Raw genomic sequence first — 114,278 nt, 5'->3', positions numbered from 1 at the left:
TCGCCCCGAAAAGCCCGTCTACCTGACTCCCAACTTCCCGTCCCGGAGCCTGCTGGGCAAGGAGACCCAGGGCTCAAGCGAGCGTGAAGTCCGCCGCATGATTCACTCCGGCACCATCTCCAGCTCCTACGGGTTGGAAGACCTGGTCATGGCCGCGCGACTCGCTGAGGACAAAGGCCTCGACGTCGAGATCCACGTGGTGGAGCGCTACCTGAACTCTGCCGACGAGCAGTGGTTCAAGGACGTATTGCACAAGCACGGACATCCCGCTCCCATCCGTTTGGTTGCACCGGTGAAGGCTTCGGAGATGGGTCGTCTCCTGGCGCGTTACGGTGCGGGTTTCTCACTCATCCGGCACGTGGGCCAGAATCCGCGCGCCGTCCCCACCAAGTTGTATGAGTACGCCCTCTACGGCCTCCACATCATCGGCAGTGACCTGCCGGCCCAGGCCGAGTTTCTCCGCACCCAGCCGGGAGTCCTCGGCCGTTCGTACGCTGCCGGCGACAGCAGCTCACTCCTGGCCGCGATCGAGGACTACCTCGACCACGGCGTCGACAACGACGTCCGGGACCGCGCCTCGGCCCTGACGTTCAACACCCTTTCCTGGGAAGCGACGTGCGAGCCGTCATTCCGTGAGCTGGCGGAGCTGTGGTACGGCGATCGCTGACGTCGACGGCCGACGGGGGGCGGTCGGGATGAGGGCGGGGTTCTTCTCGCTGCTCGGCGTGGTGACGTCGGGAGGATTCAGGTTCCTCGTCAACCTAGTCATCGGAAGGGTGGCGGGGCCCGCGGTCCTTGCGCAGACAGCTTCCATCCTCTCCTTGGCCCAGATCTCCACGCTGCTGGGGCCCAGCAGCCTTGGGGCGGCGATGACGCGCAACATCAGCGTCGCGAGGACGACGGGCCCTCCGGGCGAGGCGGACCGGATCCGCGCTCATGTCTGGCGCATGCTCTGGGTCAGGGCGCTCTGGATCGCTCCGCTCGCCTTGGGTGCGTACGCGGTGGTCTACCGCCCCTCGGTGACGGCCGTCGCCGTCCTGCTCCCGGTCCTGGTGTCCCTGGGCGTCTACCAGGTGGCCAAGGCGGAGTTGCTCGGCGACTTCGCCTTCAGGAAGGTGGCGGTGATCGAGGTCGCCGGGGTTGTGGTCGGTGTCGCAAGTCTGGTCGCCCTGGTTGTCTCGGGCGTTCGTGACGCCCGGCTGCTGCTTCCCGTGGTGGTGAGCGGCGTGATCTTCGTCGTCGCTCGTGGACGTGTGCGGAGACCAGAGGCCCGGCTGCCGGTGGAGAAGCAGCGCGAACTGCGCGAGTTCGTACGGCTGGGGATCGTCGGCACGCTCGTGAGCGCCGGTTTCATGCACGTTTCCGTGCTTCTCGCGGTGCACGTCGGTGGAGAGGTGGGCGGAGGCATGTATGTGGCCGCCTTCACCTTGGCCACCCCCCTGGCCATGTTCACCACGGCAATGGGGAGTGTGGTGCTGCCCCACCTGTCGGCTCTGGCCACTCGCCATGGTGAGCGCTTGTTGCGTGCCCTGCCCATGTCGCAGCTGATGGCATGGTCGGTGGGTTCCCTCCTCGGTCTGGTGATGTTGTTCTCCGACGAGGTGGTGGCTCTGGTGTGGGGGGCCGCCTACGCTGAAAGTGCCGACCTCTACCCCTTGGTGCTGGGTGCGATCTGCATGACGGCGATCGGCATGCCGACGTCCATCGCGTTGACCGCAGCGGGCAACGACGGCATGCGGATCTCCGCCCGTCTGGGGGCCCTGGGTGCGTGCACCGGGGCGATCGTCTGGTTGCTGACCGTGTCGGGTCTCGACGTGACCGGGGTGGCGGTGGGCTACCTGACCGCAGCCACCGTCACGTCCGTCGCGCCTCTCTTCTTCGTGCACCGTCTCGCGGGGAAGAGGATGCACGTTCGACGACTGTGGCCGTGGGGATGGGGGGCGCTCCTCATTGCCGCAGGTCTGCTCAGGGAGCAGTTCTCCGCGGTCACCGTCTTCGGCATCGCCAGCGTGCTCGTGGTTGCCGCCGTCCTGGGATCAGCCGGCGGAGTGCGGCGGCTTCGCGGGGTGTGAGGCGACGTCGTCCGTCTCGATGACCACGTCGTCCGACGGGGCCGCCGTGTCCGCAGCAGGCGCGGGGGCGGGGCGGCGAGTCGGGAGGGCCCCCGCGAGGAGCAGCACGAGGAGGAGCACCGGCGGCGACGCTGGTTGTGTCGACGTGAGCGCCACGACGCAGAGGTACAGCGCCAGGGCGAGAGCCAGGCGTCCGGGAAGGCTGCGAGTGGCGGAGAGACTCTGCAGAGTGCGGAAGACCGCCACAGTGGCGGTGATGATGAGGAGCGCGGCCATGAGGAAGCCGCCGGCGAGATAGCTCTGCAGGAGCGTCGAGTGGGCAGTCTGGACGCCGAGAATCTCCATCGTGTATTCGCCGAGCCGCATGGATCCGAGGCCGGTCAGGAACGTGTGCTCGTCCCTTGTCTGCGTCAGCAGGTCTGACCACAGGGCACTGCGATTGCTGAGGAGGAGACGGTCCTGAAGGTCATCCAGGAGACGGATCCCCCACGCGGTGCCGATCTGGGCCGTGCCCACCAGGATGGCTGCAGCGACGAGGAGAGTCACTCCTTGCAGCAGTCCCACCTTGACACGGGGAAGCGGCTTCAGGAGCAGGGCGCTCTTCGGGTGGGCGAAGACGTAGAAGACAACGATCGCCACGGGGAGGGCGATCAGGGTGGTGTAGCTGGCCGTCAGTGCCAGGAGGATCGAGCTGAGAAGCACGAGGAGCGCGCCGACGCGGCTGCGGAGCGACGGGAGGGCCAGCAGGATCCCGATGCCGGCGAGGAGGGCGAGTGCGTTGGGGTTCGACCACCCGAAGTAGCGGCCCGGGAGGATGTCGATCCAGACCCGCTTGGTCTCGTCGTAGCCACCAGAGGTCAGCGCGGGCACCAGGAGAAGGGCCAGGAGTGCCAGGAAGCCCCACCTGAGGGCCACGACGAGCCGCGACACGTCCACCTGGTTCATCGCCGAGACGAGGAGTAAAGCGATCAGCGCCAGGCCTGTCGCGAGGACGTATCGGTCGACGACGAGGCTGTGGATCCCTGAGTAGGCGAAGTAGACGCCCGCGGAGAGGGCCAGCGGATCGCGCAGGAGACGTCCGAGGGGGGCCAGGTAGCGGCCCCGGATACCGGCGGCGCCCTCGGCGCGCACCAGCGCGGCGCGCACGGCGACGGCGAGGGCGCAGACGGTCGTGATCGCCAGCCCTGCGTTGCGGTAAGGGGTCGAGCCGCCGAGGGCCTCGACCTCCAGGCTCAGGACGAAGAGCGCGGTCACCAGTCCAACCGCGAGAAGGCCCTCGATCGACACGAGTGCCCGGAGGCGACGAGCAGGGACAGGCAGCGAGCGCATCACCCGGCGTACCTTACCGTCGCTGGGCGACGTCACCGGGCAAGGTCCGCACACTCGGTGATGACCTTGGCCGACCGTCGACCGTCGTGGACCTCTTTGACGAAACGGTGGCCGGCGTCGCGCAGGTCGGTGAGGCGCGTGCGGTCCCTCAGCGAGAGGACCACCTCTCGCAAGGTCTCCGGGTTCGCATCCACGATCGGCACGGGGACGTCGACCTGGGCGCGTACGAAGTCGTTGAGGTTGCCGATGACGACGCAGCCAGCGCGCATGGCTTCCAAGGCGGTGACACCGTAGGAACCGGTGAGCAATTGGTCGATCACGACGTCGCAGGACGCCATCAGGCCGTCCATCTCGTCATGGGGCACCCACTCGGGTGACACGTAGTCGACCATGCCCTCGGCATCCAGTCGGTGCAGCACCGGGTCCACGAACTCTGTGCCCTTGATGGCGGGACGGCGACGGCTGGGGACGTGAAGCACTCGAAGCCGTCCGTCCTTGGGTCCGGGGCGTGGCGATCCTGGAGTGGCGGGGAGCCGCGGGCGACGTGGGGGAAGTGCCAGCGGGAGCCACGTTGCGTCGGGGGCGTCCTGGAGGAGGTCGGGTGTGCTGACGAGGAGGGGCGTGCCGGGGTGGGTCGCCAGGATTGCCTGGGTGCGGGCCACGCCGGCACGCACGGCTGCGAGCCACTCGTCGTCCACGTGGGCGAAGTAGGACCAGTCGTTGTTCTGGCGGTGCAGGTCGGGGGAGCGCAGTTCGGTGCCGTGGGCGATCAGAGCGGTGAAGAGACCTTGGCTGTCTCGGCGGGAGATGACCTCGCTCAGTTCACCCCCAGGGCCTCGAAAGGGGTTCACGAAACCGTCGAGGAAGAGGTGGGAGAGCGTGTTGAGGTAGCGCTCGGCTCTCCGGGCAGAGCCGGGCAGCGGGAGTCGCGGATTGGGGAGGAGGTGGTCGCTCTCGAAGCCGAAGGTGGTCGTCCTCGCCAGCCCACGCGGAAGGGGCCTGAAGGTGAAGGACGTGCTGGGCACACCCTCGTGCGCGCGGACGGCCTCCGCCCAGGCGTGGGCCTGTCCCGCGTAGTTGGCCGGTCCGAAGCCGATCAGGGAGTGCATGTGATGACCAGGCGATCGAGACGTCAAATCACGCGCCGCGACCGAGAGTCACCTGCGTGTCGGCCAGTCCGGTCGGGACGGCCAGGTTGGCGCGTCCATTGAGGAGCACGCGCACCTCGGGCAGGTCGGCGTCGGTGAGCTGCGCGTACTCCGCGTGGTCGGTGTGGACCACGGCGGCGTCGACAGGCGTGCCGAGGGTGTGGGCCTTGAACCCGAGCTTGGCCAACTCGTCGTCGGTGTACATCGGGTCGTGCACGGTGACGGTGGCACCGCGCGACTCCAGCGCGCTCACGGTGTCGAAGACACCGGAGAACGCAGTCTCCTTGACCCCACCGCGGTAGGCGGCGCCGAGCACGACGACGCGGGCTCCGGACAGGTCGCCGTAGTTGGCGGCGAGGACGTCGATGGCGTGCGCCGGCATCGCGGCGTTGGCGGCGCGTGCGGTGCTCACGATGTCGGCGTCGGGGTCCGTGGAGAGGTAGAGGCGCGGGTAGACCGGGATGCAGTGGCCTCCCACGGAGATCCCAGGGGTGTGGATGTGGCTGTAGGGCTGGGAGTTCGACGCGGCGATGACCTCGTAGACGTCGATCCCGTTGGCCTCGGCGAACCGCGAGAACTGGTTGGCCAGGCCGATGTTGACGTCGCGGTAGGTGGTCTCGGCGAGCTTTGCCATCTCCGAGGCCTCCGCGGAGCCCAGGTCCCACACGCCGTTGCCGCGCTCGAGGTCGGGGCGCTCGTCGAAGTCGAGGACGGCGTCGTAGAACTCGCGGGCCTTCTGCGCACCGGCGCGGGTGAGGCCGCCGATGAGCTTGGGATATTTGCGCAGGTCTTCGAAGACCCGACCGGTGAGCACGCGCTCCGGCGAGAAGACGAGGTGGAAGTCCTCGCCCTCCACGAGGCCGCTGATCTTCTCGATCATCGGCTTCCAGCGCGTGCGGGTCGTGCCGACAGGCAGCGTGGTCTCATAGCTCACCAAGGTGCCGGGGCTCAGGTTGGCGGCCAGGTCGCGGGTGGCCGAGTCCATCCAGCCGAAGTCGGGCTTGCTGTCGGCGTCGACGAAGAGCGGCACCACGATGACGATCGCGTCGGCGCCGGGGATGCCGTCGGCGTACTCGGTGGTCGCCCGCAGGTTGCCCGCGGGCACGAGACGCGCGAGGTATTCGTCCAGGTGGGCTTCCCCGGGGAACGGCACGTTGCCGGCGTTGATCGTCGCGACGGTGTCTGCGTTGACGTCGACGCCGACGACCTCGTGGCCCTTGTCGGCGAACTGCGCTGCCAGGGGCAGACCGATCTTGCCCATGCCGATGACGGCGATCTTCACGGTCACAGCTCCTGGTCGATGGTGACGGTGCGCTCTTCACGCGCGGATTGGATGCAGGCGTCGGCCACCGCGACCGTACGCATCCCTTCACGCATGGTGACGATGCGCGAGGCGTCGCCGCGCACGGCGTCGCGGAACCCCTCGTGCTGGACCTTCAACGGCTCGGGTTTCGGGATCGCGAACCGGATCCGGTTGCCCTCTGACACGCCACGGAAGGTCGCCATCTCCTCCCACTCGGTGTCGATCAGGCCGTTCTCGTGGAAGGTGAGCTCGGCATTGAGGGTGTCGGCGACGAACGCACCCTTGTCGCCGGTCACCACGGTCAGACGTTCCTTGAAGGGAGTCAGCCAGTTGACCAAGTGGCTCACCACGGTGCCGCCCACGGTCTTCGCGGTCACTGAGATCAGATCCTCGTGAGGACGACCGCTCTTGTGGGCTGTGTGGGCCGAGACGGTGCGGTACTTGTCCTGCAGCACCCACCCCGTCAGATCGATGTCGTGGGTGGCGAGGTCCTTGACCACGCCCACGTCGGCGATGCGGTTGGGGAAGGGACCTTGGCGACGGGTGGCGACCTGGTAGATCTCGCCGAGCTCGCCGGCGTCGAGACGCTGACGCAGCGCGACCAGCGCCGGGTTGCACCGCTCGATGTGGCCCACCGCATTGACCAGCCCGGCGGACTCGAAGGCGTCCACCAGCTGCTGGCACTCGGGTGTGTCGGTGGCCAGCGGCTTCTCGATCAGCGTGTGCACCCCGGCCGCGGCCAGTTCGAGACCGGTGTCGAGGTGGTAGATCGTCGGCGTCGCCACGACGGCCATGTCGATGCCGATGGCGATCATCTCGGCGACGCTGTCGACCACCTTCGCGTGCCCGGCCATGCCGTGCTTGTCACCGGCGGGGTCAGCGACCGCGACGAGGTCGAGGCCGTCGATGGAGCGCAGCACGCGGGCGTGGTTACGGCCCATCATGCCGATGCCGACGAGGCCCACTCGCAGATCAGTCATCACGCACCTGCCTTCGCCAAGGTGTTGACCGCTTCGACGATGCGCTCCAGGCCGGCTTGGTCGACCGACGGGTGCACCGGCAGCGACAGGCACTCACGTGCCGCCGCGGCGGTCTCGGGCAGCTCGACGTCGACCTGGAAGGGCGCGAGCTCGTGGTTGGGGATCGGGTAGAACATGCCCGAGCCGATGTTGTACTCCGACTTCAGCGCGGCGGCCAGGCCGTCGCGGTCCTCGGGCACCCGCACCGTGTACTGGTGGTAGACGTGCACGGCGCCCTCGCTGACCCGGGGAGCCTGGACGCCGGCGAGGTTCTCGGTGAGGAACGCCGCGTTGGACTGGCGCTTGGCAGTCCAGTCGCCGACCTTCGTCAGCTGCACCCGGCCGATGGCGGCGTGGATGTCGGTCATGCGGTTGTTGAAGCCGACGACCTCGTTCTCGTACTGCCGCTCCATGCCCTGGTTGCGGTAGAGACGCATGGTGCGCTCGATCTCGGCGTTGGCGACAGAGACCATGCCGCCCTCACCGGACGTCATGTTCTTCGTCGGGTAGAGCGAGAACATCGCGAAGTCACCAAACGCGCCGACCGGCGTGCCGTTGAGCGACGCGCCGTGCGCCTGCGCAGCATCCTCGAAGAGGCGCAGCCCGTGGCGGTCCGCGATCTCCTGCAGGGCCGGCATGTTGGCCGGGTGGCCGTAGAGGTGCACCGGCATGATGCCGACGGTCTTGTCGGTGATGGACGCCTCGACGCTGGCCGGGTCGAGGCAGAAAGTCACCGGGTCGATGTCGGCGAAGACCGGGGTGGCGCCGGTCAGGGCGACCGAGTTGGCGGTCGCGGCGAAGGTGAACGACGGGACGATGACTTCGCCACCGGCCTTCACGCCCGACGACAGCAGACCCAGGTGGAGGCCGGAGGTGCCGGAGTTGACCGCGACGCAGGCGCGACCGAGACCGAAGTGCTCGGCGAACTCCTGCTCGAAGGCCGCGACCTCGGGGCCCTGAGCGATCATGCCCGAGCGCATGACGCGGTCGACCGCCTCACGCTCCTCGTCGCCGATGATCGGCTTGGCGGGGGGAATGAACTCGCTCACGGCTGCTCGCCTTCCTTGACGGCCAGGCGACCGTCGGTCTCGATGAATTGCTCGCCCGTGTCGGGGCAGGTGAAGTGGCCGGGCTCGCCCTCGGTCAGGCGGTGACCGGTGCGGCCCACCCATCCGAGCTGGCGCGCCGGCACGCCGGCCACGAGCGCGTGGTCGGGCACGTCCTTGGTGACCACCGACCCGGCAGCGACGAGGGCCCACGCGCCGATCGTCACCGGGGCGACGCAGACTGAGCGAGCGCCGATGGCAGCGCCCTTGCCGATGTGGACACCGGTCGCCTCCCAGTCGGAGGCGGACTTGATGGAGCCGTCCGGGTTGATGGCGCGCGGGTAGGTGTCGTTGGTCAGCACCACGGCGGGGCCGACGAAGACGCCGTCGGCCAGGGTGGCCGGTTCGTACAGCAGGGCGTAGTTCTGCACCTTGCAGTTGTCCCCAAGGGTCACGCCGGAGCCGATGTACGCGCCTCGACCCACGACGCAGTTCTCCCCGAGGGAAGCGTCCTCCCGCACCTGCGCCAGGTGCCAGATCGAGGATCCGTCACCCACGGAGGCACGTTCGTGCACTTCAGCGCTGTCAACGATGCGGATGGAATTCACGACCCTGACCCCCGGTGGCCTCGCATCCAGGAGGCGCTTGAAACTATTGACTGCCCGATTGTGTCAGGTGACCGACCCCAGTCGTGCATGAGGTTGGATCTGCGGAACTTTCTCGCCGCCTCGCGCGCTCGTTCCAGTCGGCGGACCGGCTCAGTCGGTGCCTTTGACGTCGCGCGTGTAGACCTTCTCGGCCACGTCGTCCAGGTCAGGGGCGCGACGGTTGGTGACGATGACGTCGGCGCGGGTCTTGAACTCAGCCAGGTCGTTGACGACCTCGGAGTTGTAGAAGGTGGGCTCGTCCAGAGCAGGCTCGTGGACGATGACCTCGACGCCTTTGGCCTTGATGCGCTTCATGATGCCCTGCACCGAGGACTCCCTGAAGTTGTCGCTGCCGGACTTCATGATGAGGCGGTGGATGCCCACGACTCGGGGGCTACGCGCCAGGATGTCGTTGGCGACGAAGTCCTTGCGGGTCACATTGGCCTCGACGATCGCCCGGATGAGGGTCTGGGGCACGTCGGCATAATTCGCAAGCAGCTGCTTGGAGTCCTTGGGCAGGCAGTAGCCGCCGTAGCCAAAGCTCGGGTTGTTGTAGTGGTCGCCAATGCGGGGGTCGAGCCCGACACCCGTGATGATCTGCCGAGTGTCGAGGCCGTGGCTCAGCGCAAACGAGTCGAGTTCGTTAAAGTAGGCCACGCGCATCGCGAGGTAGGTGTTGGCGAAGAGCTTGATCGCCTCGGCCTCGGTGGGGTCGGTGAAGAGGACCGGCGCGTCCTTGGTCTCGGCGCCCTCGAGCAACAGGGCGGCAAACTTCGATGCTCGCTCCGACTCCTCGCCCACCACGATGCGCGAGGGATGCAGGTTGTCGTGCAACGCCCTGCCCTCGCGAAGGAACTCGGGCGAGAAGATCACGTTGTCGGTCCCGAGGCGCGTGCGCGCCTCCTCGACGAACCCGACCGGAATGGTCGACTTGATGACCATGGTGGCGCTGGGGTTGGCTGCGGCGACCGCTCTTATGACGGAGTCGACCGACGTCGTGTTGAAGTGGTTGGTCGACGGGTCGTAGTTGGTGGGCGTGGCGATGACCACGAACTCGGCGTCGCGGTAGGCGGATTCGGCCGAGTCGGTGAACGCGAGGTCCAGGCGGCGGTGCGCGAGGAAGTCGCTGATGTCGTCGTCGTGGATCGGAGAGATTCCTTGGCGCAGGAGGCTCAACTTCTCGGCGTCGATCTCCACGCCGGTCACCGTGTGGTGCTGGGCGAGCAGCACGGCGTTCGAGAGGCCCACGTAGCCCATGCCCACGACGGCGATGCGAGTCTTGGTCACCGGACGATCCTAGGGGTTCTGAGGGGCGGCGGTGAGCATTGTCCGGCCGGGCCCGTTCCACCCCTTAGGCTTGCCTTCATCGTCCGCGAGGGAAGTGGGGAAGCGTGCACGCATTGACTGCGGCCAACCAGGCCACGGTTCTGGTCACCGGGGGCACCGGATCGTTCGGGTCCACGATGGTGAAGCAGTTGCTCGAGTCCGACGTCCGGGAGATCCGGATCTTCAGCCGCGACGAGCTCAAGCAGGACGACATGCGTCGCGCGCTGGGTGACTCCCGGGTCCGGTTCTACATCGGCGACGTCCGCGACTACGACAGCATCGACCGCGCCACCCGCGGCGTCGACTTCGTCTTCCATGCAGCCGCCCTCAAGCAGGTGCCGAGTTGCGAGTTCTTCCCGCTCGAGGCCGTGAAGACCAACGTCCTGGGCTCCTCCAACGTGATCGAGGCCAGCAACGCCAACGGCGTGACCTCCCTCGTCTGCCTCGGCACCGACAAGGCCGCCTACCCCGTCAACGCGATGGGCATGTCCAAGGCGATGATGGAGAAGGTGGCACAGGCGTTCGCCCGCAACAACCCCACCGCCCGCACGACGGTCTCCACCGTGCGCTACGGCAACGTGATGGCGTCGCGCGGCTCGGTCATCCCGCTCTTCGTGGAGCAGCTGAAGGCGGGCCGGCCCCTCACGCTCACCGACCCGCACATGACGCGCTTCCTGATGTCGCTGGAGGAGGCGGTGCTGCTGGTCGACCACGCCTTCGAGCACGCCGAGCCCGGCGACCTCTTCATCCGCAAGGCGCCGGCTTCCACCGTCGAGGTGCTGGCGAAGGCGGTCGGCAAGGCGATGGGCATCGAGCCCGAGCTCAAGGTGATCGGCACGCGTCATGGCGAGAAGCTGTACGAGACGCTCGCCACCCGCGAGGAGCTCGCGCGCTCCGAGGACCAGGGTGACTACTTCCGCGTCTCGGTGGACGCCCGCGACCTGAACTACGGGCAGTACTTCGACGAGGGCGACCGGGAGGAGTCGACCATCGACGACTACCACTCCCACAACACCGAGCGTCTGGACGTGGACGGCACTGTGGATCTGCTGATGGCGTTGCCCGCGTTCCGTGCGCTGATCGGCGCTGACCGGTGACCGAGTCCCCTCTGCCTTTTGCGCTGCCCGATCTCGGCGAGGCGGAGATTGAGGCCGTGACCGACGCCATCCGTTCCGGTTGGGTGTCGTCCGGCCCCCAGGTGAAGGCGTTCGAGGACGAGTTCGCGGCCCTGTGTGGCGATGGGGTCACTGCAGTCACGGTCAACTCGGCCACCGCCGGCCTGCACCTGGCTCTCGAGGCGATCGGGATTGGTCCGGGCGACGAGGTCCTCGTCCCGACCTGGACCTTCACTGCGACGGCGGAGGTCGTGCGTTATCTGGGTGCGGAGCCGGTGCTCGTGGACGTCGATCCCCGCACCTTCAACATCGACCTCGGAGCGGCCGCCGCAGCGGTCACGCCTCGCACCCGGGCGATCATGCCCGTGCACTTCGCGGGCCTGCCGGTCTCACCGTCGGCCCTCCGGGACTTCGCCGTCACGCACGGCGTCAGGGTCGTGGAAGACGCGGCCCACGCCCTGCCCGCCGCCGCTGAGGGCGAAATGGTCGGTAGCGGCGCGTCTGATGCCACGGTCTTCAGCTTCTACGCCACGAAGACCATCACGACGGGTGAGGGCGGCATGGTGGTGAGCCGCAACGCCGAGGTCACCGACCGGATCAAGGTCATGAGGCTCCACGGCATCAGCCGGGACGCCTTCGACCGTTACCGGTCGTCGGTGCCGTCCTGGCAGTACGAGGTCATCGCGCCGGGATACAAGTACAACCTCACCGACCCCGCGGCCGCCATGGGACGCGTCCAGTTGGCCCGTGCGAGGGAGATGCGTGACCGTCGTGCAGCGATTGCTGCTCGTTACGATGAGGCGTTTGCGGACACCGATCTCCAGCTTCCCGACCACGGCCCCGAGGGCACGCTCCATGCGTGGCACCTCTACGTGGTGCGGGTCCCTCAGGGCGACGATCGCGACGGGTTCATCCGCGCCATGTCAGAGCGCGGTATCGGGACGAGCGTGCACTTCATCCCGCTCCACAAGCATCCCTACTGGCGAGACCGCGGAGCGCTCACCGACGACCAGTTTCCGCAGGCGTCCGCGGAGTTCGAGCGGGTGGTGTCGCTGCCCGTCTTCTCCAGCATGACCGATGCGCAGGTCGAGCGGGTGGTCGAGGCAGTGACTGCGCTGCGGAGCGCCTGATGAAACGCCTGCTGGACGTCGTCGCTGCGGCGGGCGGCCTCTTGCTGACGAGCCCCCTGTTGCTGGTCGCTGCCATCGCGGTGAGGGCGGAGGCGGGTGCGCCGGTGCTCTTCACACAGGAGCGCGTTGGCCGGCACGGCCGCCCCTTCCGCATCCTCAAGTTCCGCACGATGCGCAACGACGTCGGCGGAGCCCAGGTGACGACCGGACACGACCCACGCATCACCCGCTCGGGTCGCTGGCTGCGGTCGACGAAGATCGACGAGTTACCGCAGTTGGTCAACGTGCTCCGAGGCGAGATGAGCCTCGTGGGACCGCGTCCCGAGGTGGCCAAGTACGTCGCCGAGTGGCCCGCCGCGGCGCGGGCGGAGATCCTCTCCGTGCGCCCGGGGATCACCGATCCCGCCTCGATCGCGTTCCGTCGGGAGGCCGAGGAGTTGGCCGAGGTCGTTGACCCCGAGCGTCATTATGTGGAAGTGATCCTGCCGCGCAAGGTCGCGATGTACCGCGACTACGTGCGCACACGCTCGTTCGTCGGCGACCTGAAGATCATTTTCCGCACGCTGCGGACGGTGGCGGAGGACTGACTTGAAGATCGGACTGCTCACGCAGTGGTATGCGCCCGAGCCCGGGCCTGCTTCGCTCCCCACGGGGCTCGCCGAGGGTCTCGCCGCGCGTGGCCACGAGGTCACGGTGCTCACTGGCTTCCCCAACTACCCTCACGGTCGGATTGCGGAGGGCTGGAAGCAGCAACGACGACTCGACTCGCAGGTCAACGGTGTTCACGTGCGGCGGGTGGCGCTCTACCCCAACCACGACCAGTCGGCGCTCCGGCGCGTGGCCAACTACGCGAGCTTCGCCGCTTCGGCCCGGATGTCAGGACTCGATGCCATGGCCGACGTCGACGCGCTCTGGGTCAACTATTCACCGGTGACGGTTGCCTGGCCGATGCTGGCCTTGCATCGACGGGGCATCCCCAGCGTCGTGCATGTCCTCGACCTGTGGCCCGACACCGTGCTCGCCAGCGGTCTCGGTGGAGGCGTCGGTCGGATCGCCGAGCGACCGCTCACCGCGTTGTGTGACCGCATGTACGACGCCGGGTCCGTGGTTGCCTACATCTCGCCCGGTGTCGGCGACGTCCTGGCTTCCCGCGGCGTTCCCCGGGACAAGCTGGCCTACGCACCCATGTGGGCGGACGAGCAGGTGCACCAGCCACAGCCGAGGGCAACCGCGCGTGGGTGGGATGTCGCGGACGACACGCTGACCGTTGCCTACGCCGGCACCCTGGGCGGCGCCCAGGACCTGGAGACCTTGATCGACGCCTGCGCTCGGGTGACCGACCTGGACTTGATGTGCTTGGTGGCCGGTTCGGGGACCCACGAGGACGAGCTGCGGGAGCGTGCACGGCGGGTGGGCGCGAGCAACGTCCGCTTCGTGGGCCGCCTCGACGCCGATGGCATGGCTCGGCTCAACGCGACGGCGGACGTGCACTACGTGGGGCTCAACGACCATCCGCTGGCGGCGACGACGATGCCGAGCAAGGTCCAGGCGGTGCTGGCCAGCGGTCGGCCGATCGTCGGAGCCCTCGTCGGCGACGCCGCCGACGTCGTACGTCAGTCGGGAGGTGCGGCCGTCGCTCCGGGCGACGTCGACGGTCTGGCGCGGCATCTGCGCGAGTTGAGTGGGCAGGGCCGTGAGGAGGCGGCGCGTCGGGGTGTCCTCGCGCGCGATTTCTATGAGCGTGAATTCAGTTTCGACACCGGAGCCTCCCGGGTGGAGGACCTGTTGGTGAAGGCTGCCGGAGGTGGTCGTCGTGGCTGACCCGGTGGTGCGTGAGCTGCGTGAGAGTGACGTGCGAGAGTGCGCTGACCTCCATGTGCGCTCGTTCCCCGGCTTCTTCCTGAGCCAGCTGGGCCCGCGGTTCCTGCAGGAGTTCTACCGCGGTTTCCTGGGAGACCCCAGCGCCATCACGGCGGTGGCGCGGACGCCCGACGGTGCCCTCTTGGGTGCGGTGGTCGGAAGCACGCAGCCGGCTGGCTTCTTCTCCCGGCTGCTGCGCCGCCGGCTCCTCGGTTTCATGGTCGCCTCGGTGGTGGCCGTGCTGCGTCGCCCGACGGCCGCGCCGCGGCTGCTCAAGGCTGTGCTCTACCGAGGCCAGGTGCCGATCGAGGTGGAGGGTGCCCTGCTGAGCTCGATCTGTGTCGAGCCCGCGTCCCAGGCGACCGGCACGGGCTCTCGTCTCATCAGTCGTTTCAGGGAGGCCGCACACGCGGCCGGCATGGGGGCTTACCTCGTCACGGATCGTGACGACAACGAGGCTGCCAACGCCTTCTACTGCCGCAACGGCTGGCAGCTCGCCGGTCAGTACGAGACCCCGGAAGGCCGCCGGATGAACTGCTACGTGCTGCCCGGCCCAGGAGAGGACGCATGACCATGACCCGCATCGCGATCACCGGAGGCTTCGGCTTCCTCGGCTGGCACACCGCCTGCCGCCTGCGCGCCCTGGACAAGGTCGAACCGGTGCGGCTGGGCCGTGACGACTTCGCGGACCCGGACCTGCTCGTGCAGAGGCTTGCCGACGTGGATGCCGTCATCCACATCGCCGGCATCAACCGTGCTGATTCCGACGAGGCCGTCGAGCAGGGCAATGTCGATCTCGCGCGCACGCTCGCGGACGCGTTGACGGAGATCGGCAAGCCGATCGACGTGGTCTTCGCCAACTCCATCCAGGCCGACGTCGACAACGCGTACGGTCGCGGCAAGAAGGTCGCCGGCGAGCTGCTCGGCGCCGCTGTGCGTGACCTCGGTGGTCGCTTCGCCGACCTGCTGCTGCCGAACCTCTTCGGTGAGCACGGCCGCCCCGGCTACAACTCCTTCGTGGCGACCTTCGCCCACGAGGTGGCTGCGGGGCGTACGCCCAGCGTCACCGGCGACCGTGAGATCGAGCTGCTGCACGCCCAGGACGCCGCTGCGGCGCTGATCGACGCCCTGGGCACCGACATCCGCGAGACCGTGCACGGTGAGCCGATCGGCATCGGTCGGGTCCTGGAGCTCTTCCAGGAGTTCCACGCCCTCTACCGGGAGAAGGGCGAGGTGCCCGACATCTCGACCCCGATGCGCCGCAACCTGTTCAACACCTACCGGGCGGCCACCTTCCCCGAGATGTGGCCGGTCTCGCCGCAGGTGCATGCCGACAACCGCGGCGACCTCTTCGAGACGGTCCGTGCCCACGGCGGCACCGGCATGGCGTTCATGTCCACGACCCTGCCGGGCCAGAAGCGCGGCGAGCACTACCACCTGCACAAGGTGGAGCGCTTCTTCGTCGTGAAGGGCGAGGCAGAGATCGAGCTTCGTCGTCTGCTGCACGACGAGGTGGTGACCTTCCGCCTGAGCGGCGACAAGCCGTCATTTGTGGACATGCCCACCCTGTGGGTGCACAACATCCGTAACGTTGGCGACAGCGAGCTCGTCACCATGTTCTGGGCCGATCAACTCCTCGACATGGACAACCCGGATCAATACCCCGAGACCATTGCCCAGGAGGCATCCGCGTGAAGGTCATGACCGTCGTCGGCACCCGCCCGGAGATCATCCGGCTCGCCGCCGTCATCAAGCGACTCGACGCCACCGCGGGCATCGACCACGTCCTGGTGCACACGGGTCAGAACTACGACTACTCGCTCAACCAGGTCTTCTTCGACGACCTCGGTCTGCGGGCCCCCGACCACTACATGGGCGTGGACACCTCCAGCCTGGGCGCCGTGTTGGGGGGAGTGCTCGTGGGCACCGAGAAGGTGCTGCTCGAGGAGAAGCCCGACGCGATGCTGGTGCTGGGCGACACCAACTCGTGTGTGGCCACGGTGATGGGTAAGCGCATGCGGATCCCGACCTACCACATGGAGGCCGGGAACCGCTGCTTCGACGAAAACGTGCCGGAGGAGACCAACCGCCGCCTCGTCGACCACGTGGCCGACTTCAATCTCGCCTACACCGAGCACGCCCGCCGGAACCTGCTGGCCGAGGGCCTTCACCCCCGCCGGATATTGGTGACCGGTTCGCCGATGCGTGAGGTGCTGGAGGAGTTCCGCGACCAGATCGATGCCTCCGACGTCCTCGACCGACTGGGGCTCACCGCGGGGGACTACTTTTTGGTCAGCGCCCACCGCGAGGAGAACGTCGACCTGCCCGAGCGCCTGCAGCAGCTGCTTGAGTGCCTCGTCGCCGTCCGCGAGGCTCACGGCAAGCGCGTCGTCGTCTCCACCCATCCCCGCACTCGCAAACGCCTCGAGGCGCTCAACAGCGGGCTCGACCTCACGGGCATCGACTTCCTGGAACCGTTCGGCTTCCACGACTACAACAAGCTCCAGCTCGAGGCGGCCTGCGTGCTCTCCGACTCCGGCACCATCTCGGAGGAGTCGTCGATCCTGGGCTTTCCCGCGATCACTCTGCGTGACTCCATCGAGCGTCCTGAGGCGCTGGACTCCGGCTCGATCATCATGACCGGCCTGGACGTCGACGACGTCGTGCGCGGCGTCGGTATTGCGATGGCTGATGGTCCAGTCGCCTCGTCGCATCCGGCGGGCTACGAGATCAACGACACGAGCAACCGGGTCGTTCGATTCATCTCGTCGACGGCCGGGCGCCATCGTCAGTGGGCGGGCATTCGGGTCAGTGATCGACCTCGATGACTCCGAATAAGCAGGGGGTAGTGGTACTAGTTGGCGGATATCCCCCTGCCTACCTTGGGGGCGGCCCCATCCGAACGATCGAAGCGATGGTCGAGACTCGTGCGAGTGACGATCAGATCCACGTGATTACGTCCGCTTACGACCACGGGTGTCGCGAACCGCTGGACGTGCCCATAAACACGTGGACGGGGGTCGGCCGGGCAAAGGTCTTCTACGCCGATACACGGTCGTGGCACGGCAGGCTCAGCATCGTGAAGTGTCTGCGGGCGTCAGGAGCAAGGGTGCTCTACTTGAACTCCCTCTTCTCCTACTGGTTCTCCATACTTCCGCTCCTGTTGGTGCGGCTGGGGCTGGTGCATTTCGACTCCGTAGTGGTTGCTCCTCGGGGAGAGTTGGATCCAGGGGCTCTAAGACTGAAGAGTCCGAAGAAGCGTGCGTTCCTGGCAGTGGCCAAGGCGCTCAAGCTCTACGACGACGTGACGTGGCATCTGTCGGCGGAGCTCGAGGCCGCGAACCTACGGGCCATCTTTCCGACCGCGAGGGTGCTCGTGAAAGAGAACGAAACACTCGTCCGTGGCCGGTCGGAAGCTGACGGGGAAATCCGGTGCATGCCGGTGCGTTTTGCCTACCTGGGCCGCGTGTCTCGCAAGAAGCGGGTACATCTGCTTATTCAGGCAGCGGCGCAACTCCCGCGCGGCTCGTACGAACTGTTGGTGTTCGGTGGAGGGGACAGGGACTACATCCAGGAGTGCAAGGACCTGTCTCGCAAGTTGGGAGTGCCCGTGAACTTTTCGGGCCCTGTTCTCCACGACCACGTGGCGGACCTTTTCGACGCCGCGGATTTCGCCTGTTTTCCGACCGCCGGGGAGAACTTCGGGCACGTCATCGCGGAGGCGATGGCACGTGGCTGCCCGGTTGTGGTCGGCGACGTGACTCCTTGGACGAAGCACGTTCGGGCCGGCGGGGGCGTGATTGTCGGGGCCGACGGGGATCCCGCTGCCTGGGCGAAGGTCATGATGGACCTTCTCGTCGAGGACGCTGCAGCACGTGTCGAGCGCCGTCGTGACGCCCTTGCCTCCTTCGAGGCTTGGGAGACGCGCCGCCCGGCCGGGAGCTTCATCGATCAGTTGCTGACTTTGCCCAGAGGCTCGTCTAGCGACGTTTGAAGGGAACACAATTGTGAGGATTGCTCTGCTCACCCAAGGGTTTCAGACGGCGGGAGGGGTGCAGGCGGTTGCGCGGTGGTTGCGCGACGGTTTGGCGACCCGTGGGCATGTGGTTCAAGTTTTCGACGTGGCCTCCGCAAGCTCTTCGTCGTTAAGCCGCCGTCTTGTCTCGCCGAGGACCTGGATCACAGGACCGGTCTTGGAGTCGGGCACTGAGGATAACTTGACGATGGCTGGAGCGGCCTTGGCCGAGTTGGAGCCTTTGCGCTACTTGCCTGTGAAGCAGCTCACCGCGAGGCTGTCCGAGTATGACCTTGTCCAAGTCGTGTGCGGGGGCCCTGCTCTGGCGCGCGTCGCGTCGCGGTCCGGGCGGCCGACGGTCATCCAGGTGGCAACGTTCATGAAGTGGGAGCGTGAATCAATTCACAAGGCGCTGCCCATCGGCCAGCGCTCAGTGAAGACCGCCCTCACGCACTGGGTGACGAGGCTTGAGGTCAGGGCCCTTCGCGAGAGCTCAGCCGTGATGGTCGAGAACGAGCAGATGCTGCAAGGCGTTCGAGAGGCCGCTCCCGGAACCCCAGTGGTGGTGGCGCCGCCGGGGGTTGACACCACGAGATTCAGCCCTTCAGGGGAGTGGAGCCCCACCGGGCCGATCGTGGCATTGGGCAGGCTCGGTGAACATCGCAAGGGGTGGGACCGTGTGTTAAAGGCCTACGCCCACCTCCTGAGCGAGTGGCCAGAGGGTCCCCCCCTTGTTGTCGCGGGCCGGGGAGACCTGACGCCCGCAAACCGTGATCTGATCTCATTTTTGGGGTTGGAAGGGCGCGTCGATGTCAGACACGACCTGCCGCACGATGACTTGGTTGGGCTCCTCAGGGGCGGGAGCATGTTCTGGCAGACTTCGCACGAGGAGGGCCTGGGAATCGCTGCCCTTGAAGCCATGGCATGCGGACTCCCGGTGATTGCCACTGACACGGCCGGAACACGGATGACCATTCGTCACGGACAAACGGGCTACCTCGTATCTCAGGACGACGCAAAGCTGCCGGGCGAGTTTCTGGTCCACTCCCGCGAGATCTTGCAGCAGACCGGCCCGACGATTGCCCGACTGGCACGGGAGGACGTCGTCGCTCGGTTCGACGCTGAGAAGACCCTAGACTCCTTCGAAGAGATCTACCGCTCTGTCGTGTCTTCGGGATCCGAGCTCTGAGCGTGTCTTCGGGATCCGGGCTCTGAGCTCAGGCTCTGGACCCACGTCCGCCCAGCAGTCTGCGCGCGATCTTGCGAGTCGCAAGGCTCGCAAAGTTGAGCGTCGCCAGCAAGGCGGCCTTGGGTTGCCTGATCATGGGTCCTATCGGGACGCTGCGCTCGCCGTGGATCCATCGTGCGATGACCTGCTCGGTGGTGGGGACATCCGTGTCCAGGAGCACTGCTTGACGCGCCTCGCGAACTATCTCGAGACCGCGCCACTCCAGACCAAAGAGAGCTGACGTCTTCGGCGCGTAGGTAATGGGGTAGATCGTCGCACCGAAGAAGCTCCAGATGGCGCTGGAGTGGAGCTTCATGCTGACCACCACGCCACAGCCGGCCATGGCCACGAGGAAGTCCTGGATCCTGGCCGGCTCGTAAACCACAAGCTCGCCCGGCGTGCGGAGGAGACCGAGAACCTCCTTGGTGAACGCGGCGTCGGGCCCCGCAGGCGTCGTCTCGAGGACGAAGGCTTCCACCTCTTCGCAACCGTGACGTCGCGCAACCTCGTCGACCCAGTCCGCCACCTCGCCCGCGTCGAGCCCTGGCCAGGCACGCAGCGCTATTCCGAGTGCATTTCTGGTGCCCTCACCTGGGGATTCCGGGAGCAACCTGCTGACCAGGCTGGGTGTCACGCAGTCTTCTGCGCGCTCCACCGGCCACCCCAGGCGCCGGGGAAACTCTGCGGAGCGGTCGTCGCGGACGTGGAGCTGGTCGAAGGGATTGCGGATCCCGCCCAGGAAGCGAATGGAGCGTGCACTCAAGGGGCCGAATCCCAGGCCGATGCCAAGGACGGGCTTGCCTTCAGGGATGAGGCTGAGCCACTGGTACGGGCGCATGGGGTCATGGACGTCCTGGAAGAGTCCACCGCCACCGAAGATGATCACGTCGCTGGACCCCAGCAGGGCCTTGCGTTCGCGCAGTCCCGCTCGGTTCCGGACAGTTCGTGCCCTCGGGACACCACTCCAGCCCAGGTCGGCGGCGATGCGTGACCAAGGAAGGTGGATCCCGTGTGAAGTGAACTGCACGTGCTTGACGAGTCCGGTAGTGAGGAGTGAGTCGGTGACGGAGATCAGAATCAGATCATCTCCGAGGTTTCCGGCCTCCCCGAGGCACACCACCCCTGCGGTGAGGTCCTGGTTGCGCATGTTCAGGTCTTCCTTCTCGCCAACTTCACGTAACTGGTCCACCAGACGAACACTCCGACGAGTGTCACACATGGAAGAGCCCACGCGGCTCCCGTCAACCCGTAGGTGAGGCCCGCCCAGCACACAGCTCCCACGCGGAGCGACCCTAGTGCTGCTCGGGTCAGGAGGGTGCGCAGGCCCGCTCTGTGGGCTCGGTGGGCGGCGAATGCGATGGAAGTGAAGACGCCGAGGATGGCCTCGAACGCCAGGGGGAGTACGACGGTGGACGCGGTCTGCCATGTCTCGCCGAACAACTGCTCACCCCAGGCGAATGGCAAGAACTGAACGATGACGGCGGCAGGGAGTAGCGCGGCGGCGATGGCCATGCTGGCAAGGAAAGAAAGTTTCGGAGACTGTGCGACGTTGTGGGCAATCCGGCGAATAAAGATTGGCTTGATGGCGTTGCTGGCCAGGTTGATGGGGCTGAGGAGCGTGGCGCCTGCGCGGAGAGGACCGACTAGGGCAGCGCCCCCCAGCGCGCCTAGAGCACTGGTCGCGAATGGCACGGATCCTGAACCAACGAGATAGTCCAACGCATTCACTGCGCGAGGTTTGATCTTCGTCTCCGTGCGGTCGGATTCTCGCAGGACGACGATGAGACTGAGCAACACGACTGCGGTGAGGGCGGACAGATAGGCGAGGAAGAAGGTGATCCCAGGCCAATTCGCGGCGCCCCCCGCAAGGCAGAACAGAATGAAGACGGACGCCCATCCGGCCTCGAGTAGAAGAAGGGAATAGGCGCGGCCCTGAGCTGGCCAAACTGTTCGCACGTACTCGTACGCGCTCATGGAGACCATCCCCCCAGCGGCTAGAACCATGTAGGGGTATCCCTGCCAGAGCCCGACGCCCGCGGCGATACAGGCGGGCGCGAGAGAGAGCTTCACTGAAGCGGCTAGACCGGCGTAGTTGCTGGTTCGTCGGGGACGAAACGCCAACTGGTCCTCTGCCACTGAGGAGCGGATTAGCCCGGTCGTGAGAGTGACGCAGAGAAGAGAAACAGCGAATTCGTTGAATTCCGCCGCGGAACTGGAGCGCCCAACTGACACGCTGAGGCTCAGAGTTGCGAGGCTCGCAGCGGCCGCCGCAGAGATCGCAATCGGTAGTGACCTCACGCGCCGCGCCGAGGGTTGCCGTGGGGCAAGTTGGTCCCTGGGTTGCTCTTGGCCTTCCTAAGGCGACTCCGGTTTGTGCGTTCGAAGAACAAGGTGAAAGCGGCAGCCAAAAAGATGGAAACCACCGCGTTGAGAATACGGACGATGGAGTCCGGATACGAGGCGGAGAACGACATGAAGTAGAGGTAGGACATTCCGCCCAACGCGAGTAGCCAAGCGGAGTTGCTGAATATGAGTCGCGAGAAGAAGAAGCCTAGGAGCGCATAAAATGCAACCAGCGCAGGCCAGCCGTCGAACAGCAAGATATTTCCAGGCATAGTCGCGCTTGTGGAGTTTTGGGGGCTGCCTCCGAGGGCGACGCTCATGCGTGAGCCGGTATCGATCGGTGGCCGGGGGCCGTCGAGTGCAGATGGGAGGATCCCAGTGCGAATGACGGTCAACCAAGATGGTGGCTCCACAGGTGAGCGCGCGTCGCGAAGCAATTTGGCATCGTCGAGTTGTTTGTCGACCCACAATCGTTCGAGACTCGAGTCGCTGCCCCCAAGCGCAGCTGCACTGCCACGAACTTCAACACGGACTTCATTGCGTATCTGTTGAATCGTTGGCCACGCAATCAGCAAAACAATAATCAGGATGGAAAAATTCTTGACCGGAAGGACTCGCGTGATCAGCAGGACGAGCAACACGCAGACGGTGAAAGAGGCAGCCGATCCTACTAGGCCGGCGGCGATGCCAAGTCCAAACTGCAAACCGCATGCAATAAGCGCTGCCCAAATGGCGGTGCGTCGTGAACTTTCGCCGCGCAGGTGGGCCGCAAGAATCAGGAAGATCCCGATGAGTAGCCAAGATGTGAAGGGAGTCGCGAGCGCAACCCACGAGGCCTGGGAGGCACGCCCCAGTTGCACCGCGTAGTTGTGGCTTCCCCCCGCCCATGCCAGACAGGTAGCGATCAGTCCGATCGCGTACACCACTTTGGATGCGAAAAGGGAAGGTCCTTGTGGGAGCGACCTTCCCAGGTTGCGCCGTTTGAGAAACAATTCACCGAAGGCACAGGAAGCGACCAAGCAAGCATACACCGTGGCGATGAAAGGTGACTCGGGGTTCTTGTCGATGATGGCAGGGAACAGTGCGAAGGTGGCGTAGTGCGCCGCGACGATCGTCGTTGCCGGCGCCTTGACGAAGAAGGGAAGGCGAGTGGGCCGACCGGACTCGGACGCAGTTGGCGGCTTCATGAGGAAGATTCCTTCGCCAATATTGCCCGCCTCATTCTTGGGCCCGCCTTGTCTTCAACGAGAGTGCGAATGAGCCAAGCTGCAGTAAGGGATAGTGCTACTGCGACCAAGAACGCGGGCCAAAAGCCTAAATGGGGGCTGATGGCGTTGATTGTAATGTATCCCAGTGACGCGTGCACTAGGTACAGAGGGAAGGTGAGGGATCCAAGCGCTTTAAGCCTCGCGGCTGGCTTTGATGAGATCGCACGACGGTTGCCAGCGGCCATGTAGATCAAAAGGTATATAGAGGTCACTATCGTGACCAAAGGTATGGGCGCAAGGGTGGACCCGTGGTCATTGTTGACGGTCCGAGCAAAGTCAAGAGCGGCCAAGAGAGACAGGCCCCATGTGGCCAGCGCAATTAGAATGGTTTGACGCGGCTTGTAGCCGCGGGCGGCTAGTGCTATCGCGATTCCGCCCGCGAAGTAGTGGCCTGCGTGTGGCTGTAGTACCAGGCTCAGAGGAAGAGGGGCGTCGAAGAGTCTAGCGATCCACCACACGTACAAGCTGGCAGTCCAAGCGGCGGCTAGGTAATAGAATGCGCTAAGCGTTGGACGAATAAGGACGAGGACAAATACAATGGCGTAGAATCTGAGCTCTGCCCACAGGGTCCAGTAAACTGGTTCCACATAAGCTTGGTCGGCAAGATTGGGCACCATTGTGAGGTTGGCCAAGAATTCGGTGACCGTGGGGATTGTGCGCCAAGGGGGTTGAATAAGGCAAACGAGCACAGTGGTAAAGATCACGGCCGCCCAAAATGCGGGGTAGAGTCGGGACGTTCGGGAGGCCACGTATTGGCGGACGCTCTTGCCGTGAGCGCTGTGGAGAATGACCACTCCGGAGATCAGGAAGAATCCGTCTACGCCCAAATATCCGTACTGGGTTATTGATTGGAGCAGTTCTGAGGGCGCGGACTCTACCTTTCCTCCATTGTGGCCGCGGAATGTGTAGTGATACAGGAGAACGCTGAATGCGGCAAGGAACCTGAATGGGTCGAGCATGTATTGACGACTGCTTGTCAATTTGTGCGCGGGGTCCACGTGCCCTATTCCTTCATGCTTCAACGCGGGGAGTCCATTCTGGGAGAATGCGACACTTGCCCCCGTGTGACTCCGGGGAAAGGGCCTACAAATTCCTCATCGCCCGGATTCTAGTCCCTCTTTGATCTTGGGGTTGGTTCGGCGCAGCCCTCGACGTAGACACGCGAGACTCGTGGCCGAGGGATCGCATGCGGGCATGCTCGTCGTCAGTCAGCGCTGTTGATCATGCCGGCACCGACCGTTACGCCGGTCGCCTCGTCGATCAGGATGAAGGATCCGGTGGTCCGGTTCTTCACGTACTCGTCGACGAGCAGCGGCACGGTGGTGCGCAGCTGGACGCGGCCGATCTCGTTGAGACCGAGCTCCTTGGTCTCCTGGTCGCGGTGCAGGGTGTTGATGTCCAGGCGGTACTGGATGTCCTTCACCAAGACACGGCCCGTGCGGGTGGTGTGCTTGATCGCGAGCTTCTGGCGCGGACGCAGCGGCTCGTTGGTCATCCAGCAGATCATCGCGTCGATGTCCTGGCTGGGCTTCGGGGCGTTGTTGACGCGGGCGATCATGTCGCCGCGGCTCACGTCGACGTCGTCCTCCAGGCGCACGGTCACCGACATCGGCGGGAAGGCCTCGGTGATCTCCTGGTCGAAGAGGTCGATGCCGGCGATCTTCGAGGTCATGCCGCTGGGCAGCACGATGACCTCGTCGCCCGGCTTCAGCACGCCACCGGCCACCTGGCCGGCGTAACCACGGTAGTCGTGGAACTCGTCCGACTTCGGACGCACGACGTACTGCACCGGGAAGCGGACGTCGACCAGGTCGCGGTCGCTGGCCACGTGCACGTGCTCGAGGTGGTGCATGAGGGTGGGGCCCTCATACCACGGAGTGTTCTCCGAGCGGTTGACCACGTTGTCGCCCTGCAACGCCGAGATCGGGATGACCTCGAGGTCGGGGATGTTGAGCTTCGTGGCGAACTGGGTGAACTCGGTGTGGATCTGGTTGTAGACGTCTTCGTCCCAGTCGACGAGGTCCATCTTGTTGATCGCCAGCACCAGGTGCGGCACCCGGAGCAGGCTCAGCAGCACGGCGTGGCGGCGCGACTGCTCGGTCAGGCCGTTGCGGGCATCGACCAGCACCAGGCCCAGGTCGGCGGTGGAGGCACCGGTGACCATGTTGCGCGTGTACTGGATGTGGCCGGGGGTGTCGGCGATGATGAACTTGCGCTGCGGCGTCGCGAAGTAGCGGTAGGCCACGTCGATGGTGATGCCCTGCTCGCGCTCCGAACGCAGACCGTCGGTCAGCAGCGACAGGTCGACGTAGTCGTCGCCGCGCTTCTCCGAGGTGCTCTCGATGGCCTCGAGCTGGTCGGCGAAGATCGACTTGGAGTCATAGAGCAGGCGACCGATGAGGGTCGACTTGCCGTCGTCGACGCTGCCGGCCGTCGCGAAGCGAAGGAGGTCCATCTGAGGCTTCTCAGACGTGATCTCGGGGGTGCTCATCAGAAGTAACCTTCCTTCTTGCGGTCCTCCATGGCAGCTTCGGAGAACCGGTCGTCGCCGCGGGTCGCGCCACGCTCGGTCAGGCGCGCCACCGAGATCTCCTCGATGATCGCGTCCAGGGTGTCGGCCTCCGACTCCACGCACCCGGTGAGGGTCATGTCGCCGCAGGTGCGGAAGCGCACGGTGCGCTCCGACACCGTCTCGCCCTCGCGCAGCGGGTTGAGCGGGGTCTCGGTCATCAGCATGCCGTCGCGCTCGAAGACGCGGCGCTGGTGGGCGAAGTAGATCGAGGGGATCTCGATCTCCTCGCGACGGATGTAGTCCCAGATGTCCAGCTCGGTCCAGTTGGAGATCGGGAAGATGCGCATGTGCTCGCCCTCGTGGAGCCGGCCGTTGTAGAGGCTCCACAGCTCGGGGCGCTGGTTCTTCGGGTCCCACTGGCCGAACTCGTCGCGGTGGGAGTAGACGCGCTCCTTGGCGCGGGCCTTCTCCTCGTCGCGGCGGCCACCACCGAAGGCGGCGGTGAAGCCGTTCTCCTCGATGGCGTTGAGCAGCGTCGGGGTCTGCAGCCGGTTGCGGGAGGTCTTGCCGTCGTCGACCACGATGCCGCGCGCGATGGCGTCGTCGATCGAGGCGATGACGAGCTTGACGCCCAGGCGCTGCACCCAGCGGTCGCGGGTCTCGGCGACCTCGGGGAAGTCGAGTCCGTTGTCGATCTGCAGGATCGGGAACGGGATCTTCGCCGGGTAGAAGGCCTTCTCCGCCAGGCGGAGCATGACGATGGAGTCCTTGCCGCCGGAGAACATCAGGACCGGCTTCTCGAACTCTGCGGCGACCTCACGGAAGATGTGGATCGACTCCGCCTCGAGCTGGTCCAGCTGGCTCAGCTGGTAGTCGGCGTGTGTCTGGGTCATGGTGATTCTTTCCGGACCTCTCCTTGGGGCAGCAGCGGCCATCGTAGCCCTGCGCTCGGATTGTGCAGAAACGTGTCTTGCCCGTGTGGCGTGGCGAGACCGGCGGGGCCTCGCAGACGTGGCGGAGGTCGCAACGACGGGAGGGCGTTTGGAGACTGCCTCGGCTGTCCACACTCCCCTGATGCAGCAGTCAGCGTTGCGCCGTGCCTCCGACGCGGTGGGTCGTCGCCCCCTCATTCCGGTGGCTGTCAAGGCTGCCCTGGCCGCGTCGCTGGCGTGGCTGGTGGTGCTGCCCCTGGGCGGGGTCGCCGACAGGTACACCTACTACGCCCCGCTCGGGGCGGTCGTCGTCGTCTCCTCCCGTCTCGGCCAGTCGCTGCGCTGGTCGATCGAGACGGTGCTGGCAATCGGCCTGGGGGCCACGCTGGCGGTCAGCGTTCGATGGGCCGAGGTGCCGGACGTGGTCGGCATCGCGCTCGTCGTCGGCCTCGGCACGCTGGTGGGGGCGTGGCGCCGGGTGGCGTCGATGGGCAGCTGGGTGCCGGTCTCCGGGCTCTTCATCCTCATCGTGGGTCGCGCCGACCCCGACGGCTACGTGCTGGGCTACCTCGGACTGACGGCCATCGGCGCGGCCGTGGGGGTGCTGGTCAACGTGGTCGCGCCACCCCTGCCCCTGGTGGCCACCCGCCACACCCAGGAGCGGCTGCGTGACGTCATCGCCGACCAGATGGAGGGGCTGGCGCGCGGCCTGCTCCGCGACCCGCTGCCGACCTCGGCCGAGTGGCGCGAGGGCGACTACGACATGCACGCGCGCGCCGAGCGTGCCCAGGAGCTGGTGGCGCAGACGCAGGACGCCGCCCAGATGAACTGGCGCGTCCGGAAGTATCGCCAGACCGCGCGACGCATCGTGCGCCAGGACGAGGCGCTGGGAGAGATGACCTTCCTGCTGCGCGAGCTGGTCACGCTGCTCTCCGACGAGGAGCACGCCCACGTCCAGGAGGGCGCGTTGGGGCCGGGCCTTCGCCCCGCGGCCGCCGACGCGCTCACCGCGACCGCCCAGGCGCTCCGCTCGGTCGACGACGCCACCGCCGCCGCGGGGGCGTACGCAGGTGCGACGGAGGCCACCGACCGTCTGGCTGCGGCGATCATGGCGCAGCGCGACGCCGGGGAAGGGGAGTTCTTCGCCGCCGGCAGCCTCGTCCACGGGCTCCGGCGCCTGCTGCGGGCCATCGCCCCCGCCTAGCTGCACCGGGTTTGGCGGCGCCGGGTCTAGCGGCGCCCCCGAGCCGTACGCCCAGCGCGGGGCCCGCCGGCGCGCTGCGGGTCCTCCAGGTCCTCCACCGTCGGGGCGCCATACATCGGCAGGCCCACGGTGCGGCGGATGACGCCCCAGACCAGGGGCACCAGGACGATCATCGCGACGCCGACGGCGACGACCAGCATCGGCGAGGTCTCGTCTTCGCCGGCGCCCAGCGGCGCCCAGCCGGCCTTGTCGAGCAGGGCGACGCCCGACATGGTCAGCACCACCACGATCGCGCGGCGGATGAACGACTGACGCACCTTCGGCGCCAGCTTGGAGCCCCAGATCGTGCCGGGCACCGAACCCAGCACCAGCGGGATGAGGATGCCCCAGTCGATGCCGTGGATGGCGATGTTGGCGATCGCCGCCGCCATCACCAGCGGCACCGCCTGCACCAGGTCGGTGCCGACCAGCTTCACCGCGCTCAGGCCGGGGTAGAGCATCAGCAGGCTGATCATGATGACCGAGCCGGAGCCGACGCTGGTGACGCCGACGAGCAGGCCACCGGCCATGCCGACCAACAGGGTGGGCAGCGGGCGGATCGTCGGGTCGTCGTCCTCCACGTGGGTGCCGCGGCGCACCCGCAGCAGGTTGATGTAGAGCCGCGCGGCGTAGGTGGCGGCCGCCAGCAGCAGCGCGAACCCGATCGCCAGCTTGAGCACCTTGTCGAGCTGCTCGGGCGAGTCGGTGAAGAAGTCGACCAGGTAGGGCCCCAGCAGGGCCGTGGGCACCGACCCGAGGATCAACCACTTCGCCAGCTGCATGTTGGGCGAACCCTCGCGCTTGTGCACGATCGCCCCGCCGGTCTTGTAGACCGCAGCGGCGGTCAGGTCGGCGGTCACCACCGTGGCGGTGTCGCCCACCCCCAGGAAGATCAGCGCCGGGGTCATCAGCGCCCCGCCGCCCATGCCGGTGAGCCCGACCACGACGCCGACGACGAAGCCCGCGATCATCACGGAGAAGAACGACCAGGTCAGCCAGTCGACAACGGTCAACGCTTCCATCGCGCGCTCCTCAGTCCAGGTTCCGGTCGAGCACGAGCGGGGGCAGGGCGACCTGCATCAGCTCGTCGATGCGCTCCGCGGCCTGGCGTGCCGGCCCGCGTCCGCGGCGGTAGGGGTCAGGGATGTCCTGCTCCGGTGTGGCCGGCGCGCGGTTGTCGCCGGCCCACTCGATCAGCGCGCGGCCCCGCAGGTCGGAGCCAGCCACCGTCTCGACCCACTGGCCGAGCGTGAAGATCTTGCGGAACGCGCGCGGGTTGTCGTTGACCAGTCGCTCGACGTGGGAGGCCTCCGCCGTCAGCACGAGGTCGGCGATCTCGACCAGCTCCGAGCTCACCGGATGGCTGCGGAAGCGCTTGAGCCAGGCCTGCGGCACGTCGGCGGGCAGGAACTCCCCGATCACCCGGTCGAAGACCGAGCCCGGGTGCACGTGGGTGCCGGTGGAGGCCACGTCGAGGGAGGTGCCGACCATCTGGCGCGCCGTGAACTCCATGAAGGGGGAGCGGCAGACGTTGGCGGTGCAGACGAAGAGCACGCTCAGGGGCTCGTCGTCCGCGGCGGGCTGGGCGGCGCGAGTCGGTGCGGTCGGGGCGGGCCTGACCTGCGGCGGCGTGGCCTGGGTCGAGGTGACCTCTGCCGTCGGAGCCGGGGTGGGGGCCGTCGCGGGTGTGACCGAGGTTGGGGCGATCGGGGCCACGGGGTCGGCGACGTCGGGGAGACGGCGCTGCGAGGAGAGGGGCAGGTCGAGGTGACCGCTGGCCGCCAGGGCCCGGATCACGTCGTCGAGCGCGTCGGGGATGCTGCGGCCGGTGGTGTCGACGCGTACGTCGGCGTCGTCCGGCTCCTCGTAGGGCGAGGAGATGCCCGTGAACTCCGGGATCTCACCCCGGCGCGCCTTGGCGTAGAGGCCCTTGCGGTCGCGTCGCTCGCACTCCTCGACCGGAGTCGCCACGTGCACCAGGAAGAACGCTCCACCGGCCGACTCGACCATCTCGCGCACCTCGGCGCGGGTCTGGGCGAAGGGGGCGATCGGGCTGCAGACGGCGAGCCCGCCGTGGCGCGAGATCTCCGCGGCCACCCAGCCGATGCGGCGGATGTTGGTCTCGCGGTCGGCCTTCGAGAAGGTGAGCCCGGCCGACAGGTTGCGACGCACCACGTCGCCGTCGAGGCTGGTGACGCTGCGCTCGCCGTGCTCGAGGATGAGGTCCATCAGCGCCTGCGCCAGCGTCGACTTGCCACTGCCCGAGAGCCCGGTGAAGAAGAGGACCAGGCCCTGCTCACCCGGGGCCGGGCGGTCACGGCGTACGACCTCGGCCACCGCAGCGGGGAAGTCGGAGGGCGCCGGGGCGACGCGCCGCTCGGGCAGGGGCCAGACCGGGTCGCCTGCGGCGTAGGTCGCGACGACCTGGTCGCGCAGCCGCGCGTCGGCGGTCCGGGCGGAGTCGGAGTCGCCGTGGGAGGCGAGGGGCACCGCGACGACCACCGCGTCGGGCAGGGCGTCGGCGGCGGCCAGCGTCGCCCGCAGCAGCGCCACCCGCGACAGCGTCGACGTGCCGGCCCCGACCAGGGCCAGCAGGACCACCGGGCCGCGGCGCCGGATCCGGTCGATCTCGTCGGTGGTCAGGGCGTCGTCGACGGGCACCCAGGCGCGACCTGCGTACGCCTCCCTCGCCCGTGCGGGGGAGAGGTGCAGGCGGCGGAAGGGGCCGTACTGCGCGTGCGTCAACGCGGTCAGGGCACCGTCGGGCGCCATGCGCGCCAGGGGCAGGCCCTCGGGGTCGACCAGCTCGAGCGCCTGGCCCTGCAGCTCCTCGGGCAGCGCCAGGGTCACCAGCGCGTCGGGGTTCTGGGGGTCGTCGAAGCGGTCCCGCGGGGCCATCGCCCCCTGCAGCAGCAGCTCGAGGTCGTCGAGCTCGCGCGGCGAGGGGCAGTGCTGGGGGAGGGGCTGGGGCGAGCCGGAGGTGTCGGACACCCGGTCATCATTGCAAGACACACGAATACAGGTGACGAACACCTATTTGAAGTGGACGGCGCGTCCCGCATTTCGGGGATCCGGGGGTCGGGTGACCTGTTTCACCCATCTGTGTGCTTGCAATTGCTAGCAGGTGCTAGCAAACTGGGAGGCATGAGCACGAAGGACCCCGGCGCGAGCGCTCCTGCAGGGAAGCAGGAGAAGAGCACCGTGCTGGGCAAGACCGCCCGCACCGCGAAGGCCGGCGTCGCCGCCGGTGCTGCGGCCGGCTCGCAGGTCGGCGCCGTGGCGGGCGCTCAGGTCGGCAGGATCGGCGACTTCCTGAAGGAGCAGCGCCAGGCCTCGGCCCTGTCGCTGCGTCAGCTCTCCGACCTCGCCGGTGTCTCCAACCCCTACCTGAGCCAGATCGAGCGCGGCCTGCGCAAGCCCTCGGCCGAGGTGCTCAACCAGCTCGCCAAGGCCCTGCGGATCTCCGCGGAGCAGCTCTACGTGCAGGCCGGGCTGATCAGCCCCGAGAGCGTCAGCACGCCCACGAGTGTCGAGGCCGCCGTGCTCGCCGACACCCGACTCAACGCCAGCCAGCGCAAGACCCTGCTGGAGATCCACGCCTCCTTCGTCGCCCTCAACGGCAACGGCGAGACCGAGGCCACCACCGGCGCCTGAGCGCCACCCCATCCGTACGGTCCCGCTGGAGGGGCGGGCCGACACCTAGAGAGGAAGCCATCATGGCCACCATCACCAAGATCGACGTCAAGGCCGTCCGCACCGAGGCCGGTCGCGTCTTCTACGCGGGCGTCGGCGCCAACGACCTCGCCGTCAGCACCGTGCGCGGCGCCGTCGTCGACGTCACCAAGAAGGCCACCACCCGCGTCAGCGGCGTGCAGAACGAGATCGAGGGCCGCGTCGAGGCCGTCAAGAAGGTCGACCTCGCCCCCAAGGCCCTGGTCACCCGCGCCACCGGCCTGGTCGACACCGTGACCGCCGACGCCAAGACCCGCTACGCCGGCCTCGAGGCCGAGGTCAAGGGCGCGCCGGCCAAGGCCCGCACCCTGCTCAACCAGCAGGTCGAGACCGTCACCAGCGCCTACGGCAAGCTCGCCAAGCGCGGCGAGGACGTCGTCACCCGCCTGCGCAAGCAGGAGCGGGTCGCCGGCGCCGTCGACAAGGTCACCGACGTGACCGAGACCCTGGCCGAGCGCGCCGAGCGTCTCACCGACCAGGTCAACGAGCGCGTCGAGAAGGTCACCGAGACCGTCTCCGACGCCGTCGACAAGGTGGGCGACCGCGTCGCCCCCGTGCGCCGCATCATCGCCAAGCGCGCCGGTGAGGTCGAGGAGGTGCTGGAGTTCGCGGCCGAGGAGATCGCCGAGACCGTGACCGAGGGCGCCGAGGACGTGAAGGACGCCGCCACCGACAAGAAGGCCCCGGTGAAGAAGCCGGCCACCCGCAAGGCCCCGGCCAAGCCGGCCGCCAAGGCTCCCGCCGCCAAGCCGGCTGCGAAGTCGACGGCCAAGGCCGCCCCCAAGAAGACGCCGGCCACCAAGGTGACCCAGACCAAGCCGGCCCCGGCCAAGACCGCGGCGAAGTCGACCACCGCCAAGGCGACCCCGGCCAAGGCGACCCCGGCCAAGCCGGCCGCCGCGAAGAAGGCCCCCGCCAAGAAGGCGCCGGCCAAGGTCGAGACGAAGGTGGAGACCAAGGTCGAGGCTCCCAAGGCCTGACCTGCTCGAGGGGCCGCCAGGTCCCGCCCAAGCACCCCCGGAACCCCCGTCGTACGCGGCGGGGGTTCCGTCGTGCCGAAGTGGTCGAGGGCGACCCCGGGGTGAGGCGGCGTCACTAGAGTGCCGTCATGCAACTCGAACGGGCTTTGGTGCTCGCGCCGCACTTCCCGCCGGCCTTCCTGGGCGGGGGTCCGATCCGGACCTTGGAGGCGCTGGTGCCCAGCAGGCCCGACGGCATCCACGTCGACGTCCTGACCGCTGATCGAGACCTCTACCAACGCCGGCCCCTCAACGTGCCTCTCAACGAGTGGGTCGAGAAGGCCTACGGCAGGGTCCGCTACGCCACGCCCACCCTGGCGAACCTCGCTCGAGTCCTGTGGTCCACCCGCGTCGACAGGCCGGACCTCGTCTACCTGAACTCCTTCTTCCACCCCCTCTTCGCCATCGCACCGTGGTTGATGGCCTGCTGTGGCCTCTGGGGTCGGGCCACGATCCTGCTGGCCCCGCGAGGTGAGTTCGGTCAGGACGCCTATCGCCGCAAGGCGCCGAAGAAGCGGGTCGTCGTGGCCCTGCACAAGGTGCTTCGGATGCACCGGCGAGTGATCTGGCACGCCTCGACACCGGACGAGGCGGCCGACATCCGCAGGATCATGGGGCCGGAGGTGCGCATCGTGGTGCGCCGCGACGACACCGACCTGCCCACGACAGCGGTGGTCCCGAGCGAGCGCCAGCCCGGATGTCTGCGCGTGGCCTTCCTGGCGCGGATCGCCCCCATCAAGGGGCTGGACGTCCTGCTGCAGGCGCTGCAGCGCGTGTCCGTGCCGATCGTGCTCGACGTCTACGGGCCCGAGGAGGACCCCAAGTACGCCGCTCGGTGCCGCTCCCTGGCGCGGAGCCTGCCCGACTGCGTCTCCGTCACCTTCGTCGGCGCCATCGACAACTCGGAGGTGGCTGCGACCATCGCTGGCCACGACCTCTCCGCCCTGCCGACCGGCGGCGAGAACTTCGGGCACGCGATCGCCGAGTCGCTGGCAGCGGCGTGTCCGGTGATGTTGCCCGACACCACGTCGTGGACCGAGGTGCTGCGCAACGGGGGCGGGGTCGTCGTCGAGGACCGGGAGCCTGCGACCTGGGCCCGGCAGCTCGAGGCCTACGCCAACGAGGGCCCCGACGCGTGGCGCGAGCGTCGACGGCGCGCGGCGCGGGCCTACGAAGCCTGGATGGCGGAGTCTGACGAGGACCATCTCTTCGACATCCTGAGGGCGCTCTGAGACCAGGCACGAGGGACCCCTCGGTAGGCTGACCGGGTGGACATCTTCGGCCTGCAGAGTGCGGTGCTCCTCGTCGGCTTCCTCATCGCCATCGGAGCCAAGGGCTACGCCTTCGTCATCGCGATGACCTACCCGCCCGAGGCCTACGAGGCCAGCTCCAAGATGACCAAGGTCGCCTGGGGCCTGATCCTCGGCCTCGGCCTCGCCGCACAGCTGATCCTGAGCAACCCGATCGGCATCATCAACATCGTCTTCCTCGTCGCCGCCTTCGTCTTCCTGGCCGACGTACGCCCCGCGTTGCGGCAGCTGACCGGTCGCTGAGGCGGCGCCTGCTGCTCTCACCCCTCCGGGTGAGCGGCAGCTGACCGGTCGACGGTTTTCTGGTCCATTTCCGGTCCTGTCGGTCGTTCGTGCCAAACTGCACCACGGCGGGTCGCTTCTTCGAAGGACCAGGCAACGGACACGTGGGGAGTGGAAGCAGTGGCAGAGTGGATGCCGCGTCTGCAGCGTCAACGGACTCTGGTGGTCGTCACCTTCGACGCCTTCGTCTGGATCGGGTCGTTCCTGGTGTGGATGGCGCTGCGTCTCGAGGGCCAGACCTCCGGAGCCAGCTGGGTCGCCGCCCTGACCCTGGGCGGCGTGGCCGCCCTGCTCCACGTGGCCCTCGGCGCCACGGTGCGCCTGCACCAGGGCCGCAGCAAGCTCGCCAGCCTCGAGGAGGCCGTGCTGCTGGCCGCCGTCACCCTGAGCGTCGGCGCCCTCATCTTCTTCGCCAACCTGGCACCGGTCTGGGTGCCCCGCAGCATCCCTGCAGGCGCCACCCTGCTCACGCTGATCCTGGCGCTCTTCGGCCGCGCCCTGTGGCGTCGTCTGAAGGAGCGCGACCGCCTGCGTGAAGGCAACGGCGACGGCACCCGGGTCCTGCTCATCGGAGCCGGCGAGTCGGGCTACGACCTCGTCGTCTCGATGCTGCGCGACCCCCACCACGAGTGGCGCCCCGTCGGCCTGCTCGACGACGACCCGGCCAAGCGGCACTACCGCATCCGCGGCGTCCCGGTGCTCGGCACCACGGCCCAGCTCTCCGAGATCGCGGAGCGCACCGGAGTCGACACCGTCATCGTCGCGATCCCCAGCGCCGATGCCGCCACCATCGCGCGGCTCAACCTGGCCGGCACCGAGGCCGGTCTCCAGGTCAAGGTGCTGCCTGCGCCCACCGACATGCTCGGCGAGCACGCCGGCATCCGCGACATCCGCGACATCGACCTCAACGACGTGCTGGGCCGCAAGCCGGTCGACACCGACATCGCCGCGATCGCCGACTACATCTCCGGCAAGCGCGTCCTGGTGACCGGCGCCGGTGGCTCCATCGGCTCGGAGCTCTGCCGCCAGATCCACCGGTTCGGGCCGTCGGAGCTGATGATGCTCGACCGCGACGAGTCCGCGCTCCACGCCGTGCAGCTCTCGATCACCGGTCACGGCCTCCTCGACTCCGACGACGTCATCCTCAACGACATCCGCGACATCGACGCCCTGCGCGAGATCTTCACCAAGCGCCGGCCCGAGGTCGTCTTCCACGCCGCCGCCCTCAAGCACCTGCCGATGCTCGAGCAGTTCCCCGCCGAGGCCGTGAAGACCAACGTGCTGGGCACCCGCAACGTGCTCGAGGTCTCCCGCGAGGTCGGGGTGGAGCGCTTCGTCAACATCTCCACCGACAAGGCCGCCAACCCCTCGAGCGTCCTGGGCTACTCCAAGCGCATCGCCGAGAAGATCACCGCCGACGTGGCCAAGGAGGCCCTGGCCGACGGTCACGGCACCTACCTCTCGGTGCGTTTCGGCAACGTGCTCGGCAGCCGCGGCAGCGTGCTGACCGCCTTCGCCTCCCAGATCGCCGCCGGTGGCCCTGTCACCGTCACCCACCCCGACGTCACTCGCTACTTCATGACGATCGTGGAGGCCTGCCAGCTCACCGTGCAGGCCGCCGCGATCGGCGAGCCCGGCGAGGCGCTGGTGCTCGACATGGGCGAGCCGATCAAGATCCTCGACGTGGCCAACCAGCTCATCCGCCAGTCGGGGCGGCCGATCCGCATCGAGTTCACCGGCCTGCGCGAGGGTGAGAAGCTGCACGAGGAGCTCTTCGCCGACGACGAGCCGCAGGACCAGCGTCCGCGCCACGCCGCCGTCTCCCACGTGCCGGTGCCCGGCGTGGGCCACGACGCGGTCGACGCGCTGCCGCTCGGCGGCGAGCGCGAGATGATCGTCGCGGAGCTCGCCCGCCTCTGCTGAGGCAGCCGTGAGACACCCGGCGCGTAGGCTCGCACGTACGGCAGAATCGATGTGCTGACGCGCCGGTAACTTCGCGTTAGCCTGTGCAACCACGCCCCTCGGGGGCGCGATCCGGAGCAGGAGAGAAGAGACGATGGCACTCGAGTCTGAGGAGCGACCCTGGGGGTCCTGGCACGTCATCGACGACGGCAAGGGCTACAAGGTCAAGCGCATCCACGTGAACCCGGGCCAGCGCCTCTCCTACCAGACCCATGAGCACCGCTCGGAGCACTGGGTCGTCATCTTCGGCATGGCCACCTGCGTGATCGACGGCGAGAAGGTCGTGGCTGGTCCCGGCGAGTCCGTCGACGTGGCCAAGGGTGCCGCCCACCGGATCTGCAACGAGCACTCCGAGGAGCTCGTCATCATCGAGGTGCAGCACGGCGCCTACACCGGCGAGGACGACATCTGCCGCATCGAGGACGACTACGGCCGCGAAGAGGCCGTCGCCGCTGGAGCGACCTCCGCCTCCTGAACGACGTCAGCAGCGCGCGGCCGCCCGCTCAACGGGCGAGGTGCTCGCGCAGCGCCGCCAGGGCGTCGCGCGGGGTGAAGCCGGTCGCCTCGATCTTCGAGGTGTCCAGCAGGCTGCGGGCCGGCCGCGGGGCCAGGCCGGGTCGGGTCGCCGCGTAGGCCCCGGTCGAGACGCTCGTGACGTCGTCGGCGTCGCGCCCCTCCAGGTCGAAGACGCTGCGCGCCACGTCGGCCCACGACTGGGGCTCACCGGCGCAGGTGACGTGGTAGGTGCCCCACGCCGCCCCTGACTCGAGCAGGTGACGGGTGGCGCGCGCCAGCTCGGAGGCGAAGGTCAGTCGTCCCACCTGGTCGTCGACCACGCTCGGGGTCGCTCCCTGCTCGGCGAGCCGCTGCATCGTCGCCACGAAGTTGGCCCCCTCGCCGACCACCCACGAGGTGCGCAGCAGGTAGTGGTGCGGCGCCCCCGCGACGGCGAGGTCGCCGGCGGCCTTGCTGGCGCCGTACGCCCCCAACGGCGCCATCGGGTCGGTCTCGCGGTAGCCGCCCGCAGCGGTCGAGGTGCCGTCGAAGACGTAGTCGCTGGAGACGTGCACGAGGGTGAAGCCGTGCTCGCGCGCCAGGGCCGCCAGCCGTGCCGGCGCCTCGGCGTTGGCGGCCCACGCCGCGCGCCGCCCCTCGGGCGTCTCCGCCGCGTCGACGCCCGTGAAGGCCGCCGCGTTGACGACCACGTCGTGCGCCCGCCAGCGCCAGGCGGCCATCGCGGCCGCGTCGGTCACGTCGAGCTGCTCACGCCCGACGACCACGGCGTCGGGGAACTCGGAGGCCAGGGCACGACCGACCTGGCCGTCGCCGCCCAGCACCAGCATGCGCTGGGGAGTGATGGCCGTGGCCGGGTCGAGGATCGGGTTGTGGTGGTCCTTCTCGGAGATCTCGCAGTCGGTCAGCGGGATCGGCCAGGGGATCGCGACCGTCGGGTCGTCCAGGGCGAGCGCCGGGTAGGCGAACCCCTCACGCCAGTGCTGGTTGACGAGGTAGGTGTAGGCCACGTCGTCGGTCAGCGTCTGGTAGGAGTTGCCCACGCCGCGCGGCACGAAGACCGCCACCGACGGGTCCATCTCGATCCAGAAGGTGGCCCCGAACGTCTCGCCCTGACGCATGTCGACCCAGGCGGCGAAGACCCGGCCACTCGCCACCGAGACGAACTTGTCCCACGGCTCGGTGTGGATGCCGCGGGTGACCCCGCGGGCGCCGTTGAACGACAGGTTGTGCTGCACCGGGGCGAAGTCGGGCAGGCCGGCAGCCACCATCTTGGCGCGCTGCCAGTTCTCCTTGAACCAGCCGCGCGGGTCGCGGCGCAGGTCCAGCCGCACCACCAGCAGGCCCGGGATCGGTGTCGTCTCCACGTGGGGGAGAGGGGTCGTGTCACTCACCACGCGCCATCCTGTCGGCTCACGTCACTGGCCCTTCGCTGCGTACGCCGCCTCGGTCGCCGCCTTCGCCGGGCGCCACCACGCCTCGTGGGCGCGGTACCACTCCACGGTCTGGGCCAGGCCCTCGGTGAAGTCGGCGTGCTGGGGGCACCAACCCAGCTCGGTGCGGAGCTTGGTGGCGTCGATGGCGTAGCGCAGGTCGTGACCCGCCCGGTCGGCCACCGACTCGAAGTCGTCACGCGGGCGGCCGAAGACCTCCAGCAGCGTCTGCACCACCTCGAGGTTGGAGCGTTCGCCGTCGGCGCCCACCAGGTAGGTCTCGCCGATGCGCCCCTCGGTCAGGATCGTCCAGACCGCCGAGGAGTGGTCGTCGACGTGGATCCAGTCGCGCACGTTGGCGCCCACACCGTAGAGCCGGGGGCGGCGCCCGTCGATCAGCTCGGTCACCTGACGCGGGATGAACTTCTCCACGTGCTGCCAGGGGCCGTAGTTGTTGGAGCAGTTCGACAGCGTCGCCTGCACGCCGAAGCTGCGCACCCAGGCGCGTACGAGGTGGTCGCTCGCCGCCTTCGAGGCCGAGTAGGGACTCGAAGGCTGGTAGGCCGTCTGCTCGGTGAACCGCTGGGGGTCTTCCGCGCCGGACTCGATAAGCGGGAGGTCGCCGTAGACCTCGTCGGTCGACACGTGGTGGAGCCGGGTGCCGTGGCGGCGCACCGCCTCCAGCAGGGTGAAGGTGCCCACGATGTTGGTCTGCACGAAGGGGCTGGGATCGGTCAGGGAGTTGTCGTTGTGCGACTCGGCCGCGAAGTGCACGACCGCGTCGGCGGAGGCGACCAGGAGGTCGACCACCTCGGCGTCGGCCACGTCACCCACCACCAGGTCCACCCGGGCCGCGGGCAACGATGCCAGCGCCTCGCGGGAGGCCGCGTAGGTCAGCTTGTCGAGCACCGTCACCCGCACGTCGGTGTGGGCGAGGAGGTGGTGCACGAAGTTGGCGCCGATGAAGCCGGCGCCTCCCGTGACCAGGAGGTGCTCCATGCGCCTCAGCCCCGCGTGGCGGTCAGCGTGAAGGACTCGCTCTTGGCGAAGGTCGGCTGCTTCCACAACGCGTGGCCCTGCTTGGTCACGACCCAGTCCGTCGGCACCGAGAAGACCTTCCAGCCCTTCGGCCAGATCACGGTGGTCGAGTGCTGGGCCTTCGACACGGTCGGGTGCGGGTCGACGTCGAGGCGGTAGGTCATCGTGTCGCGCGAGATCGTGGCCGCCCGGGGCACGTCGTAGACCAGCTGCATGCGGGCCGAGTCTCCGGCCCGGGCCACCACGCGCTCGCGCACGTAGGGCCGGTCGAAGTATTCGCCGGTCTCCGAGATCGTCGGGTCGGGGTTGCCGCCCGGGCGTTGCCCGTCGGAGTCGGTGACGGTGAGGCTGCGCACCTGCGCGCCACGGGGCAGGAAGGTCGCCATGAACATGGTCAGGTCGGGGTCGGTGTATTCCGACAGCTGCCCACTCATCAGGCCCGAGGCGGTGTTCTCCACGGTGGCGTCGAGCGTCACGCGGGCCGAGCCGTCGGGGCGCACCTTGACCCGGGAGACCACGTCCTTGCGCTGGAAGTAGTCGGCCTTGGAAGCGAGGATGTTCTGCGTGAAGACGGCCAGGTAGTCGTGGTCGGTCTGGGAGAGGTCGCCGTCGAAGCCGACCTCGCGTGCCGCGGCCTGCTCGTCCTCGTCGCGGAAGTAGAGGGCCAGGTGGCGTTCCTGCGCCGACTGGTTCATCGCCTTCATCGTGCCGACGAAGTCGACACCGGAGAAGAGTCGGTCGGTGAAGGCCGGGATGAGGCGGCGGTTGAGCGACTTGCGCTGCGCCTGCTGCTCCGGGGTGAAGCGGGCGTAGTCGCCCGCCAGCTTCGGCAGCAGGTTGTCGGCGGTGACCTCGCCCACGCCGGCGACCTGGAGGGGACCCGTCGCGCGCAGCACGTGGGAGAGTGCGACCAGGTCGATCGCGATCAGCCCGTCCATGCTCGGGTCGTCGGCGCGCTCACGGCGCAACCACTCCCAGGCGCGCAGCGTCTCCTCGCCCGCGACCGGCCACGACGGCGCCACGTTGGCGTGGGTGATCCGCTCGCTGTAGGGCGAGGCGAAGACGTTGCCCTCGACGTTTTCCCAGAAGCCACGACGGAAGAGCTTCGGGTTGGTGGAGACGTCACGCACCTTGCCGCGGCGCAGCACCCCGTCCTCGACCTCCAGCACCGAGAAGGTGAGCATCGAGCCACCGGAGTACTTCATCTCCGAGGGGTTCATCATCGCCAGCAGATACTTGCGCTCGCCCTTCGCGCCCAGCACGTCGGGCAGCGAGTCGACCAGCGGGCGCATCCGCTTCAGGCCGGAGGCCGCCGGACGCACCTGGTCGAGCGCGGCGTCGCGCTTGCGGGCCGCCATCGTGCCGAGCAGCGGGGCCTCGTCGTGCACGTCCTCCAGCTGCGTACGCGCCTCGAGCACGTGATCCTCGATGCGCTCGACCGAGTCGACCAGCTTGTTCATGGTGGCGAGGTTGATGTTGCCGTCGCGCAGCAGTGTCGACTCGTCGCCGGAGACCTCGGGGTAGATGTCCTCGGCCACCTCCAGGGCGGTGGTCAGCTCGTCCATCGCGGTCGCCAGGCGGCGGGCGTCGCCCACCCCGCGCCCGAAGTACGGCACCAGGCTCAGCACGCGTCCGCTCGCACCGTCGGTCACGTCGGTCACGTCGTCGACGTGCACCCGGGCCGCGGCCACGTGCTCCCAGCCCTCCTCCATGTCGCCGGCCTTGATGGCCTCGGCGGCCTTGGTGAGGTCGGCCTGCGCCTCGGTGGCGTCGGCCTGCACCCCGCGCAGCGGCAGCGCCAGCAGACCCAGGATCACGACGAGGAGAACAAGAGCACCCAGGGAGACCCACACCGGGTGACGACGCACGAAATTCACGCAGCCATGGTGCCATGCGGCTGCGCACCCACTCCGGGGAACCACTCAGAGTGGGCACGCCGACCACCTAGGGTGTGCGCATGCGCGGAATCCTGCTGGCCGGCGGCACCGGGAGCCGGCTGCACCCCATCACCCTGGGGGTGAGCAAGCAGCTGCTGCCGGTCTACGACAAGCCGATGATCCACTACCCCTTGTCGACCCTGATGCTGGCCGGCATCCGCGAGATCCTGGTCATCACCACCCCCCACGACGCCGAGGCGTTCCGGCGCCTCCTCGGAGACGGCTCCCGTTTCGGCATCGAGCTGTCCTACGCCGTGCAGGCCGCGCCCGAGGGGCTCGCGCAGGCCTTCCACATCGGTGCCGACCACGTCGGCGACTCACCCGTCGGGCTCGCGCTCGGCGACAACATCTTCCACGGACCGGGTCTCGGCACCCAGCTCGCCCGCTTCGCCACGCTCGACGGCGCGGCGGTCTTCGGCTACCAGGTCGCCGACCCCAGTTCCTACGGCGTGGTCGAGTTCGACGCCGACGGCCGGGCGGTCTCGCTGGAGGAGAAGCCGGCGCGCCCGCGCAGCCGCTACGCCGTGCCGGGGCTCTACTTCTACGGGCCCGACGTGGTCGCGTACGCCCGTGAGCTCACCCCGTCGGCGCGCGGCGAGCTGGAGATCACCGACCTCAACCGCCGCTACCTCGACGAGGGACGCCTCCACGTCGAGGTGCTGCCGCGCGGCACCGCCTGGCTCGACACCGGCACCTTCGACTCCCTCAACGACGCCAGCAACTTCGTGCGCACCATCGAGCACCGCCAGGGCTTCAAGATCGGCTGCCCCGAGGAGGTCGCCTGGCGGCTCGGGTGGCTCGACGACGACGAGCTCGCGCAGCGGGCCGCGCCGCTGCGAGCCTCCGGCTACGGCGACTACCTGCTCGGCCTGCTCGACGGCCTGTAACGCTTCGCGGCGCTGCGGCGAAGAAGAGGCATGGAGACCGAGAGCCCACCGACCACGATCGGTGCAGACCCCGAGGCGTTCGAGGCGTTCTACCGCGCCCACCTGCCCTACGTCAGCCGCTACGTCGCGCTGCGCACCATCGACCCGCACACCGCCGCCGACCTCACCGCAGAGATCTTCTGCCGGGCCATCAGCGCCGCCAGCACCTACCGGCGCAGCAGCGGCCCCGCCCGCGCCTGGCTGACCGGCATCGCCCGCAACGTCGTGGCCGACCACGCCCGCTCCTCGGCCCGCGAGCACGCGGCGCACGGACGGATCGTCGGCCGGCGCCTGCTCGACGACGACGCGACCGAACGCATCGTCGAGCGGATCAGCGCGCAGGCCTCGGGGCGTACGCTCCTGGCCCACGTCGCGACCCTGCCGCCCGGGCAGCGCGACCTCGTCGAGCTCGTCGCCGTCGACGAGCTCTCCCTCGCTGCGGCCGCCAAGGTCCTCGGCATCAGCGCCGGCACCGCCCGCGTCCGGTGGCACCGCGCCCGCCGCGCGCTGCGCCAAGTGGTGGGGGAGACCCTGCCCGCCACCGCTACTTCTTCCTCTGCTCCGTCCAGCGCCCTGGAGGCGACGTCATGACCAAGCCCACCCTCGACCGTTTCGAGACCGCGCTCCTCGAGGAGCTCAAGACCGAGGTGGCCCGCAACGCCGCTGCTGTCCCCGCACCCCCGCGCCGGCGTCGCCGGGTGCTCGGCTTCAGCCTCGGCGGCGTCGTCGCCGCTGGCGTCACCGCCCTCGGCGTCTCCACCCTGATGCCCAACCCCGCCTTCTCTGTCACCGAGCACAACGGTGAACTGACCGTGAAGGTCAACCGCCTCGAGGGCGCGGAGAACCTCGAGCGCGAGCTCGCCGAGCACGGGGTCACGGCCGACATCACCTTCCTGGCGCCGGGGATGAGGTGCCAGGGCGGGCGCTACGTGGCGGCCGAGGACGTGCGAGGCACGCAGATCTCGATCGGGGGCGAGGACTTCCAGGTCAAGCTCGACTCCGGCGCGGTCCGCAACGACCAGACCTTCGTCCTCTGGGCCTCGGTGCAGCAGTACGAGAACGGCAACCGGTCGTCGGTCGAGTTCGACGTCGCCGAGGGCGCCGTGGTCCCGTGCGAGCCGGAGGCCGACCCGGACTGGTCCACCCCCGTCGACCCCGACATGGGAGCCCCGATCCCGGACTGAGGGGCTGGCGCCGGGGAGGGCTCAGGGGCGGCTGAGGAGCTTCAGGTCGTGGCGGACCATCGCCGCCACGATCTGGTCGAACCGCTTCGTCGGCTGCCACCCCAGCTTGGTGCGGGCCCGCGTGGCGTCACCCACCAGCTCGACCGCGTCGACCGGGCGCAGCAACGACTCGTCGACCCGCACGTAGCTCTCCCAGTCGGCGATGCCGGCCGCCGCGAAGGCCGAACCGACGAAGTCGCGCACCGAGTGGGCCTGGCCGGTCGCCACCACGTAGTCATCGGGCTCGTCGTGCGACCCGGCCCGCAGGAAGGCGTCGACGAAGTCGGGGGCCCACCCCCAGTCGCGACGGGCGTCCAGGTTGCCCAGCACCAGCTCGTCGGCGCGGCCCTTCACGATCGCCGCCACCGTCGAGGTGATCTTGCGGGTCACGAACGTGCGCGGTCGGCGCGGGGACTCGTGGTTGTAGAGGATCAGGCTGGAGGCGTGCAGGCCGCGGGCCCTGGCCTCGCCCACCGCCCGGTGCACGTCGGCCTTCGCCTCGCCGTAGGGACTCGTCGGGGCGATCGGCGTCGACTCGTCCTGCGGCGACACCTCGGGGGTGCCGAACATCTCTGCGCTCGAGGCCTGCACGAAGCGGATCGGGTGACGCTCGTCGCTCAGCTCCTCCACCGCGTCGAGGAGCGCCAGGGCGGCGTCGCGGTTCACCGCGCGGCAGAGCTCCGGCTCCTTCCACGAAGCCGCCACCGAGCTCATCGCTGCCAGGTTGGCCACCGCGTTGGGACGGACCTCGCGCAGCACCTCGCGGACCCGGTCGTGGTCGCTGACGTCCCCGACGTGCAACCTCACGCCGGCCGGCAGGTGCGTGGGGCGCTGCTGCGAGCGTACGAGCCCGTGGACCTCCACGCCCCACTCGGCCAACCGCTCGGCCAGGTAGGAACCGTTCTGCCCTCCGATGCCGGTGACGAAGGCACGACGGAAGCCAGCGCGGGGGACCAGCCGCATCACCCGTTCACCTCCAGCCGGACTGCAACGCTTCGATGTCCGCGTCGACCATCATGCGCACCAGCGACTCGAAGTCGACCTTGGGCTCCCACCCCAGGACCCGCTTCGCCTTCGACGCATCGCCCACCAGTGTGTCCACCTCGGCCGGACGCAGAAACCTCGGATCCTGACGCACGTGACGCTCCCAGTCGCTGATGCCGACGTGGTCGAAGGCGATCGTCACCAGGTCGCGGATCGAGTGGCTGACGCCCGTCGCGATCACGAAGTCGTCGGGCTCCTCCTGCTGGAGCATCAGCCACATCGCCTCGACGTAGTCGCCGGCGAAGCCCCAGTCGCGGCGCGCGTCCAGGTTGCCCAGCACCAGCTCGTCAGCCAGGCCCAGCTTGATCTTCGCCACCGTCTTGGCGACCTTGCGGGTCACGAACTCCTCACCCCGCCGCGGCGACTCGTGGTTGAAGAGGATGCCGGAGCTCGCGTGCATCCCGTAGGACTCGCGGTAGTTGATCGTCATGTAGTGGCCGAAGACCTTGCTCACCCCGTAGGGGCTGCGCGGCCACAGCAGCGTCGTCTCCCGCTGCGGCGTCTCCTGCACCTTGCCGAACATCTCCGAGCTCGACGCCTGGTAGAAGCGCACCTTGCCCAGGTCGTCGCCGGCGTGCAGTCGCACCGCCTCCAGCAGCGTGAGCACCCCCTTGCCGGTGACGTCGGAGGTCAGCGCCGCGTTCTCCCACGAGTAGGCCACGAAGCTGATCGCCCCGAGGTTGTAGACCTCGTCGGGGTTCGACACCGACAACGCCCGCATCAGGCTCGACATGTCGGTCAGGTCGCCGTTGTGCAGGCGTACGTCCGGCACCAGCTCCTCGACCAGCTCGCGGCGCGGGTTGTTCTGGCCGCGGATGATGCCGTGGACCTCGTAGCCCTTCTCCAGCAGGAGCTCAGCCAGGTAGAGGCCGTCCTGGCCGGTGATGCCGGTGACGAGCGCGGTGCGAGGAGACATGGCCCTCAGTCTGTCAGGGCCGCTCGCGGTAGCGTCACCCCTCATGAAGATCCTGGTCACCGGTGGCGCCGGCTACATCGGCTCCCACACCGTGCTCACGCTGCTCGAGAAGGGCCACGAGGTCGAGGTCGTCGACAACTTCGACAACTCCTCGCCCGAGTCGATCCGGCGGGTCGAGCGGCTGACCGGACGCTCGGTCGAGCTCCACGAGATGGACCTGCGCGAGGAGTCGCGGCTCACCGAGCTCTTCGCCGGCGGTGGGTTCGACGCCGTCATCCACTTCGCCGGGCTCAAGGCCGTCGGGGAGTCGGTGGAGAAGCCGGCGCTCTACTACGGCACCAACCTCGAGTCGACGCTCTGCCTGGTGCGCGCGATGGCGGCGTCGTCGACCCGGATCCTCGTCTTCTCCTCCTCGGCCACCGTCTACGGTCCCCGCGCCGAGGTGCCCTACGTGGAGGCGTACGAGCCCCTCGAGGCCACCAACCCATACGGGCGCACCAAGGTGATGATCGAGCACGTGCTCGGTGACGTCGCCGCCGCGGACCCGTCGTGGCGCGTCGGGCTGCTGCGCTACTTCAACCCCGTCGGCGCGCACCCCTCCGGCGAGATCGGCGAGGACCCGGCCGGCATCCCCAACAACCTCACCCCCTACATCGCCCAGGTGGCCGTCGGTCGGTTGGCGCAGCTCGGGGTCTTCGGCGACGACTACGACACCCCCGACGGCACCGGGCTGCGCGACTACATCCACGTGATGGACCTCGCCGAGGGCCACGTCGCCTGCCTGGAGCACCTGGCTGGCCACGACATCTCCTGCCGCGCCTGGAACCTCGGCACCGGTGAGGGCACCTCCGTGCTCGAGGTCGTCGCCGCCTTCGAGAAGGCCTCCGGGGTGGAGATCCCCTATGAGGTGAAGCCGCGCCGCGCCGGTGACCTGGCCCGGTCCTACGCCGACGCCTCCCGAGCGCGCGACGAGCTGGGGTGGGTCGCCACCCGGGGGATCGACGAGATGTGCGCCGACCTGTGGCGCTGGCAGTCGCAGAACCCGCAGGGGTATCGGGGCTGACGCTTCGCCCTCGATTCGGCAGGCAGTCGGGTCGTGGCTGCGCCGAACCGGAGCGTGACGCCACCGCCGCAAGTCCCCAACTGCCTGTTGGGTCGAGGGTTGGGGAGGCCCAGATCCCCGCGGCCATGGAACTCGCCACGATGCGGACATGGATGTGGTCGAGGTCTTGAGGCGGCTCGGCGGAGTCGCGGAGTACGGGGAGCTGCTCGGGCCCTGCTCGGAGTGGCAGGTGCGCCGGGCGGCAACCGACGGTCGGATCACGCGGCTGCGGCGCAACCGCTACGGGTTGGTCGACGTCGGCGCGCACCGCGCCGCAGCCGTCGCCGCCGGGGGCGTGCTCTCGCACCTGAGTGCGGCGGTGGCTTGGGGATGGAAGGTGCAGCACGAGCCTGAGCGACCTTGGGTGACGTTGGCCCGGAACCGGCGCCGGCCCGTCGGCGACCTCGAGGTGAGGTGGTCGGACGTGCCGGACCGGGACGTGAGGCACCACATCACCCGTCCGTTGCGGACCGTCATCGACTGCACCAAGGCGCTGCCCTTCGACGAGGCTCTGGCCGTCGCCGACTCGGCGCTGCGCTCTGGCGAGGTCGACCGACACCAACTGCTGCTGGCCGCGGAGGCCTCGTCGCGCACGGGTCGCAGTCGGGCGATCGCGGTGGTGGACGCCGCGGACGCCGGTGCCGCCAATCCGTTCGAGTCCACCCTGCGGGCCGTGGCGCTTCAGGTGCCCGGTCTCACGGTGGAGACCCAGGGCGAAGTTGAGGGCGTGGGCTTCGTCGACCTGCTCGACCGTCGTCTGGGGATCGTGGTGGAGGGGGAGTCGTTCGAGTTCCACGGCACGTTGCCGGGGCTACGCCGCGACGTGAAGCGCTACACCGCGATGACCCGACGTGGCCTCAGCGTCGTGCGCTTCCTGTGGGAGGAGGCGATGTTCGACCAGGATTACGTGCACGCCGCGCTGATGGACGCTGTCGCTCTCAGGTCATGCGGAGGTGGACCCCTCGATTCAGCAGGCAGTTCGACCCACGGCTGGCAGTTATGAGCCTGCTTCTCGCGTCGCGCAGGCTGAACTGCCTGCGGAATCGAGAGCCCGTGCAGACGGCAGCGTGGATCCAGTTGCCCCAAATCGGGTAGGCCAGCATGTGGGAGTGCAAGTGGCCTGGGTCACATCGATCCCTACTGTCGGGTAGCCACGTACTCGGGCCCGTCGACAGGACCTTCCATGACGCACGACCACGATTCCTCCGCACTCTCCGAGGCGTGTGCCGCTCCGGCTGTCAGGACTCCGATGCTGGGTCGCCGCCGCGTGCTGCAGGCTGCGGCCTGGAGCGTCCCGGCTGTCACGGTGGCCAGCGCCGCACCGGCCTTCGCGACCTCGGGGGAGGCGTTGCAGGCGCTCAGCTTCACCTCCGGCGCGTTCTGGCGTCCGTTGTCGGCCGAGGCGAACTCGTTCGGTGAGGGGTTCTACTGGAGCCTCGTCCCCGAGACCACGATCATGTGGATCACCGCACTCACCAACAACGGTGCCAGTGCGCTCAGCAACGTCCAGCTCGCCCTCTCCGTGCCCCTCGGCACGGCTGCGAAGCGCGACTTCATGGTCCTCGACGCCGGCGGGACCACGACCGTCCCGGCGCTCAACGCGCTGACCAACCGGTCGGCCTCCGGTGTCGGCATCACCGTCCCGCAGCTGCCGGCCAACTCCACGACGACCCTCACGGTCGCGATCGCGGCGCCGAGCGACCTCAGCCGCGGCACCGCGGCAGCCTGGCCGCTGACGGTGACGCCGCCGGCGGCTGGCACGACGACGTCGGTGCCGATCACGACCTACACCGCGTTCCGCAACTCCGTGGGGTAGGTGCGGGCCCGGTCACCGACCCCAATAGGCTCGCCACCGTGAGCGACCAGGACCTCCTCGTGACCAGCGCCGACGGCGTCGTGACCGTCGTCTTCAACCGCCCTCAGCGGCACAACGCCTTCACGAAGGCGATGTACACCGAGATGCTGGACCTCTTCACCGACCTCAAGGACCGACCCGACGTGCGCGTCGTGGTGCTCCGTGGCGCCGGCGGTCGGGCGTTCGCCGCCGGCAACGAGATCTCCGACTTCCTCGAGGCCGACGCGGCTGCCTACGAGGAGTGGATCCGGGAGATGCTGCAGGCGCTCTTCGAGCTGCCGCAGGTCACCATCGCTGCGGTCGACGGCGTCTGCGTCGGGGGTGGCCTCGCGGTCGCCACCCACTGCGACATCCGGATCGCCACGCCGGACTCGCGCTTCGGCTACCCGATCGCGAAGACCCTCGGCAACGCGCTGTCCGGTCCGGTCGTCTACCGCTGCCAGGCCGCGTTCGGTGAGTCGACCACGCGCTCGATGCTGCTGACCGGACGACTGGTCGACGCGGACCGGGCGTATGACCTCGGCGCCCTGGTCGAGGTCACCGAGGACCTCAACGGCTCGATCGACAAGCTGGTGGCCGAGGTGACGGGTGCGTCCGCCACCACCCAGCGGGCCACGAAGCGTCAGCTCAATGCGTACGCGGCTCGCGCCGAGGCCGCGCCCGACTTCGACGAGCAGATGCTGCGCGAGGTCTACACGGGCCCCGACTTCACCGAGGGCGTGCGGGCGTTCCTGGCGAAGGAGAAGCCGAAGTTCGGCCAGGGCGACCACAGCTGACAGTGGGTCACCCCATCTCACCCGACCCCCGGGTCAGCGCAGGAGCGCGCCGATCTCGGTGAGCGCCAGGAGCGCAACGGCCACGGTGAGGGCCAGCGGCGCCCGCCCGCCCCGCGCGCTCGCGCGGAGGCGTACCCGGGCCGAGTGGGCGTAGCGGCCCCGGCTCTCCAGGAAGACCCAGGTGCTGAGGCTGGCGGCGACCACGAGGATCACCAGCGCCGCGACGCCACCGGTCGACCACGTCAGGCGCGCCATCACGGCAGAGGCGGCGATCATCGAGAGCGCCGTACGCTGCCACGCGAGCGCCGTACGTTCGTTCTGGAGACCCGGGTCAGGCAGGTAGCTTGCGGCTCCCGATGCCTGGGCCTCGTCCGGCGCCGACGGGGTCATGCGGTGACCAGTGCAGCGGTGAGTCCGAGCGCCACCAGCACCAGCACGACCGTGAGCACCACGCCGAGCGTGAAGGTCGGCAACGGAGCGCGGCGACGCATCGCGCGCTCCGCCAGCGCCCAGCGCCACCAGGCCGCGACGGTGCACAGGAGGCCGAGGCCGACGAGCACGAGCGCCACCGCGGTCTGCGCCGCGTCGGCCAGCGACAGGTCGACCACGTCGACGGCCACGCCCGCAGCGACGAGGGCGAGCGCCGTGCGGATCCAGGCCAGGAAAGTGCGCTCGTTGGCGAAGCTGAACCGGTAGTCGGGCTCCTCGCCCTCCGCGTAGACCCAGCCGGGCCACCGCTGCTCGCCCGCCATCGCACCTCCTGCTCGTCGTCGCCACCCTAGCCCCGCCGTCCGACAGCTGCGCCCGCCTACGCTGGGGTGGTGACTGACGATTCCTTGGCGGACTGGTCGGCCCGCCACACGCACCACTGGCGCGACTGGGGCCTCGAGGAGTTGCTCGCGGCCAAGGGGGCGACGACGGTGAGCCTGGTCGTCCCGGCGCACAACGAGGCCGCGACTGTCGGCGACGTCGTCACGCGCTGCCGGGAGGTGCTGCTCGAGACGGCCGCGCTGGTCGACGAGGTGGTGGTCATCGACTCCGACTCCACCGACGCGACCTACGAGGTGGCCGCCGACGCCGGGGCCGTCGTGCACCGGGCCGCCGAGGTGCGGCCTGAGTTGGGTGTGCAGCGGGGCAAGGGGGAGGCGATGTGGAAGTCGCAGTTCGTCACGACCGGCGACGTCACCGTCTTCATGGACGCCGACCTGGTCGACTGGGACACCCACTTCGTGCCCGGCCTGCTGGGGCCGCTGCTCACCGACCCGGCCGTGCAGCTGGTCAAGGGGTTCTACCAGCGCCCCGGCGCCGAGGGCCCGTACGAGGGAGGCCGGGTCACCGAGCTCGTGGCTCGTCCCCTGATTGCCCTGCTCTTCCCTCCGCTGGCCGGGCTGGTGCAGCCGTTGGCGGGGGAGTGGGCGGTGCGCCGCGACCACTTCGCGCAGCTGTCGGTGCCGAGTGGCTACGCCGTCGAGCTCGCCGCACTCATCGACACGTGGCGTACGTGCGGGGTCGACGCCATCGCCCAGGTCGACCTGGGGCGTCGCGCCCACAGCCACCAGCCGCTGCTCGACCTCGGCGCGATGGCCACCCAGATCCTCACGGCGGCGTGGGCGCGCTCCACCCACAGCCACCACGCCGAAGCGATCGCGCTCCACCAGTACCTGCCGGGGCCCGACGGTGCACCGCACTCCCGCGCCGTCGAGGTGCCCGTGGTGGAGCGTCCGCCCGCCGCCCCCCTCCTCTGACCCACCGTGCCCGTGGGGTGAGGTCCGGCCACGAGAGGGGGTCGCCTAGGGTCGTGGCGTGGCCCTGAGACTGCGGCGGCACACGTTTGCCGACGACGAGACGCTGATGATGGCGATCGTCAACCGCACGCCCGACTCGTTCTACGACAAGGGCGCCACCTGGGCCGAGGACGCCGCCCGCCAGCGCGTCGATCTGGTGGTCTCCCAGGGTGCCGAGATCGTCGACATCGGCGGCATCAAGGCCGCCCCCGGCGTGGAGATCAGCGCCGCGGAGGAGAAGGCGCGCGTCGTCGACTTCGTCGCCCGCGTGCGCGAGACCCACCCCGGCCTGGTGATCTCCGTCGACACCTGGCGCGCCGAGGTGGCCGACGCGGTCTGCGCGGCCGGCGCCGACGTCATCAACGACGCCTGGGGAGGCGCCGACCCCGAGCTGGTCGACGTCGCGGCCGCCCACGACGCCGCGATCGTCTGCACCCACACCGGCGGTGTGCAGGTGCGCACCCGCCCGCACCGCATCGCGTACGACGACGTGGTCGCCGCCGCAGTCGCCGACACGACCGCCTACGCGGAGCGCGCGCTCGCGGCCGGGGTGGCGCGCGAGTCGATCGTGATCGACCCCGCCCACGACTTCGGCAAGAACACCTTCCACTCCCTCGAGGTCACCCGACGCCTCGGGGAACTGGTCGCCACCGGCTGGCCGGTGCTGGTCTCGCTGAGCAACAAGGACTTCGTCGGGGAGACCCTCGACAAGCCCGTCGGCGAGCGGCTCACCGGCACCCTCGCCGCCACCAGCGTCTGCGCCCTCGCCGGTGCGCGCATCTACCGCGTGCACGAGGTGGTCGAGACCCGCGAGACCGTCGACATGGTGTGGAGCATCGCCGGTCGACGGCGCCCCGCGAGGGCGATCCGGGGGCTGGCATGAACGACGTCCAGCGCGGCAGGCGCGTCGTGGTGGTGCCGCCGGCGCCGGCGTTGTCGCGGGCGTACGCCTCACTCACCGACCCGCTGCCCGAGCTGCGGCGCGCGGTCACCGACGCCGTCGCGTGGCTGCACGGTGACGTGCGCGTGCTCGCCGACGACGACCGGGCCCGGGCGCTGGCCGACGAGCTGCTCGGGCGCCCCGGCGTCGACGCCGGGCGCGACGTGCTGGTGATGGCCAACGGATCGGCCCGCCGCAGCGAGAAGGCCCCCGGCCACCTGGACCCGCGGGCCGCCGAGTTCGACGCGCAGCTCGAGGCGCTGCTCGCCGCCGGAGACCTGGCCGGCCTGGCCGGTGTCGCCGAGGCCGACGCCGAGCTCGCCCACGCACTCCTCGCCTGTGGCCTGGCGGGGTTCGCCCTCCTGCATGCGGAGGGCGTGACTGTCACGAATGTCGAGATCGACCACGCCGGAGACCCCTTCGGCGTCATGTACTGGGTGGTGAGGTTTCAATGCGGATCCTGATGAGTGCGACCGGGCAGACCGGTGACGTCGACGACGCGGGCCTGGCGCAGGCGTACGCCGCCGAACCGGCCGCCGACGGCCTGTGGGTGCGCGTCAACATGATCGCCTCGCTCGACGGTTCCGCGCAGGGGGAGGACGGCGTCACCGACGGCATCAACAACGCCGCCGACAAGCGGGTCTTCCACGCCCTGCGGTCCTACGCCGACGTGGTGGTCGTGGGGGCAGGCACCGCCCGCGCGGAGAACTACGGTCCCGCCGACGGCACGCCGCTGGTCGTGGTCTCCCGCACCGGCGAGATCAACGAGAAGCTGCTCGCGGCGCCCCGCGGCAGCGTCATCCTCGCCACCGTCGAGCACGCCGCCGGCCTGCCCGCGGCCCGGGCCGCGCTGGGCGACGAGAACGTGATGATCCTCGGCGGCTACTCGATCGACTTCACCGCGCTGCGTCGCGAGCTCGCTGCACGGGGCTGGACCCAGGTGCTCGGCGAGGGCGGTCCGCACGTGCTGCGCGACCTGCTGGCCGTCGACGTGGTCGACGAGCTGTGCCTGACGATCGTGCCGCGCGTCGTGGCCGGTGACCACCTGCGCATCGTCGAGGGCCAGCCGATCGACGTCGCCATGGACCCGGTGCTGCTCCTCGAGGAGGAGGGCACGCTGATCGGTCGCTGGAGGGTCAGGCGCTGACAGCTGGCCTGCGGCCACGCGGCGTGGTGGCGCCCGCCGAGCTCGCGCCCACGCGCTGGACGCGCGGGCCGGTCTGTTGCGGACGACGCTGCGCCGGGACCCGCGCCCGACCCGACGACCGACCGTGGCCCGCGTCGCCGGTGTCGCCGGAGGGTCGTCCTCGCCGCGCCCGGTGCAGCCCCCAGAGCACCAGCCCGAGCAGACCGACGAGGGCGACGCGCAGCGACCGGGTGAAGAGCCCCTGCCAGTGGTAGCCGAAGGAGACCGTCGGGCTGGCTTCCGCCTCGCTCGGCACCACGAGGACACCCAGCGACTCACCCGTCAACGGCACCGTGACCTGCTGGGGCCCCGTGCCCGCGGAGCGCTGGCGCCAGACGTCGAGCTCGTCGACGGTGACTCCGGTGCCCCGCAGGAAGCGGCTGCCCTCGCGCAGGCCACCCACCAGGCCCCCGGCGAGCTCCGGGTAGAGCCCGGTGACCCGGTAGTGCTCGGCGCCGTCGAGGAGGTCGTCGAGGTCGACCCGGTGGGCTGCGCCCACGAAGACGCCGCCGGAGGCCTCCGCGGTGACCACCAGGTCCAGGCCGGTCACGTCGGTGAGCACCGGCGCCGTCACCAACGGCACGCCGCGCGCGTCACCGACCTTGTCGGAGACGACCTCCACGGTGTCGTCCGGCCCGCTGAGGGCCGCGCCGGCGAGGCCGACGAGGAGCACGAGCAGGGCTGAGGTGAACCAGAGCAGGTTGGCAAGACGGCGCATGCGGTGGAACCCCCGAGAAGACGGCCTGAGACGTGCAGCCACGGTAGGGGTGGGCAGAGACCGTGTGCGCACACTTCTCCACAGGCAAGACCAGATCGCGGACCTGTGCACGGATGCACTAGGAGGCCGGGAGCTCAGGTGTCAGGAGACCTCGGCCAGGCTGGTGCCGAGCAGCCGCGGCCGGCCCGCCGTCGGCAGGTGGGCCACCGTGGTGAGTCGCAGGCGTGCACCGGGGACGACCACGGTGTGGCGCAGCACCGCGAGGTGGCCGCCGGCGACCTCGACGAGACGTACGGGCGGGGTGCCGGTGGGTGGTGCGGCCACGTCGATCGACCAGACGGGAATCCCGTCGGCCAGCAGCCGCTCGCGGATCCGTCGGGTGCGCCGGTCGAGGCGTACGCCCGTGATCTCGCCGCTCTCCCACCAGCCCTGCACGGCCCACGCCACCTCGTCGCCCCGCCGCACCAGCGCCGCATTGGGCTCGATTGCGCGCTCGACGGTACTGGGCAGGGGCCCGCGGACGCGCACGGTCGCCTCGGTCTGCCACCGGTCCGCGAAGCGGTTGCGCGTCACCAGGCGGAGGCGGCGTGGCTCACCGGAGGCGATGAGGGCCCACATCGGATAGCTGACGAACTCTGGCGCGTAGACGTGGGTGGCGTCCGGCTCCAGCTCCTGACCCTCGGTCAGCGTCATCCCGGTCCGGGTCTCCACCCGGTCGGTCTCCGGTGCGGCTCCGGGCACCGCACACCCCTTGAGGGCGAAGGAGAGGGGCACGAGCACGGCCAGCAGGATGATCTTGCGCTTGTCCCACTGGGGCTTGCGCTCGGCGTCGGCGCCGCCCGGGGCGGAGGCGTCTGCGGCGGGCTCCGCCGGGGTGGGGGTCGCGGTGGCGCCAGAGGCCAGCAGCGCCGAGGCGATCACGGGTGCGGCAATCGCGGGCGCAGCGACGGCCGGCGCGGCGACGATCGGGGCGGTTGACGGGGTGGCGGCGTCACTCGTCATGCCGCGGGGGTAGCGCGGCAGGCTCAGGGACCCACTGGGTGAGCCGGACGCGGGCGCGCCGGAAGCCGGCGATCCGGAGGCGGGCCGGTCGCGCCCCTCGGGCGGGTCGGAGGGCGCGTCGTCGTCGGTCGAGGCGGCGGACTGCGACCGCGAGCGCCCGAATCGACGCAGCCCCCACCCCGCCAGGAGCATCAGCAGACCGGTCACGGCCACGGTGACCTGGATCCAGAAGGCGCCCTGGACGGTCGCGCCGATCGTGAACGTCACCCGGTCACGGGCCCGTCGAGGCACCGCGACCACGTCGAGCGGGGTGCCGTCGAGTGGCACGACCAGCTCGGCCTCCGGCGAACCCGTCGTCCGGTCGAGCCACCCGGTGATCCGGGCGGGCCGCAGGGTGCGACGGGTGGCGCGGGGACCCTCGGTCACCACCCCGCCGACGTCTCCCAACGACATCCGGGTGATCTCGTAGTACCGGCGACCGCCCAGCAGGCTGTCGGTGTCGACGCGGTGGCTCGTGGCGAGGAAGACGCCCCCCTCGGCCTCGGCGCGCACGAGCAGGTCGATGTTGACGAACTTGGTGATCGCCGGGTTGGTGCGCACGGCCAGACCTGCGGCGCGCTCGGGCACTCGCTTCTCGCCGATCACGAGCGTGTCGTCCGGACCCACGAACGTGGCGCTGGCGCCGCCGATGACGACCAGCAGAAGTCCGACGGTCGTGAGGAAGAGGCTCACGCTGCGGAGCATGCGTCCCCTCCCGACCTCGCTGCTCGCGACTGCCTTGCCGCACGAGCAACGTAGCGGACCCGGCCGACGAAGCCGGGATGTGGCACACCCGGGTGGTCCACGTCACGCCCCGCACGGCTAGCATGCGAGACGCGTGGTCCCTCGGTCGTCCTGGCCGAGTGCATCGATCCCCGGACTGGGGCGAAGGACCCCCCGCGGCGACTGGCCGCGGACCCTCGCCCCTGCCTGCCCGACCGCCTCCGGGAGACTCGATGCCTTCTGTCCGTACGCCCCTTCTCGCGACCTGCGCGCTCCTGGCCGCCGGCGTCCTGACCAGTTGTGGGTCCGGGTCGACCGCCACGACCGGCGCCGGCTCCGGGGGCGATGTCGGGGCGCCGGTGACGGTCACGAACTGCGGCACCGAGGTCACCGTGGACTCGCCACCGGAGCGGATCGTCACCATCAAGTCGACCCCCACCGAGCTGGTGCTCGCCCTCGGGCTCGGCGAGCGGATCGTCGGCACTGCGTTCCTGGACGGACCCGTGCCTGAGGAGCTCGCCCCCGAGGATGCGCTGACCGAGATCTCCGACCAGGCGCCCGGGCAGGAGGCCGTGCTCGAGCTGGAGCCCGACCTGGTCTTCGCCGGGTGGGAGTCGAACCTCGCCGCCGACACCGCCGGCGAGCGTGACGTGCTCGCCGACCTCGGCGTGGCGACGTACGTCTCGCCCTCGGCCTGCCAGAGCGAGGGGGCACCGGAGCAGATGACCTACGACCTGCTCTTCGACCACTTCACCGAGGCCGGCGACCTGCTGGGCGCGCAGGAGGCCGCGGCCGAGCTGGTGGCCGAGCAGCGTGCCGAGCTGGACGACCTGGGACGGCTCGCCGAGGAGCCGACCGCACTGTGGTGGTCGTCGGGCACCGACACCCCCTTCGTGGGCGGGGGCACCGGCGCCCCGCAGATGGTGATGGAGCGCGTCGGGCTGGCCAACATCGCCGCCGACGTCGACCAGACCTGGACCTCGCTCGGCTGGGAGGCCGTCGTCGACGCCGATCCCGACGTGCTCGTGCTGGTCGACGCCGACTGGAACTCCGCCGCCCAGAAGATCGAGCACCTGGAGTCGCACCCCGCCACCCGCGAGCTCTCCGCGGTCAAGGCGGGGCGCTACCTCACGGTGCCGTTCCCGGCGGGCGAGGCAGGCGTACGCTCCGTGTCCGCCGCCGCCGGCCTGCTCGCCCAGGCCGAGGAGCTGGGCCTCGACGTGACCGCTGTCGGGGGCGGCGACTGACCCGATGGCGCTGCTGACCCCCACCCGACCCCGCACCGACCCCCGGCCCACCGACCGGGTCGGGGCGGGAGCGCGCGTCGAGGACCTGCGCTTCTGGCTGGTGTGGGTGCCGGTGCTGCTGGGGCTGCTGGTGGCCTCGGTCGCCGTCGCCGTGACGATCGGGGCAGCCGATCTCAGCGTGCGGGAAGTGGCCCAGGTGGTCGGCGCCAAACTCGGCCTCGTCGACTCCGACATCAGCGCCATCCGCACCGGCATCGTGTGGGAGCTGCGGTTGCCACGGGTGCTGACCGCCGCCGCGGTGGGTGCGGGGCTGGCGCTGGCCGGTGCGGTGATGCAGGCCCTGACCCGCAACCCGCTGGCGGACCCCTACCTGCTCGGTCTCTCGTCGGGCGCCTCGACCGGTGCGGTGCTGGTGCTGCTGCTCGGGCTCTCGGCCGCGCTGCCGGTGGCCGCCTTCGTCGGGGCGTTGGCCGCGTTGGTGGCCACGCTGCTGCTCGCGCGCAGCCTCGGCGAGATCACCCCGAGTCGCACCGTGCTCGCCGGACTCGCCGTCTCCTCCTTCGCCGGCGCGATCACCTCGCTGCTGATCTTCTGGAACGCCCGCGGCGACTCCTTCCGTCAGGTGCTCAACTGGCTGCTCGGCTCGCTGGCCGGCGCCGACTGGGCGTCGGTCGCGCTGACCTGGGGAGTCCTGCTCGTCGTCGGCGTGCCGCTGGCGCTGCGCGGGCGCGTGCTGGACGCCTTCGCCTTCGGCGACTCCGCGGCCGCCGCCCTCGGCGTCGACGTGGGGCGTACGCGCTGGGTGCTGCTCGTGGCGACCGCCTTGCTGACGGGCGCGATGGTCGCGGTGAGCGGCTCGATCGGCTTCGTCGGCCTGGTGCTGCCCAATGCCGTACGCCTGCTCGTCGGCTTCGCGCACCGGCGGCTGCTGCCCCTCACCGTGCTGTGCGGCGCGATCTTCATGGTCTGGGTGGACACCGCGGCCCGCACGGTCTTCGACCCCCGCGAGCTGCCCGTCGGCATCATCACCGTGCTGATCGGGGCGCCGATCTTCGTGCTCGTCCTGGTGCGCAACCGGGGGCGGGCATGAGCGCGCGCGAGCTCGTCGTCTCCGGCCTCTCGCGTCGGGTCGGCGACGCCGTGCTGCTGCACGACGCCGCCTTCACCGTGCCGGCCGGGGAGGTGGTCGCCCTGGTCGGCCCCAACGGTGCTGGCAAGTCCAGCCTGCTGCGGGCGATGACCGGGGTGGCGCAGGACGGAGCCAGAGCAGCCATGGGACAGTCGCCCGGCAGCGTCGTGCTCGACGACGTCGACCTCCTGGGGCTGAAGCGGCGTGAGCGGGCACGGCGGATGGCGTTGGTCGAGCAGGAGCTGAAGGCCGAGTTCTCGTTGACGGTGCGTCAGGTGGTGGGCCTGGGGCGGATCCCGCACGAGTCCGGTTGGGCGGTCGCGGCGGGTGACCCGGGGATGGTGGAGGCCGCCATGGCGCGTGCCGGCGTCGCGGCGTGGGGCGACCGGCTGCTCTCCAGCCTGTCGGGAGGCGAGCAGCAGCGGGTGCAGCTGGCCCGGGCGTTGGCCCAGGAGCCGGAGCTGCTGCTGCTCGACGAACCGACCAACCACCTGGACGTGCGGGCCCAGATGGACACGCTCGGGCTGCTGCGTGAGGTCGCGGCGACCGGGGTGAGCGTGGTGGCGGCGTTGCACGACCTCAACCTGGCGGCGGCCTACTGCGACCACGTGGTGGTGCTGGCCGGCGGCCGGGTGCAGGCCGTGGGCGACGTGCGCCGGGTGCTGACCGCCGAGCTCGTCGAAGCCACCTACGGGGTGGGGGTGGACGTGCTCGAGCATCCGCGGACCGGGCGGCCACTGATCGCGTTCTCGCCGGGAGCCGCGGCGGCGTCGGACGTCATCGCCAGCGGTCGCCGGGGCGTACGCCCACGATGACGTCCGCCTAGACTCCCACCGACGAGGAGGTGGTCACCGTGGGTCGAGTCGGCTACGTGGTGCCGGTCGATGCGGTGAGCCCCCGGGAGGCGGTCGACCTCGCGCGGATGGCCGAGCAGGCCGGCTTCGACGGCGTCGTCGCGGCCGACACCTTCCAGCCGTGGCTGCCCAGCCTCGGCCAGGCGCCCCACCTGTGGGCGCTGCTCGGAGCGCTGGCCGAGCACACCTCCGGCGACTTCGGCGCCGGCATGGTCGCCGCCGGCGACCGCCACCACCCCGCTGCCATCGCCCAGGCCGCCGCCACCCTGGCGGCGCTGCACCCGGGACGTCACTGGATCTCGCTGGGCAACGGCGAGGCGCTGCACGAGCACGTGACCGGTGGCTACTGGCCTGAGCCCCCCGAGCGCATCGCGCGACTCTTCGAGGCCGTCGACCTGATCAAGAAGCTCTTCGCCGGCTCCCTCGCCGGACGCGACGTGCGCCACGACGGGCAGCGGTTCTCCCTGGAGTCCGCCCGACTGTGGACGATGCCCGAGCGGCCGCCCGCGGTCCTGGTCGCCACCTCGGGTCCGGTGACGGCCCGCCGCGCCGGCCGTCAGGCCGACGGCCTGCTCGCCGTGGCAGCCCAACCCGCCCAGGCGGAGCAGGTGCTGGAGCGCTTCCGTGAAGGGGCGCGGGAGGTGGGCAAGGACCCGGACGCGATGCCGGCCTGGCTGCACCTCAACGTGAGCTGGGCGAGCACGGAGGCCGACGCCGCAGCGGCGGTGGTGCAGCGCTATCCGATGGCGGCCATGCGATTCGCCCGTGGTGATCTGCGCTCACCGCACGTGGTGGAGCAGATCGCCCGGCTGGTGCGCCCGGAGGACTTCCTCGACCGACTCCCGGTCAGCGCGGACCCCGCGGTGCACCTGGCCGAGATCAAGGCCTACCTCGAGCTGGGCTACGACCGGGTCTTCGTGCACCAGGTGGGCGTGCACCAAGTGGCCTTCCTGGAAGCCTTCGGGCGCGACGTGCTGCCGCACCTGTGAGGCGTCGCAGGGCGTTCGGCGAGTGTTGGGGTCAGGGCGCTGGGTTCGAGTGCGCTGGGCTCGACGCACAGCACGGACGCCACGCCGGGACCGTTGACGAGGTCGGCGGGCTCACCCAGACTGGGCGGCTCCGGTGCCCACCGCACAACCTCAGGAGACTCCCGTGCCCGAAGCCGTCATCGTCGCCACCGCCCGCTCCCCGATCGGACGCGCCAACAAGGGCTCCCTCAAGGACATGCGCCCCGACGACCTGACCCTGCAGATGGTGCAGGCCGCCATGGCGCAGGGGCCCGAGCTTGACCCCTCTCAGATCGACGACCTGATGCTCGGCAACGGCCAGCCGGCCGGCGAGGCGGGCTACAACATCGCCCGCAACGTCGCCGTCATGGCGGGCTGGGACTCCGTGCCCGGCACCACGGTCAACCGCTACTGCTCCTCGAGCCTGCAGACCAGCCGGATGGCGATGCACGCCATCCGGGCCGGGGAGGGCGACGTCTTCATCTCCGCCGGCGTCGAGACCGTGAGCCGCTACGCGAAGGGCACCGCCGACTTCCTGCCCGACACCCAGAACCCGCTCTTCGCCGACGCCGTGGCCCGCACGGCCCAGCTCGCCGAGGGTGGCCGCACCTGGCAGGACCCGCGTGAGCAGGGGCTGCTGCCCGACGTCTACATCGCGATGGGCCAGACCGCGGAGAACGTCGCCCAGCTGCGGGGCGTGAGCCGCCAGGAGCAGGACGAGTTCGGCGTACGCAGCCAGCAGCTCGCCCAGGACGCGATCGCGTCGGGCTTCTGGAAGCAGGACATCACGCCGGTCACCCTGGCCGACGGCACCGTGGTGGACACCGACGACGGCCCCCGCGCCGGGGTCACGATGGAGTCGGTGTCGCAGCTGCAGCCGGTCTTCCGGCCCGACGGCACGGTGACCGCCGGCAACTGCTGCGCGCTCAACGACGGCGCGGCAGCGGTCGTCATCATGTCCGACACCAAGGCCGCGGAGCTCGGGCTGAAGCCGCTGGCGAAGATCCTCTCCACCGGCGTCTCCGGGCTCTCCCCGGAGATCATGGGCCTGGGCCCGGTCGAGGCGAGCAAGCGCGCCCTCGCTCTGGCGGGGATGACGATCGACGACGTCGACCTGGTGGAGATCAACGAGGCCTTCGCCGCCCAGGTGATCCCCTCGGCCCACGAGCTGGGCATCGACTTCGACCGGCTCAACGTCAACGGGGGAGCGATCGCGGTGGGTCACCCCTTCGGCATGACCGGTGCGCGGATCACCACCACGTTGCTCAACTCGCTGGCGTGGCACGACAAGGAGATCGGCCTGGAGACCATGTGCGTGGGTGGCGGTCAGGGCATGGCGATGGTGGTCCAGCGGCTGCGGTGAGCCGTGGGTGAACTTCTGGGGTGAACTCCTGGGCGAGCCCTCGATGGACGTCTGCTCACGCGACCGTGGCGAGGTCGCGGCGGAGCGCAGCCACGGTCGTACGCCGGGCGCGGCTGGCGGCGGCAGTGGTGACGACCACGCCGATCACCGCCCAGACCACCAGACCGGCGACCGGGGCTGCAGAGCCGGCTCCGTCGACCGCCCAGTCGAGCAGCTCGGCCGCGAGCGGCACCGGCAGCAGGTCGTGGAGCAGCTGGACCCCGCCCGGGGCCGCATCCATCGGCAGGAAGCCGGAGACCGTGACCACCTGCAGGGCGGTCGCGGCGGCCAGGACGATCCAGCCGGTCCGCTCGCCGAGAGCCGCCACGCAGGTCTGCGCGAGCGCGGCGAAGGTGACCGCCACGACCGGGACAGCCAGCAGCGCGAGGGCCCACGGGTGGGCAAAGGCGGGGGCGAGCCAGGCGAGACCGCCGACCACCAGGACCGCCTGCACGGCCACGACCAGGACGCCGGCGACGAGGCTGGCGGCCATCACCCGAGTCGCCCGGCCGGCGCGGGCCAGTCGAGCCGGGGCCAGGGCTGGCACCGCGAGGTAGGTCAGGAAGGCCCCGAGCCACAGCGCGAGCGCCGCGACCGCCGGGCCGACGGCGGCGCGCGCGTCGCGCGGGGACGCCTCGTCGCGCGACGCGACGACCGGCTGCGCGATCGCTTCGGCGTCGGCCTGTTGCTTCTCGGCGTCGGCGACGGGGATGGCGTCCACGCCCTTGCGGAGACCCGCGGCGAGGTCACCGCTGCCACCACGCAGTGCGGCTGCGCCGTCGTTGAGCTCACCGGTGCCCGAGGACAGCTCGCCCGCACCGGCGGCCAGGCCGTTGGCGCCCTCCGCGAGGTCGGAGGCACCCGAGGCCGCCTCGCCGGTGGCCCCGGCGAGCGAGCGGGCGCCGTTGGCGAGACGGGCGGAGCCGTCCTTCAGGCCGCGGGTGCCCCGGCGGGCCTCGCCGACGCCGTCGGAGAGCGTCGAGGCGCCACCGGCTACCTTCTCGGCCCCGTCGGCGAGGTCACCCGCACCGTCGGCCAGCGTCGAGGCGCCCTGCTGAAGTTGTTGCACGCCGGAGGCGAGCGAGGGGGCGCTGTCGGCGAAGGTCTGCGTGCCGTCGGCCAGCGCCGCAGCACCCGCGACCAGCGCGTCGGCGTGGGCGCCGCCGGGGCCGATCGCCTCGGCGGTGCCGGCGCACGGCTCCGGCGCGGCGGCCGCCAGGGTGGGGGAGGCGCACGCCTGCGCCCAGCCGCGCAGCACCTGCGCCCACCCGTCCACGCCACCGCTCACCTGGGTCGCGCCCGCGGCGAGCTGCTCCGACTGCTTCGGCAGGCCCGCGGTCTGCTCGGCGAGGGTGTCGAGCCCGGTGGAGAGGTCGTCGGCGCCGTCGGCGAGGTCGCCCGCGCCGTCGGCGAGGTCACGGGTGCCGGTGCGCAGCTGGCCCGCACCGTCGGCGAGCCGGCCGAGACCGCCGTCGAGGTCGGCGACCCCGTCGGCCAAGGTGCGGGTGCCGTCGCTGAGGTCACCGGCGCCGTCGTCGAGCTGGCCGAGGCCTCCGCGCAGGGTCGCGGTCCCGTCAGCCAGCTGGCCGGCACCGGAAGCCAGCTCGCCCGCCCCGCCGTCGAGGGCGCTGACCCCGTTGGCCAACCGGTCGGCACCGTCCGCGAGGTCGTCGGCCCCGTCGGCCGCCTCGCCGAGCTGGTCGCCCAGCTCGGCGGTCTGCGCGTAGAGCCCGGCCAGGTAGGTGGTGGTGACCTGGCGTCCCAGCCGCGCGGCGGCGACCTCGGCGACGTCGGAGCTGATCGCGCCCACGACCGTGCCGTCCGCGCCGTCGGTGGCGACGGTGATGCCGGCCTGCTGGGGCTCGTCGCGGGTCATCCCGGCAAGTCGGGAGGAAAAGTCCTCGGGGATGGTGACGACGGCGTGGAAGGTGCCGTCGGCCAGACCTTCCTCGGCAGTGTCGGCGGAGGCCAGTCGCCACTCCATGCCGGGGTCCTCACCCTCGGCGGGGGCGGTGAGGCCGGCGGCGAGGAGCCTTCCGCCGGCGATCGTCGTGGCGTCGTCGCCCTTGCCGGTGGTGACGGGCTCGTCGAGGTTGACGACGGCGGCGGGCAAGGTGCGTACGCCCTCCACCCGGTCGCCGACCGAGGTCAGGGCCACGCCCGCCACGAGGGCGGGCAGGAGGAGCGCTGCGGCCAGGGCGCCACGCGAGGCGCGGGTGCGGGTGGGGGTGCTCATGCGAGGACCTTCCGGTGGGCGGGGGCGAGGAGGTGGAGGTGCGTGTGGTCCTCCGCGGGCAGGAGCCGGTCGGGCGGGTTGTCCGCGCCGACGACGACGGTGGTGCCGCGCGCGGCGAGCGCAGCGAGGGCGCTCCACCGCTCGGCGCGGACGGAGTCGGCGAGAGGACCCGGGACGTCGAGGCCGTCGACGACCACGAGCGGGGTGCCCTCGGGCAGCGCGGCGAGCTGCTCGGCCCCCGGCCATGTCGGGAACCACCACACGCTCGAGCGCACCGGGGCGGACTCCTCCGGCAGCAGCCGGTCGAGCACCAGCAGGGTGCCGGAGCGAGCGGGCAGGCGGCCGGCGACGGCCGCGAGCAGGGCGCGTCGCGCGACGCGGTCCTGCGCCGTGACGACCTGCAGCGCGCCGGGGCGTACGACCAGGGAGAGCGGGTCGAGGAGCGCGTCGTCGTGCTCGTCGGTGAGCACCAGGTCGAGGGCACGGACGGCGGCGGGACCGTGCTCGGCCACCCACTCCTCGTGCTCGACGTGGTGGGCCAGGCCCTCGCCCTCGACGTCGAGGTGGGGCAGGACGCGGTCGAGGCGCCGCGGCAGCCACCAGGCGCGGTCGCCGAGCAGCGCCATCACCGCGGGCACCAGCGTCATGCGCACGAGGAAGGCGTCGATGAAGACCCCGACCGCGAGCCCGACGGCGATCGGCTTCACGACGGGGTCGGCGTGCGGCACGAAGGCGGCGAAGACGGCGATCATGATGACGGCCGCCGCGGTGACCACGCGGGCGCTGGCGGTGAAGCCGGTGGTGACCGAGCGGCGCGCGTCGCCGGTGTGCACGAACTCCTCGCGCATCTGGGAGACGAGGAAGACCTCGTAGTCCATCGCCAGGCCGAAGAGGACGCCCATCAGCACGATCGGCATGAACGAGATGACGGGGCCGACCTTGGCGACGTTGAGCGCCTCGGCCGCCCAGCCCCACTCGAAGATCGCGGCGACCACGCCGAAGGAGGCGAGCACCGAGAGCAGGTAGCCGACGGTCGCCTTGAGCGGCACGGCGATCGAGCGGAAGACGAGGGTGAGCAGCACCATCGACAGGCCGACGACGACCAGGCCGAACGGCAGCAGGGCGGCGGAAAGACGCTCGGAGACGTCGATGGCCACGGCGGTCTGGCCGGTGACGACGACGTTGCTGACCTCGTACTCCTGCTCCAGCTCGTCGCCCAGGGCCCGCAGGTCGTGGACCAGCTGCGCGGTCTCGGGGTCGGTCTGGCCGGCTTCCGGGACCACCTGGATGATCGCCAGGTCGGCGCTCGGGTTGGGGGTGGCCATGGGCACGGCCGCGACGCCGTCGAGGGCCGCGACCTCGGCCCTGAGGTCGTCGACGAGAGTGAGGGGATCGAGGCTGGCGATGATGTCGCCGGTGACGAGCAGAGGGCTGTTGAAGCCCTGTCCGAAGGTCTCGGAGACGAGGTCGTAGGTCTCGCGCGGCGCGCTGCCCGGCTCCTTCATGCCGTTGTCGGGCAGGCCGAGCGCGAGGTCCTTGGCGGGCACGGCCAGCACGAGCAGCGCCGCGGCGGTGACGACCACGGTGAGCACGGGCACGGCCGTGACGGCGCGGACCCAGCGGGCGCCGAGCGTACGCTGCGCCGTCGGCTCGGCGGTGGCACGACGGGCCGCGCGGGAGCCGCGGCGGGGCCGCAGCTTCTCGCCGAAGACCGCGAGGAGGGCGGGCACCAGGGTGACGGCCACGACCACGGCGACGGCGACGCCGGACGCGGCGGCCAGGCCCATCACGGTGAGGAAGGGGATCCGCGCGACCGCCAGGCCGCAGAGCGCGATGACGACGGTGGCGCCGGCGAAGATCACGGCGCTGCCGGAGGTGGCGACCGAGCGGGCGACGGACTCGGTGACCGCCATGCCCTGGGCCAGCTGGGTGCGGTGCCGGTAGACGATGAAGAGGGCGTAGTCGATGCCGACCGCCAGGCCGATCATCAGAGCCAGGGTCGGGGTCGTCGAGGTGATCGTGGTGGCGCTGGCGACGGCCAGCAGACCTGCCATGGTGACGCCGACTCCGAGGACGGCGGTGAGGATCGGCATCCCGGCGGTGAGCAGCGAGCCGAAGGTGATGGCGAGGACCACCAGCGCGATGACGACGCCGAGGCCCTCGGTGGCGCTGACCGCGACGCCGGTGGTGGTGAAGACCGAGCCGCCGAGGTGGACGTCGAGCTCGCTGCCGTCGGGCAGCTGGGCCGCCTCCTCCAGCGCCGGCACGGTCTCGTCGCCGAGGCCGTCGAGCTTGACGTCGAGGAGCACCTGGGCGAGCGCGTGGCGCCCGTCGTCGGCGACGTTGATCTCGTTGCCCTCGGCGAACGGGTCGACCACCGTGGCGACGTGGTCGACCTGCTCGACCTCGTCGAGGACCGCGCGCACCTCGTCGGCGTGGTCGGCGATCGACTCGCCCTCGGGTGCGACGAAGAGCAGCTGGCCGCTGGTGCCGGCCAGGAGCGGGAAGCGCTCGTCGAGCTGGTCGATGCCGGTCTGCGACTCGGTGCCGGGGATCGTGAGGTCCTCCTCCAGCGAGCCACCGAGGGCGACGGCTGCGCCGCCGAGGGCCAGGAGGAGGACGACCCACCCGATGATCACCCAGCGGGCAGAGGTGGCAGCGGCACGACCGAGGCGGTACAAGTACGAAGACACGTTCAATACGTTAATGTATTGAATACGAAAACGTATCCTCGCGGTTCTGTGTCTCCCACCACATCCGAGACAACGGCGAGGCCCGGGAGGAAGGATGGGGCCATGGCGGTGACGACGAAGACCTCTCGCAGGCGCGAGCACACCCGCGAGCGCCTTCTCGAGGCTGCCACCGACGTCTTTGTCGAGAAGGGGCTCAAGCGTGTCACCGTCGACGACCTCGTCCAGGCCGCCGGCTTTACCCGAGGCGCCTTCTACTCCAACTTCGAGAGCGTCGACGAAGTCTTCTTCGAGGTCTTCGGCCGCCACGCCCGCGCCCTGCTCGACCGCGCGCGGATGGCCATCGACGCCGTGCCCGAGGGTGAGTTCGACGTCGACACCGTCGGCCAGCTCCTCGAGGAGGTGACCTCCGCCGGCGACGCGTGGGTGGTGCTGCACACCGAGTTCACGCTGCTCGCGGTGCGCAACGCCGAGGCCGCCGCGGTGCTCGCCACCGCCTCGGACCCGCTGCGCCGCCAGGTGGCCGAGCTGATCGGGGAGGTGCTCCACCGCCTCGGACGTCGCCCGACCGTGCCCCTCGAGCAGCTCGCCCAGATCGTCTCCGTGCTCCAGGTGCACGCGGCCCTGTTGGCCCAGGTCGGCGACGCGTCCCTGACCGACGGACGGCCCGGCAGCCGAGGGATGAGCGCGCTGCTCGTCGACAAGCTCGTGCGGGGGTTCAGCGAGCCGGTGTGAGGGGCGCCCACCCTTGCGCGCCGCCCCCACGCGCCGCCCAGTTCGGCGTCATCGCCGACGCGTGGGCGCCATGTCCCGCAGCGTGGGTGGATGCCCCAACCTCGCCTCCAGCTCCGCAGCCTGGGCGAGCAGCAGCTCGGCGGCGGCGATGGCGTCGGTGGAGGCCCGGTGGGCGCCGTAGCGGGGCAGGTGGAAGTGGCGGCGCGCGGCGTCGAGCCGCAGGCTGCCCGGCGGTGCCTCGCCCTGCGCGTCGGCGACCAGTCGGTGGTGCAGGCGCAGGGTGTCGACCGCGGTCAGCGGCACCCCGCAGCCCCACTCCCGCTGCACCGCGGCACCGATGAAGTCGAGCTCGATCGGTGCGTGGTGGGCGAGCAGGACGTGACCGCGCAGGGCTGCCAGCAGCTCGGTCAGCGCAGCCACCGGTGCGGCGGCTCCAGCGAGGGCGTCGTCGGTCAGTCCGTGCACGGTCGCCGAGTCGCCGACACCCACGCCCGGCGGCAGGCGCAGCGCGACCTCGCGGGTCTCGGCGAGCACCACCTGTCCGCCGCGCACCGGCACCCACCCGGCGGTGAGCACGTGGTCGCGCCGCGGGTCGAGGCCGGTGGTCTCCAGGTCGACGGCGAGGAAGTCGATCGCGCTCCAGGGCGTGGTCGCGGCGGGCGGGGGAGCCGCAGCCAGGTCGCGGACCGGCCCGGCCGGGTAGTCCTCGGGCCGCGGAGGTCGGCGCCCGGGCCGCCATCCTGGACACCATCCGCGGCGCAGCCCGCCCCTCACACGAACCCCGAGCTCAGCCGTGTCGAGAGCTGCTGCTGGGCGTGGCGCACGACGGCGAAGGCGTCCTTGAGGTCGCGCCGCTGCCGGTCGGTGAGGTCGCGGGGCGCGACCTGGTTGTCGGGCACCAGTCCGCCGCGCACCTGCGCCACCTGGTGGTGCAGCCGCAGGTAGCTCATCAGCTCGAGGGCCACGCGCAGGTCCTCCGCGGTCCGCTCGTCCAGCAGCCCACCCTCCTCGGCGGCCGCGAGACGGGCACTCGTCGACAGGGCGGTCGAGCCGACCCGCAGCGCCTGGACGCGCGCCAGCTGCACGATGATCGAGATGGCGCGCTTGATGTCGAGCGTGTCGCGGTGGTCGCCCTCGTGCTCGAGCACGAACGTACGGAAGAAGCCCAGAGGGGGCCGGGAGCCCAGCGCGCGGGCGACCAGGTGGCTCACCAGGCGGGGGGAGACGTGGTCGGCGGCTGAGCGACGGACCTGCTCGGTCAGGTCGGGGTCGCCGGTGAGGTGGCGCATATCGTGGAAGACAGCCACGTGCAGCACCGCGTCGGGCTGGGGCTCGCGCGACCACGCCGAGAAGTGGCGCCGCCACTCCTGCGGGGTGAGGCGCCACTGGGGGTTGGTGGCCATCACTTCGCCGGGGCAGCGCGGCCAACCGGCCTCCTCCAGCCCGGAGGTGACCCGCTCGGCCAGCGCGGCGAACCAGGCGTCGTGGCCCTCCTCGGCCACCACCAGGGCGTGGTCCTGGTCGGCTGAGAGCGCCTCCTCCTCGCGCGCCGCCGACCCGAGCACGACCCAGCTGTACGCGGTGGGTGGCGGCCCGAGCTCCGCCTCGGCGAGCGCGACGAGACGCCGTCGCACCGCGTCGCCCAGGGCGGTCAGCACCCGCGAGATGTCGCTCGCGGAGACGTCGCTGTCGACCAGCTCACCCAGCACCGCGGGGATCCTGCGGGCCTGCTCGACGACACCGGCGACCGACGTCTGCACGCCGATGTCGGCAGCGAGGTAGACCGGGTTCGACTTCTCCAGCCGCACCAGGTCGGTGGTGGTGACCAGGCCGAGGGGCACCGTCCGTTCGCCGACGACAGGCAGGTGGTGGATCCGGCGCGTCACCATCTCCAACAGCGCCTCGAAGGCCATCGCGTCGGCGCGCAACGTGCGCGGCGGCGAGGTCATCACCTCGCCGACGGGCACGGCCGGGTCGAGCCCGGCCGCCAGCACCCGGGTGCGCAGGTCGCGGTCGGTGACGATGCCGACGAGCTGCTCGTCCTCCACGACCAGGACGCAGGAGACGCCCGCCTCGGTCATCACCCGCGCCGCATCGGCGACCGGAGTGGTCGGCTCCGTGGTCACCGGTGCCCGGGTCAGCAGCGAGCGCACGGGCGTACGCAGCACCGTGTGGCCGCTGCTGGCCTGCTGGAGGTTGCGGATCGCCCGGGTGAGCCGCGTGTGGTGGGCGCCGGCGAAGAACGTCAGGAAGGAGGGGTGCTCGCGGGCGAGCTGCTCGAACCGGTCGGCGGCGAGCACCACCAGCAGGGTGTCCTCCACGGCGACGCTGCGGTAGCGCGTGGGCCGGTGCTCGAGCAGCGAGCTCATGCCGAAGGCGCCTCCGGTGCCGATCCGCTCGATCAGCCCCCCGGCCTCGTCGACGATGTCGACGGCGCCCACGCGCACGACGTACAGGCCGTCACCGTGCAGCCCGACCTCCACGACCACCGAGCCCCGGCGGGCGTAGCGGATCGTGCAGGACCGCGGCAGCCGCTCGAGGACCACCGGCCCGAGCGCGTCGAAGGGAGCGTGCTGGGCCAGGAAGTCCCGGATCTCCGCGAGCTCGACGTCCATGCCTCATCGTGGCACGGAGCGGCGCTCGGCCACGAGCGTGCTCAGGGCACCAGGACGCTCAGGGCCTCCATGATGCACGCCGGCTTCCCGTTGCCCTTGACCTCCACGGTCAGCAGTGAGGTGAGCAGCTCGCCGCCTGCGCCGGGCGCGAGGGAGAGCAGCTCGACGCCCACGCGGATCTCCGAGCCGACAGGGACCGGGGCGGGGAAGCGGACCTTGTTCGAGCCGTAGTTGACGCCCATCCGCAGGCCCTCGACGGTGTAGACCTGCCACATCAGCTGGGGCACGAGCGACAGGGTCAGGTAGCCGTGCGCGATCGTCGAGCCGAACGGTCCCTCCTTGGCGCGTACGGGATCGACATGGATCCACTGGTGGTCGCCGGTGGCGTCGGCGAAGAGGTCGATCTGCTGCTGGGTGACCGTGTGCCACGGGGAGAACCCCAGGTGACTGCCGACGGCGGCACGCAGCTCCTCGATGCCCTGGAACGTCCTCATGTTTCCTCCTGCTCGGGTCGTACGTGGGTGGTGGCGCCGGGCGGTCAGCCCTTGGGGCCGCCGGCCACGTAGATGACCTGGCCGGAGACGAAGCCGGCTTCCTCGCTGAGGAAGAACGAGACGGTGTGGGCGATGTCGGCGGGCTTGCCGGTGCGGGCCACGGGGATGTCCTTGACGGCGTAGGCCTTGAGCTCCTCGAAGCTCATGCCCATGCGCTCGGCGGTGGCCTCGGTCATCTCCGTCTCGATGAAGCCCGGCGCGATGGCGTTGGCGGTCACGCCGTAACGGCCCAGCTCGAGGGCCAGCGACTTGGTGAAGCCCTGGATGCCGGCCTTGGCCGCGGAGTAGTTCGTCTGCCCGCGGTTGCCCAGGGCGGAGGTGCTCGAGAGGTTGACGATGCGACCCCAGCCGGCCTCGGTCATGTGCTTCTGGGTGGCGCGGCTCATGAGAAAGGAACCGCGCAGGTGGACGTCCATCACCGAGTCCCAGTCACTGGTGCTCATCTTGAAGAGCAGGTTGTCGCGGATGATGCCGGCGTTGTTGACCAAGGCGGTCGGCGGTCCGAGCTCGGTGGTGATGCGCGCGACGCCCTCCTCGACGGCCGTCTCGTCGGCGACGTCGATGCCGAGCCCGAGGGCGTTGCCGCCGGCGGCGGTGATCTCGTCGGCGACAGCGACGCAGGCCGCCTCGTCGAGGTCGACCACTGCGACCGCGAAGCCGTCGGTGGCCAGGCGCTGGGCGATGCCCTTGCCGATGCCGCGGGCGGCGCCGGTGACGACGGCGACGCGGGACGCTGCGGACGGTGCGGTGGTGTTCATGGATTCTCCTGGTGGCAGATGGGGTGCAGGGGTGGTGGACGGTGACTCTTCGGACGGGCGGGTCAGGAGCCGCCGGTGAGTGAGACGCCACCGTCCATGACGAGCAGCTGTCCGGTGATCCAGGACGCCTCGTCGGAGAGCAGGAAGGCCACCGCGTCACTCACGTCGCTCGGCACGCCCAGACGCTTGAGGGGGTAGGCGGAGGCCACCTCGTCCTCGCGGCCCTCGTAGAGGGCGGTGGCGAACTTCGTCTTCACCACGGCGGGGGCGACGGCGTTGACCCGGATGTCGGGGCCGAGCTCGACGGCGAGCTCCTGGGTGATGTGGGTGAGCATCGCCTTGGAGGCGCCGTACATGCCGATGCCGGGGGCGGTGCGGAGGCCGGCGATCGAGGAGACGTTGACGATCGCGCCTCCGTGATCACGCATCCAGGCCCCGTGCGCCTCCTGGGCCCAGCCGAGGGCGGAGATGCAGTTGACCTCAACGATCTTGCGAGCTGCGTCGAGGTCGATGCCGATCATCGGTCCGTAGGTGGGGTTGATCCCGGTGTTGTTGACCAGGATGTCGGCGCTGCCGAAGGTCTCCACGGCGCGCCGGATGGTGGTGGCGCGGTGCTGCGCGTCGTCGGTCTGGCCCGCGACTGCGAGGGCGTGCTCCGGACCGCCGAGGCTCTCCACGGCCTCGTCGAGGGCCTCCTGCTTGCGGGCGGTGATCACTACGCGCGCCCCCTCGGAGACGAGGCGTCGGGCGATGGCCAGGCCGATGCCGCGGCTGGCTCCGGTGACGATGGCGGTGCGGCCGGTGAACCTGGGGGTCATCGAGTTCCTCACGGGGGCAGGGGGTGGGACGGGTCGGGTGTCCAGTGAATCCACGGAAGTGTTGACAGCCGCGGGCCCATGGTGCACGTTGTTCACCAGCATTGTCAACGGCCATGTTGACTCCTGTTGAGTCCCTCGGCCGACCCCACGCGTGATCCCCGAGAGGCCTGGATGAACACCCCGACGACGACCGACGTGCGCATCACCACGACCAGACGCCCCGGCGCCGGCGACGTCAGCCTCGCCCTTGACACCTTCGAGCCCACCCATCTGCGCGCGACGGCGACGATGGTCCTGCTCCACGGAGGCGGGCAGTCGCGCGCGCAGTGGAGGGAGGTGGCGACCTCGCTCGCCGAGAAGGGGGTCCGTGTGCTGACGCTCGACCAGCGGGGGCACGGGGAGAGCGACTGGTCCCCGTCGGGCAGCTATGACCTCACCGACTCCGTGGCCGACCTGGCCCTGCTCCTCGACGACCTCGCGGCCGACCTCGTCGGTCCGGTCGTCCTGGTGGGCCACAGCCACGGGGGCAAGGTCGCCCTGACGACCGCCGGTCGGCGGCCGGCCGGCCTGGTCGGGCTGGTGATCATCGACGCGGTGCCCGACATGGTGCCCGACTGGGAGAGCAACGCCTTCTTCCGGCGTACGGCCGACGGGTTCGCCGACCTCGAGGAGGCGGCGCGCGAGATGAGCGGCCTGGTGGGTCGGCCGATGACCCCCGCAGGGCTGGCGCGCGGCCTGAACCAGGAGGCTGACGGCCGCTGGACCTGGCCCTGGGACACCGCAATCGTCGACGCGGTGGCCGACGGGCTCGAGCGCGACACCGAGCTGATGTACGCCCAGGCGCGGCGCACTCAGGTCCCGTCGCTGCTGCTGCGCACCGAGGAGTCCCGCTTCCTCGACGACAGGAACGTCACGGCCTTCTGCGACGCCCTGCCGCAGCTCGACGTGCGGACGCTCCCCGGCACCCAGCACCACCGTCCCTGGGTGCGACCGGACCTCGTCGTCGAGCACCTGCTCGCCTTCCTCGACCTCATCCGGCGTCCGGCGGCGACCGCGACGGCGCTCGGCGACGTGGGCGCGGTGGGCCCGCTCTTCGAGCCCTTCCGACTGGGCGAGCTCGAGCTGGGGTCCCGGATCGTCATGGCGCCGATGACCCGCAACGCGTGCCCCGGTGGGGTGCCCGGCGCCGACGTCGTCGACTACTACGCACGCCGGGTGGCGGCCGGCGTCGGGCTGGTGATCAGCGAGGGCATCTACGTGCCGCACGCGAGCGCCGGCACCTATCCGGACGTCCCGGAGATGGCGGCGCCGGGTGCGGTCGCCGCCTGGCGGGCGGTCACCGACCGGGTGCACGCGGAGGGCGGTCGGATCTTGGCACAGCTGTGGCACGTCGGCGGAGTGCGCCGCGCCGGTCGTCCGCCGGTGCCTGAGGCCCCCGTCGTGAGCCCCTCGGGCATCGACCTGCGCGGTCGTCGCGTCGGCGAGCCGCTGACCACCGTTGAGATCGACGAGATCGTGGCGGCCTACGCGGCGGCTGCGGCGTCGGCGATGGAGGCGGGCTTCGACGGGGTCGAGATCCACGCTGGCCACGGCTACCTGATCGACGAGTTCCAGTGGAGCGGCACCAACCTGCGGCAGGACCGCTTCGGTGGTGACCTGCGGGCCAGGAGCACGCTGGGGGCGCTCGTCACCGCTGCCGTGCGCGACGCGATCGGCCCCGCGGCGCCGCTGTCCTACCGCTTCTCGCAGTGGAAGCTGACCGACTACGAAGCGACCAACGCCGCCGACCCCGACGAGCTGGCTGTGTGGCTGGAGCCCATCGTCGCCGCGGGCGCCAGCGTCCTGCATCCCTCGACGCGGCGCTGCTGGACGCCCGCCTTCGCCGGCTCGGAGCGCACGTTGGCCGGCTGGACGCGTCACCTGACCGGCCTGCCGGTGATCGCCGTCGGGTCGGTCGGGGTCACGGCCCCCTTCCGGTCGGAGAGGGAGGTCGTGGCGCCGGCGGTGCCTTTGTCGCGGGTCGTGGACCTGGTGACGTCGGGGGAGGCCGACCTGGTCGCCGTGGGACGGGCCCTGATCTCCGACGCGCAGTGGGCGGCCAAGGTGCGCGACGGTCGTCCCGAGGCGATCCGCTGGTATCGCAAGGAGCACGAGGCCGAGCTGGGCTGAGGGGCAGCCCTGGCTCGGCCCCGTGGTCGAGCCGGGTCAGCCCACGTGGGGCGGCGTCCGCTTCAGCTCCATGCGTGCGATCGTGCGGCGGTGCACCGCGTCCGGTCCGTCCACCACACGCAGGGCGCGCGCCCACGCGTAGAAGAAGGCCAGGGGAGTGTCGTCGGAGAGCCCGGCCGCCCCGTGGATCTCGATCGCGCGGTCGATGACCGCCACCGCCACGGCCGGGGCCGCGACCTTGATCTCGGAGATCTCCGTGCGGGCGTTCGCTGCCCCACCCTGGTCGATCAGCCACGCGGCCTTCTGCACGAGGAGGCGGGCCTGGTCGATCTCGATGCGCGACTGGGCGATGAGGTCCTGCACGTTGGCCTGCTCCGAGAGGTGCTTGCCGAAGGCGACGCGCGACTTGGCGCGGTCGACCATCAGGGCGAGCGCGCGCTCAGCCATGCCGATGGCCCGCATGGCGTGGTGGATGCGTCCGGGACCCAGACGGGCCTGGGCGATGGCGAAGCCCTCACCCTCGCCGGAGAGCAGGTTGCTCGCGGGCACCCGCACGTCACGGAAGACGATCTCGGAGTGGCCGTGCTGGTCCTGGAAGCCGAAGAGCGGCAGGTGGCGGACGATCTCCACGCCCGGGGTGTCGCGTGGCACCAGGATCATCGACTGTTGTCGGTGCACCTCGGCGGTGGGGTCGGTCTTGCCCATGACGATGAAGATCTTGCAGCGCTCGTCGGCGACGCCGGTGATGAACCACTTGCGCCCGTTGATCACGTAGTCGTCGCCTTCACGCACGATCTGGGTCGTGATGTTGGTGGCGTCGGAGGAGGCGACGTCGGGCTCGGTCATGGCGAAGGCAGAGCGGATCTCGCCCGCCAGGAGCGGCTCCAGCCACTGCGCACGCTGCTCGGGGGTCGCGAAGAGCTCGAGGGTCTCCATGTTGCCGGTGTCCGGGGCGTTGCAGTTGATGGCCTCGGGAGCCAGCACCGGTGACCAGCCCGAGATCTCTGCCACCCCTGCGTACTCGAGGTTGGAGAGTCCCGAGAGCTGGGGGAGGAAGAGGTTCCACAGGCCGCGGCGTCGCGCCTCGGCCTTGAGCTCCTCCATCACGGGCGGGTGCTCGTGCTCACCGTGAGCGCGCAGGTAGTCGCTCCACACGGCTTCGGCGGGGAAGACGTGGGTGCGCATGAAGTCCCACATCTCCTCCGTGGTCTCGAGGGCCTTCTGCGAGGGAGTGAAGTCCATGGTCGTTCCTTTCGGTCAGAGGTGCTGGAGGCCGGCGGCCCCCAGGGCGCGCACCTGGTCGTCGAGGTCGCCGAAGTCCTGGCCGGCCATCGCGCCGGCTCGGGATCGGGCGGCGACGCCCTGCACGATCGCGGCGAACTTGAAGTGGGCGAAGGCCTGGTGGAAGTCGACGGCCGAGAGGTCCGCGCCCGAGACGGCGGCATAGCGGTCCAGCATCTCGGCACGGTTGGCGAACCCGGGCAGGTGGGTGACGCCGGGGATCATCGAGAGCGGCCCCTCGCTGGGGTCGCGCCAGAAGAGCATCAACAGCCCGAGGTCGGTCATGGGGTCGCCGAGCGTGGAGAGCTCCCAGTCGAGCACGGCGTTGATCCGGCCGGGCTCGGCGAGGTCGTAGACGACGTTGTCGAGCCGGTAGTCGCCGTGGATGATCCCGCTGCGGGACTCGGTGGGCACCTCCGCGGCGAGGCGCCGGCCGAGCTCCTCGACCTCCGGCACCTCCTCGAAGCGGCTCTTCTCCCACTGCGAGGTCCAGCGTCGGACCTGGCGCTCCAGGAAGCCCTCGGGCCGGCCGTAGTCGGCGAGACCGACCGCGGCGGGGGTCGACGGCGTGGAGGTGGGCCAGGGTGTCGGCGAAGGCGAAGGAGAGGCGGCGGCGCTCCTCCGGCGTCTCGGCGTATCCCGAGGGCATCCGGTCGCGGATCACGTGGCCCTCCACGCGTTCCATCACGTAGCACGGGACGCCGATCAGCTCGCCCTCGTCGACCAGGAGGACACGGGCGGTCGGGACCGGGGAGTCGGCCAGCGCCTGCTGCACGCGGGCCTCGCGCATCATGTCGTGGGCCGTGGGAAGGAGGTTGCCCTCCGGGGGCCGGCGCAGGATGCACTCTCCGGCTGGGGAGGTGACGGTGAAGGTGAGGTTGGACTTGCCTCCGCTGATGAGGTCGACCCGGAGGTCGAGCCAGCGGTCGTCACCCGAGAGGCGGGCGAGGGCGGGGCCGAGTCGGTCGGCCCCGGCGAGGGTGTGGGCGGGGGTCGTCATGCAGCCCACGGTAGTGATCAAGCGATCGGTCAGACCAGCGGTCTGAGTCAGATGGTTTGGCATAGTGTTCGGTATGACTGAACACGTGCCAGGGGCCGCGCCCGGTGCAGCGCTGCGCAGCGCGCGTGAGTCGCGCGGGGTCAGCCTCCGCGCCCTGGCGCGACAGCTCGGGGTGTCGCCCGCGACCCTCAGCGCGCAGGAGACCGGACGGACGCCCCTGACGGTCCAGCGACTGGCGCAGGCGGCGCAGCTGCTGGACGTCCCGTTGTCGCGGCTGGCCGAGGGGCGACTCACCCTCGTGGGAGCCGAGGGCAGGAGGACGCATCCTCGGCCGGAGGAGCGTCCCGGACGGGACTGGCGCGCCTACCCCGACCTGGGGCTCGACCCGATCCTGGCCGCCGCGCTCGAGGTCTTCGTCGAGAAGGGTTTCCACGGTGCGACCATGCGCGACGTGGCGGCCGCGGCGGGCCTGAGCGTCGCCGGCGTCTACCACCACCACGCCAGCAAGGCGGACCTGCTCATCGACCTCTTCGACCGCGCCATGGTCGAGATCCGGTGGCGCGTCGTGGCGGCCCGGGACCAGACGGAGGGAGAGGTCGAGAAGTTCGGCGCCATGGTCGAGGCGCTGGCGCTCGTGCACGTGGAGCGTCGGCACCTGGTGTTCCTCGGTGCGAGTGAGATGCGCGGGCTGCCCGCGGGCGAGAGAGCCCGTTTCGCCGGGTTGCGCTCCGGGGTGCAGGCCCTGCTCGACGACCAGGCGGTTCGCGCGGTGACGGCGGCGGGAGGGGTCGAGGACCCGGAGACCCTGCGCACCCGGACCCGGGCGATCGCCAGCATGTGCACCTCGCTGCCGAGCTGGTTCCGGGAGGGAGGTGCCACGAGCCCGTCGGAGGTGGCTCGGGAGTACGCCCGCCTGGCCCTCGCCATGCTCGGGATCTGAGGGCGGCGTCAACTACTTTCCACATTAGTGTTGACAGCCATGGGTGCTCGTGGTCACATATCAACACAAGCGTTGATAGGCGATCGGGAGTCCCCATGTTCTACGAATGGTCAGGCCAGACGTTGGCCCGTGTCTTCGACTACACGTGCGCCGAGAAGCCCACCCGCGAAGCCCTGGTGGCGGGTGAGCGTCGGTGGACCTACGCCGAGCTGCAGCACGACGTCTTCCAGGTGGCTGCCGGTCTGCGCGCGATCGGGATCGGCCACGGGAGCAGGGTCGCCGCCATCGTGGGTGCCTCGGAGGAGTTCGCCACGATGGTGCTGGCGCTCCAGCGCCTGGGAGCGGTGCTCATCCCGCTCAACCTGACCTGGACCGCCCGCGAGTTCATCCAGTCCTTCCGGCTCACCGACCCCGACCTGCTCATCACGATGGAGGAGTTCCGGAGCAACCAGGTGCTGGCGGGTCTCGAGGAGGCACTGCCCGGCCTCGCCTCGGGCGTCTTCGGCGAGCTCGAGCTGGAAGAGGCGCCGACGCTGCGCGGCGTCGTCACCGTCCACTCCGACGCCTCCCGGGGCTACGCGCGCACCTTCGCGGACGTCCGTGCGGCGGGGCAGGCGTACGACCGTGACGAGATGCTGCGCCTGACGGACGACGTCTCGCCCGACGACCCCGTGCTCTGCCTCCCCACCTCCGGCTCCACCGGGTTCCCCAAGCCGGTGGTCCACTCCCACTCCAGCTTCCTGTCGAACTGCGCCAACTACGCCGACGCGGTGGAGTTCTCCGAGACCGACGTGATGCTCAACTACGGCACCACCTACCACGCCTCGGGCCAGCTGCTCTTCGTCGTGCCGTGGATCCGGGGCGGCGCCCAGATCCTGCTGGACTGGTTCGAGCCCCAGGTCGCCCTCGAGCTCATCGAGAAGGAGAAGGTCACCGTCACGTGGGGCTTCGACGTGCACTACCTGATGATGGTGCGCCACCCCGAGGTCAGCCGCTACGACCTCAGCAGCCTCACCCGGGCCCTCATGGGCAACGACCCCGCGACGTTCGACGAGATCGCCCAGCTCGGCATCGAGCACCACGGCAACATCTACGGCTGCTCGGAGTACCTCTCCAACGTCTTCCCCTACCGCGACCGCGCCGACCGCGAGCGCATGAAGCAGTCGCACGGCCGTCCGATGGAGGGCGTCGAGCAGAAGATCGTCGACCCCGTCACCGGCGAGCGGGTGCCGACCGGCACCATCGGCGAGATCTGCGTCAAGGGCCCAGGCCTCTTCAAGGGCTACTACAAGATGCCCGACCAGACCGAGGCCGCGATCGACGACGAAGGCTTCTTCCACACCGGTGACTTCGCCTTCGTCGACGACGCCGGCTACACCTACTACCGCGGTCGGCTCAAGGACACCGTGAAGACCGGCGGGGAGAACGTCTCCGCCCGCGAGGTCGAGCTCTTCCTGCAGACCGAGACGCCGTACGTCCGCACCGCGCAGGTCTTCGGGCTGCCCGACCCCAAGTGGGGTGAGGCCGTCACTGCCATGGTCGAGCTGCACGACGGCGTGAGCGTCACCGAGGACGAGCTGCGCGACTTCTGCCGCGGCAAGCTCGCTGGCTACAAGATCCCGAAGCGCTTCGTGATCGTCGGCCACAACGACTGGATCGTGACGCCGACCGGCAAGTTCGACAAGCAGGCCCTGCGCAGCCGCACGTTGCTCGACCTCGAGCAGTCCACCAGCGCCTGACCGGCGCCCTCACCCCCCCCCAAGCGAAGGAACACCTCCGATGGACTTCGACATCTCAGACGAGCAGCAGGCGATGGTCGCCGGTGTGCGCGACGTGCTCCGCGGGCGCTTCAGCCCCTCCCACTTCCGTGAGCTGGAGGACAACTCCGAGTGGCCCTGGGAGGCGATGCAGGCGCTGGGTGACCACGGCTACCTCAGCATCCTGGCCCCCGAGGAGCTGGGTGGCGCCGGAGGCAGCAGCCTCGACGCCATGCTCTGCCTCGAGGAGGCAGCCCGGGTGATGGGTGGTCCGGCGATGGCCTACTTCACCACCATGTGCTTCGGCGTCCGCACCCTGGCCGAGCTCGGGACCCCCCTGCAGCAGGAGAGGATCCTGCCCGGCCTGATGGCCGGCACGAGCTTCGTGGGGCTCTCCCTCACCGAGCCCGACGGCGGCACCGACGTGCTGGGCGCCATGCGTACGCGTGCCAAGCAGGACGCCGACGGCAGCTGGGTGATCAACGGCGCCAAGATCTTCACCACCGGTGCCCACATCGCCGACTACGTGATCGCCGTCGTGCGCACCGACAACTTCGAGAAGCGCGGCAGCTACGGCGTCACCATGTTCCTCGTGCCCACCGACGCCCCGGGCCTGACGATCACCCAGATCCCCCTCTTCGCCCAGCGCACCACGGGTGCCAACAACGTGGTCTTCGACGACGTTCGAGTGCCTGAGGAGATGGTGCTCGGCGAGGTGCACAAGGGTCTCTACTCGCTCTTCAACGTGCTCAACGACGAGCGGATCGGCGCCGCCACCATGGCGCTGGGCATCGCTCAGGCCGCCTTCGACGAGGCGCTGGAGTACGCGAAGACCCGCACCGCGTTCAACCGGCCCATCGGCCAGTTCCAGGCCGTGCAGCACAAGCTCGCCGAGATCTGGGTGCGGCTCCAGGCCGTGCGTCAGACGGTCTACCGGGCGGCGTGGCTGCAGAGCGAGGGGAAGCCGGCGGAGATGGAGTCGTCGGGCGCCAAGCTTCTCGCCTCCGAGACCTGCATCTGGGTGGTCAACGAGTGCATGGACATCCTCGGCGGCTACAGCCACACGCTCGAGTTCAACATGAGCTACTACCTGCGCGACGGGCGCTACACCTTTGCCCCGGTGACCAACAACGCCGTCAAGAACCTCATCGGTGAGCGCCTCGGCCTCCCGAAGTCGTACTGATCCCCCCGACCCACAGATTGGACCGAGAACCATGCAGGAACGCGAGTCCTTCGAGGACTACACCGTCGGTGAGCGACTGGTCAGCCCGTCGCGCACGATCACCGAGAGTGACGTCGTCAACTTCGCCATGATCACCGGCGACTGGCACCCGATCCACGTCGACAAGGAGTATGCGGCGGCCAGCAGCTTCGGCCAGCGGATCGCCCACGGCATGCTCACCATGAGCCTGGGTGGCTCGATGTGCATGTGGATGGGGCCCAACACGTTCGCCCCGAAGAGCTTCATCGCGTTCCTGGCGATGGACGAGATCCGGATGAAGAACCCCACCCTCATCGGCGACACCATCCACTGGGAGGGCGAGGTCGTCGGCCTGGAGCCGAAGAGCAACGGGCGCGGCATCATCACCTACGCCTGCGAGGTCAAGAACCAGCGTGACGAGGTCTGCGCCTCCTACGTGCAGAAGATCCTCGTGGGACGCCGGGCCGACGAGAGCGAGGCCGCCCGATGACTCTTTCCGGACGCGCAGCCATCACCGGCATCGGTGAGACCACCTTCGCCGAGGGCGCCTCGCGCAACCGTCTGGCCCTGGCGCTCGAGGCGATCCAGAAGGCCGCCGACGACGCCGGGATCGCCGTCGAGGACATCGACGGGATCGTCCGCTACTCGATCGACGGCTCGGGCAACGACCAGATCCTGCTCCAGAACCTCGGCATGAAGGACCTCTCCTTCTCCGTCGAGATCCCCTTCTACGGCGGGTCCGGCGCAGCCGCCATCGGCGCCGCTGCAGCGGCGGTCTCCTCGGGCCTGGCCAAGAACGTCATCGTCTACCGGGCGTTCACGCTCTACGACATGACCCACTTCGCGAAGCGGAACTCCGCGACCGTCTGGGCGATGGAGGGTGGAGTCGCCGACTTCATGCGGCCCTACGGCTGGCTCTCGATGATGGACACCTACGCCCTCACCTACGAGACGCACCGCGCCAAGTACGGCACGACCACCGAGCAGCTGGGCGCCATCGCGGTCGCCATCCGCAAGGCGGCCAACCGCAACCCCAACGCGATCCTGCGCGACGTGCCGCTGACGCTCGAGGACCACGCCCGGGCCAACCGGGTGTCGGGACGGTTGGGCGTCGACGACGTGACCCTCAGCGACTGCGAGGGCGCTGCCGCGGTGCTGGTGAGCTCGGTGGAGCAGGCCCGCGACTCCCGCAACAAGCCCGTGGTCATCCACGGCGCGGCGGCCGGCCTCGGCCCGACGCCGTCGCTCAACTGGGAGATGCACCTCTTCAAGGACGACCCGACGGTCTCCCCGGCGCACTACGTCGCCCCAAAGGTCTTCGGCATGGCCGGCGTGAAGCCCGCCGACATCGACGTGGCCCAGATCTACGACTGCTCGACGGTCAACGTCCTGCTCCAGCTGGAGGACTACGGCTTCTGCGCCAAGGGCGAGGGCGGTGCCTTCGTGGAGAACGGCAACGTCGAGCTCGGCGGCTCGCTGCCGATCACGACCAGCGGCGGCATGCTGTCGGAGGCCTCGATCCACGGCTTCAACCACGTGGTCGAGGGCGTGAAGCAGATCCGTGGGACCTCGACGAGCCAGGTCACGGACGCCGAGCTGTGCCTGGTCACGAGCTCGGTCCCGACCCCGACCAGCGCCGTGATTCTCGGCACCGACCGTGGAGGCAACTGATGACCACCAAGTACGACCGCCCGCTCCCGCGCTTCTACGCCAACGGTGCGCGTGAGTTCTACGACGCCGCGAAGAAGCACGAGCTGCGCATCCAGCAGTGCTCGGACTGCAAGAAGTTCCGCTTCCCGCCCCAGCTGATGTGCCCGGCCTGCCGCTCGACCGAGTCGCAGTGGACCCAGGTCTCCGGCCGGGGCACGATCCACACCTTCACCGTGGTGCGTGGCTACGAGCCACGGTCGGTCCCGATGTTCTCGTGGCCGGCCGACCAGTACCCCATCGTCGTGGTGATCGTGGAGCTCGAGGACGCGGGCAGGGCCCACATCGTCTCCAACATGGTCGACTGCGACCCTGACGAGCTCGAGATCGGCATGCCGGTCGAGGTCGTCTTCGACGACGTGACCGACGAGGTCACGCTGCCCAAGTTCCGGCTGGTCGGCAGCGGCGCGGGGGAGGAGTCATGACCTGCGACGTCGAGCGCCACCTCTTCCGGCCCGGCCGGATCGGGACGCTGGAGATCCCCAACCGCGTCGTGCTGCCCCCGATGCTCATGGGCTACGGGAGCGAGGACGGCTTCGTCACCGAGCGTGCCAAGGACTACTACGCCGCTCGGGCCCGGGGTGGCGCCGGGCTGGTCATCGTCGAGGCCTCCATGCCGCTGCCCGGCGGCAAGATGTTCAAGACCTACTTCGACATCAGCGACGACCGTTACCTCCCCGGCCTGACCGAGCTGGCCGGCGTCATCAAGGACAACGGTGCCCGCGCCGCCATCCAGCTGGGTGACGGCGGGCGTGAGGTGCGGCGCGACCTCACCGGACGGGCGCCCATGGGGCCCTCCCCGGTGGCCGCGCGCAAGCGCGAGGTGCCGATCGAGATGACGCTCTCCGACATCCGTGACGCCGTCCGGGGGTTCGCCGAGGCGGCCCACCGGGCCCAGCGGGCCGGCTTCGAGGGTGTCGAGATCCACGGCGCCCACGTCTACCTGCTGAGCCAGTTCCTCTCCGGCTTCACCAACTTCCGCACCGACGAGTACGGCGGCAGCGTGGAGAACCGCTTCCGCATCCTCGTGGACATCGTCAAGGCCACCAAGCGCCTCACGGGCGACGACTTCCCGGTCTGGCTGCGCATCAACGGCGTGGAGTTCGACACGCCCAACGGTGTCACCCTGGAGGAGAGCCGCGCCTTCGCCCGTCTGGCGGAGGAGGCCGGCTACGACGCGATCAGCATCTCGGCCGGGAGCCCGCACTACGAGGCGACCATGCACACGCTGTACACGCCGCCGAAGTTCCTGGTCCCCGTCGCGGCCGCCATCAAGGAAGTCGTCTCCTTCCCGGTGATGGTCGCGGGCAAGCTCACCCCTGAGCAGGGTGAAGATGTCCTGGCGGCCGGCGAGGCCGACTTCATCTGCATCGGCCGGGCGCTCATGGCCGACCCCGACCTGCCGAGGAAGGTGCGTGACGGCCAGCCGGAGGACGTACGTCCGTGCCCGTGCCTGCTGGACTGCGTCAACCGGGGCGTGCTCCGTGACCAGCCGCTGGTCTGCATGTCCAACGCGGCCCTGGGGCGAGAGCGCGAGTACGCCATCGAGCCCGTGGCCGAGCCCGGTCACGTCGTCGTGGTGGGGGCAGGGCCGGCCGGTCTCGAGGCTGCCCTCGTCGCTGCCCAGCGGGGTCACCGGGTCACGCTCCTCGAGCGCGACGCGGAGCTGGGTGGCCAGCTGGTCGTCTCCTCCCGTGCTCCACACAAGAAGGACCTGACCCGCCTCGTCGACTTCTACTCGACCCAGCTCGCCAAGCACGGCGTCGAGGTGGTGACGGGCGAGGAGGCCACCGCGTCCGTGGTCCTGGAGCGGGACCCGACCGCCGTCGTCCTGGCGACGGGGGAGTCCGGCTGTCGCACCACCAGCCAGGGCAGCGTCGCCCAGGTCGACGACCTCCTGACCGGAGAGGTGCCCGACGGTGCGTCCGTCGTGGTGCTCGGTGCCGACACCCGCAGCTGCGAGCTCGCCGACCTCCTCACCGAGGGACGCAGCAACCAGGTGGTCGTCAGCACGGACGGTCGCAAGGTGGCCCCGATGCTGACCGGCATCGTCCGCGGCACGCTGCTGGAGCGGCTGAAGGAGAAGGGCGTCGACCAACGGACCCACACCAGGATCGGTGCGATCACGTCGCGCACGATCGAACTGGTGGGGTCGGAAGGCGTGGAGACGGTCCCCGCGGATCTGCTCGTCCTGAGCGGAGCCAGCACGGTCGACGCGGCCCTGCTGGACGAGCTGCGCCAGGCCGTGCCCAGGACCTACGTGGTGGGCGACGCCGTCGAGAAGGGCGAGCACATCGACGCCATCTCCGAGGGCGCGCGCATCGGTCGCCTGGTCTGATCCTGTCGGTCCGGGTGCTCCTCCCCCACGGAGCACCCGGGCCGACCTCCGGCACCGCCCCTCCCGCCGCTCCTAGAATCGGCGCCACCCGTCGTGAGGAGAAGCATGTCCCAGAGCAACATCGCCCGTCGTCGAGCACTGGCGCAGCAGGAGGGCAACGCCGCCTACCTCGAGAAGCGTGCCCAGGTGGTCTCCGCAGCCACCGTCCTCTTCAAGGAGAAGGGCTTCGACGCCACCACCCTGGGTGACATCGCCGAGGCAGTGAGCATGGACCGCGCCTCGCTCTACTACTACTTCCCCAGCAAGAACGAGATCCTCCAGGAGTCGGTGGCCGGTGTCACCGGCCGCAATCTGGAGATGGTGCGGGGGCTGGGCAGCTCGGACCTGAGCCCCAGCGAGAGGATCCGCAACCTCATCCACAACGCCCTGGTCTCGTTCCACGAGAACTACCCCCAGGTCTTCGTCTACATCCAGGAGGACATGACCCGGATCTCGGACCGGGACGACCCCTGGGCGCAGACGATGCTCAAGCAGACCCGAGAGTTCGAGGAGGCCCTCCTCGACCTCATCCGTGACGGCGTGACCCAGGGGGCCTTCCGGCCCGACCTCAATCCTGTCCTCGTGGCCCACGCCATGTGGGGAATGATCAACTGGACGCACCGGTGGTACCGGCCCGGGCAGTTCGAACCCGCCGAGATCGCCGAGGAGTTCGCGACCGTCTTCCTGCGGGGTGTCGAGCGACGTCCTGAGGACGGGGCGGGGCCCCAGGAGGCCGAGAGGGCCGACGCCCCGACCGACACGGGGGAGCACGACGCTCCGCCCGACTGAACCGACCGAGATGGAGATCCTGTGACCGACCTCGACGAGCTGGCCAGCCGGCTCGAGATCCAGAACGTCATCGCCCGCTACGCGCACGCCGTCGACCGGCGCGACTTCGACACGGTCCGCGAGTGCTACCACGAGGACGCCTACGACGACCACGGTCGCTACAAGGGTGGGCTCGACGGACTGATCGACTACATGCACGCGCTGGCGGCCAAGCTGGTCAGCACCTACCACCTGATGGGGACCCCCTACATCGAGGTGGACGGAGACACGGCCAGGGTCGAGACCTTCTCCATCTACCGACGCGAGCTCATCGGCGACGCACCGGTGCTCTCCGGGTTGCGCTACGCAGACACCTTCGAGCGCCGCGACGGCCGGTGGCGCATCGCGAAGCGGTTGGTGATCCTCGACTGGGAGCACCTGGCCGGTGGCGACCCGCGGATGCCGTGCGGCCCGGAGTGGCTGCGCGGGGCCCTGGGCGAGCAGGACCCCGCGTACGCGATGTTCCAGCGGCCCCAGTCGGCCTGAGGGATTCTCCGTCCACCGCCCGGGCCCTCAGCCCGGGCGGTGCAGCGGGCTCCGGGAGCGGGACAGGAGGTCCTCCGGGTCCCGGTACCCCGGCTCCGCCGACGTGCCGAACGCGGCGGCGATCGCCGCCTGGCGCTCCGCCACCAGCGGGGCGTACTCCGGGTGGCTGAAGACGTGGAGGTCGCCCGCGACGATCGCACGGACCACCCGGTCAGCAACCGAGGCCGGGGCCATCTTCCGGGCGTCCGTCGCCGCCGGGTCGGTGGGCCTCGTGGGCTGCGGCGAGCTCCCGAAGCGGCGCGCCGACTCGTTGAAGGGGGTCGCCACGCCGCCGGGACTCACGACGGAGAGGCCGATCCCGTGCTCCTGCAGCTCGGCAGCCGCCACCTCCGAGAGCGCCACCACGGCGAACTTCGACGCCGCGTACGCCCCGAGACCCGGTGGGGCCAGGAACCCAGCCATGCTGGCGACGTTGACCACGTGCGCAGGGGTGCCTCGCGCGATCATCCGGGGGAGCAACGCCCGCATGCCCAGCAGCGTGCCGACCAGGTTGACGTCGACCACCTGCCGAAACTTCTCCACGGGCAGCTCCCACACCCGCGGCGGTGAGGTCCCGGGGGCGGCGCCCACGCCCATGCCCGCGTTGTTGACGAGCAGGTCGACGGGGCCGACCTGGCGCCACACCTCGTCGACGACCTCCTCCCACGCCTCGGGGGAACTGACGTCGAGGACTCGGGGCAGGACGTCGTCGCTGCCCAGCTCCCGCACCGCATCGGCGAGGGCCTGCTCGTCCTGGTCCGTGACCACCACGCGCATCCCCTCCGCGCGCAGGGCGGAGGTGAGCGCCAGACCGATCCCCCTGGCGCCACCGGTGACCAACGCGGTCCGTCCACGGAGCTCCTGCAACGCCATCAGAAGGCCCCCTCAGGCAGGTCCATGATGGCCAGGTCCGTCCGCTCGGCGACGGCGCGCTCCGCGGTGACTCGCGGGAGCATCGTGGTCGCGAAGAAGGAGGCTGCGGCGACCTTGCCGGAGTAGAAGTCGCGGTCGGCTCCCGTGGCACCGGCGTCGAGCGCGGCGAGGGCGACCTCGGCCTGCCGGAGCAGGAGCCAGGCGCACAGGACGTCACCCATCACCATCAGCAACCGGGTGGCGTTGAGCCCGACCTTGTAGACGGCGCGGGCCTCCTCCCGGGAGGCGGAGAGGTCGTCGGTCATCCGGCGCACCACGGCATGGGCGTCCTCGAGGGCCGTGGCCAGCAGGCCACGCTCGACCTTGAGGCGCTCGTCGCCCTCGGAGGAGGCGATGAAGGACTCGATCTCCCGCGTCAGGTGGCCCAGGGCGCGGCCCTGGTCCTTGACGATCTTGCGGAAGAAGAAGTCCTGGCCCTGGATGGCGGTGGTGCCCTCGTAGAGGGTGTCGATCTTGGCGTCGCGCACGTACTGCTCGATCGGGTACTCCTGCAGGAAGCCGGAGCCGCCGAAGGTCTGCAGCGACTCGGTGCCCAGGAGCACCCAGGAGCGCTCCGAGCCGTAGCCCTTGACGATCGGGAGCAGGAAGTCGTTGACGGCGCCGGCCAGGTCGTCGACCTCGCCCGCGTGCTCGGTGAGCATCACGCTGTCCTGCCAGGAGGCGGTGTAGAGCACCAGCGCACGCATGGCCTCCGCGAAGGACTTCTGGGTCATCAGCGAGCGGCGCACGTCGGGGTGGTGGGTGATGGTGACGCGCGGGGCGGTCTTGTCGGACTGCCGGGTGAGGTCGGCGCCCTGGACGCGGGTCCTGGCGTACTCGAGAGCGTTGAGGTAGCCCGTGGAGAGGGTCGCGATCGCCTTGGTGCCGACCATCATCCGGGCGTACTCGATGACGTCGAACATCTGCGCGATGCCGTCGTGGACCTCGCCCAGGAGCCAGCCCCGAGCGGGCTCGCCGCCGCCGATCTGGGGGTCACCGAAGGTGAGTTCACAGGTGTTGGAGGCCTTCAGGCCCATCTTGTGCTCGACGGCAGTCGCGTAGATCCCGTTGCGCTCACCCGTGAGCTCACCGGTCGCGTGGTCGAAGTGGTGCTTGGGCATCCAGAAGAGGGAGAGGCCCTTGGTGCCGGGGCCGCCGGCACCCTCGACGCCCTCGGGACGGGCGAGCACCAGGTGCACGATGTTCTCGCTCATGTCGTGCTCGCCCGAGGTGATGAAGCGCTTGACGCCGGTGACGTGCCAGGAGCCGTCCTCGTTGGGGGTGGCCTTGGCGCGGCCGGCGCCCACGTCGGAGCCGGCGTCGGGCTCGGTGAGGACCATGGTGGCGGCCCACTGGCGCTCGACCATGATCTGGGCGACGCGGGCGTCCCGCTCGTTGCCGTTGCGCAGCACGAGCTTGCTGAAGGTGGTGCCCACGGCATACATCCACAGCGCGGGGTTGGCGCCCAGGACCATCTCGCCCAGGGCCCAGTTGAGGCTCGAGGGCGCCGGGGTCCCGCCGAGCACCTCGGGGATCTGCAGCCGCCAGAACTCGGCGTCCATCCACGCCCGGTAGCTCGCCGCGAAGGACTCGGGCACCGGGGCGGTGTGGGTGCTGGGGTCGAACACCGGGGGAGTGCGGTCGCTGTCGGCGAAGGAGGCCGCCAGCTCGCCGGTCGCGAGTCGCTCCACCTCGCGCAGGATCTCGCGCGCGCTCTCGGCGTCCAGGTCCGAGAAGGGTCCGCGGCCCAGGACCTCGTCGCGGCCCAGGACCTCGAAGAGGTTGAACTCGATGTCACGCAGGTTGCTCTTGTAGTGGCTCACAGTTGTCCGTTCCAACGGTTCCGGCATCGGCTGACCCCAGCAGGCTAGGCCCAACTCGTCAGTAGATCAACGGAATCGTTGACAGATTCAACGGAAGCGTTGATTCTTTCAACATAAGTGTTGAAAAACTCTTGACGCCCGCGTCAAGTTCGGGCAAGAGTGTGTCTTGCGTCTCACCCGGCCAGCCCGGGCAGGCGTCCCCCCCCGCTTCCCGGCCCCGAGGCCGGTACCCCTACCCCCCGAGGATGTGAGCTGAGTGGCTGAGTTCCTCCAGTTGCTGATCAGCGGTTTGTCGCAAGGGGCCCTCTACGGACTCATCGCGTTGGGATTCGTGATCGTCTTCAAGGCGACCGGGATCCTGAACTTCTCCCACGGAGCAGTGCTGCTCCTGGGGGCCTACGTGGTGACGCGCCTGGCCCACGTCAACTTCCTCCTGGCCCTCGTGGCGGGAGTCGCGGCAGCAGTCGCCCTCAACCTGTTGGTCGAGCGCGTGCTGGTGCGGTCGATGGCAGGCCGCTCCGCGCTGGCGATCACCGTGATGACGATCGGCCTGGACGTCGTGCTGATGACCTTCGCCCGCGGCGAGATCAACACGCAGATCCGCACGGTCGGGGATCCGTGGGGCTCGCAGATGGTCTCCCTGGGAGCCGTCGACATCCCACTGAGCCGCCTGGTGGCCCTCGTCGTCTCGCTGGTCGTGGTGGCGCTCTTCTTCGTGTGGTTCAAGCGCTCCTCGTGGGGCGTGGCCTTCCGGGCCGCCACCGAGCGCCGTGACGTCGCTCCGCTCATGGGCATCCGGCTCAACCGGCTGTCCGTGGTCGCCTGGCTGCTGGCCGGGGTGCTGGCCGTCATCGCCGGTGTCTTCCTCGCGACCTTCCCCTCGGCCGGCGTCAACGTCGACCTGGCCGCCGTCGCCCTGCGTGCCTTCCCGGCGGCGGTGATCGGGGGTCTCGACTCCACGCACGGCGCCATCGTGGGCGGCCTGCTCATCGGCACCGCGGAGATGTTCGCCCAGGGCTACCAGGCGCAGCTCGAGTTCCTCGGCGCCGGCTTCCACGAGGTGCTCACCTACGTGCTGATGGTGGCCGTGCTGTGGTTCCGCCCGGCTGGACTCTTCGGGACCCAGGAGGTCAATCGTGTCTGAAGCCACCCACGCCCACGCCCACACCCGCACCCGCACCCTCAACGCGCTCAAGGGCGCCGGACTCGTGGTGGCCGCGATCCTGGTCATCCTCGCGCCGTCGGTCGCTGGCACCTGGCTGCCCGCACTCATGAACCTGGCTGCCTACGCCGTGGGAGTCGTCGGGTTCAACCTTCTCTACTCGGCCGGTCAGCTCTCCCTGGGCCACGCCTTCTTCATGGGCCTGGGCGGCTTCTCGTACGCCTACCTCGCCGGCCCCAGCACGGCTCGGACCGACGGCCTCGAGCTCGACCCCCTGCTCGCCTTCGTGCTGTCGGCCCTGCTGGTCGGCGTGGTGGGCCTCGCCTTCAGCCCGCTCACCTCCCGTCTCGGGGGTCTGTCGTTGGCGGCCGCCACCCTGGGCCTGGTCTTCCTCGGGGCGCACCTCTTCGGCATGGCCGAGCGGGTCACCGGTGGAACCGCCGGTCGGGTCGTGGAGAACATCCGGTTCGGCGAGTACGAGCTCTACGAGCAGGCCGACATCTGGTACTTCGTGGCCGGTGTGGCGGCGATCTGCTTCGCCTTTGCCGCCCTGGTCTCACGCAGTCGGGTGGGACTCGCCCTCGAGGCGATCCGCGACGGCGAGCACCTGGCCCGCGGCCTGGGGATCAACGTGCGGCGCTACAAGGCCCAGGCGTTCTTCTTCTCCTCCCTCTTCGCCGGCATCAGCGGCATCCTGATCGGTCTCGTCGCGGGTGTCCTGGTGAAGGAGAGCTTCTCGCTCATCCTGGCCATGAACATCCTGATGATGGCGATCCTCGGCGGAGCCTCCGCCGTGGTGGTGGGTGCCGTGGTGGGCAGCGCGCTCTTCGTGCTCCTGCCCGAGTTCCTCCGCCGTTACGGGGACGCACTGCCCTTCCTGGCCCCCGAGGGGGCGGTCACGGGGCTGACGCCGGCCGCAGCAGCGACCTACGTCTTCGGCGCAGCGATCATCCTCGTCCTCATCGTCGAGCCCGACGGCCTCTCGGCCCTGGGGCGACGGATCCGTCACCGCATCGGCCGGGCCCGGGCGTCGCGGTCGTGAACGTTCCCCGTGCCCGGCGGTCCCGGACCACCCGCCCGTCCCACCAGAACCCGCACCACCCCACACCCCGTCAGCAGAAGGAAGTAGGACCCATGAAGCCCATGCGTACCGCCGGAGCCGTTGCCCTGGCCCTCGTCACCGCCGCCAGCCTCGCCGCCTGCAGCAACACCGACGGCGGCTCTGCCGACGCACCCGGTGTCACCGAGGACACCATCAAGCTCGGACACATCACCGACCTCACCGGTCCCTGGGGACCCGTGGGCAAGAAGTACCTGGCGGGTTCCCAGCTCTGGGTCGACGCCGTCAACGACGACGGCGGCGTGTGCGGCCGGGACGTCGAGCTCGTCGTCCGCGACCACAAGAACAACACCCAGGACGCCGTGACCATCTACCGCGAGCTGGAGAACCAGGTGCTCGGCGTGCAGTCGATCCTCGGCTCCGGCCCGATGCTCGCGGTGGCGCCGTCGCTGAACCAGGACAAGGTGCTCGCCTCGTCCTACGCCTGGGACGAGTTCCTCCTCGAGGGCAACGAGACCGTCTTCCTGCCCGGCGCCACCTACGAGGTCAACGCCGTGGCCCTGACCGAGTGGGTCGTGAAGGAGCGTGGCCTCAAGGAGGGCGACACCATCGCACTCCTGCGCTACGACGGCATCTTCGAGGGCGTGCTCACCGGCATGGAGATGGTCGCCGAGGAGTACGGCCTCAACCTCGTGGAGCAGAAGATGCAGGTCACCGACTCCGACTTCACCGCACCGGTCCGCGCCTTCAAGAAGGAGGACGCCAAGATCGTGATGGCTGCGATCGGCACCGCGCACCTCGGCGGGTTCGCCTCGACCGCGGCCTCCCAGGGACTCGAGCCGGCGATCCTCTCCCCGTCGCCGGGCAACTTCGACGAGTCGCTGCTCGAGGGCGCCTCGAAGGAGATCTTCGAGAAGAACTCCTACTTCGCCTCCCCCTTCGCCGCGTGGGACAACGAGAGCGAGGGTGCCGCCGAGGTGCGGGCGGCCTTCGAGAAGTACGGCGAGGGTGAGCCCAACTTCGGCCTCATGCTCGGCTACGCCCAGGCCGAGGTCTTCGGCCGGGTCCTCGAGTCCGGGTGCGAGGACGGCGAGATCACCCGCGAGAGCGTGGCCGACGCGTTCGCCGGCATCGACAGCCTGGAGACCGACGGCATGATGTCGGAGCTCGACTTCACCCGGGGTGAGGGCAAGTCGCAGTCGCTGGAGGTCAGCATCCTGCAGCCCGACAGCAGCGCCACGACCGGTTTCACCGAGGTCCAGGAGCCGTTCGTCAGCGACCTCGTCGTCAAGAACGACCTCTGACCGGCCGATCCCTCGTCCCGACGGAGCCAGAAGAGCAGGAGCAGAGCAGTGTTGGTGGTCAAAGGACTTGAAGTCACCTACGGCGGCGTGGCCGAAGGGCTGCGTGGCGTCGACCTCACGGTCGAGGACGGCCAGCTCGTCACCGTCCTGGGCAGCAACGGCGCCGGCAAGACAACCCTGCTGCGAGCCATCTCCAACGTGCTGAACGCCTTCAACGGCGTCGTCACCGGAGGGTCCATCGACTGGGACGGGCTCAACCTGGTGCGCACCCGGGCCGACCGCATCGTCGGACGGGGCCTCATCCAGGCTCCCGAGGGACGAGGGATCTTCGGACGCCTCACGGTCGAGGAGAACCTGCGTGTCGGAGGCTTCCTCCGATCACGCGCGGACCAGAAGACGCAGCAGGACCACGTCCTGGAGCTCTTCCCCGACCTGTCGGGCCGCCTGCGGGAGCACGCAGGTCTCCTCTCGGGTGGCCAGCAGCAGATGCTGGCCATCGGACGGGCCCTCATGGCCAACCCGAAGGTCCTGCTGCTGGACGAGCCCTCGCTCGGTCTGGCGCCCAAGATCGTCGACGACGTCGCCGACGTGGTGCGACGCATCAACCAGGAGGGGACCACCGTGGTCCTCGTCGAGCAGAACGCGTCGATGGCGCTGAGCATGGCGGACTACGCCTACGTGCTGGAGAACGGGCGGGTCAGCCTGCACGGCCCCGGACCGGAGCTCCGCGACAGCGACGAGGTCCGCCGTCTCTACCTCGGTCAGGGTGCCGAGGAGGCGTTGGACGCCGCTGCAGTCGCCGGGCAGGGCCTCGGCGACGGAACGAAGGAGCAGGCATGAGTGCTGAAGACCGTCCCCAGCAGGGCACCACCGCCCTCCAGCTGCGTGACGTCGACGTCACCTTCGGCGGGGTGCACGCCCTGAGGGGCGTCTCCCTCGACGTCGAGCGCCACACGATCCACGCGGTGATCGGTCCCAACGGTGCCGGCAAGACGACCTTCTTCAACGCCATCTCCGGGATGGTGCGCACCTCGGGTGGCGAGGTCGTCCTCAACGGCGAACGGATCGACGGCTGGTCCGCCGACCGCATCGCCAAGGCCGGCATGGCCCGGACCTTCCAGAACCTGGCCGTCTTCGCCGACCTCACGGTGCGCCAGAACCTCCTGCTGGGTCGGCACGTGCAGACCCGTGCGGGTTGGCTCAGCGCCGGCCTCGCACTCCCGCGGGCCAGGCGTGAGGCGGCCGCCCAGGTGGCGCACGTGGAGGAGGTCGCCCGTCTGGTCGGTCTCGACCACCTGCTGGACCACGGGGGAGGCGACATCTCCTACGGTGACCGCAAGCGGGTTGAGATCGGCCGCGCGCTCTGCATGGAGCCGCAGGTCCTGCTGCTCGACGAGCCCGTCGCGGGGATGAACTCCACCGAGACGGCGCGGATGGCTGCGCTGATGCGCACCATCCGCGACGACATGGGCATCACCCTGCTGCTGGTGGAGCACGACATGGGCATGGTGATGCGCCTGGCCGACCACGTCACGGTGCTCGACTTCGGTCAGGTCGTCTCCTCCGGTCTGCCGGCCGACGTCCAGCAGGACCCGAAGGTGATCGAGGCCTACCTCGGTGCCCGGGGGGCCAGCGACCTGCTCGCAGGTCACTGAGGTCCCCGGCACGCACGGACGACTAAGGGCCGGTCAGCGGTGGCTGACCGGCCCTTCGTCGTGCCTGCCGTGGCAGGTCCTGCTGCGTCAGGTGTTGTAGCCGCCGTCGACGTCGATGGTCTGGCCGCTGACGTAGCTGGCCCGGTCGGAGGCCAGGAAGGCCACCACCTCGGCGATCTCGTGGGACAGGCCGAAGCGCTGCAGCGGGGTGAGACGCTTGGTGATCTCGATCGAGGCCGGGTCGAAGTTGCCGCTCTCGATCAGGGCCACGCCCATCGCGTCCTCGACGACGCCGGGCGCCACCGAGTTGGCGCGGATGCCGAACTTGCCCTCCTCGCGGGCCACGCCGCGCACGATCACCTCGATGCCACCCTTCGGCGCTCCCGACAGGATGTCCTTGACCGGGAACCGGCGCACCGCGACGCTCGTCACGGCCGTGATCGATCCGGCCGTCCGCCGCAGGGACGGAAGACTCGCACGCACCACGTGGAAGAAGGCGTTGAGCTCGGCGTCGACGTGGGAGGTGAACTTCGCGGGCTCCAGCTGACTGATGTAGATCTGGTCCACGAAGGGGCCGCTCGCGTGGACGACCGTCTTCAGGTCGCCGAGGTCGGCGACGACCCGCTCGACCTCGACGGTGACTGCCTCGGCGTCGGTCAGGTCCAGGCGGACGGCCTCGGCCCGGGCGCCGGCGCTCTCGAGCTCGGAGACGAGCTGCTCGGCCTTCGCGGTGTTGGAGTGGTAGGTGAGGACGACGTCGTGCCCGTCGCGGGCCAGGGCCCGGCACGTTGCGGCGCCGATGCCACCGGTGCCACCGGTGACGAAGGCGACGGGCCGGGAGAGCGGGTCGGTCTGGGGGGTGGTCATGGAGGGTCCTTTCGTGGAGTGCGGTCCTGCGCGATCGGACCGGTCAGAGCGACCGGGCGATCAGGACCTTCATGATTTCGTTGGTGCCGCCGTAGATCTTCTGCACGCGGGCCCCCGCGTACAGCTGGGCGATGGGGTACTCGGTGACGTAGCCGTAGCCGCCGAAGAGCTGGAGGCAGCGGTCGATGACGGTGCACTGCATGTCGGTCGACCAGTACTTGAGCCGGGAGACCGTGACGGGGTCCAGGCGCCCCTCCAGATGGAGCGCCACGCAGTGGTCGAGGAAGGTGCGGGCGACCAGCACGTCGGTCGAGCACTCGGCGAGCACGAACTGCGTGTTCTGGTAGTCGATGACCTGCTTGCCGAAGACCTGGCGTTCCTTGACGTAGCGCACGGCTTCCTCGACGGCCGTCTCGGCGAAGGCGACGGCACTGATGCCGATGACGAGCCGTTCTTGCGGGAGCTGCTGCATCATCTGGTAGAAGCCCTGGCCCTCTGCCTCGCCGAGGAGGTGGGAGACCGGGACCCGCAGGTCGATGAACGAGAGCTCGCGGGTGTCCTGGCCGTGCTGGCCGATCTTGCGCAGCACCCTGCCGCGCTCGAACCCCGCGACGTCGTGGCCGTCGGCGTCGGTCACCTCGACGACCACCAGGGAGATGCCTCCTGCGCCCTCGCCGCCCGTGCGGGCCACGAGCAGGACGAGGTCGGCGTGGCCCCCGTTGGTGATGAAGGTCTTGGACCCGTTGACGACGTAGTGGTCGCCGTCGCGTCGGGCGGTCGTGGTGACGGCCTGCAGGTCCGACCCCGTGCCCGGCTCGGTCATCCCGAGGGCGGCGACGAGCTCGCCCGTGGCCATCCGCGGCAGCCACCGACGCTTCTGCTCCTCGGTGCCGAAGGCGTTGAGGTAGTGCGCCACGATCGTGGAGTGGATGCCGTAGCCCAGGGCGTCGTCACCCGATCGGCACTGCTCCCACAGGACTGCGGCCTCGTGCGCGAAGGATCCGCCACCGCCGCCGTACTCCTCGGGGATGCTCACCAGCAACAAGCCGGCCTCTCCCGCCCTGCGCCAGGTCTCACGGTCCACCTGGTGCTGGTCGGCGAACCGCAGTCGGTGCGGGGTCACCTCCTTCGCGAAGAAGGCGCGGGCCAGGTCGGCGGTGTCGGCGACGTCGTCGGGACGCATCCAGGGGGAGGTGTAGGGGGCGGGCGACTTCATGGAGTTCCTCGGGGGGGATGGGGAATGGGTCATTCAGGGACGCCGACGGCCTTGCGCCAGATCCGGGAGAGCGTGTCGATCGCCGTCTGCTCGTCGAGGGGCTCCTGCAGGACGTAGCGGGCGAAGGCGACGTCGGCGACCATGCCGCCGAGCGCCTCCGCGCCGTGGCGGGGGTCGAGGGAGGGATCCCCGACCCCTCGGTCCTGCCAGACCCTGATGGTTGCCTCGATCCGCTCGATGTAGCGCTGACGGACGCGGCGTCGGTAGGCCATGAAGTCCGGGTTGCTCGCGGCCACCTGCTCGAGCACCCGGTGCATGCCGGCGTTGTCCCGGTAGGTGTGCATGAAGCTGGTGATGGTCTCGGTCAACTGCTGTGCCGGGGCCGCTCCCGGGGTCAGGGGCTGTGACGAGACGGCGAGGGAGACGTCGACGAGCTCGTCGACCAGGGCCATCAGCACGTCGTCCTTCGAGGTGAAGTAGGTGTAGAAGGTGCCGTGCGAGACCTTGGCCTCCGTGGCGATGTCGGCCACCCTCACCTCGTAGTAGCTGGTCCGTTCGAAGACCTTCTGCCCCGCTCGGAGCACCTGCTCACGGCGGGCCCATCCGCGAGGGGTGCGCGGCTCGCGGGCCTCGACAGTCACCGGGCGTCCACGTCATGCAGGGGCGGCGGCGGAGTCGGAGGCTGCGCTCCGCAGCACCCGGCGCAGCAGCTTGCCGGACGGGTTGCGGGGGAGTGACTCCACGACCTCGACGGAGGTGGGGCACTTGTAGTGCGCGAGGTTGGCGCGCGCGTGCTCGATGACGGCGTCGGGCTCGAGGGTCGTGCCGGCCGTCGGCACGACGTACGCCTTGGGGGTCTCGCCCCACTTCGGGTGCGCGACGCCGACCACCGCGACCTCGGCCACCTGCGGGTGGGAGGCGATGACGTCCTCGACCTCCGTGGGGAAGATGTTCTCCCCGCCGGAGACGATCATGTCCCCGACCCGGTCGCAGAGGAAGAGGAAGCCGCCCTCGTCCTGCCAGCCCAGGTCGTTGGTGCGCATGTAGCCGTCGTCGGAGAACACCTCGGCGGTCAGCTCCGGCTGCTTGAAGTAGCCCAGCATGGTGCCGACGTACTTCACCCAGACCTCGCCCACCTCTCCCGCCGCCACGGGGGCGCCGATGAAGGGGTCTCGCAGCTGGATCTCGAGGTGGTTGATGGCGCGACCGGCGGACTGGAGGCGCTCGGGGTGGTCGGCGTCGTGGTGGGCGGCCCCGTCGAGCAACGTGATCGTGCCCCAGGTCTCCGTCATGCCGTAGATCTGGACGATCGTGGTGTCGGGAAGCAGGTCCAGGAACTCTCGCAGCAGCGTCGGGCTGATGGGGGAGGCGCCGTAGGAGACCAGCTTGAGGGAGGAGAGGTCGGCCGTCCGGGCCGAGGGGTGGGCGCAGACGCCCTGGATCATGACGGGCGCGACGACCATGGAGGTGACGCCGTGGCGCTCGACGGCGTCGATGATGTCGCCGCCGGAGACCTCGTTCTGCGCGACGATGGCGCCACCGGTGTGCAGGGCTCCCGCCGCTGCGCCGATGCCGCCCACGTGGAACCAGGGCAGCACGGGCATCAGCACGGCGTCCTGGCCCAGGGCCCAGGCGTCGTGGAGGAAGGCCACGGTGGCTCGCATCCCGGCGACGCCGAGCATGACGCCCTTGGGGTTGCCGGAGGTGCCCGAGGTGTAGAGCTGGGCGGCGACGTCGTCGTCGGCCAGCTCGGCGTAGTCCTCCGGGGCGAGGGGGGCGGCCGAGTCGCGCCAAGCGGTCCACTCCAGCTCGGCGCCCTCCGCGCCGTCGCCGACCACGACCACGTGGTCGACGGTCGGGCACTGGGGCACGACGTCCCGTCCCAGGTCCAGGAGCCCGGCCTGGACCACCAGGACGGTCGCCTCCATGTGGGTGACCAGTGACGCGACCTCGCGGGTGCTGAGGCGCCAGTTGACCGGCACGGCCACGGCGCCGAGCATGCCGGCGCCCGTGGTGAGCTCGACCTGCTCGACCGAGTTCTTGCCGAGGTAGGTGAGGCGCGCGCCCTTGTCGATGCCGAGGGAGGCGAGCGCGCCGGCGACGCGCCGGGAGCCCTCGCGGAGGGCGGCGTAGGTCACGGTCCGGTCCTTCTCGATGACCGCGGTGGCATCGGGCGTGCGGTCGGCCCAGGACTCGATCCCGGTAACGAGGGGGTGGTGGGAGGACACGGGGGCTCCTTCTTGCGGCGCAGTGGGGGTGTGACAGCCGTCACGGGAACGCTAGGCCGAATTGAACTTGATGTCAATGTCAAGTTGGACGATGCACCAGTGCCGGCGCCCGCGAGCGTCTCGCGGGCGCCGGGAGGTCAGGAGAGGCGCTCGACGATCATGGCCATGCCCTGGCCGCCGCCCACGCACATCGTCTCCAGTCCGAACTGCTTGTCCTTGACCTGCAGGCCGTTGACCAGGGTGGAGGCGATGCGGGCGCCGGTCATCCCGAAGGGGTGGCCGACGGCGATCGCTCCGCCGTGCACGTTGAGGCGGTCGAAGTCCAGGCCCAGCTCGCGCCCGGAGGCGATGACCTGGGCGGCGAACGCCTCGTTGATCTCGAAGAGGTCGATGTCGTCGACGCCCAGGCCTGCGCGGGCCAGGGCGCGGCGCGAGGCCTCGACCGGTCCCATGCCCATGATCTCGGGGGAGAGCCCGCTGACGGCCGTCGACACGATGCGCGCGAGCGGGGTGAGGCCCAGCTCGCGTGCCTTGGTGTCCGACATGATCACCAGGGCTGCCGCCCCGTCGTTGAGGGGGCAGGCATTGCCGGCGGTCACGCTGCCGCCGGGGCGGAAGACGGGCTCCAGTGCCCCCACCGACTCCATGGTCACGCCGGCGCGCGGGCTGTCGTCGCGGTCGGCCACCCCGCCGTCGGGCAGCTGCACGGGCACAAGGTCGCGCGCCCAGAAGCCGGCGGCCTGCGCTTGCTCGGTGAGGTTCTGGCTGCGCACCGCGAAGGCGTCCTGGTCGGCGCGGCTCACGCCGTAGGTCTCGGCGACGTTCTCGGCGGTGAGGCCCATCGAGATGTAGGCGTCGGGCAGGTCGCCGGAGTCTCGAGGGTCGGTCCACGGCCGACCGGCGGCGACCCGCTCGTCGGTCCGGGCGGCCGCGGCGGCGAAGACGGGGTTCTCGGTGTCCGGCAGGTTGTCGCTGTGCCCCTTGGTGGACCGGCTCACGGTCTCGACCCCGGCCGAGATGAAGACGTCACCCTCGCCGGCGCGGATGGCGTGGAGGGCCATCCGTGTGGACTGCAGGCTCGAGGAGCAGTAGCGGTTGACCGTGGTGCCGGGCAGGTGGTCCATGCCCATGAGGATCGAGACCATCCGGGCCATGTTGAAGCCCGACTCCCCGCCGGGCAGGCCCACTCCGAGGATCAGGTCCTCGACCTCGGTGGGGTCGAGCTCGGGCACCTTGGCGAGCGCCGCCCGGACCGCCACGGCGGTCAGGTCGTCGGGACGCATCTGGGCCAGGGAGCCCTTGAAGGCTCGGCCGATCGGGGTGCGGGCGGTGGAGACGATGACTGCTTCAGGCATGGGGACCTCTGGCTCGAGTGGGGGTGGGCGGGGCCATTCTGGGCACGCGCCCGCGGCTGCGTCAACACTAACGTTGAAAGTTCTCCGCGCGGAGGTTACTGTCCGCTGGTGACACCTCCCGACGACTCGCGCCGCGTTGCCCTCCTGCTGGGACTCCTCATGGGGTTGGGGGCTCTGGGCTCCTCCTCGGTCGCCGTGGTGCTCGTCCTGGTCGGAGAGGATCTCGGGGTCTCCGTCGGGGTGGCTGCCTGGACGATCAGTGGCTACCTGCTCCTCTACGGCGTCTCCACCGCGGTCTACGGCCGCGTGGCCGACGTCGTCGGTGTGCGTACGCCACTGCTCGTCGGCGTGGGGCTGATGACGATCGGGTCCCTGGCGTCTGCGGCCGCTCCGACCTTTGCCGTGCTCATGGTCGGGCGGGTGCTGCAGGGTGTCGGTGCGGCAGCGGTGCCGACCCTCGGGGTGGCCGTGATCACCGGCCGCTACGGAGACGGGGTCAGGGCGCTGGCCCTGGGCCGGTTGGCCGCGATGACGGCTGCCGTCAGCTGCCTGGGCCCGCTCATCGGGGGCGCCGTCGACGCGGTCGCCGGCTGGCGGGGAGTGATGGCGCTTCCTGCCCTCGGCTTCCTCGTCATCCCCTTCGTGTGGCACACGCTCGGCCGCGAGGGTTCCGGCGCCCGCATCGACCCCCTCGGGGCGGTGCTGCTGGCTGCCGCCTCGGGTGGTCTCGTACTGCTGGTCCAGTCACCCTCGTCCGGGCCTGGCGTGGCCCTGCTCGGGGTGACCCTGCTCCTGGTGGGCACTCCGTTGGTCGCCCTCAGGGTCCGACGCCACCCCCACGGCTTCCTGCCGCGGTCCGTCATCACCAACGGCCGGGTCGTGCGGTCCGCCCTCGCCGCGGCGTCGATCCCGGCGTGCTGGTTCGCGCTCCTCGTGGCTGTGCCCACCGTGCTGGTCGAGGAGGGATGGACCCCGTGGGACGTGGGCCTGCTCCTGGTGCCCAGTGCCGTGGTCGCCTTCATGGTCCCCGGCCGCGCGGCGCCGCTGCTCCAGCGGCGAGGGGCTCGTTGGACACTGGGGCTAGCCGCCGTCATCGCCGCCGGAGCGCTGCTGGTGGCAGCCCTGGGCAGCCAGGTCGTGTCGGCCCCGCTCCTGGGACTCTCGGTGGTCGTGCTGGGCGTCGCGTTCGGGGTGGGTCAGCCGGCGATGATGGCCGCGGTCAGCAGTGCCGTGGAGCCCGAGGTGCGCGGCGTCGCTCTCGGCGTCGCCATGCTCGTCTTCATGGTCGGCGGGAGCCTCGGGTCGGCCGTGGTCGCCGGCGTCAGCGCCGTGGCCAGTGTCTCGACTAGCCTGTTGGTCCTGGCGCTCCTGCCGGCGGCGGGCCTGGTCCTGCTCCGGACGGGGCGCCGACGCGTCGGGAGGGCGGGCTCGCGCGGCCACGCCGTCCCCGAGGCGTCCTCGACGACCACGGCACAGTCGTAGGCAACCACGGCACAAGGGGAGGTAACGTCAGGTGGAGCACTCCGACGACACCGACAGGAGCGAGTCGCGGGAGGCCGGTGTCGGGGACGCTGGACCCAAGCGTCCGCGGACCACGCGCGGGGAGCGTACGAGGAGCGCCCTGGTCGCTGCGGCGCGGCGCATCTTCGAGCGCGACGGCTACCTAAACGTCCGCCTCAGCGACATCCCGGCCGAGGCCGGCTGCGCGTCGGGCACGCTCTACACCTACTTCAACGGCAAGGAGGACATCTTCGAGGCGGTCCTCGCCCTGGTCGAGGACGACATGCTCCACGGGGACCGCGACGCGGCACCGTCCTCGGACCCGCTGGACCAGATCCGGAGCGCCAACCGCTCCTACCTCGAGTCCTACCAGCGCCACGCTCTGGTGATGCGCTGCTTCGAGCAGGCCGCGGTCAGTGACCCTCACTTCCAGAAGCTGCGCTCGATGCGCGCCCACCGATTCATCGAACGCAACGCCGCGGCGATCCGCCGGCTCCAGGCCGAAGGGGTCGCCGATCCCGCGCTCGACCCCGAGCTCGCTTCGAAGGCTCTGTCGGCCATGGTGAGCCGCGTCGCCTTCTCCGCCTACGTCCTGGAGGACCCCGTCCCACTGGACGACCTGGTCGAGGTGACCACGCGCCTGTGGGCCAACGCCCTCTGGATCACCGGTCCGCACACCCCCTGACTGCCTCAGACGTTGCGCCGGTACTCACCGCCCACCTCGAAGAACGCCTGGGTCACCTGGCCCAGCGTGCAGACCCGGGCGGCGTCCATCAGCACGGCGAAGACGTTGTCGCCGTTGACCGCGGCCTCCTTCAGCCGGGCCAGCGCCTCGGTCGCCTCGGAGGCGTGGGCGGCCTGCCACTCTCGCACCCGGCGCAGCTGCGACTCCTTCTCGGCCTCGGTGGCGCGGGCGAGCTGGACCGGCCCCGGTGCCTCGCGGCCGTCGGGCGGCAGGAAGGTGTTGACGCCGATGATCGGCAGCGAGCCGTCGTGCTTGCGGTGCTCGTAGAGCATCGACTCGTCCTGGATGCGGCCGCGCTGGTAGCCGGTCTCCATGGCCCCCAGCACGCCGCCACGCTCGTTGATCCGGTCGAACTCCTCCAGCACCGCGGCCTCGACCAGGTCGGTCAGCTCGTCGATGACGAACGAGCCCTGCAGCGGGTTCTCGTTCATCGCCAGGCCCCACTCGCGGTTGATGATCAGCTGGATCGCCAGCGCCCGGCGCACCGACTCCTCCGTCGGGGTGGTGACGGCCTCGTCGTAGGCGTTGGTGTGCAGCGAGTTGGCGTTGTCGTAGATCGCGATCAGCGCCTGCAGCGTGGTGCGGATGTCGTTGAAGTCCATCTCCTGCGCGTGCAACGACCGGCCTGAGGTCTGCACGTGGTACTTCAGCTTCTGGCTGCGCTCGCCGGCGCCGTACTTCTCCTTCATCGTGACCGCCCAGATCCGGCGGGCGACGCGGCCCATCACGGAGTACTCCGGGTCCATGCCGTTGGAGAAGAAGAACGACAGGTTGGGCGCGAAGTCGTCGATCGCCATGCCGCGCGCCAGGTAGGCCTCGACGTAGGTGAAGCCGTTGGCGAGGGTGAAGGCGAGCTGGCTGATGGGGTTCGCCCCGGCCTCGGCGATGTGGTAGCCCGAGATCGACACCGAGTAGAAGTTGCGGACCTTCTCGGCGATGAACCACTCCTGGATGTCGGCCATCATCCGCAGGCTGAACTCGGTGGAGAAGAGGCAGGTGTTCTGGCCCTGGTCCTCCTTGAGGATGTCGGCCTGCACGGTCCCGCGGACGTTGGCGAGGGCGTACGCCCGCAGCTCCGCCTGCTCCTCGGCGGACGGCTCGCGTCCCTCGCGCTCGCGGAACCGCTCGACCTGCTGGTCGATCGCGGTGTTGAGGAAGAAGGCGAGCACGGTCGGAGCCGGGCCGTTGATCGTCATCGAGACGCTCGTCGACGGGTCGACCAGGTCGAAGCCGTCGTAGAGCGCCTTCATGTCATCGAGGGTGGCCACCGAGACGCCGGAGGTGCCGACCTTGCCGTAGACGTCGGGGCGTGGGTCGGGGTCGCGGCCGTAGAGGGTGACGGAGTCGAAGGCGGTCGAGAGCCGGGTCGCCTCGCCGTCGGCCGAGAGCAGCTTGAAGCGGCGGTTGGTGCGGAAGGGGTCGCCCTCTCCCGCGAACATCCGCGCCGGGTCCTCGTTGTCGCGCTTGAAGGCGAAGACGCCGGCGGTGAAGGGGTAGTGGCCGGGCAGGTTCTCCGAGCGCAGGAAGGTCACCAGGTCGCCGTGGTCGGTGAAGCGGGGGAGGGCGACGCGGGGGACCTTGGTGCCGCTCAACGACTCGCGCGTCAGCCGGGTGACGATCTCCTGGTCGCGGACTCGCACCACCTGCTCGTCGCCGGAGTACGCCTCCACGACCGACGGCCACGCGTCGATCTGGTCGGCGACCTCGGGCGCCAGGTCACGCCGGGCCTGCTCCAGCAGCACGCCCACCCCGGCGGCGTCGTGCCCCGCCTGCTCGAGCTCGCGGGCCACGGCGTCGAGGCGCTGGACCCGGCGCGCCGCCTCGGCCTGCTTCTCGGTGCAGCGGTGGTAGGACCGCACGGTCTCGGCGATCTCCGCGAGGTAGCGGACCCGATCGTTGGGCACCACCTGGCGGATCCCGGAGGAGTGGCGCACGGTCACCGGCGCGAGGTGGCCCTCGGAGACCGGCAGTCCGAGGCCGGCGAGCTGGTCGCGCAGGTGCTGGTAGAGCGCCGTGACGCCGTCGTCGTTGAAGGTCGCGGCGCTGGTGCCGAAGACCGGCATCTCCTCGGGGGAGGAGCCGAAGGCCTCCCGGTTGCGCACCATCTGCCGGCCCACGTCGCGCAGCGCGTCGCGGGCGCCACGACGCTCGAACTTGTTGATCGCCACGGTCTCGGCGAAGTCGAGCATGTCGATCTTCTCCAGCTGTGAGGCGGCGCCGAAGTCGGGCGTCATCACGTAGAGCGAGGTGTCGACGAAGGGCACGATCGCGGCGTCGCCCTGGCCGATGCCCGGCGTCTCCACGACCACCAGGTCGAAGCCGGCGGCCTTGACCACGTCGATGACGTCGGCCAGGTGCGCGGGCACCTCGTGGGCGCCGCGGGTGGCCAACGACCGGAAGAAGGTGTGGCCGGGGTCGAGGGCGTTGGCGCGGATCCGGTCGCCCAGCAGCGCCCCACCTCCCTTGCGGCGCGTCGGGTCGACCGCCACCACGGCGATGCGGAGCTTGTCGGCCTGGTCGACGCGGAAGCGGCGCACGAGCTCGTCGGTCAGGCTCGACTTGCCCGACCCGCCCGTGCCCGTGACCCCGAGGACCACGGCCGGGCTCGCCGCCGCGGCCCGCCGGACCTCCGCGAGGAAGTCGTCGTCGAGCCGCCCGGTCTCGGCGCCGGTGAGGGCACGCGCCACGGCGCTGCGGTCGCCGGCCAGCACCGCCTGGACCGTCGCCGGCCGGAGCTGCCACGGGTCGAAGTCGCAGGCCTCGACCACGGAGTTGACCATGCCGACCAGCCCCATGCGCTGGCCGTCGGCGGGGGAGAAGATCGTCACCCCGACCTCGCGGAGCCTGGCGATCTCCTCGGACACGATCACCCCGCCACCCCCACCCACGACCCGGACGTGGTCGGCGCCCGCCGCCCGCAGCTGCTCGACGAGGTAGGTGAAGTACTCCACGTGGCCGCCCTGGTAGGACGAGACCGCGACCCCTTGGGCGTCCTCCTCGAGGGCGGCGTCGACGACCTCCTGCACCGACCGGTTGTGGCCCAGGTGCACCACCTCGCACCCCTGGCTCTGCAGGATCCGCCGCATGATGTTGATCGAGGCGTCGTGGCCGTCGAAAAGGCTCGAGGCGGTGACGATCCGCACCGGGTGGTGCGGCACGTGGAGCTCGGTCCGCTGCGGCGGGGTCGGCTGGTCCATCGGGTGCTCCGAGATTAGTTGGATGTCCTAGTAACTAGATCCTAGGATGTCCTAGCAATTTGCGAAAGGGCCACACCGGCGGAAGTTCGGACCAGGATTGCGCGACGCCCGGCGTGGGGAGTCCACGCGACGGCGAACTTCCGCACGAGTGGCCCCGCGCGCGCTCGGCAGGGGTCAGTCGTGGGGGACGTCGTCGCCGGAGGCGGCCCGCAGCGCGCCGAGCAGCGCGGTCAGCTGTGCGGTCTCGCCCACGCTGATCCCCGGTGCGGCGAAGAGCTCGGCGTTGAGTCGCTCGGTGGCCAGGTCGACCACGTCGCGGCCCGCGGGTGTGATCGAGGCGAGCACCACCCGACCGTCGTGCGGGCCCCGCTCCCGCGCGGCGAACCCCTGCTTCACCAGGCGCCCGACCGCGCTGGTGACGCTGGTGGGGTGCACCTGCAGCAACGAGCCGAGCCGGGTCATCGGCATCGCCCCCGACCGGGTGAAGGCGAGCAGCCGGAGCACCTCGTAGCGCGCGAAGGAGAGATCGAGCGGGCGCAGCACCGCATCGATGCGCTCCATCAGCAGCTGGTGGGCGCGCACCAGCGACGTCACCATCGCCATCCCGTCGGCGGCGTCGGTCCACCCGTGCGCGATCCACTGGCGCCGCGCCTCGGAGATCGGGTCCGCCACCGGGTCGGAGCTCGGCCCGGGGCGCGGGTCCGGGATCGAGGCGGGCATGGAGGAAGAGTAGTGCGACCCCGGGTGGGGCGACCCCCGTACCGTGGCGACGTGCAGTACTACGACCCCCGACCCGTACGCCCGCGCCCACGGTGGCAGGGCGCGGCGGTGCTGAGCGGTGGGTTCGTGGGCCTGTTGTGGGTGCTGGAGGTCATCGACCTGCTGCTGCTCAACCAGACCGACCGCCTGGGGGTGCGGCCCGGTTCCTCCGACGGACTCATGGGCGTCCTCTTCGCGCCCCTGCTGCACTCCGGCTTCCCGCACCTGGCCAACAACACCGTGCCGTTGCTGGTGCTGGGGTTCCTGGTCGCCCTCAACGGGCTCTCGCGGTGGGTGGCGGTCACGGTCACGATCTGGCTCGTCTCCGGCGTGGGCACCTGGCTGGTCGGCGGCTGGGGGTCGGTGCACATCGGCGCCTCGGGCCTCCTCTTCGGCTACCTGGTCTACCTGGTGATCCGGGGCGTGGTGAGCAGGCGCCCGTGGCAGATCCTGCTGGGGGTCGTGGTCTTCCTGGTCTACGGCTCGGTGCTGTGGGGAGTGCTGCCCGGCACGCCGGGGATCTCGTGGCAGATGCACCTCTTCGGCGCCGTCGGAGGCGGCCTCGCGGCCTGGTGGTTGGACAAGCCCGTGCGACGCCAGCCCCGCTCGGTCTACTGAGCCTGCCGGGCGTAGGCCTGCGCCTCCCCGCGCAACGGCGCGGTGGCCCGGGCCATGGCGTGCTCGAACTCCGCGACGGGGCTGTCGGTGACGCCGCGCAACCACCGCTTCAGGACGACGTTGTGGCCGGTGACCACGGCACTGGCGACCAGCTCGGCCTCCAGCTCGGCCGCGGCGTGGTCGCCCAGGTCGGCGGTGATCGCAGCGAAGAACGCACGTCGGTAGCTGCGCTCGACGTCGGTCTCCCGGGCGCGGATGAGGGGCACGTGACCCGCGAGCCGGTGACGGGCCCGCGCACGGTCTCCCTCGGCCAGGAAGTGGTCCAGCACGGTGCGGGCGGCCTGGGTGACGCGGTCGGCGAGGGGGTCGTCGAGGGCCAGGCGGTCCTCGAGGACGCGCAGCATCTCCGCGTGGGCCGGCAGGACGGCGTCCTCCTTGGCGCGGAAGTGCCGGAAGAAGTCCTCGCGCTCGACGCCGGCGCGCTCGACCACCTCGTCGACGGTGGTGGTCTCGAAGCCCTGCTCCTCGAAGAGCTCGAAGGCTGCCTCGACGATGCGTTCACGCGTGGACATGGCCACTCACCCCTGCCCTGGCCGGCGACGGTCTGGCGGCCATCGTAGAGGCCCGCGTGGGGCAGGGGTCACACTTGCGACGTGCCCCATGACGACCAGACTCCTGCCGCCTCCTTCTCCGAGCTGCTGGCCACGCGCCACAGCGCCCGCGCCTTCCGGCCCGAGGAGCTGCCCCAGGAGGTCATCGACGACGTGCTGACCCGCGCGCAGCGCTCGCCGTCGTGGTGCAACACCCAGCCCTGGCAGGTGCACGTGCTCTCCGGGGCGGCGCGCGACCGTTTCTCCAAGACGCTCGGCGAGGCGGTCTTCACACAGCAGCAGACCGCCGACCTCGGACTGCCCGTCTACGCGGGCACGCACGCCGAGCGACGCCGCGAGTCGGGCTACGCCCTCTACGACGCGTTGGGCATCGAGCGCGCCGACCGTGACGCCCGGGCGTTGCAGTCCTTCAAGAACTTCGAGTTCTTCGGTGCCCCCCACGTGCTGGTGCTGACCACGGACGCCGAGCTGGGGACGTACGGCGTCCTGGACTGCGGCGGCTGGTTGACCACCTTCATGATGCTGCTCGCCGAGCGCGGCATCGGGGCCATCGCCCAGGGGGCGATCGCGATGTACTCCGACGTGGTGCGCGACTTCCTCGACCTGCCGGCCGACCGGCAGGTGGTCTGCGCGGTCTCCTTCGGTCTCGAGGACGAGACCGACCCCGTCAACGCCTTCCGCACGTCGCGCGCTCCGCTGGGTGAGGTCGTGCAGCACCTGCGCGACTGAGAGCGGTAACGTCGGCTCCCGGCCGGTCCGCCGGTCAGTCCGAGCCCCGTCCCGCCAGGAGTCTCCATGTCCACCGACCGCATCGTCGTCGTCGACGGCGCCCGCACCCCCACCGGCTCGTTCGGTGGCGTCTTCAAGGACGTGCCCGGCTTCGAGCTGGGCGCCGCAGCCACCGTCGAGGCCATGCGTCGCGCCGGGGTCGAGGGCACCGACATCTCAGAGGTCGTCACCGGCTGCATCGGCCAGGTCGGCCCGGACGCCTACAACGCGCGTCGCGTGGGCATGGCCGCCGGCCTGCCGGAGAGCGTGCCGGCCTTCACCGTCAACCGCCTCTGCGGCTCGGGCCTCCAGGCGATCTGGTCGGCCGCCCAGCAGATGCAGTGGAACGACCTCGACTTCACCGTCGCAGGTGGCAACGAGTCGATGTCGCGGATGCCGTTCTACGACTTCGGTGCCCGCACCGGCTACCGCCTGGGCGACCGCGAGCTCAAGGACGGCACCGTCCTCATGCTGACCGACCCCTTCAGCGGCATCCACATGGGCGTCACCGCCGAGAACGTCGCGGACAAGTACGGCGTCTCCCGCGCCGAGCAGGACGAGTTCGCCGCCGAGTCGCAGCGTCGCGCCGCGACCGCCGAGGCCAAGGCTGCCTTCGCCGAGGAGATCGTGGCCTTCGAGGTGCAGGGCCGCAAGCCCTACACCGTCGAGGTCGACGAGCACCCCAAGCCCGACACCACGGTTGAGACCCTCGCCAAGCTGCGTCCCGCTTTCCGCAAGGACGGCTCGGTCACCGCCGGCAACGCCTCCGGCATCAACGACGGCGCCGCGGCCGTCGTGCTGGCCAAGGAGTCGGCTGCCGCCGAGCGCGGCCTGAAGCCGCTCGTGGCGCTCGAGGCCGTTGCCACCTCGGCGATGGACCCCAAGCTCATGGGCTACGCCCCGTGCGGCGCGATCAGCCAGCTGCTCGAGAAGACCGGGCTCAAGGCCTCCGACATCGACACCGTCGAGCTCAACGAGGCCTTCGCCTCCCAGGCCGTGGCCGTGCGCCGCGACATGGGCTTCACCCCCGAGCAGGTCAACCCCTACGGCGGCGCGATCGCCCTGGGCCACCCGGTCGGCGCCACCGGTGCGATCCTGACCGTGCGCATCGCCAAGGACATGGTCCGCCGCGACCTCGAGACCGGCATCGTCACGATGTGCATCGGTGGCGGCCAGGCGCTGGCCGCGCTCTTCCGCCGGGTCTGACCATGCCCGACGCCGCGCTCGCTCGTCAGCGCCTCGTCGCCCAGGGGCTCATCACCCGTCCTTGGGCGACGCCGGCCGACGCGGTGCGCGCGTTCGGGGCGATGCAGGGCCAGGACCTGCCGGGTGCCATCGCGTCGGCGGCGTTGCGTACGCCGGAGCGCAGCGCCGCGGCGGTCGTCGAGGACCTCGACGCGGGGCGTCTCGTGCGCGGCTACCCGATGCGCGGCACCGTCTTCCTGATGGCCGCCGAGGACGTCACCTGGGTGACCGAGCTCTGCGCCGGCCCGGCTGCCAGGGCCGCCCAGCAACGCCGTTCGCAGCTGGGGCTCGACGAGAGCGACGTCGACCGGGCGCGCGCGTTGGCCCATGAGGTGCTGGCCGACGGCCCGGCCTCGCGCGCCACCCTCTTCGCCCGATGGGACGAGGCCGGCCCCGGCAGCGATGCCGGCAAGGGCTACCACCTGCTCAGTGCCCTGATCCACGAGACGACGCTCTGCTACGGCCCGTGGAACGGCAAGGACCAGGACGTCGTGCTGGCCGAGCGCTGGCTGCCCGAGGGGCGCACCCTCGAGGCGCGCTTCAACTCCGACCGGGTGGCTGCGGTGGCCGAGCTGCTCCGCCGCTACCTGACGACCCACGGTCCGGCGACCGTGCGCGACTTCTCGTGGTGGGCCAAGCTCCCGATGAAGGAGATCCGCGCCGCCCTCGCGCTCGTCGCCGACGACCTGGAGTCCGACGCCGCCACGACCGACGGTGAGGCGCGCTACTGGCGTCCGGGCCTGCTCGACGAGGTGGCCGCCGTCGGTCGGGCCTCCGCGGCGCCACTGCTGCTGCCCGGCTTCGACGAGTTCGTGCTGGGCTACGGCGACCGCCTCTTCGCGATGAGCCAGTCCGAGCACGAGGCGTTGGTGCCGGGCAACAACGGGGTCTTCAAGAAGTCGGTGGTGCGGGGCGGTCGCGTCGTCGGCACGTGGACGCGCACCGGCTCCGCGGGTCGGCGCAAGCTGGTGCTCACCGAGTTCGCGCCGCACTCACCGCGCCAGCTCGCCACCCTGGAGCGTCTCTTCGCCGAGCACCCCTGGGTGAACCCCTGACCCTCAGGCGGGGGTGAGCGGGGAGCCCGCGAGGTCCGCGAAGTCGACGACCTCGTCGGCCACCTGCGCGAGCAGGGCGGCGTCGTGCGAGATCGCCAGCACGCCCAGGCCGGTCTCCGCCACCTCGTGGTCGAGCCGGTGCCACAGCACGGTCTGGGTCAACGCGTCGAGGCTGGCCGAGATCTCGTCCGCGACCAGGTAGCAGGGTCGGGCCAGCAGGGCCCGGGCCAGGTTGACGCGCTGCAGCTCGCCCCCGGAGAGCTCGTGGGAAAACCGGTCCAGCCAGGCGGGGGAGACCAACCCGTGGTGGGCGTCCCACTCCTGCGCCACCCGTTCGGTCACCTGAGCCACTGCCTCGCGGCGTCGGCCGGGCAATGCCTCGGCCAGCACGTCGCGTATCCGCCACCGTGGGTTCATCGCCCGCTCCGGGTGCTGCAGCACGAGCTGCACCGGTCGCGGCCCCGTCCACTCGGCCAGCGGACGACCGTCGACGACCACCGTGCCCGACTCGGGCGTACGCAGCCCCGCGAGCACCGCGGCCAACGTCGACTTGCCCGCGCCGCTCGGCCCGCTGAGGCCCAGCACCCGGCCCGGCTCGAGACGCAGCGAGTGCTCGCGCAGCACCGGTTCGCCGGTGCGCGACCAGCGGTGGGTGAGACGGTCGGCGACGAGCATCAGGCCCCCATCGCTCCGGTCACGCCGGCCACGCCGCCCACGCCGCCCAGACCCGCCACGCCCGCCATGTCGGCCATGCCCGCAGCAGTGCGGGTGTGGTCGTCGGGCATCTGGAACCCGTTGGCGGGCAGCGCCTGCCACAGCGCCCGGCTGTAGGGATGGGCCAACCGCTCACCGTCGCCGGCGAAGGAACTCACGGGAGCCTCCTCCAGCGTGCGCCCCCGGTCGACCACGACGACCCGGTCGGCGACCGTCAGCGCCGCGGTGATCTCGTGGGTGATGAGCAGGACCCCACGCCCCTCGTCGGCCAACCCACGCAGCCGCTGCAGCACGGCCTGCACGCTCTGCGGCGCCAGCCCCGGCGTCGGCTCGTCGGCGATCACCAGCGCAGGGTCGCCGATGAGGGCCATCGCGGTCAGCACGCGGCGCCCCATCCCGCCGGAGAGCTGGTGGGGGTGCAGCCGCAGCACGGAGGCGTCCAGGCCCTGCGTCAGCAACGCCTCGGCCGCGACGCGGCGTGCCTCCCGCCGCGGCGTGCCGGCGAGTCGGGCGGCCCGACGCACCTGGGCCCCGACCGAGGCGGTGGGGTCGAGGTGCGAGAGCGACTGGGGCAGCAGGGCCACCTCGCGACCGGCGAGACGACGGCGGGAGGTGGCGTCGACCTCGGTGCCGCGCCAGGCGACACTGCCGGACTCGACCGCGTTGGGCGGCAGCAGGCCCAGCACGGCGTGGCCCAGCAGGCTCTTGCCGGCCCCCGATGCGCCCACCAGCGCGACCACCTCGCCGGCTCGTACGTCCAGCGACATGTCGACGACCGCCGCCACGTCGCGGCGACGCAGGCCACGGGCGTACTGGGTGAAGGAGACCGCGAGGTGCTCCACCTCGAGCAGCGGGGCGGGCCGTGGCGCGGACGGCGCGGAGGGCAGGGCCGAGAGGGCGGCGGGGTGTCGGTTCACAGGTGGGCACTCCTCGGGTCCACGAGCAGACGGAGGTCGTCACCGATGCGGTCGACCAGCTTCACGACGACCAGCAGGGCGAGACCGGGCAGGGCCGCCAGCCACCAGTGGCCGGCGGAGAGGGAGCGCATCGAGTCCGAGAGCAGGATCCCGATCGCGGGCTGACCGGGGTCAATGCCCAGGCCCAGGAACGACAACGCGGCCTCGTGCAGGATCGCGTGCGGGAACATCAGCACCACGCCCACCGAGAAGTGGGGCAGCAGGTGGGGTGCGAGGTGGTGCCGCGCCACGTGGAGGCGGCTGCGGCCCAGGGCCCGGGAGATCTGCACGTAGTCGGCGCCGGTGGTCTCCCGCGCCTTGGCCACCAGCACCCTGGTCAGCCGCGGCCAGTGGGTCAGGCCCACCGCCAGGACCACCGCCTGGGTGCCGCCGCCGAGCGCGAAGGCCAGCAGGATCAACAGCACGAGGTGGGGCAGCGCCAGGAACAGGTCGACCAGCCAGTCGACGACCGCGGCGCCCACCCGGCCACCGGCCACCGCGACGAGGGCCAGCACCAGCGCGATCGCGCCCGACATCACGGCCGCGACCGTGCCGACCACCAGGCTGAGGCGCAGGCCGACGAGGGTGCGCCACAGCAGGTCGCGGCCGTAGGCGTCGGTGCCGAAGAGGTGATCCAACGAGGGGGCGCGGTGCCGCTCGGCGAGGTCGGTGGCGCCCGCCGGGCCGGTGACGAGCGTGCCGACGACGGCGACCGCGAGCACCAGCAGCCCGGCGACGACCAGGCTGGTGAGCGTGCGCGTACGCCGGTCGCGCCACCGCGGGCCGCGGGAGGCCGCGGGTGCTCCGGGCGTGGAGAGGACGGGGGCGCTCACCGCACGACCTCCTTCGCCTGGGGTGCGACCACGCGATGGGTCACGTCGCCGAGCGCGTTGCCGAGGAAGACGAGCAGTGCGGTGAAGAGGGCGATGCCCATCAACAGGGGGACGTCCTGGCGCAGCGCGGCCGTCGTCGTCGCCTGCCCCAGGCCGGGGTAGGTGAAGACCTGCTCGGCCAGGACGGCACCGCCGATCAGCTCCCCGACCGAGGCGAACTGCAGCATCAGGGCCGGCCCGGCGGCGTTGCGAGCCACCCGGTGCAGCACCAGCCCCGGCGTGCGCTCACCCTGCGAACGGGCGAACGCCACGTGGTCGCTGGCCAGCACCTCGATCGTCGACTGGCGCGTGTGCAGCAGCACCGGCGAGACGCCGACGACGCTCAGCGTCACCGCCGGCAGCAGCAGGTGGTGCAGGCGTTCGAGCAGCGTGACCTCCCCGGGCAGCGCGCCGATCGGAGCCGCGCAGCAGACCGGGGTCCACTGCAGCGAGACCGAGAAGACGTAGAGCAGCAGCAGGCCGATCCAGAAGGTCGGGGCGGAGGCCAGGGTGTAGGCGAACCAGGAGAGCGCCCGGTCGGGCCAGCGGCCCCGGGTGGCTCCCGCCACCAGACCCAGCACGAAGCCGAGCACGCCCGAGAGCAGCCACGCGACGACGAGCAGCGCCAGGCTGGTGGCGAAGCGGTCGGCGATCACGTCGACCACCGGCTCGCCGAAGACCTGGGAGGTGCCGAGGTCACCGCGGACCAGCTGACCGGCCCAGGCGCCGAACCGTTCCAGGGGCGGATCGTCGAGTCCCCAGCGCTCGGCGATCTGCTCCCGCTGCTCGGCGCCGATGGAGGCGGTGTCGGCGCCGACGTAGGCCTCGATCGGGTCGATCGGGGAGGCGGTCAGCAGAACGAAGGTGCCCACAGCCACCGCCACCAGCAGGCTCGCCAGCCGGGCGAGACGGGTCAGCAGACCCATCGCCACCCGGTCAGACCTGCAGTGATCGGCCATCCGTGGCCGTGCGGCTCGACGTGCGGCTCGCCGAGGTCGAGGCAGCTGTCGACGAGGTAGGTGTGCTCCAGGTTGACCAGCCAGGCCCAGGCGGCGTCGGCCGGCGCGGAGAACCCGTTGCCGTCCTTGTCGAGCTGGGCGGCCCTCCAGTGCTTGTTGGCCTCGTCCTGGTCGGTCGCGGCGAGTGCGGCGTCGAGGTGCGCGTCGACGCGGTCGTCGGCGTACAAGCCGGGGTTGAAGAGCTCGATGCCGGCCATCGACGAGTGGTAGAGGTTGTACATCTCGGTCGGGTCGTGGCTGCCCCAGCCGAACAGCACGGCGTCGACGTGCTTGCGCTGCTCGATCTCGTCCCAGCCCACGCCCTCGGTCGCCACCTCGATGCCCGCCTCGGCGAGCATGTCGACGACGCTGAGCGCCAGGCCCTGCCGCAGCGAGTCGCCGGCGGGGTAGAGCAACGTGAACGACGCCTTCGTGCCCTCCTTCTCGACGATGCCGTCGCCGTCGGAGTCCTTCCAACCGGCAGCGGTGAGGAGCGCCTTCGCAGCCTCGGGGTCGCCGTCCTCGACGGCGGTGTCCGGGTTGTGCCAGGGGGAGTGGTCGACCGGGCCCGTCGCGGGGGAGCCGAATCCCTCCAGGACGCCCTCGACGAGCGCCGCGCGGTCGACGGCCACGTTGACCGCGCGACGTACGGCGACGTCGGCGGTCACGTCGTTGCCGATCGGGTGGCCTGCCGGCGAGGTACGTCCCCGGTCGGGCACCGTGGGCAGAGACATGCCGCGGTTGTCGATGGAGGTGACGGCCTCCAGGCGCATCCCGTCGATCTCCTGACCGGCGGCCAGCGAGGCGGGCAGGCCGACCACGTCGACGTCGCCGGTGCGGGCGGCGGCCAAGGAGGCGTCCTCGTCGGTGAAGACGAAGACGAGGCGCTCGAAGTCGGGCTTGTCGCCGTAGTAGGCGTCGTTGCGCTCGACGACGAGCTGCTGCCCCTTCTGCCAGTCGACGAAGGTGAAGGGGCCCGAGCCGACCGGTCGTTGCGCATAGCCCTTGTCGTGGGCGTGCTCGGGCACGATGCCCAGGCTCACCAGTCGGTTGACGAAGGTGGAGCGCGGCTGGTCGAGCCGCAGCTCGACGGTGTCCTCGTCGACGGCCACGGCCTCCTCCAGGCCGGTGACGTCGGTCAGGCCACCCTGCTCGGCGGCCGTGGTGAAGGTGTAGGCGACGTCGTCGGCGGTGACCGGCTCGCCGTCGGTGAAGACGGCGTCGGTGCGCAGGTCGACGGTCCAGGTCAGGCCGTCGTCGCTGACGTGGTAGTCGGTGGCGAGGTCCGTGCCGATGCTCAGGTCGGCGTTGCGGGTCAGCAACGTGGACTGGAAGAGCGGGGAGCCGTAACGACCCCATCCCAGCGTGGGGTCGTAACCCTCCTCGGACTCGCCCCCGATGGCGAGCCGGAGCGTCGTGGGTCGCTCGCCGGTCTCCGCGTCACCGCTGCCGGAGCAGGCGGACAGTCCCGCAGCGGCCAGGGTCAGGGTCACGGCGAGGACGAGGCGGGTCCGCGTTGGGCGGGTGGAACGAGGCACGGGTTCTCCTTGTTGCGAACGATGTGCAACAAGGGTAGCCCCCGGTGGTGCGTGTTGTGGCGCCGGGCGTCACGGCGTACAGTCTTTGTCGAAGGTCTGTCCAAGGTTGAGGTTGAGCGGAGGTGAGCACCGTCTACACCATCAAGCGCGCTGCTGAGATCGTAGGCGTGCCGGTGGCGACGTTGCGCGCCTGGGAGCGCCGCTATCAGGTCGCCGAGCCGCAACGCTCCGAGTCGGGCTACCGGTTGTACGACGACCGGGCGGTGCGCGCCCTGACCTGCATGCAGTCGTTGG

The 114,278-nt window shown here is 70.2% G+C and carries 105 protein-coding genes and 1 pseudogene (2 of these 106 running past the window's edge); 57 read left to right on the top strand and 49 right to left on the bottom strand.

Annotation, left to right across the window (positions count from 1 at the left end; genetic code table 11):
• Both IEQ44_RS09205 and IEQ44_RS09200 read left to right on the top strand, forming a co-directional pair.
• Positions 1-667: the 3' portion of a glycosyltransferase gene (locus tag IEQ44_RS09205; protein ID WP_319804590.1), read on the top strand. The gene continues 542 nt to the left of window position 1, outside the view; the window shows 667 of its 1,209 coding nt (coding positions 543-1,209); its start codon lies beyond the left edge, outside the window; the stop codon is at positions 665-667.
• Positions 633-2,072, top strand: coding sequence for a lipopolysaccharide biosynthesis protein (locus tag IEQ44_RS09200; protein ID WP_193638155.1), 1,440 nt, complete (start codon positions 633-635; stop codon positions 2,070-2,072). The genes IEQ44_RS09205 and IEQ44_RS09200 overlap by 35 nt, the downstream gene beginning before the upstream one ends.
• On the opposite strand, the gene IEQ44_RS09195 is transcribed toward IEQ44_RS09200, so the two are convergent.
• The 7 genes from IEQ44_RS09195 to IEQ44_RS09165 form a co-directional block, all read right to left on the bottom strand.
• The gene (locus IEQ44_RS09195; protein ID WP_193638154.1) at positions 2,037-3,437 is read right to left on the bottom strand and encodes a hypothetical protein; all 1,401 of its coding nucleotides are present in this window, start codon (positions 3,435-3,437) and stop codon (positions 2,037-2,039) included. The genes IEQ44_RS09200 and IEQ44_RS09195 overlap by 36 nt on opposite strands.
• The gene (locus tag IEQ44_RS09190) at positions 3,434-4,510 is read right to left on the bottom strand and encodes a glycosyltransferase (RefSeq protein ID WP_193638153.1); all 1,077 of its coding nucleotides are present in this window, start codon (positions 4,508-4,510) and stop codon (positions 3,434-3,436) included. Before IEQ44_RS09190 ends, IEQ44_RS09195 begins: the two co-directional genes overlap by 4 nt.
• 28 nt (positions 4,511-4,538) lie before the next feature.
• Positions 4,539-5,831: a nucleotide sugar dehydrogenase gene (locus IEQ44_RS09185; RefSeq protein WP_193638152.1), complete on the bottom strand. Its 1,293-nt coding sequence runs from the start codon at positions 5,829-5,831 to the stop codon at positions 4,539-4,541.
• A gap of 2 nt (positions 5,832-5,833) precedes the next feature.
• Entirely contained in the window at positions 5,834-6,832 is a 999-nt protein-coding gene (locus IEQ44_RS09180; protein WP_193638151.1) for a Gfo/Idh/MocA family protein, read from the bottom strand.
• A complete protein-coding gene (locus IEQ44_RS09175) occupies positions 6,832-7,920 on the bottom strand; it encodes a DegT/DnrJ/EryC1/StrS family aminotransferase (RefSeq protein ID WP_193638150.1) in 1,089 nt (362 codons plus the stop codon). Before IEQ44_RS09175 ends, IEQ44_RS09180 begins: the two co-directional genes overlap by 1 nt.
• A complete protein-coding gene (locus tag IEQ44_RS09170; RefSeq protein ID WP_319804589.1) occupies positions 7,917-8,525 on the bottom strand; it encodes an acyltransferase in 609 nt (202 codons plus the stop codon). Before IEQ44_RS09170 ends, IEQ44_RS09175 begins: the two co-directional genes overlap by 4 nt.
• Positions 8,526-8,675: 150 nt before the next feature.
• Positions 8,676-9,851 (bottom strand): nucleotide sugar dehydrogenase, encoded by a 1,176-nt coding sequence (locus IEQ44_RS09165; protein WP_319804588.1) that lies wholly within the window; start codon positions 9,849-9,851, stop codon positions 8,676-8,678.
• A gap of 104 nt (positions 9,852-9,955) precedes the next feature.
• Between IEQ44_RS09165 and IEQ44_RS09160 the strand changes: the two genes are divergently transcribed.
• From IEQ44_RS09160 to IEQ44_RS09120, 9 genes are all read left to right on the top strand, one after another.
• Entirely contained in the window at positions 9,956-10,987 is a 1,032-nt protein-coding gene (locus IEQ44_RS09160; RefSeq protein ID WP_319804587.1) for a polysaccharide biosynthesis protein, read from the top strand.
• Positions 10,984-12,135, top strand: coding sequence for a DegT/DnrJ/EryC1/StrS family aminotransferase (locus tag IEQ44_RS09155; RefSeq protein WP_193638149.1), 1,152 nt, complete (start codon positions 10,984-10,986; stop codon positions 12,133-12,135). The genes IEQ44_RS09160 and IEQ44_RS09155 overlap by 4 nt, the downstream gene beginning before the upstream one ends.
• Entirely contained in the window at positions 12,135-12,722 is a 588-nt protein-coding gene (locus IEQ44_RS09150; protein WP_227487183.1) for a sugar transferase, read from the top strand. The genes IEQ44_RS09155 and IEQ44_RS09150 overlap by 1 nt, the downstream gene beginning before the upstream one ends.
• A gap of 1 nt (position 12,723) precedes the next feature.
• On the top strand, positions 12,724-13,956 hold the full coding sequence (locus IEQ44_RS09145; RefSeq protein WP_193638148.1) for a glycosyltransferase family 4 protein: 1,233 nt from the start codon (positions 12,724-12,726) through the stop codon (positions 13,954-13,956).
• On the top strand, positions 13,949-14,566 hold the full coding sequence (locus IEQ44_RS09140) for a GNAT family N-acetyltransferase (protein ID WP_193638147.1): 618 nt from the start codon (positions 13,949-13,951) through the stop codon (positions 14,564-14,566). The genes IEQ44_RS09145 and IEQ44_RS09140 overlap by 8 nt, the downstream gene beginning before the upstream one ends.
• Positions 14,563-15,690 carry a polysaccharide biosynthesis C-terminal domain-containing protein gene (locus IEQ44_RS09135; protein ID WP_227487182.1) on the top strand — a complete coding sequence of 376 codons (1,128 nt, stop codon included), beginning with the start codon at positions 14,563-14,565 and terminating at the stop codon, positions 15,688-15,690. Before IEQ44_RS09140 ends, IEQ44_RS09135 begins: the two co-directional genes overlap by 4 nt.
• Before the next feature lie 5 nt (positions 15,691-15,695).
• A complete protein-coding gene (wecB, locus tag IEQ44_RS09130; RefSeq protein WP_193638211.1) occupies positions 15,696-16,823 on the top strand; it encodes a non-hydrolyzing UDP-N-acetylglucosamine 2-epimerase in 1,128 nt (375 codons plus the stop codon).
• Positions 16,824-16,909: 86 nt separating this feature from the next.
• Positions 16,910-17,989: a glycosyltransferase gene (locus IEQ44_RS09125; RefSeq protein WP_193638146.1), complete on the top strand. Its 1,080-nt coding sequence runs from the start codon at positions 16,910-16,912 to the stop codon at positions 17,987-17,989.
• A gap of 13 nt (positions 17,990-18,002) precedes the next feature.
• Complete coding sequence (locus IEQ44_RS09120) at positions 18,003-19,199, top strand: glycosyltransferase (protein WP_193638145.1); 1,197 nt, start codon at positions 18,003-18,005, stop codon at positions 19,197-19,199.
• A 28-nt stretch (positions 19,200-19,227) separates the two neighbouring features.
• Here IEQ44_RS09120 and IEQ44_RS09115 read toward each other — a convergent pair whose 3' ends face one another.
• From IEQ44_RS09115 to cysD, 6 genes are all read right to left on the bottom strand, one after another.
• Positions 19,228-20,427: a polysaccharide pyruvyl transferase family protein gene (locus IEQ44_RS09115; RefSeq protein WP_193638144.1), complete on the bottom strand. Its 1,200-nt coding sequence runs from the start codon at positions 20,425-20,427 to the stop codon at positions 19,228-19,230.
• Complete coding sequence (locus IEQ44_RS09110; RefSeq protein WP_193638143.1) at positions 20,388-21,212, bottom strand: MATE family efflux transporter; 825 nt, start codon at positions 21,210-21,212, stop codon at positions 20,388-20,390. The genes IEQ44_RS09115 and IEQ44_RS09110 overlap by 40 nt, the downstream gene beginning before the upstream one ends.
• Before the next feature lie 320 nt (positions 21,213-21,532).
• Positions 21,533-22,768: a hypothetical protein gene (locus IEQ44_RS09105; protein ID WP_193638142.1), complete on the bottom strand. Its 1,236-nt coding sequence runs from the start codon at positions 22,766-22,768 to the stop codon at positions 21,533-21,535.
• Positions 22,765-23,847, bottom strand: a complete 1,083-nt coding sequence (locus IEQ44_RS09100) for an acyltransferase family protein (RefSeq protein WP_193638141.1) — start codon at positions 23,845-23,847, stop codon at positions 22,765-22,767. Before IEQ44_RS09100 ends, IEQ44_RS09105 begins: the two co-directional genes overlap by 4 nt.
• Before the next feature lie 206 nt (positions 23,848-24,053).
• A complete protein-coding gene (locus IEQ44_RS09095) occupies positions 24,054-25,304 on the bottom strand; it encodes a sulfate adenylyltransferase subunit 1 (protein ID WP_193638140.1) in 1,251 nt (416 codons plus the stop codon).
• Between the two features lie 35 nt (positions 25,305-25,339).
• Positions 25,340-26,254 carry a sulfate adenylyltransferase subunit CysD gene (gene cysD, locus IEQ44_RS09090; RefSeq protein WP_193638139.1) on the bottom strand — a complete coding sequence of 305 codons (915 nt, stop codon included), beginning with the start codon at positions 26,252-26,254 and terminating at the stop codon, positions 25,340-25,342.
• Between the two features lie 181 nt (positions 26,255-26,435).
• Between cysD and IEQ44_RS09085 the strand changes: the two genes are divergently transcribed.
• Positions 26,436-27,497: an FUSC family protein gene (locus IEQ44_RS09085; protein WP_193638138.1), complete on the top strand. Its 1,062-nt coding sequence runs from the start codon at positions 26,436-26,438 to the stop codon at positions 27,495-27,497.
• Between the two features lie 26 nt (positions 27,498-27,523).
• Here IEQ44_RS09085 and IEQ44_RS09080 read toward each other — a convergent pair whose 3' ends face one another.
• Positions 27,524-28,558 carry a sulfite exporter TauE/SafE family protein gene (locus IEQ44_RS09080; protein ID WP_193638137.1) on the bottom strand — a complete coding sequence of 345 codons (1,035 nt, stop codon included), beginning with the start codon at positions 28,556-28,558 and terminating at the stop codon, positions 27,524-27,526.
• A 10-nt stretch (positions 28,559-28,568) separates the two neighbouring features.
• The gene (cysC, locus tag IEQ44_RS09075) at positions 28,569-30,527 is read right to left on the bottom strand and encodes an adenylyl-sulfate kinase (protein ID WP_319804586.1); all 1,959 of its coding nucleotides are present in this window, start codon (positions 30,525-30,527) and stop codon (positions 28,569-28,571) included.
• 153 nt (positions 30,528-30,680) lie between these two features.
• Between cysC and IEQ44_RS09070 the strand changes: the two genes are divergently transcribed.
• The 6 genes from IEQ44_RS09070 to IEQ44_RS09045 all read left to right on the top strand — a co-directional run bounded on the left by IEQ44_RS09070 (position 30,681) and on the right by IEQ44_RS09045 (position 36,316).
• On the top strand, positions 30,681-31,190 hold the full coding sequence (locus IEQ44_RS09070; RefSeq protein WP_193638136.1) for a helix-turn-helix domain-containing protein: 510 nt from the start codon (positions 30,681-30,683) through the stop codon (positions 31,188-31,190).
• 62 nt (positions 31,191-31,252) lie between these two features.
• Entirely contained in the window at positions 31,253-32,248 is a 996-nt protein-coding gene (locus IEQ44_RS09065) for a hypothetical protein (protein ID WP_193638135.1), read from the top strand.
• A 128-nt stretch (positions 32,249-32,376) separates the two neighbouring features.
• A complete protein-coding gene (locus IEQ44_RS09060; protein ID WP_193638134.1) occupies positions 32,377-33,519 on the top strand; it encodes a glycosyltransferase family 4 protein in 1,143 nt (380 codons plus the stop codon).
• A gap of 36 nt (positions 33,520-33,555) precedes the next feature.
• Positions 33,556-33,840, top strand: coding sequence for a DUF2516 family protein (locus IEQ44_RS09055; RefSeq protein ID WP_193638133.1), 285 nt, complete (start codon positions 33,556-33,558; stop codon positions 33,838-33,840).
• 150 nt (positions 33,841-33,990) lie between these two features.
• The gene (locus tag IEQ44_RS09050) at positions 33,991-35,802 is read left to right on the top strand and encodes a polysaccharide biosynthesis protein (protein WP_319804585.1); all 1,812 of its coding nucleotides are present in this window, start codon (positions 33,991-33,993) and stop codon (positions 35,800-35,802) included.
• Between the two features lie 133 nt (positions 35,803-35,935).
• Positions 35,936-36,316 carry a phosphomannose isomerase type II C-terminal cupin domain gene (locus IEQ44_RS09045; RefSeq protein WP_193638132.1) on the top strand — a complete coding sequence of 127 codons (381 nt, stop codon included), beginning with the start codon at positions 35,936-35,938 and terminating at the stop codon, positions 36,314-36,316.
• Positions 36,317-36,344: 28 nt separating this feature from the next.
• Here the strand turns inward: IEQ44_RS09045 and IEQ44_RS09040 are convergent, their stop codons facing one another.
• Genes IEQ44_RS09040 through IEQ44_RS09030 form a run of 3 tightly spaced genes read right to left on the bottom strand, consistent with a single transcriptional unit; the run spans position 36,345 to position 40,702 of the window.
• Positions 36,345-37,748 (bottom strand): sugar nucleotide-binding protein, encoded by a 1,404-nt coding sequence (locus IEQ44_RS09040; protein WP_319804584.1) that lies wholly within the window; start codon positions 37,746-37,748, stop codon positions 36,345-36,347.
• A gap of 24 nt (positions 37,749-37,772) precedes the next feature.
• The gene (gene rfbB / locus IEQ44_RS09035) at positions 37,773-38,786 is read right to left on the bottom strand and encodes a dTDP-glucose 4,6-dehydratase (RefSeq protein ID WP_193638131.1); all 1,014 of its coding nucleotides are present in this window, start codon (positions 38,784-38,786) and stop codon (positions 37,773-37,775) included.
• 5 nt (positions 38,787-38,791) lie between these two features.
• Positions 38,792-40,702, bottom strand: coding sequence for a DUF4012 domain-containing protein (locus IEQ44_RS09030; protein WP_193638130.1), 1,911 nt, complete (start codon positions 40,700-40,702; stop codon positions 38,792-38,794).
• A gap of 80 nt (positions 40,703-40,782) precedes the next feature.
• Here IEQ44_RS09030 and rfbA point away from each other — a divergent pair, with 80 nt between their 5' ends.
• From rfbA to IEQ44_RS09015, 3 genes are read left to right on the top strand one after another with little or no spacing between them, the layout of a single operon-like run.
• Entirely contained in the window at positions 40,783-41,649 is an 867-nt protein-coding gene (gene rfbA / locus IEQ44_RS09025; protein ID WP_193638129.1) for a glucose-1-phosphate thymidylyltransferase RfbA, read from the top strand.
• Between the two features lie 30 nt (positions 41,650-41,679).
• Positions 41,680-42,279: an RNA polymerase sigma factor gene (locus IEQ44_RS09020; RefSeq protein ID WP_193638128.1), complete on the top strand. Its 600-nt coding sequence runs from the start codon at positions 41,680-41,682 to the stop codon at positions 42,277-42,279.
• Positions 42,276-42,872: a hypothetical protein gene (locus IEQ44_RS09015; protein WP_193638127.1), complete on the top strand. Its 597-nt coding sequence runs from the start codon at positions 42,276-42,278 to the stop codon at positions 42,870-42,872. The genes IEQ44_RS09020 and IEQ44_RS09015 overlap by 4 nt, the downstream gene beginning before the upstream one ends.
• Positions 42,873-42,893: 21 nt before the next feature.
• Here the strand turns inward: IEQ44_RS09015 and IEQ44_RS09010 are convergent, their stop codons facing one another.
• Both IEQ44_RS09010 and gmd read right to left on the bottom strand, forming a co-directional pair.
• Complete coding sequence (locus IEQ44_RS09010) at positions 42,894-43,874, bottom strand: GDP-mannose 4,6-dehydratase (RefSeq protein ID WP_193638126.1); 981 nt, start codon at positions 43,872-43,874, stop codon at positions 42,894-42,896.
• 7 nt (positions 43,875-43,881) lie between these two features.
• Positions 43,882-44,871 carry a GDP-mannose 4,6-dehydratase gene (gene gmd / locus IEQ44_RS09005; protein WP_193638125.1) on the bottom strand — a complete coding sequence of 330 codons (990 nt, stop codon included), beginning with the start codon at positions 44,869-44,871 and terminating at the stop codon, positions 43,882-43,884.
• A gap of 43 nt (positions 44,872-44,914) precedes the next feature.
• On the opposite strand from gmd, the gene galE reads away from it, so the two are divergent.
• From galE to IEQ44_RS08985, 4 genes are all read left to right on the top strand, one after another.
• Entirely contained in the window at positions 44,915-45,934 is a 1,020-nt protein-coding gene (gene galE / locus IEQ44_RS09000; protein WP_193638124.1) for a UDP-glucose 4-epimerase GalE, read from the top strand.
• 148 nt (positions 45,935-46,082) lie between these two features.
• Positions 46,083-46,976, top strand: coding sequence for a hypothetical protein (locus tag IEQ44_RS08995; protein WP_193638123.1), 894 nt, complete (start codon positions 46,083-46,085; stop codon positions 46,974-46,976).
• 180 nt (positions 46,977-47,156) lie between these two features.
• On the top strand, positions 47,157-47,789 hold the full coding sequence (locus IEQ44_RS08990; RefSeq protein WP_193638122.1) for a hypothetical protein: 633 nt from the start codon (positions 47,157-47,159) through the stop codon (positions 47,787-47,789).
• A 38-nt stretch (positions 47,790-47,827) separates the two neighbouring features.
• Positions 47,828-48,604 (top strand): enoyl-CoA hydratase-related protein, encoded by a 777-nt coding sequence (locus IEQ44_RS08985; RefSeq protein ID WP_193638121.1) that lies wholly within the window; start codon positions 47,828-47,830, stop codon positions 48,602-48,604.
• 33 nt (positions 48,605-48,637) lie between these two features.
• Here the strand turns inward: IEQ44_RS08985 and IEQ44_RS08980 are convergent, their stop codons facing one another.
• Positions 48,638-48,994: a DUF202 domain-containing protein gene (locus tag IEQ44_RS08980; protein ID WP_193638120.1), complete on the bottom strand. Its 357-nt coding sequence runs from the start codon at positions 48,992-48,994 to the stop codon at positions 48,638-48,640.
• Complete coding sequence (locus tag IEQ44_RS08975) at positions 48,991-49,356, bottom strand: YidH family protein (protein WP_193638119.1); 366 nt, start codon at positions 49,354-49,356, stop codon at positions 48,991-48,993. Before IEQ44_RS08975 ends, IEQ44_RS08980 begins: the two co-directional genes overlap by 4 nt.
• A gap of 69 nt (positions 49,357-49,425) precedes the next feature.
• Between IEQ44_RS08975 and IEQ44_RS08970 the strand changes: the two genes are divergently transcribed.
• From IEQ44_RS08970 to IEQ44_RS08955, 4 genes are read left to right on the top strand one after another with little or no spacing between them, the layout of a single operon-like run.
• Complete coding sequence (locus IEQ44_RS08970; RefSeq protein WP_319804583.1) at positions 49,426-50,349, top strand: glucosyl-3-phosphoglycerate synthase; 924 nt, start codon at positions 49,426-49,428, stop codon at positions 50,347-50,349.
• Positions 50,350-50,407: 58 nt separating this feature from the next.
• Positions 50,408-51,271 (top strand): dihydropteroate synthase, encoded by an 864-nt coding sequence (folP, locus tag IEQ44_RS08965; RefSeq protein WP_319804582.1) that lies wholly within the window; start codon positions 50,408-50,410, stop codon positions 51,269-51,271.
• Positions 51,268-51,792, top strand: coding sequence for a class III extradiol ring-cleavage dioxygenase family protein (locus tag IEQ44_RS08960; protein WP_193638118.1), 525 nt, complete (start codon positions 51,268-51,270; stop codon positions 51,790-51,792). The genes folP and IEQ44_RS08960 overlap by 4 nt, the downstream gene beginning before the upstream one ends.
• The gene (locus IEQ44_RS08955) at positions 51,792-52,475 is read left to right on the top strand and encodes a dihydrofolate reductase family protein (protein WP_193638117.1); all 684 of its coding nucleotides are present in this window, start codon (positions 51,792-51,794) and stop codon (positions 52,473-52,475) included. The genes IEQ44_RS08960 and IEQ44_RS08955 overlap by 1 nt, the downstream gene beginning before the upstream one ends.
• Here the strand turns inward: IEQ44_RS08955 and IEQ44_RS08950 are convergent.
• Entirely contained in the window at positions 52,465-53,232 is a 768-nt protein-coding gene (locus IEQ44_RS08950) for a hypothetical protein (RefSeq protein ID WP_193638116.1), read from the bottom strand. The two genes, IEQ44_RS08955 and IEQ44_RS08950, sit on opposite strands and share 11 nt — an antisense overlap.
• Positions 53,233-53,373: 141 nt before the next feature.
• On the bottom strand, positions 53,374-54,978 hold the full coding sequence (locus tag IEQ44_RS08945) for a hypothetical protein (protein WP_227487181.1): 1,605 nt from the start codon (positions 54,976-54,978) through the stop codon (positions 53,374-53,376).
• A 251-nt stretch (positions 54,979-55,229) separates the two neighbouring features.
• Between IEQ44_RS08945 and IEQ44_RS08940 the strand changes: the two genes are divergently transcribed.
• The 5 genes from IEQ44_RS08940 (at position 55,230) to IEQ44_RS08920 (ending at position 60,596) form a co-directional block, all read left to right on the top strand.
• Positions 55,230-56,243, top strand: coding sequence for a putative F420-0 ABC transporter substrate-binding protein (locus tag IEQ44_RS08940; protein WP_193638114.1), 1,014 nt, complete (start codon positions 55,230-55,232; stop codon positions 56,241-56,243).
• 4 nt (positions 56,244-56,247) lie between these two features.
• Complete coding sequence (locus IEQ44_RS08935) at positions 56,248-57,333, top strand: putative F420-0 ABC transporter permease subunit (protein ID WP_193638113.1); 1,086 nt, start codon at positions 56,248-56,250, stop codon at positions 57,331-57,333.
• Complete coding sequence (locus IEQ44_RS08930) at positions 57,330-58,187, top strand: ABC transporter ATP-binding protein (RefSeq protein ID WP_193638112.1); 858 nt, start codon at positions 57,330-57,332, stop codon at positions 58,185-58,187. The genes IEQ44_RS08935 and IEQ44_RS08930 overlap by 4 nt, the downstream gene beginning before the upstream one ends.
• A gap of 38 nt (positions 58,188-58,225) precedes the next feature.
• On the top strand, positions 58,226-59,215 hold the full coding sequence (locus tag IEQ44_RS08925; RefSeq protein WP_193638111.1) for a TIGR03557 family F420-dependent LLM class oxidoreductase: 990 nt from the start codon (positions 58,226-58,228) through the stop codon (positions 59,213-59,215).
• A 163-nt stretch (positions 59,216-59,378) separates the two neighbouring features.
• Positions 59,379-60,596, top strand: a complete 1,218-nt coding sequence (locus IEQ44_RS08920) for an acetyl-CoA C-acetyltransferase (protein WP_193638110.1) — start codon at positions 59,379-59,381, stop codon at positions 60,594-60,596.
• A 55-nt stretch (positions 60,597-60,651) separates the two neighbouring features.
• Here IEQ44_RS08920 and IEQ44_RS08915 read toward each other — a convergent pair whose 3' ends face one another.
• Together IEQ44_RS08915 and IEQ44_RS08910 are read right to left on the bottom strand one after the other, a co-directional pair.
• A complete protein-coding gene (locus tag IEQ44_RS08915) occupies positions 60,652-62,871 on the bottom strand; it encodes a YhgE/Pip domain-containing protein (protein ID WP_193638109.1) in 2,220 nt (739 codons plus the stop codon).
• Positions 62,868-65,564, bottom strand: coding sequence for an MMPL family transporter (locus IEQ44_RS08910; RefSeq protein ID WP_193638108.1), 2,697 nt, complete (start codon positions 65,562-65,564; stop codon positions 62,868-62,870). Before IEQ44_RS08910 ends, IEQ44_RS08915 begins: the two co-directional genes overlap by 4 nt.
• Before the next feature lie 102 nt (positions 65,565-65,666).
• Between IEQ44_RS08910 and IEQ44_RS08905 the strand changes: the two genes are divergently transcribed.
• Entirely contained in the window at positions 65,667-66,296 is a 630-nt protein-coding gene (locus tag IEQ44_RS08905) for a TetR/AcrR family transcriptional regulator (RefSeq protein ID WP_193638107.1), read from the top strand.
• A gap of 48 nt (positions 66,297-66,344) precedes the next feature.
• Here the strand turns inward: IEQ44_RS08905 and IEQ44_RS08900 are convergent, their stop codons facing one another.
• The 5 genes from IEQ44_RS08900 to IEQ44_RS08880 all read right to left on the bottom strand — a co-directional run bounded on the left by IEQ44_RS08900 (position 66,345) and on the right by IEQ44_RS08880 (position 71,041).
• The gene (locus IEQ44_RS08900; RefSeq protein ID WP_193638106.1) at positions 66,345-67,070 is read right to left on the bottom strand and encodes a 3'-5' exonuclease; all 726 of its coding nucleotides are present in this window, start codon (positions 67,068-67,070) and stop codon (positions 66,345-66,347) included.
• Positions 67,067-68,911 (bottom strand): DUF294 nucleotidyltransferase-like domain-containing protein, encoded by a 1,845-nt coding sequence (locus IEQ44_RS08895; protein ID WP_193638105.1) that lies wholly within the window; start codon positions 68,909-68,911, stop codon positions 67,067-67,069. The genes IEQ44_RS08900 and IEQ44_RS08895 overlap by 4 nt, the downstream gene beginning before the upstream one ends.
• Positions 68,912-68,952: 41 nt before the next feature.
• A complete protein-coding gene (locus IEQ44_RS08890) occupies positions 68,953-69,405 on the bottom strand; it encodes a MaoC family dehydratase (RefSeq protein ID WP_193638104.1) in 453 nt (150 codons plus the stop codon).
• A gap of 44 nt (positions 69,406-69,449) precedes the next feature.
• Positions 69,450-70,223 carry a 3-oxoacyl-ACP reductase FabG gene (gene fabG / locus IEQ44_RS08885; protein WP_193638103.1) on the bottom strand — a complete coding sequence of 258 codons (774 nt, stop codon included), beginning with the start codon at positions 70,221-70,223 and terminating at the stop codon, positions 69,450-69,452.
• Between the two features lie 62 nt (positions 70,224-70,285).
• Complete coding sequence (locus IEQ44_RS08880; RefSeq protein ID WP_193638102.1) at positions 70,286-71,041, bottom strand: SDR family oxidoreductase; 756 nt, start codon at positions 71,039-71,041, stop codon at positions 70,286-70,288.
• Positions 71,042-71,212: 171 nt separating this feature from the next.
• Here IEQ44_RS08880 and IEQ44_RS08875 point away from each other — a divergent pair, with 171 nt between their 5' ends.
• Positions 71,213-73,210: an alpha/beta fold hydrolase gene (locus IEQ44_RS08875; protein WP_193638101.1), complete on the top strand. Its 1,998-nt coding sequence runs from the start codon at positions 71,213-71,215 to the stop codon at positions 73,208-73,210.
• 36 nt (positions 73,211-73,246) lie between these two features.
• On the opposite strand, the gene IEQ44_RS08870 is transcribed toward IEQ44_RS08875, so the two are convergent.
• The 3 genes and pseudogenes from IEQ44_RS08870 to IEQ44_RS18055 all read right to left on the bottom strand — a co-directional run.
• Positions 73,247-74,452 carry an acyl-CoA dehydrogenase family protein gene (locus IEQ44_RS08870; RefSeq protein WP_193638100.1) on the bottom strand — a complete coding sequence of 402 codons (1,206 nt, stop codon included), beginning with the start codon at positions 74,450-74,452 and terminating at the stop codon, positions 73,247-73,249.
• Between the two features lie 15 nt (positions 74,453-74,467).
• The gene (locus IEQ44_RS17685) at positions 74,468-75,004 is read right to left on the bottom strand and encodes a phosphotransferase family protein (protein WP_264674463.1); all 537 of its coding nucleotides are present in this window, start codon (positions 75,002-75,004) and stop codon (positions 74,468-74,470) included.
• A 208-nt stretch (positions 75,005-75,212) separates the two neighbouring features.
• A pseudogene (locus IEQ44_RS18055) lies at positions 75,213-75,491 on the bottom strand (phosphotransferase); the annotation flags it as partial.
• A 73-nt stretch (positions 75,492-75,564) separates the two neighbouring features.
• On the opposite strand from IEQ44_RS18055, the gene IEQ44_RS08860 reads away from it, so the two are divergent.
• The 9 genes from IEQ44_RS08860 to IEQ44_RS08820 all read left to right on the top strand — a co-directional run bounded on the left by IEQ44_RS08860 (position 75,565) and on the right by IEQ44_RS08820 (position 84,787).
• The gene (locus IEQ44_RS08860) at positions 75,565-76,431 is read left to right on the top strand and encodes a TetR-type transcription factor C-terminal domain-containing protein (RefSeq protein ID WP_193638099.1); all 867 of its coding nucleotides are present in this window, start codon (positions 75,565-75,567) and stop codon (positions 76,429-76,431) included.
• A gap of 95 nt (positions 76,432-76,526) precedes the next feature.
• A complete protein-coding gene (locus tag IEQ44_RS08855) occupies positions 76,527-78,170 on the top strand; it encodes a class I adenylate-forming enzyme family protein (protein ID WP_193638098.1) in 1,644 nt (547 codons plus the stop codon).
• A 40-nt stretch (positions 78,171-78,210) separates the two neighbouring features.
• Complete coding sequence (locus IEQ44_RS08850; RefSeq protein ID WP_193638097.1) at positions 78,211-79,371, top strand: acyl-CoA dehydrogenase family protein; 1,161 nt, start codon at positions 78,211-78,213, stop codon at positions 79,369-79,371.
• A 31-nt stretch (positions 79,372-79,402) separates the two neighbouring features.
• Positions 79,403-79,879: a MaoC family dehydratase gene (locus IEQ44_RS08845; RefSeq protein WP_193638096.1), complete on the top strand. Its 477-nt coding sequence runs from the start codon at positions 79,403-79,405 to the stop codon at positions 79,877-79,879.
• Entirely contained in the window at positions 79,876-81,060 is a 1,185-nt protein-coding gene (locus IEQ44_RS08840; RefSeq protein WP_193638095.1) for a thiolase C-terminal domain-containing protein, read from the top strand. Before IEQ44_RS08845 ends, IEQ44_RS08840 begins: the two co-directional genes overlap by 4 nt.
• Positions 81,060-81,521 (top strand): Zn-ribbon domain-containing OB-fold protein, encoded by a 462-nt coding sequence (locus IEQ44_RS08835; protein WP_193638094.1) that lies wholly within the window; start codon positions 81,060-81,062, stop codon positions 81,519-81,521. Before IEQ44_RS08840 ends, IEQ44_RS08835 begins: the two co-directional genes overlap by 1 nt.
• On the top strand, positions 81,518-83,434 hold the full coding sequence (locus IEQ44_RS08830) for an oxidoreductase (protein WP_193638093.1): 1,917 nt from the start codon (positions 81,518-81,520) through the stop codon (positions 83,432-83,434). The genes IEQ44_RS08835 and IEQ44_RS08830 overlap by 4 nt, the downstream gene beginning before the upstream one ends.
• Positions 83,435-83,539: 105 nt before the next feature.
• Complete coding sequence (locus IEQ44_RS08825) at positions 83,540-84,262, top strand: TetR/AcrR family transcriptional regulator (protein WP_193638092.1); 723 nt, start codon at positions 83,540-83,542, stop codon at positions 84,260-84,262.
• Positions 84,263-84,283: 21 nt separating this feature from the next.
• Positions 84,284-84,787 carry a nuclear transport factor 2 family protein gene (locus IEQ44_RS08820; RefSeq protein WP_193638091.1) on the top strand — a complete coding sequence of 168 codons (504 nt, stop codon included), beginning with the start codon at positions 84,284-84,286 and terminating at the stop codon, positions 84,785-84,787.
• A 27-nt stretch (positions 84,788-84,814) separates the two neighbouring features.
• Here the strand turns inward: IEQ44_RS08820 and IEQ44_RS08815 are convergent, their stop codons facing one another.
• Positions 84,815-85,699 carry an SDR family oxidoreductase gene (locus tag IEQ44_RS08815; RefSeq protein ID WP_193638090.1) on the bottom strand — a complete coding sequence of 295 codons (885 nt, stop codon included), beginning with the start codon at positions 85,697-85,699 and terminating at the stop codon, positions 84,815-84,817.
• Entirely contained in the window at positions 85,699-87,561 is a 1,863-nt protein-coding gene (locus IEQ44_RS08810; RefSeq protein ID WP_193638089.1) for an acyl-CoA dehydrogenase, read from the bottom strand. Before IEQ44_RS08810 ends, IEQ44_RS08815 begins: the two co-directional genes overlap by 1 nt.
• A gap of 256 nt (positions 87,562-87,817) precedes the next feature.
• On the opposite strand from IEQ44_RS08810, the gene IEQ44_RS08805 reads away from it, so the two are divergent.
• The 5 genes from IEQ44_RS08805 (at position 87,818) to IEQ44_RS08785 (ending at position 92,742) form a co-directional block, all read left to right on the top strand.
• Entirely contained in the window at positions 87,818-88,705 is an 888-nt protein-coding gene (locus tag IEQ44_RS08805) for a branched-chain amino acid ABC transporter permease (RefSeq protein ID WP_193638088.1), read from the top strand.
• Complete coding sequence (locus tag IEQ44_RS08800) at positions 88,698-89,765, top strand: branched-chain amino acid ABC transporter permease (protein ID WP_193638087.1); 1,068 nt, start codon at positions 88,698-88,700, stop codon at positions 89,763-89,765. Before IEQ44_RS08805 ends, IEQ44_RS08800 begins: the two co-directional genes overlap by 8 nt.
• A gap of 92 nt (positions 89,766-89,857) precedes the next feature.
• Entirely contained in the window at positions 89,858-91,087 is a 1,230-nt protein-coding gene (locus tag IEQ44_RS08795; RefSeq protein ID WP_227487179.1) for an ABC transporter substrate-binding protein, read from the top strand.
• 54 nt (positions 91,088-91,141) lie between these two features.
• Positions 91,142-91,927 carry an ABC transporter ATP-binding protein gene (locus IEQ44_RS08790; protein WP_319804581.1) on the top strand — a complete coding sequence of 262 codons (786 nt, stop codon included), beginning with the start codon at positions 91,142-91,144 and terminating at the stop codon, positions 91,925-91,927.
• Complete coding sequence (locus tag IEQ44_RS08785) at positions 91,924-92,742, top strand: ABC transporter ATP-binding protein (protein ID WP_193638084.1); 819 nt, start codon at positions 91,924-91,926, stop codon at positions 92,740-92,742. The genes IEQ44_RS08790 and IEQ44_RS08785 overlap by 4 nt, the downstream gene beginning before the upstream one ends.
• Before the next feature lie 87 nt (positions 92,743-92,829).
• On the opposite strand, the gene IEQ44_RS08780 is transcribed toward IEQ44_RS08785, so the two are convergent.
• From IEQ44_RS08780 to IEQ44_RS08760, 5 genes are all read right to left on the bottom strand, one after another.
• Complete coding sequence (locus tag IEQ44_RS08780; protein WP_193638083.1) at positions 92,830-93,609, bottom strand: SDR family NAD(P)-dependent oxidoreductase; 780 nt, start codon at positions 93,607-93,609, stop codon at positions 92,830-92,832.
• A gap of 43 nt (positions 93,610-93,652) precedes the next feature.
• On the bottom strand, positions 93,653-94,825 hold the full coding sequence (locus tag IEQ44_RS08775; RefSeq protein WP_193638082.1) for an acyl-CoA dehydrogenase family protein: 1,173 nt from the start codon (positions 94,823-94,825) through the stop codon (positions 93,653-93,655).
• Between the two features lie 29 nt (positions 94,826-94,854).
• Positions 94,855-95,466: a TetR/AcrR family transcriptional regulator gene (locus tag IEQ44_RS08770; RefSeq protein ID WP_193638081.1), complete on the bottom strand. Its 612-nt coding sequence runs from the start codon at positions 95,464-95,466 to the stop codon at positions 94,855-94,857.
• 12 nt (positions 95,467-95,478) lie between these two features.
• Positions 95,479-97,053 carry a class I adenylate-forming enzyme family protein gene (locus IEQ44_RS08765; RefSeq protein WP_193638080.1) on the bottom strand — a complete coding sequence of 525 codons (1,575 nt, stop codon included), beginning with the start codon at positions 97,051-97,053 and terminating at the stop codon, positions 95,479-95,481.
• Between the two features lie 137 nt (positions 97,054-97,190).
• Entirely contained in the window at positions 97,191-98,408 is a 1,218-nt protein-coding gene (locus IEQ44_RS08760) for an acetyl-CoA C-acetyltransferase (protein WP_193638079.1), read from the bottom strand.
• Positions 98,409-98,516: 108 nt separating this feature from the next.
• Between IEQ44_RS08760 and IEQ44_RS08755 the strand changes: the two genes are divergently transcribed.
• Both IEQ44_RS08755 and IEQ44_RS08750 read left to right on the top strand, forming a co-directional pair.
• Positions 98,517-99,890 carry an MFS transporter gene (locus IEQ44_RS08755; protein WP_193638078.1) on the top strand — a complete coding sequence of 458 codons (1,374 nt, stop codon included), beginning with the start codon at positions 98,517-98,519 and terminating at the stop codon, positions 99,888-99,890.
• Positions 99,891-99,921: 31 nt separating this feature from the next.
• The gene (locus tag IEQ44_RS08750; RefSeq protein WP_193638077.1) at positions 99,922-100,593 is read left to right on the top strand and encodes a TetR/AcrR family transcriptional regulator; all 672 of its coding nucleotides are present in this window, start codon (positions 99,922-99,924) and stop codon (positions 100,591-100,593) included.
• Positions 100,594-100,598: 5 nt separating this feature from the next.
• On the opposite strand, the gene icmF is transcribed toward IEQ44_RS08750, so the two are convergent.
• Together icmF and IEQ44_RS08740 are read right to left on the bottom strand one after the other, a co-directional pair.
• Positions 100,599-103,850: a fused isobutyryl-CoA mutase/GTPase IcmF gene (gene icmF / locus IEQ44_RS08745; protein ID WP_193638076.1), complete on the bottom strand. Its 3,252-nt coding sequence runs from the start codon at positions 103,848-103,850 to the stop codon at positions 100,599-100,601.
• A 174-nt stretch (positions 103,851-104,024) separates the two neighbouring features.
• The gene (locus tag IEQ44_RS08740) at positions 104,025-104,570 is read right to left on the bottom strand and encodes a MarR family winged helix-turn-helix transcriptional regulator (protein ID WP_193638075.1); all 546 of its coding nucleotides are present in this window, start codon (positions 104,568-104,570) and stop codon (positions 104,025-104,027) included.
• Positions 104,571-104,621: 51 nt separating this feature from the next.
• Between IEQ44_RS08740 and IEQ44_RS08735 the strand changes: the two genes are divergently transcribed.
• Entirely contained in the window at positions 104,622-105,227 is a 606-nt protein-coding gene (locus IEQ44_RS08735; RefSeq protein ID WP_193638074.1) for a rhomboid family intramembrane serine protease, read from the top strand.
• Here the strand turns inward: IEQ44_RS08735 and IEQ44_RS08730 are convergent.
• Positions 105,221-105,799: a TetR/AcrR family transcriptional regulator gene (locus tag IEQ44_RS08730; protein ID WP_193638073.1), complete on the bottom strand. Its 579-nt coding sequence runs from the start codon at positions 105,797-105,799 to the stop codon at positions 105,221-105,223. The two genes, IEQ44_RS08735 and IEQ44_RS08730, sit on opposite strands and share 7 nt — an antisense overlap.
• 81 nt (positions 105,800-105,880) lie before the next feature.
• Here IEQ44_RS08730 and IEQ44_RS08725 point away from each other — a divergent pair, with 81 nt between their 5' ends.
• The 3 genes from IEQ44_RS08725 (at position 105,881) to IEQ44_RS08715 (ending at position 108,906) form a co-directional block, all read left to right on the top strand.
• Complete coding sequence (locus IEQ44_RS08725; RefSeq protein ID WP_193638072.1) at positions 105,881-106,567, top strand: nitroreductase; 687 nt, start codon at positions 105,881-105,883, stop codon at positions 106,565-106,567.
• A gap of 66 nt (positions 106,568-106,633) precedes the next feature.
• Positions 106,634-107,812, top strand: a complete 1,179-nt coding sequence (locus tag IEQ44_RS08720) for a thiolase family protein (protein ID WP_193638071.1) — start codon at positions 106,634-106,636, stop codon at positions 107,810-107,812.
• Positions 107,813-107,814: 2 nt separating this feature from the next.
• On the top strand, positions 107,815-108,906 hold the full coding sequence (locus tag IEQ44_RS08715; protein WP_193638070.1) for a winged helix DNA-binding domain-containing protein: 1,092 nt from the start codon (positions 107,815-107,817) through the stop codon (positions 108,904-108,906).
• A 3-nt stretch (positions 108,907-108,909) separates the two neighbouring features.
• On the opposite strand, the gene IEQ44_RS08710 is transcribed toward IEQ44_RS08715, so the two are convergent.
• The 5 genes from IEQ44_RS08710 to IEQ44_RS08690 are packed head-to-tail and all read right to left on the bottom strand — an operon-like array spanning position 108,910 to position 113,984.
• Positions 108,910-109,581: an ABC transporter ATP-binding protein gene (locus IEQ44_RS08710; protein WP_193638069.1), complete on the bottom strand. Its 672-nt coding sequence runs from the start codon at positions 109,579-109,581 to the stop codon at positions 108,910-108,912.
• A complete protein-coding gene (locus IEQ44_RS08705) occupies positions 109,581-110,537 on the bottom strand; it encodes an ATP-binding cassette domain-containing protein (RefSeq protein ID WP_319804580.1) in 957 nt (318 codons plus the stop codon). Before IEQ44_RS08705 ends, IEQ44_RS08710 begins: the two co-directional genes overlap by 1 nt.
• Positions 110,534-111,409 (bottom strand): ABC transporter permease, encoded by an 876-nt coding sequence (locus IEQ44_RS16920; RefSeq protein ID WP_193638068.1) that lies wholly within the window; start codon positions 111,407-111,409, stop codon positions 110,534-110,536. The genes IEQ44_RS08705 and IEQ44_RS16920 overlap by 4 nt, the downstream gene beginning before the upstream one ends.
• Positions 111,406-112,374 carry an ABC transporter permease gene (locus IEQ44_RS08695; RefSeq protein ID WP_193638204.1) on the bottom strand — a complete coding sequence of 323 codons (969 nt, stop codon included), beginning with the start codon at positions 112,372-112,374 and terminating at the stop codon, positions 111,406-111,408. The genes IEQ44_RS16920 and IEQ44_RS08695 overlap by 4 nt, the downstream gene beginning before the upstream one ends.
• Positions 112,362-113,984, bottom strand: coding sequence for an ABC transporter substrate-binding protein (locus IEQ44_RS08690; protein ID WP_193638067.1), 1,623 nt, complete (start codon positions 113,982-113,984; stop codon positions 112,362-112,364). The genes IEQ44_RS08695 and IEQ44_RS08690 overlap by 13 nt, the downstream gene beginning before the upstream one ends.
• A gap of 122 nt (positions 113,985-114,106) precedes the next feature.
• On the opposite strand from IEQ44_RS08690, the gene IEQ44_RS08685 reads away from it, so the two are divergent.
• On the top strand, positions 114,107-114,278 hold the start of the coding sequence (locus IEQ44_RS08685; protein ID WP_193638066.1) for a MerR family transcriptional regulator. It continues 749 nt past the right edge of the window; 172 of the gene's 921 nt are visible here — the first part of the coding sequence; it begins with the start codon at positions 114,107-114,109; the stop codon falls past the right edge of the window.

Source organism: Nocardioides malaquae (genome assembly GCF_015070385.1).
In the GTDB taxonomy this organism is placed as follows: Bacteria; Actinomycetota; Actinomycetes; order Propionibacteriales; family Nocardioidaceae; genus Nocardioides; species Nocardioides malaquae.
The sequence above is the reverse complement of the archived record's forward strand: the minus strand, read 5'-3'. Positions and strand labels throughout refer to the sequence as shown.

Coding starts and splice junctions, on each gene's coding strand:
- IEQ44_RS09190 (WP_193638153.1), bottom strand. CDS start 4,510: ATGCACTCCCTGATCGGCTTCGGACCGGCCAACTACGCGGGACAGGCC.
- IEQ44_RS09180 (WP_193638151.1), bottom strand. CDS start 6,832: ATGACTGATCTGCGAGTGGGCCTCGTCGGCATCGGCATGATGGGCCGT.
- IEQ44_RS09150 (WP_227487183.1), top strand. CDS start 12,135: ATGAAACGCCTGCTGGACGTCGTCGCTGCGGCGGGCGGCCTCTTGCTG.
- IEQ44_RS09135 (WP_227487182.1), top strand. CDS start 14,563: ATGACCATGACCCGCATCGCGATCACCGGAGGCTTCGGCTTCCTCGGC.
- wecB (WP_193638211.1), top strand. CDS start 15,696: ATGACCGTCGTCGGCACCCGCCCGGAGATCATCCGGCTCGCCGCCGTC.
- IEQ44_RS09125 (WP_193638146.1), top strand. CDS start 16,910: ATGGTCGAGACTCGTGCGAGTGACGATCAGATCCACGTGATTACGTCC.
- IEQ44_RS09110 (WP_193638143.1), bottom strand. CDS start 21,212: ATGAGCGCGTACGAGTACGTGCGAACAGTTTGGCCAGCTCAGGGCCGC.
- IEQ44_RS09105 (WP_193638142.1), bottom strand. CDS start 22,768: ATGAAGCCGCCAACTGCGTCCGAGTCCGGTCGGCCCACTCGCCTTCCC.
- IEQ44_RS09095 (WP_193638140.1), bottom strand. CDS start 25,304: ATGGACCTCCTTCGCTTCGCGACGGCCGGCAGCGTCGACGACGGCAAG.
- cysD (WP_193638139.1), bottom strand. CDS start 26,254: ATGACCCAGACACACGCCGACTACCAGCTGAGCCAGCTGGACCAGCTC.
- IEQ44_RS09085 (WP_193638138.1), top strand. CDS start 26,436: ATGCAGCAGTCAGCGTTGCGCCGTGCCTCCGACGCGGTGGGTCGTCGC.
- IEQ44_RS09080 (WP_193638137.1), bottom strand. CDS start 28,558: ATGGAAGCGTTGACCGTTGTCGACTGGCTGACCTGGTCGTTCTTCTCC.
- IEQ44_RS09070 (WP_193638136.1), top strand. CDS start 30,681: ATGAGCACGAAGGACCCCGGCGCGAGCGCTCCTGCAGGGAAGCAGGAG.
- IEQ44_RS09065 (WP_193638135.1), top strand. CDS start 31,253: ATGGCCACCATCACCAAGATCGACGTCAAGGCCGTCCGCACCGAGGCC.
- IEQ44_RS09060 (WP_193638134.1), top strand. CDS start 32,377: ATGCAACTCGAACGGGCTTTGGTGCTCGCGCCGCACTTCCCGCCGGCC.
- IEQ44_RS09045 (WP_193638132.1), top strand. CDS start 35,936: ATGGCACTCGAGTCTGAGGAGCGACCCTGGGGGTCCTGGCACGTCATC.
- rfbB (WP_193638131.1), bottom strand. CDS start 38,786: ATGGAGCACCTCCTGGTCACGGGAGGCGCCGGCTTCATCGGCGCCAAC.
- rfbA (WP_193638129.1), top strand. CDS start 40,783: ATGCGCGGAATCCTGCTGGCCGGCGGCACCGGGAGCCGGCTGCACCCC.
- IEQ44_RS09020 (WP_193638128.1), top strand. CDS start 41,680: ATGGAGACCGAGAGCCCACCGACCACGATCGGTGCAGACCCCGAGGCG.
- IEQ44_RS09015 (WP_193638127.1), top strand. CDS start 42,276: ATGACCAAGCCCACCCTCGACCGTTTCGAGACCGCGCTCCTCGAGGAG.
- IEQ44_RS09010 (WP_193638126.1), bottom strand. CDS start 43,874: ATGCGGCTGGTCCCCCGCGCTGGCTTCCGTCGTGCCTTCGTCACCGGC.
- gmd (WP_193638125.1), bottom strand. CDS start 44,871: ATGTCTCCTCGCACCGCGCTCGTCACCGGCATCACCGGCCAGGACGGC.
- galE (WP_193638124.1), top strand. CDS start 44,915: ATGAAGATCCTGGTCACCGGTGGCGCCGGCTACATCGGCTCCCACACC.
- IEQ44_RS08995 (WP_193638123.1), top strand. CDS start 46,083: ATGGATGTGGTCGAGGTCTTGAGGCGGCTCGGCGGAGTCGCGGAGTAC.
- IEQ44_RS08990 (WP_193638122.1), top strand. CDS start 47,157: ATGACGCACGACCACGATTCCTCCGCACTCTCCGAGGCGTGTGCCGCT.
- IEQ44_RS08980 (WP_193638120.1), bottom strand. CDS start 48,994: ATGACCCCGTCGGCGCCGGACGAGGCCCAGGCATCGGGAGCCGCAAGC.
- IEQ44_RS08975 (WP_193638119.1), bottom strand. CDS start 49,356: ATGGCGGGCGAGCAGCGGTGGCCCGGCTGGGTCTACGCGGAGGGCGAG.
- IEQ44_RS08960 (WP_193638118.1), top strand. CDS start 51,268: ATGAACGACGTCCAGCGCGGCAGGCGCGTCGTGGTGGTGCCGCCGGCG.
- IEQ44_RS08955 (WP_193638117.1), top strand. CDS start 51,792: ATGAGTGCGACCGGGCAGACCGGTGACGTCGACGACGCGGGCCTGGCG.
- IEQ44_RS08950 (WP_193638116.1), bottom strand. CDS start 53,232: ATGCGCCGTCTTGCCAACCTGCTCTGGTTCACCTCAGCCCTGCTCGTG.
- IEQ44_RS08945 (WP_227487181.1), bottom strand. CDS start 54,978: ATGCTCCGCAGCGTGAGCCTCTTCCTCACGACCGTCGGACTTCTGCTG.
- IEQ44_RS08940 (WP_193638114.1), top strand. CDS start 55,230: ATGCCTTCTGTCCGTACGCCCCTTCTCGCGACCTGCGCGCTCCTGGCC.
- IEQ44_RS08935 (WP_193638113.1), top strand. CDS start 56,248: ATGGCGCTGCTGACCCCCACCCGACCCCGCACCGACCCCCGGCCCACC.
- IEQ44_RS08930 (WP_193638112.1), top strand. CDS start 57,330: ATGAGCGCGCGCGAGCTCGTCGTCTCCGGCCTCTCGCGTCGGGTCGGC.
- IEQ44_RS08915 (WP_193638109.1), bottom strand. CDS start 62,871: ATGAGCACCCCCACCCGCACCCGCGCCTCGCGTGGCGCCCTGGCCGCA.
- IEQ44_RS08905 (WP_193638107.1), top strand. CDS start 65,667: ATGGCGGTGACGACGAAGACCTCTCGCAGGCGCGAGCACACCCGCGAG.
- IEQ44_RS08895 (WP_193638105.1), bottom strand. CDS start 68,911: ATGGACGTCGAGCTCGCGGAGATCCGGGACTTCCTGGCCCAGCACGCT.
- IEQ44_RS08890 (WP_193638104.1), bottom strand. CDS start 69,405: ATGAGGACGTTCCAGGGCATCGAGGAGCTGCGTGCCGCCGTCGGCAGT.
- fabG (WP_193638103.1), bottom strand. CDS start 70,223: ATGAACACCACCGCACCGTCCGCAGCGTCCCGCGTCGCCGTCGTCACC.
- IEQ44_RS08880 (WP_193638102.1), bottom strand. CDS start 71,041: ATGACCCCCAGGTTCACCGGCCGCACCGCCATCGTCACCGGAGCCAGC.
- IEQ44_RS08875 (WP_193638101.1), top strand. CDS start 71,213: ATGAACACCCCGACGACGACCGACGTGCGCATCACCACGACCAGACGC.
- IEQ44_RS08870 (WP_193638100.1), bottom strand. CDS start 74,452: ATGGACTTCACTCCCTCGCAGAAGGCCCTCGAGACCACGGAGGAGATG.
- IEQ44_RS08860 (WP_193638099.1), top strand. CDS start 75,565: ATGACTGAACACGTGCCAGGGGCCGCGCCCGGTGCAGCGCTGCGCAGC.
- IEQ44_RS08855 (WP_193638098.1), top strand. CDS start 76,527: ATGTTCTACGAATGGTCAGGCCAGACGTTGGCCCGTGTCTTCGACTAC.
- IEQ44_RS08850 (WP_193638097.1), top strand. CDS start 78,211: ATGGACTTCGACATCTCAGACGAGCAGCAGGCGATGGTCGCCGGTGTG.
- IEQ44_RS08845 (WP_193638096.1), top strand. CDS start 79,403: ATGCAGGAACGCGAGTCCTTCGAGGACTACACCGTCGGTGAGCGACTG.
- IEQ44_RS08840 (WP_193638095.1), top strand. CDS start 79,876: ATGACTCTTTCCGGACGCGCAGCCATCACCGGCATCGGTGAGACCACC.
- IEQ44_RS08835 (WP_193638094.1), top strand. CDS start 81,060: ATGACCACCAAGTACGACCGCCCGCTCCCGCGCTTCTACGCCAACGGT.
- IEQ44_RS08830 (WP_193638093.1), top strand. CDS start 81,518: ATGACCTGCGACGTCGAGCGCCACCTCTTCCGGCCCGGCCGGATCGGG.
- IEQ44_RS08825 (WP_193638092.1), top strand. CDS start 83,540: ATGTCCCAGAGCAACATCGCCCGTCGTCGAGCACTGGCGCAGCAGGAG.
- IEQ44_RS08815 (WP_193638090.1), bottom strand. CDS start 85,699: ATGGCGTTGCAGGAGCTCCGTGGACGGACCGCGTTGGTCACCGGTGGC.
- IEQ44_RS08795 (WP_227487179.1), top strand. CDS start 89,858: ATGAAGCCCATGCGTACCGCCGGAGCCGTTGCCCTGGCCCTCGTCACC.
- IEQ44_RS08785 (WP_193638084.1), top strand. CDS start 91,924: ATGAGTGCTGAAGACCGTCCCCAGCAGGGCACCACCGCCCTCCAGCTG.
- IEQ44_RS08780 (WP_193638083.1), bottom strand. CDS start 93,609: ATGACCACCCCCCAGACCGACCCGCTCTCCCGGCCCGTCGCCTTCGTC.
- IEQ44_RS08775 (WP_193638082.1), bottom strand. CDS start 94,825: ATGAAGTCGCCCGCCCCCTACACCTCCCCCTGGATGCGTCCCGACGAC.
- IEQ44_RS08760 (WP_193638079.1), bottom strand. CDS start 98,408: ATGCCTGAAGCAGTCATCGTCTCCACCGCCCGCACCCCGATCGGCCGA.
- icmF (WP_193638076.1), bottom strand. CDS start 103,850: ATGGACCAGCCGACCCCGCCGCAGCGGACCGAGCTCCACGTGCCGCAC.
- IEQ44_RS08740 (WP_193638075.1), bottom strand. CDS start 104,570: ATGCCCGCCTCGATCCCGGACCCGCGCCCCGGGCCGAGCTCCGACCCG.
- IEQ44_RS08730 (WP_193638073.1), bottom strand. CDS start 105,799: ATGTCCACGCGTGAACGCATCGTCGAGGCAGCCTTCGAGCTCTTCGAG.
- IEQ44_RS08720 (WP_193638071.1), top strand. CDS start 106,634: ATGTCCACCGACCGCATCGTCGTCGTCGACGGCGCCCGCACCCCCACC.
- IEQ44_RS08715 (WP_193638070.1), top strand. CDS start 107,815: ATGCCCGACGCCGCGCTCGCTCGTCAGCGCCTCGTCGCCCAGGGGCTC.
- IEQ44_RS08710 (WP_193638069.1), bottom strand. CDS start 109,581: ATGCTCGTCGCCGACCGTCTCACCCACCGCTGGTCGCGCACCGGCGAA.
- IEQ44_RS08695 (WP_193638204.1), bottom strand. CDS start 112,374: ATGGGTCTGCTGACCCGTCTCGCCCGGCTGGCGAGCCTGCTGGTGGCG.